Origin of the sequence: Lentzea sp. HUAS TT2 (assembly GCF_051853195.1) — a bacterium.
GTDB lineage: Bacteria > Actinomycetota > Actinomycetes > Mycobacteriales > Pseudonocardiaceae > Lentzea.
This window is the reverse complement of sequence record NZ_CP196667.1, coordinates 113,452-224,256: the sequence shown is the minus strand read 5'-3', so window position 1 is coordinate 224,256 and position 110,805 is coordinate 113,452. Positions and strand designations below refer to the sequence as shown.

The 110,805-nt window shown below is 68.9% G+C and carries 114 protein-coding genes and 2 tRNA genes (2 of these 116 cut by a window edge); 71 read left to right on the top strand and 45 right to left on the bottom strand.

Features of this window, described 5'->3' with window-relative positions; translation table 11 throughout:
- The 8 genes from ACSHWB_RS01130 to ACSHWB_RS01095 all read left to right on the top strand — a co-directional run.
- Positions 1-5 (top strand) — tRNA-Gly (locus ACSHWB_RS01130); it begins 68 nt to the left of the window's first position.
- A gap of 1 nt (position 6) precedes the next feature.
- Positions 7-78 (top strand) — tRNA-Val (locus tag ACSHWB_RS01125).
- Positions 79-237: 159 nt separating this feature from the next.
- Positions 238-828, top strand: a complete 591-nt coding sequence (locus ACSHWB_RS01120; RefSeq protein WP_439660211.1) for a TIR domain-containing protein — start codon at positions 238-240, stop codon at positions 826-828.
- Positions 828-2,465, top strand: a complete 1,638-nt coding sequence (locus tag ACSHWB_RS01115) for a KGGVGR-motif variant AAA ATPase (RefSeq protein ID WP_439660210.1) — start codon at positions 828-830, stop codon at positions 2,463-2,465. Before ACSHWB_RS01120 ends, ACSHWB_RS01115 begins: the two co-directional genes overlap by 1 nt.
- Before the next feature lie 11 nt (positions 2,466-2,476).
- Complete coding sequence (locus ACSHWB_RS01110) at positions 2,477-3,079, top strand: hypothetical protein (RefSeq protein WP_439660209.1); 603 nt, start codon at positions 2,477-2,479, stop codon at positions 3,077-3,079.
- Complete coding sequence (locus ACSHWB_RS01105) at positions 3,076-6,147, top strand: helicase HerA domain-containing protein (RefSeq protein WP_439660208.1); 3,072 nt, start codon at positions 3,076-3,078, stop codon at positions 6,145-6,147. The genes ACSHWB_RS01110 and ACSHWB_RS01105 overlap by 4 nt, the downstream gene beginning before the upstream one ends.
- Positions 6,148-6,321: 174 nt before the next feature.
- Positions 6,322-6,498 carry a hypothetical protein gene (locus tag ACSHWB_RS01100; RefSeq protein WP_439660207.1) on the top strand — a complete coding sequence of 59 codons (177 nt, stop codon included), beginning with the start codon at positions 6,322-6,324 and terminating at the stop codon, positions 6,496-6,498.
- 105 nt (positions 6,499-6,603) lie between these two features.
- Positions 6,604-7,779: a helix-turn-helix domain-containing protein gene (locus ACSHWB_RS01095; RefSeq protein WP_439660206.1), complete on the top strand. Its 1,176-nt coding sequence runs from the start codon at positions 6,604-6,606 to the stop codon at positions 7,777-7,779.
- Here ACSHWB_RS01095 and ACSHWB_RS01090 read toward each other — a convergent pair.
- On the bottom strand, positions 7,770-10,643 hold the full coding sequence (locus tag ACSHWB_RS01090) for a tetratricopeptide repeat protein (protein ID WP_439660205.1): 2,874 nt from the start codon (positions 10,641-10,643) through the stop codon (positions 7,770-7,772). The two genes, ACSHWB_RS01095 and ACSHWB_RS01090, sit on opposite strands and share 10 nt — an antisense overlap.
- A gap of 133 nt (positions 10,644-10,776) precedes the next feature.
- Between ACSHWB_RS01090 and ACSHWB_RS01085 the strand changes: the two genes are divergently transcribed.
- Together ACSHWB_RS01085 and ACSHWB_RS01080 are read left to right on the top strand one after the other, a co-directional pair.
- Positions 10,777-11,349 carry a vWA domain-containing protein gene (locus ACSHWB_RS01085; protein WP_439660204.1) on the top strand — a complete coding sequence of 191 codons (573 nt, stop codon included), beginning with the start codon at positions 10,777-10,779 and terminating at the stop codon, positions 11,347-11,349.
- Between the two features lie 77 nt (positions 11,350-11,426).
- Positions 11,427-12,359, top strand: coding sequence for a hypothetical protein (locus ACSHWB_RS01080; RefSeq protein ID WP_439660203.1), 933 nt, complete (start codon positions 11,427-11,429; stop codon positions 12,357-12,359).
- Here the strand turns inward: ACSHWB_RS01080 and ACSHWB_RS01075 are convergent.
- On the bottom strand, positions 12,354-12,755 hold the full coding sequence (locus ACSHWB_RS01075; protein ID WP_439660202.1) for a PPOX class F420-dependent oxidoreductase: 402 nt from the start codon (positions 12,753-12,755) through the stop codon (positions 12,354-12,356). The two genes, ACSHWB_RS01080 and ACSHWB_RS01075, sit on opposite strands and share 6 nt — an antisense overlap.
- Before the next feature lie 33 nt (positions 12,756-12,788).
- The gene (locus ACSHWB_RS01070; protein WP_439660201.1) at positions 12,789-13,286 is read right to left on the bottom strand and encodes a hypothetical protein; all 498 of its coding nucleotides are present in this window, start codon (positions 13,284-13,286) and stop codon (positions 12,789-12,791) included.
- 27 nt (positions 13,287-13,313) lie between these two features.
- On the opposite strand from ACSHWB_RS01070, the gene ACSHWB_RS01065 reads away from it, so the two are divergent.
- From ACSHWB_RS01065 to ACSHWB_RS01045, 5 genes are all read left to right on the top strand, one after another.
- Positions 13,314-13,802, top strand: a complete 489-nt coding sequence (locus ACSHWB_RS01065; RefSeq protein ID WP_439660200.1) for an HAD domain-containing protein — start codon at positions 13,314-13,316, stop codon at positions 13,800-13,802.
- Positions 13,803-13,891: 89 nt separating this feature from the next.
- Entirely contained in the window at positions 13,892-15,013 is a 1,122-nt protein-coding gene (locus ACSHWB_RS01060) for an ABC transporter substrate-binding protein (protein WP_439660199.1), read from the top strand.
- Between the two features lie 77 nt (positions 15,014-15,090).
- Positions 15,091-15,930 carry an ABC transporter permease gene (locus ACSHWB_RS01055; protein WP_439660198.1) on the top strand — a complete coding sequence of 280 codons (840 nt, stop codon included), beginning with the start codon at positions 15,091-15,093 and terminating at the stop codon, positions 15,928-15,930.
- Complete coding sequence (locus ACSHWB_RS01050; protein WP_439660197.1) at positions 15,918-16,700, top strand: ABC transporter permease; 783 nt, start codon at positions 15,918-15,920, stop codon at positions 16,698-16,700. Before ACSHWB_RS01055 ends, ACSHWB_RS01050 begins: the two co-directional genes overlap by 13 nt.
- A gap of 3 nt (positions 16,701-16,703) precedes the next feature.
- Positions 16,704-17,735 carry an ABC transporter ATP-binding protein gene (locus ACSHWB_RS01045; RefSeq protein WP_439660196.1) on the top strand — a complete coding sequence of 344 codons (1,032 nt, stop codon included), beginning with the start codon at positions 16,704-16,706 and terminating at the stop codon, positions 17,733-17,735.
- On the opposite strand, the gene ACSHWB_RS01040 is transcribed toward ACSHWB_RS01045, so the two are convergent.
- Both ACSHWB_RS01040 and ACSHWB_RS01035 read right to left on the bottom strand, forming a co-directional pair.
- A complete protein-coding gene (locus ACSHWB_RS01040; protein WP_439660195.1) occupies positions 17,709-17,936 on the bottom strand; it encodes a zinc ribbon domain-containing protein in 228 nt (75 codons plus the stop codon). The two genes, ACSHWB_RS01045 and ACSHWB_RS01040, sit on opposite strands and share 27 nt — an antisense overlap.
- Positions 17,906-18,049, bottom strand: coding sequence for a helix-turn-helix domain-containing protein (locus ACSHWB_RS01035; RefSeq protein WP_439660194.1), 144 nt, complete (start codon positions 18,047-18,049; stop codon positions 17,906-17,908). Before ACSHWB_RS01035 ends, ACSHWB_RS01040 begins: the two co-directional genes overlap by 31 nt.
- Positions 18,050-18,120: 71 nt before the next feature.
- On the opposite strand from ACSHWB_RS01035, the gene ACSHWB_RS01030 reads away from it, so the two are divergent.
- From ACSHWB_RS01030 to ACSHWB_RS01020, 3 genes are read left to right on the top strand one after another with little or no spacing between them, the layout of a single operon-like run.
- On the top strand, positions 18,121-19,254 hold the full coding sequence (locus ACSHWB_RS01030; RefSeq protein WP_439660193.1) for a low temperature requirement protein A: 1,134 nt from the start codon (positions 18,121-18,123) through the stop codon (positions 19,252-19,254).
- 54 nt (positions 19,255-19,308) lie between these two features.
- The gene (locus ACSHWB_RS01025; protein ID WP_439660192.1) at positions 19,309-19,704 is read left to right on the top strand and encodes a VOC family protein; all 396 of its coding nucleotides are present in this window, start codon (positions 19,309-19,311) and stop codon (positions 19,702-19,704) included.
- Positions 19,704-20,864 (top strand): MFS transporter, encoded by a 1,161-nt coding sequence (locus tag ACSHWB_RS01020; RefSeq protein ID WP_439660191.1) that lies wholly within the window; start codon positions 19,704-19,706, stop codon positions 20,862-20,864. The genes ACSHWB_RS01025 and ACSHWB_RS01020 overlap by 1 nt, the downstream gene beginning before the upstream one ends.
- 15 nt (positions 20,865-20,879) lie before the next feature.
- Here the strand turns inward: ACSHWB_RS01020 and ACSHWB_RS01015 are convergent, their stop codons facing one another.
- Entirely contained in the window at positions 20,880-22,283 is a 1,404-nt protein-coding gene (locus ACSHWB_RS01015; protein ID WP_439660190.1) for an LVIVD repeat-containing protein, read from the bottom strand.
- A gap of 290 nt (positions 22,284-22,573) precedes the next feature.
- Here ACSHWB_RS01015 and ACSHWB_RS01010 point away from each other — a divergent pair, with 290 nt between their 5' ends.
- A complete protein-coding gene (locus ACSHWB_RS01010) occupies positions 22,574-23,176 on the top strand; it encodes a DUF305 domain-containing protein (protein ID WP_439660189.1) in 603 nt (200 codons plus the stop codon).
- A 6-nt stretch (positions 23,177-23,182) separates the two neighbouring features.
- Here the strand turns inward: ACSHWB_RS01010 and ACSHWB_RS01005 are convergent, their stop codons facing one another.
- Entirely contained in the window at positions 23,183-23,509 is a 327-nt protein-coding gene (locus ACSHWB_RS01005; RefSeq protein WP_360031619.1) for an antibiotic biosynthesis monooxygenase family protein, read from the bottom strand.
- Between the two features lie 80 nt (positions 23,510-23,589).
- On the opposite strand from ACSHWB_RS01005, the gene ACSHWB_RS01000 reads away from it, so the two are divergent.
- Positions 23,590-24,180, top strand: coding sequence for a TetR/AcrR family transcriptional regulator (locus ACSHWB_RS01000; RefSeq protein WP_439660188.1), 591 nt, complete (start codon positions 23,590-23,592; stop codon positions 24,178-24,180).
- On the opposite strand, the gene ACSHWB_RS00995 is transcribed toward ACSHWB_RS01000, so the two are convergent.
- Together ACSHWB_RS00995 and ACSHWB_RS00990 are read right to left on the bottom strand one after the other, a co-directional pair.
- Positions 24,173-24,997, bottom strand: coding sequence for an SDR family NAD(P)-dependent oxidoreductase (locus ACSHWB_RS00995; protein WP_439660187.1), 825 nt, complete (start codon positions 24,995-24,997; stop codon positions 24,173-24,175). The genes ACSHWB_RS01000 and ACSHWB_RS00995 overlap by 8 nt on opposite strands.
- Before the next feature lies 1 nt (position 24,998).
- A complete protein-coding gene (locus ACSHWB_RS00990; protein ID WP_439660186.1) occupies positions 24,999-25,907 on the bottom strand; it encodes an SDR family NAD(P)-dependent oxidoreductase in 909 nt (302 codons plus the stop codon).
- Positions 25,908-25,978: 71 nt separating this feature from the next.
- Here ACSHWB_RS00990 and ACSHWB_RS00985 point away from each other — a divergent pair, with 71 nt between their 5' ends.
- The 3 genes from ACSHWB_RS00985 to ACSHWB_RS00975 all read left to right on the top strand — a co-directional run bounded on the left by ACSHWB_RS00985 (position 25,979) and on the right by ACSHWB_RS00975 (position 28,571).
- The gene (locus ACSHWB_RS00985) at positions 25,979-26,890 is read left to right on the top strand and encodes a LysR family transcriptional regulator (RefSeq protein WP_439660185.1); all 912 of its coding nucleotides are present in this window, start codon (positions 25,979-25,981) and stop codon (positions 26,888-26,890) included.
- A gap of 78 nt (positions 26,891-26,968) precedes the next feature.
- The gene (locus tag ACSHWB_RS00980; protein ID WP_439660184.1) at positions 26,969-27,862 is read left to right on the top strand and encodes an ABC transporter ATP-binding protein; all 894 of its coding nucleotides are present in this window, start codon (positions 26,969-26,971) and stop codon (positions 27,860-27,862) included.
- Entirely contained in the window at positions 27,846-28,571 is a 726-nt protein-coding gene (locus ACSHWB_RS00975) for an ABC transporter permease (protein ID WP_439660183.1), read from the top strand. Before ACSHWB_RS00980 ends, ACSHWB_RS00975 begins: the two co-directional genes overlap by 17 nt.
- 12 nt (positions 28,572-28,583) lie before the next feature.
- Here the strand turns inward: ACSHWB_RS00975 and ACSHWB_RS00970 are convergent, their stop codons facing one another.
- Entirely contained in the window at positions 28,584-29,864 is a 1,281-nt protein-coding gene (locus tag ACSHWB_RS00970; protein ID WP_439660182.1) for an RNA-guided endonuclease InsQ/TnpB family protein, read from the bottom strand.
- Between the two features lie 156 nt (positions 29,865-30,020).
- Between ACSHWB_RS00970 and ACSHWB_RS00965 the strand changes: the two genes are divergently transcribed.
- Positions 30,021-31,172: a sensor histidine kinase gene (locus ACSHWB_RS00965; RefSeq protein WP_439664496.1), complete on the top strand. Its 1,152-nt coding sequence runs from the start codon at positions 30,021-30,023 to the stop codon at positions 31,170-31,172.
- Positions 31,169-31,795, top strand: a complete 627-nt coding sequence (locus ACSHWB_RS00960; RefSeq protein ID WP_439660181.1) for a response regulator — start codon at positions 31,169-31,171, stop codon at positions 31,793-31,795. Before ACSHWB_RS00965 ends, ACSHWB_RS00960 begins: the two co-directional genes overlap by 4 nt.
- Before the next feature lie 133 nt (positions 31,796-31,928).
- Here ACSHWB_RS00960 and ACSHWB_RS00955 read toward each other — a convergent pair whose 3' ends face one another.
- The 10 genes from ACSHWB_RS00955 to uraH form a co-directional block, all read right to left on the bottom strand.
- Entirely contained in the window at positions 31,929-32,258 is a 330-nt protein-coding gene (locus ACSHWB_RS00955; protein ID WP_439664495.1) for an allophanate hydrolase-related protein, read from the bottom strand.
- Entirely contained in the window at positions 32,143-32,877 is a 735-nt protein-coding gene (locus ACSHWB_RS00950; RefSeq protein ID WP_439660180.1) for an XdhC family protein, read from the bottom strand. The genes ACSHWB_RS00955 and ACSHWB_RS00950 overlap by 116 nt, the downstream gene beginning before the upstream one ends.
- The gene (locus ACSHWB_RS00945) at positions 32,814-33,224 is read right to left on the bottom strand and encodes an XdhC family protein (RefSeq protein ID WP_439660179.1); all 411 of its coding nucleotides are present in this window, start codon (positions 33,222-33,224) and stop codon (positions 32,814-32,816) included. The genes ACSHWB_RS00950 and ACSHWB_RS00945 overlap by 64 nt, the downstream gene beginning before the upstream one ends.
- A gap of 58 nt (positions 33,225-33,282) precedes the next feature.
- On the bottom strand, positions 33,283-34,689 hold the full coding sequence (locus ACSHWB_RS00940; RefSeq protein WP_439660178.1) for an NCS2 family permease: 1,407 nt from the start codon (positions 34,687-34,689) through the stop codon (positions 33,283-33,285).
- A gap of 94 nt (positions 34,690-34,783) precedes the next feature.
- The gene (locus ACSHWB_RS00935; protein WP_439660177.1) at positions 34,784-35,245 is read right to left on the bottom strand and encodes a nucleoside deaminase; all 462 of its coding nucleotides are present in this window, start codon (positions 35,243-35,245) and stop codon (positions 34,784-34,786) included.
- A 19-nt stretch (positions 35,246-35,264) separates the two neighbouring features.
- The gene (locus ACSHWB_RS00930) at positions 35,265-37,451 is read right to left on the bottom strand and encodes a molybdopterin cofactor-binding domain-containing protein (RefSeq protein ID WP_439660176.1); all 2,187 of its coding nucleotides are present in this window, start codon (positions 37,449-37,451) and stop codon (positions 35,265-35,267) included.
- Positions 37,448-38,800: an 8-oxoguanine deaminase gene (locus ACSHWB_RS00925; RefSeq protein ID WP_439660175.1), complete on the bottom strand. Its 1,353-nt coding sequence runs from the start codon at positions 38,798-38,800 to the stop codon at positions 37,448-37,450. The genes ACSHWB_RS00930 and ACSHWB_RS00925 overlap by 4 nt, the downstream gene beginning before the upstream one ends.
- Positions 38,797-39,258: a (2Fe-2S)-binding protein gene (locus ACSHWB_RS00920; RefSeq protein ID WP_093601091.1), complete on the bottom strand. Its 462-nt coding sequence runs from the start codon at positions 39,256-39,258 to the stop codon at positions 38,797-38,799. Before ACSHWB_RS00920 ends, ACSHWB_RS00925 begins: the two co-directional genes overlap by 4 nt.
- The gene (locus ACSHWB_RS00915; protein WP_439660174.1) at positions 39,249-40,109 is read right to left on the bottom strand and encodes an FAD binding domain-containing protein; all 861 of its coding nucleotides are present in this window, start codon (positions 40,107-40,109) and stop codon (positions 39,249-39,251) included. Before ACSHWB_RS00915 ends, ACSHWB_RS00920 begins: the two co-directional genes overlap by 10 nt.
- Before the next feature lie 2 nt (positions 40,110-40,111).
- Positions 40,112-40,426 (bottom strand): hydroxyisourate hydrolase, encoded by a 315-nt coding sequence (gene uraH, locus ACSHWB_RS00910; protein ID WP_363848164.1) that lies wholly within the window; start codon positions 40,424-40,426, stop codon positions 40,112-40,114.
- A 128-nt stretch (positions 40,427-40,554) separates the two neighbouring features.
- Between uraH and ACSHWB_RS00905 the strand changes: the two genes are divergently transcribed.
- From ACSHWB_RS00905 to ACSHWB_RS00860, 10 genes are all read left to right on the top strand, one after another.
- Positions 40,555-41,994, top strand: coding sequence for a PucR family transcriptional regulator (locus ACSHWB_RS00905; protein WP_439660173.1), 1,440 nt, complete (start codon positions 40,555-40,557; stop codon positions 41,992-41,994).
- Between the two features lie 9 nt (positions 41,995-42,003).
- Positions 42,004-42,258, top strand: a complete 255-nt coding sequence (locus ACSHWB_RS00900; protein WP_439660172.1) for a hypothetical protein — start codon at positions 42,004-42,006, stop codon at positions 42,256-42,258.
- Positions 42,259-42,324: 66 nt separating this feature from the next.
- Complete coding sequence (locus tag ACSHWB_RS00895) at positions 42,325-42,648, top strand: hypothetical protein (protein ID WP_439660171.1); 324 nt, start codon at positions 42,325-42,327, stop codon at positions 42,646-42,648.
- A gap of 51 nt (positions 42,649-42,699) precedes the next feature.
- Positions 42,700-43,434: a hypothetical protein gene (locus tag ACSHWB_RS00890; protein ID WP_439660170.1), complete on the top strand. Its 735-nt coding sequence runs from the start codon at positions 42,700-42,702 to the stop codon at positions 43,432-43,434.
- 123 nt (positions 43,435-43,557) lie between these two features.
- Positions 43,558-44,400, top strand: a complete 843-nt coding sequence (locus tag ACSHWB_RS00885; protein WP_439660169.1) for a helix-turn-helix domain-containing protein — start codon at positions 43,558-43,560, stop codon at positions 44,398-44,400.
- Between the two features lie 97 nt (positions 44,401-44,497).
- On the top strand, positions 44,498-45,397 hold the full coding sequence (locus tag ACSHWB_RS00880; protein WP_439660168.1) for a superoxide dismutase: 900 nt from the start codon (positions 44,498-44,500) through the stop codon (positions 45,395-45,397).
- Positions 45,398-45,619: 222 nt separating this feature from the next.
- Positions 45,620-47,980, top strand: a complete 2,361-nt coding sequence (locus ACSHWB_RS00875; RefSeq protein ID WP_439660167.1) for a nitrate- and nitrite sensing domain-containing protein — start codon at positions 45,620-45,622, stop codon at positions 47,978-47,980.
- Complete coding sequence (locus ACSHWB_RS00870; protein WP_093601109.1) at positions 47,977-48,411, top strand: roadblock/LC7 domain-containing protein; 435 nt, start codon at positions 47,977-47,979, stop codon at positions 48,409-48,411. Before ACSHWB_RS00875 ends, ACSHWB_RS00870 begins: the two co-directional genes overlap by 4 nt.
- A complete protein-coding gene (locus ACSHWB_RS00865) occupies positions 48,411-48,776 on the top strand; it encodes a DUF742 domain-containing protein (protein ID WP_439660166.1) in 366 nt (121 codons plus the stop codon). Before ACSHWB_RS00870 ends, ACSHWB_RS00865 begins: the two co-directional genes overlap by 1 nt.
- The gene (locus tag ACSHWB_RS00860; RefSeq protein ID WP_439660165.1) at positions 48,757-49,338 is read left to right on the top strand and encodes a GTP-binding protein; all 582 of its coding nucleotides are present in this window, start codon (positions 48,757-48,759) and stop codon (positions 49,336-49,338) included. Before ACSHWB_RS00865 ends, ACSHWB_RS00860 begins: the two co-directional genes overlap by 20 nt.
- A gap of 227 nt (positions 49,339-49,565) precedes the next feature.
- Here ACSHWB_RS00860 and ACSHWB_RS00855 read toward each other — a convergent pair whose 3' ends face one another.
- The 4 genes from ACSHWB_RS00855 to eat all read right to left on the bottom strand — a co-directional run bounded on the left by ACSHWB_RS00855 (position 49,566) and on the right by eat (position 53,815).
- A complete protein-coding gene (locus tag ACSHWB_RS00855; RefSeq protein ID WP_439660164.1) occupies positions 49,566-50,429 on the bottom strand; it encodes a 3-hydroxybutyryl-CoA dehydrogenase in 864 nt (287 codons plus the stop codon).
- Positions 50,422-51,315 carry an NAD-dependent epimerase/dehydratase family protein gene (locus tag ACSHWB_RS00850; protein ID WP_439660163.1) on the bottom strand — a complete coding sequence of 298 codons (894 nt, stop codon included), beginning with the start codon at positions 51,313-51,315 and terminating at the stop codon, positions 50,422-50,424. Before ACSHWB_RS00850 ends, ACSHWB_RS00855 begins: the two co-directional genes overlap by 8 nt.
- Before the next feature lie 12 nt (positions 51,316-51,327).
- Positions 51,328-52,167 carry an IniB N-terminal domain-containing protein gene (locus ACSHWB_RS00845; RefSeq protein ID WP_439660162.1) on the bottom strand — a complete coding sequence of 280 codons (840 nt, stop codon included), beginning with the start codon at positions 52,165-52,167 and terminating at the stop codon, positions 51,328-51,330.
- Positions 52,168-52,390: 223 nt separating this feature from the next.
- A complete protein-coding gene (eat, locus tag ACSHWB_RS00840) occupies positions 52,391-53,815 on the bottom strand; it encodes an ethanolamine permease (protein WP_439660161.1) in 1,425 nt (474 codons plus the stop codon).
- A gap of 111 nt (positions 53,816-53,926) precedes the next feature.
- On the opposite strand from eat, the gene ACSHWB_RS00835 reads away from it, so the two are divergent.
- From ACSHWB_RS00835 to ACSHWB_RS00810, 6 genes are all read left to right on the top strand, one after another.
- Complete coding sequence (locus ACSHWB_RS00835; protein WP_439660160.1) at positions 53,927-55,267, top strand: glutamine synthetase family protein; 1,341 nt, start codon at positions 53,927-53,929, stop codon at positions 55,265-55,267.
- The gene (locus tag ACSHWB_RS00830; protein ID WP_439660159.1) at positions 55,254-55,946 is read left to right on the top strand and encodes a gamma-glutamyl-gamma-aminobutyrate hydrolase family protein; all 693 of its coding nucleotides are present in this window, start codon (positions 55,254-55,256) and stop codon (positions 55,944-55,946) included. Before ACSHWB_RS00835 ends, ACSHWB_RS00830 begins: the two co-directional genes overlap by 14 nt.
- Complete coding sequence (locus tag ACSHWB_RS00825) at positions 55,943-57,295, top strand: aldehyde dehydrogenase family protein (RefSeq protein WP_439660158.1); 1,353 nt, start codon at positions 55,943-55,945, stop codon at positions 57,293-57,295. Before ACSHWB_RS00830 ends, ACSHWB_RS00825 begins: the two co-directional genes overlap by 4 nt.
- A 29-nt stretch (positions 57,296-57,324) precedes the next feature.
- Complete coding sequence (locus ACSHWB_RS00820; RefSeq protein WP_439660157.1) at positions 57,325-58,092, top strand: 3-oxoacyl-ACP reductase; 768 nt, start codon at positions 57,325-57,327, stop codon at positions 58,090-58,092.
- Between the two features lie 2 nt (positions 58,093-58,094).
- Complete coding sequence (locus ACSHWB_RS00815) at positions 58,095-58,793, top strand: FadR/GntR family transcriptional regulator (protein WP_439660156.1); 699 nt, start codon at positions 58,095-58,097, stop codon at positions 58,791-58,793.
- Between the two features lie 185 nt (positions 58,794-58,978).
- Positions 58,979-60,622 carry an AMP-binding protein gene (locus tag ACSHWB_RS00810; RefSeq protein ID WP_439660155.1) on the top strand — a complete coding sequence of 548 codons (1,644 nt, stop codon included), beginning with the start codon at positions 58,979-58,981 and terminating at the stop codon, positions 60,620-60,622.
- 131 nt (positions 60,623-60,753) lie between these two features.
- Here the strand turns inward: ACSHWB_RS00810 and ACSHWB_RS00805 are convergent, their stop codons facing one another.
- Both ACSHWB_RS00805 and ACSHWB_RS00800 read right to left on the bottom strand, forming a co-directional pair.
- Positions 60,754-61,287 carry a hypothetical protein gene (locus ACSHWB_RS00805; RefSeq protein ID WP_439660154.1) on the bottom strand — a complete coding sequence of 178 codons (534 nt, stop codon included), beginning with the start codon at positions 61,285-61,287 and terminating at the stop codon, positions 60,754-60,756.
- Positions 61,284-61,598 (bottom strand): hypothetical protein, encoded by a 315-nt coding sequence (locus ACSHWB_RS00800; protein WP_439660153.1) that lies wholly within the window; start codon positions 61,596-61,598, stop codon positions 61,284-61,286. Before ACSHWB_RS00800 ends, ACSHWB_RS00805 begins: the two co-directional genes overlap by 4 nt.
- A 140-nt stretch (positions 61,599-61,738) precedes the next feature.
- Here ACSHWB_RS00800 and ACSHWB_RS00795 point away from each other — a divergent pair, with 140 nt between their 5' ends.
- The 9 genes from ACSHWB_RS00795 (at position 61,739) to ACSHWB_RS00755 (ending at position 69,919) form a co-directional block, all read left to right on the top strand.
- Positions 61,739-62,230, top strand: coding sequence for a GNAT family N-acetyltransferase (locus ACSHWB_RS00795; RefSeq protein ID WP_439660152.1), 492 nt, complete (start codon positions 61,739-61,741; stop codon positions 62,228-62,230).
- A gap of 35 nt (positions 62,231-62,265) precedes the next feature.
- The gene (gene thrS, locus ACSHWB_RS00790; RefSeq protein WP_439660151.1) at positions 62,266-64,314 is read left to right on the top strand and encodes a threonine--tRNA ligase; all 2,049 of its coding nucleotides are present in this window, start codon (positions 62,266-62,268) and stop codon (positions 64,312-64,314) included.
- Positions 64,311-64,859 (top strand): HIT family protein, encoded by a 549-nt coding sequence (locus ACSHWB_RS00785; protein WP_439660150.1) that lies wholly within the window; start codon positions 64,311-64,313, stop codon positions 64,857-64,859. Before thrS ends, ACSHWB_RS00785 begins: the two co-directional genes overlap by 4 nt.
- Positions 64,860-64,916: 57 nt before the next feature.
- Positions 64,917-65,096: a hypothetical protein gene (locus tag ACSHWB_RS00780; RefSeq protein WP_439660149.1), complete on the top strand. Its 180-nt coding sequence runs from the start codon at positions 64,917-64,919 to the stop codon at positions 65,094-65,096.
- Between the two features lie 277 nt (positions 65,097-65,373).
- Complete coding sequence (locus ACSHWB_RS00775) at positions 65,374-66,213, top strand: helix-turn-helix domain-containing protein (protein WP_439660148.1); 840 nt, start codon at positions 65,374-65,376, stop codon at positions 66,211-66,213.
- Between the two features lie 131 nt (positions 66,214-66,344).
- A complete protein-coding gene (gene pgsA / locus ACSHWB_RS00770; RefSeq protein ID WP_439660147.1) occupies positions 66,345-66,947 on the top strand; it encodes a phosphatidylinositol phosphate synthase in 603 nt (200 codons plus the stop codon).
- On the top strand, positions 66,944-67,846 hold the full coding sequence (locus ACSHWB_RS00765; protein ID WP_439660146.1) for a phosphatidylinositol mannoside acyltransferase: 903 nt from the start codon (positions 66,944-66,946) through the stop codon (positions 67,844-67,846). The genes pgsA and ACSHWB_RS00765 overlap by 4 nt, the downstream gene beginning before the upstream one ends.
- Positions 67,847-67,859: 13 nt before the next feature.
- Complete coding sequence (locus ACSHWB_RS00760) at positions 67,860-68,972, top strand: glycosyltransferase family 4 protein (RefSeq protein ID WP_439660145.1); 1,113 nt, start codon at positions 67,860-67,862, stop codon at positions 68,970-68,972.
- Complete coding sequence (locus ACSHWB_RS00755; protein ID WP_439660144.1) at positions 68,969-69,919, top strand: NUDIX hydrolase; 951 nt, start codon at positions 68,969-68,971, stop codon at positions 69,917-69,919. Before ACSHWB_RS00760 ends, ACSHWB_RS00755 begins: the two co-directional genes overlap by 4 nt.
- Positions 69,920-70,052: 133 nt before the next feature.
- Here ACSHWB_RS00755 and ACSHWB_RS00750 read toward each other — a convergent pair whose 3' ends face one another.
- Genes ACSHWB_RS00750 through ACSHWB_RS00735 form a run of 4 tightly spaced genes read right to left on the bottom strand, consistent with a single transcriptional unit; the run spans position 70,053 to position 74,790 of the window.
- On the bottom strand, positions 70,053-71,045 hold the full coding sequence (locus tag ACSHWB_RS00750) for a TIGR03842 family LLM class F420-dependent oxidoreductase (RefSeq protein WP_439660143.1): 993 nt from the start codon (positions 71,043-71,045) through the stop codon (positions 70,053-70,055).
- A 15-nt stretch (positions 71,046-71,060) separates the two neighbouring features.
- Positions 71,061-72,446 (bottom strand): dihydropyrimidinase, encoded by a 1,386-nt coding sequence (hydA, locus tag ACSHWB_RS00745; protein WP_439660142.1) that lies wholly within the window; start codon positions 72,444-72,446, stop codon positions 71,061-71,063.
- Positions 72,443-73,285, bottom strand: a complete 843-nt coding sequence (locus ACSHWB_RS00740) for a nitrilase-related carbon-nitrogen hydrolase (RefSeq protein WP_439660141.1) — start codon at positions 73,283-73,285, stop codon at positions 72,443-72,445. The genes hydA and ACSHWB_RS00740 overlap by 4 nt, the downstream gene beginning before the upstream one ends.
- On the bottom strand, positions 73,282-74,790 hold the full coding sequence (locus tag ACSHWB_RS00735; protein WP_439660140.1) for an NCS1 family nucleobase:cation symporter-1: 1,509 nt from the start codon (positions 74,788-74,790) through the stop codon (positions 73,282-73,284). The genes ACSHWB_RS00740 and ACSHWB_RS00735 overlap by 4 nt, the downstream gene beginning before the upstream one ends.
- Positions 74,791-74,934: 144 nt before the next feature.
- On the opposite strand from ACSHWB_RS00735, the gene ACSHWB_RS00730 reads away from it, so the two are divergent.
- Complete coding sequence (locus ACSHWB_RS00730) at positions 74,935-75,636, top strand: hypothetical protein (RefSeq protein ID WP_439660139.1); 702 nt, start codon at positions 74,935-74,937, stop codon at positions 75,634-75,636.
- Here the strand turns inward: ACSHWB_RS00730 and ACSHWB_RS00725 are convergent.
- From ACSHWB_RS00725 to ACSHWB_RS00710, 4 genes are read right to left on the bottom strand one after another with little or no spacing between them, the layout of a single operon-like run.
- Positions 75,617-77,131: an AAA family ATPase gene (locus ACSHWB_RS00725; RefSeq protein WP_439660138.1), complete on the bottom strand. Its 1,515-nt coding sequence runs from the start codon at positions 77,129-77,131 to the stop codon at positions 75,617-75,619. The two genes, ACSHWB_RS00730 and ACSHWB_RS00725, sit on opposite strands and share 20 nt — an antisense overlap.
- Complete coding sequence (locus ACSHWB_RS00720; protein ID WP_439660137.1) at positions 77,128-77,637, bottom strand: RDD family protein; 510 nt, start codon at positions 77,635-77,637, stop codon at positions 77,128-77,130. Before ACSHWB_RS00720 ends, ACSHWB_RS00725 begins: the two co-directional genes overlap by 4 nt.
- Before the next feature lie 36 nt (positions 77,638-77,673).
- Positions 77,674-78,297 carry a class I SAM-dependent methyltransferase gene (locus ACSHWB_RS00715; RefSeq protein ID WP_439660136.1) on the bottom strand — a complete coding sequence of 208 codons (624 nt, stop codon included), beginning with the start codon at positions 78,295-78,297 and terminating at the stop codon, positions 77,674-77,676.
- Entirely contained in the window at positions 78,287-78,874 is a 588-nt protein-coding gene (locus tag ACSHWB_RS00710; protein WP_439660135.1) for a MerR family transcriptional regulator, read from the bottom strand. The genes ACSHWB_RS00715 and ACSHWB_RS00710 overlap by 11 nt, the downstream gene beginning before the upstream one ends.
- A 127-nt stretch (positions 78,875-79,001) precedes the next feature.
- Between ACSHWB_RS00710 and ACSHWB_RS00705 the strand changes: the two genes are divergently transcribed.
- A complete protein-coding gene (locus ACSHWB_RS00705) occupies positions 79,002-79,451 on the top strand; it encodes a hypothetical protein (protein WP_439660134.1) in 450 nt (149 codons plus the stop codon).
- Between the two features lie 31 nt (positions 79,452-79,482).
- On the opposite strand, the gene ACSHWB_RS00700 is transcribed toward ACSHWB_RS00705, so the two are convergent.
- Positions 79,483-81,075: a PucR family transcriptional regulator gene (locus tag ACSHWB_RS00700; RefSeq protein WP_439660133.1), complete on the bottom strand. Its 1,593-nt coding sequence runs from the start codon at positions 81,073-81,075 to the stop codon at positions 79,483-79,485.
- A gap of 107 nt (positions 81,076-81,182) precedes the next feature.
- Between ACSHWB_RS00700 and ACSHWB_RS00695 the strand changes: the two genes are divergently transcribed.
- From ACSHWB_RS00695 to ACSHWB_RS00685, 3 genes are read left to right on the top strand one after another with little or no spacing between them, the layout of a single operon-like run.
- Positions 81,183-82,466 carry an aspartate aminotransferase family protein gene (locus ACSHWB_RS00695; protein ID WP_439660132.1) on the top strand — a complete coding sequence of 428 codons (1,284 nt, stop codon included), beginning with the start codon at positions 81,183-81,185 and terminating at the stop codon, positions 82,464-82,466.
- The gene (locus ACSHWB_RS00690; RefSeq protein WP_439660131.1) at positions 82,463-83,962 is read left to right on the top strand and encodes a CoA-acylating methylmalonate-semialdehyde dehydrogenase; all 1,500 of its coding nucleotides are present in this window, start codon (positions 82,463-82,465) and stop codon (positions 83,960-83,962) included. Before ACSHWB_RS00695 ends, ACSHWB_RS00690 begins: the two co-directional genes overlap by 4 nt.
- A 9-nt stretch (positions 83,963-83,971) precedes the next feature.
- Positions 83,972-84,610 (top strand): class I SAM-dependent methyltransferase, encoded by a 639-nt coding sequence (locus tag ACSHWB_RS00685; protein ID WP_439660130.1) that lies wholly within the window; start codon positions 83,972-83,974, stop codon positions 84,608-84,610.
- On the opposite strand, the gene ACSHWB_RS00680 is transcribed toward ACSHWB_RS00685, so the two are convergent.
- Positions 84,565-86,622, bottom strand: a complete 2,058-nt coding sequence (locus ACSHWB_RS00680; protein WP_439660129.1) for an elongation factor G-like protein EF-G2 — start codon at positions 86,620-86,622, stop codon at positions 84,565-84,567. The genes ACSHWB_RS00685 and ACSHWB_RS00680 overlap by 46 nt on opposite strands.
- A 235-nt stretch (positions 86,623-86,857) precedes the next feature.
- Here ACSHWB_RS00680 and pdxS point away from each other — a divergent pair, with 235 nt between their 5' ends.
- Positions 86,858-87,751 (top strand): pyridoxal 5'-phosphate synthase lyase subunit PdxS, encoded by an 894-nt coding sequence (pdxS, locus tag ACSHWB_RS00675; RefSeq protein WP_189155917.1) that lies wholly within the window; start codon positions 86,858-86,860, stop codon positions 87,749-87,751.
- A 56-nt stretch (positions 87,752-87,807) separates the two neighbouring features.
- Here pdxS and ACSHWB_RS00670 read toward each other — a convergent pair whose 3' ends face one another.
- Complete coding sequence (locus tag ACSHWB_RS00670) at positions 87,808-88,458, bottom strand: LppU/SCO3897 family protein (RefSeq protein ID WP_439660128.1); 651 nt, start codon at positions 88,456-88,458, stop codon at positions 87,808-87,810.
- Positions 88,459-88,573: 115 nt separating this feature from the next.
- The gene (gene helR, locus ACSHWB_RS00665; protein WP_439660127.1) at positions 88,574-90,745 is read right to left on the bottom strand and encodes an RNA polymerase recycling motor ATPase HelR; all 2,172 of its coding nucleotides are present in this window, start codon (positions 90,743-90,745) and stop codon (positions 88,574-88,576) included.
- Positions 90,746-90,955: 210 nt separating this feature from the next.
- Between helR and ACSHWB_RS00660 the strand changes: the two genes are divergently transcribed.
- Positions 90,956-91,783, top strand: a complete 828-nt coding sequence (locus ACSHWB_RS00660; protein WP_439660126.1) for a hypothetical protein — start codon at positions 90,956-90,958, stop codon at positions 91,781-91,783.
- On the opposite strand, the gene ACSHWB_RS00655 is transcribed toward ACSHWB_RS00660, so the two are convergent.
- Positions 91,780-92,334, bottom strand: a complete 555-nt coding sequence (locus ACSHWB_RS00655) for a helix-turn-helix domain-containing protein (RefSeq protein WP_439660125.1) — start codon at positions 92,332-92,334, stop codon at positions 91,780-91,782. The two genes, ACSHWB_RS00660 and ACSHWB_RS00655, sit on opposite strands and share 4 nt — an antisense overlap.
- A gap of 88 nt (positions 92,335-92,422) precedes the next feature.
- Here ACSHWB_RS00655 and ACSHWB_RS00650 point away from each other — a divergent pair, with 88 nt between their 5' ends.
- From ACSHWB_RS00650 to ACSHWB_RS00640, 3 genes are read left to right on the top strand one after another with little or no spacing between them, the layout of a single operon-like run.
- Entirely contained in the window at positions 92,423-93,088 is a 666-nt protein-coding gene (locus tag ACSHWB_RS00650; protein WP_439660124.1) for an AzlC family ABC transporter permease, read from the top strand.
- Positions 93,067-93,375, top strand: a complete 309-nt coding sequence (locus ACSHWB_RS00645) for an AzlD domain-containing protein (RefSeq protein WP_439660123.1) — start codon at positions 93,067-93,069, stop codon at positions 93,373-93,375. Before ACSHWB_RS00650 ends, ACSHWB_RS00645 begins: the two co-directional genes overlap by 22 nt.
- A 54-nt stretch (positions 93,376-93,429) precedes the next feature.
- On the top strand, positions 93,430-95,826 hold the full coding sequence (locus ACSHWB_RS00640; RefSeq protein ID WP_439660122.1) for a BREX system ATP-binding domain-containing protein: 2,397 nt from the start codon (positions 93,430-93,432) through the stop codon (positions 95,824-95,826).
- Here ACSHWB_RS00640 and ACSHWB_RS00635 read toward each other — a convergent pair.
- Positions 95,823-96,263 (bottom strand): Lrp/AsnC family transcriptional regulator, encoded by a 441-nt coding sequence (locus ACSHWB_RS00635; RefSeq protein WP_090066988.1) that lies wholly within the window; start codon positions 96,261-96,263, stop codon positions 95,823-95,825. The two genes, ACSHWB_RS00640 and ACSHWB_RS00635, sit on opposite strands and share 4 nt — an antisense overlap.
- Positions 96,264-96,337: 74 nt before the next feature.
- On the opposite strand from ACSHWB_RS00635, the gene ACSHWB_RS00630 reads away from it, so the two are divergent.
- From ACSHWB_RS00630 to ACSHWB_RS00605, 6 genes are all read left to right on the top strand, one after another.
- The gene (locus ACSHWB_RS00630; RefSeq protein ID WP_439660121.1) at positions 96,338-97,525 is read left to right on the top strand and encodes a trans-sulfuration enzyme family protein; all 1,188 of its coding nucleotides are present in this window, start codon (positions 96,338-96,340) and stop codon (positions 97,523-97,525) included.
- A gap of 138 nt (positions 97,526-97,663) precedes the next feature.
- Complete coding sequence (locus ACSHWB_RS00625; RefSeq protein WP_439664494.1) at positions 97,664-99,004, top strand: amino acid permease; 1,341 nt, start codon at positions 97,664-97,666, stop codon at positions 99,002-99,004.
- Between the two features lie 160 nt (positions 99,005-99,164).
- Positions 99,165-99,863 (top strand): DddA-like double-stranded DNA deaminase toxin, encoded by a 699-nt coding sequence (locus ACSHWB_RS00620; RefSeq protein WP_439660120.1) that lies wholly within the window; start codon positions 99,165-99,167, stop codon positions 99,861-99,863.
- On the top strand, positions 99,851-100,282 hold the full coding sequence (locus tag ACSHWB_RS00615) for an Imm1 family immunity protein (RefSeq protein WP_439660119.1): 432 nt from the start codon (positions 99,851-99,853) through the stop codon (positions 100,280-100,282). The genes ACSHWB_RS00620 and ACSHWB_RS00615 overlap by 13 nt, the downstream gene beginning before the upstream one ends.
- Positions 100,283-100,328: 46 nt before the next feature.
- Complete coding sequence (gene pdxT, locus ACSHWB_RS00610; RefSeq protein WP_439660118.1) at positions 100,329-100,961, top strand: pyridoxal 5'-phosphate synthase glutaminase subunit PdxT; 633 nt, start codon at positions 100,329-100,331, stop codon at positions 100,959-100,961.
- Positions 100,958-101,707 carry a YebC/PmpR family DNA-binding transcriptional regulator gene (locus ACSHWB_RS00605; protein ID WP_325515373.1) on the top strand — a complete coding sequence of 250 codons (750 nt, stop codon included), beginning with the start codon at positions 100,958-100,960 and terminating at the stop codon, positions 101,705-101,707. Before pdxT ends, ACSHWB_RS00605 begins: the two co-directional genes overlap by 4 nt.
- Positions 101,708-101,759: 52 nt before the next feature.
- On the opposite strand, the gene ACSHWB_RS00600 is transcribed toward ACSHWB_RS00605, so the two are convergent.
- Complete coding sequence (locus ACSHWB_RS00600; RefSeq protein ID WP_439660117.1) at positions 101,760-101,918, bottom strand: DUF397 domain-containing protein; 159 nt, start codon at positions 101,916-101,918, stop codon at positions 101,760-101,762.
- Positions 101,915-102,751 carry a helix-turn-helix domain-containing protein gene (locus ACSHWB_RS00595; protein ID WP_439660116.1) on the bottom strand — a complete coding sequence of 279 codons (837 nt, stop codon included), beginning with the start codon at positions 102,749-102,751 and terminating at the stop codon, positions 101,915-101,917. The genes ACSHWB_RS00600 and ACSHWB_RS00595 overlap by 4 nt, the downstream gene beginning before the upstream one ends.
- A gap of 127 nt (positions 102,752-102,878) precedes the next feature.
- On the opposite strand from ACSHWB_RS00595, the gene ACSHWB_RS00590 reads away from it, so the two are divergent.
- A complete protein-coding gene (locus ACSHWB_RS00590) occupies positions 102,879-103,379 on the top strand; it encodes a DUF4262 domain-containing protein (protein ID WP_439660115.1) in 501 nt (166 codons plus the stop codon).
- Complete coding sequence (locus ACSHWB_RS00585) at positions 103,376-103,843, top strand: GNAT family N-acetyltransferase (RefSeq protein ID WP_439660114.1); 468 nt, start codon at positions 103,376-103,378, stop codon at positions 103,841-103,843. Before ACSHWB_RS00590 ends, ACSHWB_RS00585 begins: the two co-directional genes overlap by 4 nt.
- A 406-nt stretch (positions 103,844-104,249) precedes the next feature.
- On the opposite strand, the gene ACSHWB_RS00580 is transcribed toward ACSHWB_RS00585, so the two are convergent.
- Positions 104,250-104,813, bottom strand: coding sequence for a TIGR03086 family metal-binding protein (locus tag ACSHWB_RS00580; protein ID WP_439660113.1), 564 nt, complete (start codon positions 104,811-104,813; stop codon positions 104,250-104,252).
- A gap of 143 nt (positions 104,814-104,956) precedes the next feature.
- Here ACSHWB_RS00580 and ACSHWB_RS00575 point away from each other — a divergent pair, with 143 nt between their 5' ends.
- On the top strand, positions 104,957-106,432 hold the full coding sequence (locus tag ACSHWB_RS00575) for a peptide MFS transporter (protein WP_439660112.1): 1,476 nt from the start codon (positions 104,957-104,959) through the stop codon (positions 106,430-106,432).
- A 163-nt stretch (positions 106,433-106,595) separates the two neighbouring features.
- Here ACSHWB_RS00575 and ACSHWB_RS00570 read toward each other — a convergent pair whose 3' ends face one another.
- Entirely contained in the window at positions 106,596-107,879 is a 1,284-nt protein-coding gene (locus tag ACSHWB_RS00570) for a cytochrome P450 (protein WP_439660111.1), read from the bottom strand.
- Positions 107,880-107,910: 31 nt separating this feature from the next.
- The gene (locus ACSHWB_RS00565; protein ID WP_402912886.1) at positions 107,911-108,504 is read right to left on the bottom strand and encodes a TetR/AcrR family transcriptional regulator; all 594 of its coding nucleotides are present in this window, start codon (positions 108,502-108,504) and stop codon (positions 107,911-107,913) included.
- Between the two features lie 154 nt (positions 108,505-108,658).
- Here ACSHWB_RS00565 and ACSHWB_RS00560 point away from each other — a divergent pair, with 154 nt between their 5' ends.
- Both ACSHWB_RS00560 and ACSHWB_RS00555 read left to right on the top strand, forming a co-directional pair.
- Entirely contained in the window at positions 108,659-108,811 is a 153-nt protein-coding gene (locus ACSHWB_RS00560; RefSeq protein WP_439660110.1) for a hypothetical protein, read from the top strand.
- A 237-nt stretch (positions 108,812-109,048) separates the two neighbouring features.
- Positions 109,049-110,805, top strand: partial view of a PQQ-dependent sugar dehydrogenase gene (locus ACSHWB_RS00555; RefSeq protein WP_439660109.1) — the 5' portion only. It continues 1,120 nt past the right edge of the window; only the first 1,757 of its 2,877 coding nucleotides appear in the window; the start codon lies at positions 109,049-109,051; its stop codon lies beyond the right edge, outside the window.

The window sequence follows — 110,805 nt, the reverse complement described above, 5'->3', positions numbered from 1 at the left end:
CCGCTCGGACGATTAGCTCAGCGGGAGAGCACTACCTTGACACGGTAGGGGTCACAGGTTCAATCCCTGTATCGTCCACTCAGCACAGGAAGCCCCCGATCATCATGATCGGGGGCTTCCTCGCGTTCGGGGTATGATCCGGAGCCCAGTTAATGTCCATTTATTGGTCGAAGCCGCCGCAAATGCCCACTTTTTTGTCTTTTATCGCGACGGTCGCCGCCTCTACCGTTGTGCGCTGTGTCCTACAAGTACGATTTCTTCATCAGCTACAGCCGCAAGGGCAGTGTGCAGAAATGGCTGTTGACCCACTTCTACGGCAAGCTCGTCGAGTACCTCGCTGACGAGAGCGCACCCGAGCCGAGGGTGTACATGGACCGCACCATGCCGCGGGCCGTGGAGTGGGCGCACAACCTGGAGAACTCGCTGCGGCACAGCAAGATCATGATCCAGCTGCTGACCCCGCCGTACTTCGAGTCGGACTGGTGCATGGCGGAGCTGGAGAGCATGCAGGCGCGGGAGGCCATGCTCGGCCTGGCCGGCGCCGACATCTCGCAGGGACTGATCTACCCCATCCTCTATTCCGATTCCGAGAACTTCCCGGACGTCGGGCGAATGCGTTCCTGGCAGGACTTCAAGGAATACGCGCACCCGGACGCGGTTTATCAGGACTCCGTCGACTACCTCTCGTTCTGCCGGCAGATCAGGGTGCTCGCGCGTGATCTCGTGCAGCTGGCCAAGCAGGTTCCGCCGTGGAGTCCCGACTGGCCGATCGTCGAACGGCCGAATCCGGTGCTCATCCCGCCACCGCCGTTACCGAGGTTCGAGTGATGACCGGAACCGTGATCACGTTCTACTCCTACAAAGGCGGCGTCGGACGCAGCTTCACCCTGGCCAACACCGCTGTGCTGCTCGCGCGCTGGGGTTATCGGGTGCTGGTGGTCGACTGGGATCTTGAAGCGCCCGGCCTTCATCTCTACTTCGCACCGCACCTGACCGAATCGCCGAAGAGTGGCGTGGTCGACATCGCGCAGGAATACCTCGCCGGAGTGCGGACGCCAGGTACGCACGAGGTACGGGTTCGTGTCGACGGCGTGCTCGACCTGATCGCGGCGGGCGGGGCAGAGGACGGCAGGCTCGATCCCACCTACTCGCGGCGCATGCAGGGGCTCGACTGGGAGGACCTGTACCGGCGGGGGTTCGCGGCCCACCTGGAGGAGTACCGCGAGCAGTGGATCGCCAAGTACGACTTCGTCCTGATCGACAGCCGCACCGGCGTCTCGGACATCGCGAGCATCTGCACGGCCCAGCTGCCTGACCGGCTCGTCGTCGTGTTCACCGCGAACGACCAGAACCTCAACGACGTCGTCGACGTCGCGCACATGGCCGACCGGGCCAGGGACCGGCTGCCCTACGACCGGCCGCGCCACCAGGTGATGCCGGTGTTGTCCCGTCTGGACAACCGCATGGAGTACGAGCGGGCGGAGACGTGGCAGAAGAAGTGCGCCGAGGTCGTCACGCCGCTGTTCCGCAACTGGCTGGTCAAGTCCGTGACCCCGGAACAGATGCTCCGGCACGTCACCATCCCCTACATCTCCTACTGGAGCTTCGGCGAGCTGCTGCCCGTGCTGGAGGAGCAGGCGCCGTCGTCCGACCAGATCTCGTTCGCGCTGGAGACGGTCGCCGCCGTGATCGCGCAGCAGTTCGACCGGACCGACCTGCTGCGCGACAACCGCGACGCCTACGTGGCCGCCGCACGGGCGCGCAGACGCAAGTTCGACCTCGACCTGCTGGTGTCGAGCCCGCGAACGCTGTGGCGCACCGGCACCGAGCTGATCACCGAACTGAAGCTGCTCGGGCTCAAGACGGACCGGTCGGTCTCGGGTGACCCGGAGATCCTGGACCAGGCCGGTGACATCGCCGAGCACCTCTGCCTCGTCGTTGCGGGGGAGCTGAGCCGCTGGCAGCTCACCGAGGCGGAACGGTTCGTGCGCCGCACGCTCGGCCCGGACGGCGCGCAACGGCAGATGTTCTGCCTGCTCACCCGCGGCACGGACCGCGAGCTGCTGCCCGGTTTCCTGCGCGGCCTGCGGCACCTCGAGTTCGACCCGGACATCCGGCCCGTCCGGGTGGCGCGGGAGCTGCACGACCTGATCAAGGCGACTCCCGCGCCCGAGACCGAACCGGACCAGGAGGCCCTCAGGGGCGCCGAGGCCGCGTTGCGGGAGGTGCCGGAGCAGCTGCCGTACGCCGGGAGGGTCGCGCTCGTCGAGGAGACGGTCCGCGGCATGGCCGGTGCGCTCGACGACGGCGACATGGAGCTGCTGCGCGACCGGTCCGCCGACCTCCTGCTGCTCAGCAAGCCCCATCGCGACGGGCCGGGGGTGGCGGCGCCGGCGCGGCTGCGCGGCGACGTGCGCGCACTGCTCGCCCGGATCGAACGACGAATCACCGCGTTCACCGACTGAAAGGCGGCGTGATGCCGGAGACGTACGCACCCAGCGCCAGGGCTGCACTGGTTCAGCTGATGCTGGAGGACCGCGAGATCCCCAACGTCGAGCTGGTGCAGCAGTTCAAGATCGAGCTGGGCAAGGACGATCGCAACGCCCTGAACGACGACGGCCTCCTGGAGACGTCGAAGGACGGCAGGCGACTGGTCCACCGGATCACCGACAAAGGCGTCGCCTGGTGCATGAACGACCTCATCGAAGGCGAGGCTCCGGCACGCATGGGACCGCTGGCACGAGTGCAGGCCGCGGTGTTGCGCCGGGTGCTGCGCTTCCTGAACGACCGCGGCACGCTCGCCGAGGCGGTGCGCACGGGTGACCTGGAGGAGCTGATCACGCGGGTGTACCTGGAGCTGGGAGACGGCTACCAGGACTGGGTCCGGCTCGCCAAGGTCCGCCCGAGGCTCGGCGCGGACCGCGACGAGGTCGACGAGACCCTGCTGAAGATGGTGAAGACCGGCACCGCGCACCTGGTCCCCGACTCGAACCGCAAGGTGCTGACCGAGGAGGACCACGCGGCCGCGATCCGGATCGGCGACGAGGACAAGCACCTCCTGGCGATCGAGGAATCATGACCGAGCACCTGCGCGAGGCGCTGGCGGTCGTGCGGTTCAACTCCGCCGAGACCCCGGACGACGTGTGGCACGCCTCGCCGTTCCACGTGGAGGGCCTGCACACCAGGGCGGAACACCGCCTGCGGGCGGGCATCGCGGACGCCAGGGCCAGCGCCGGGCCGAGCATCGGCGGACTGGTGCTGCAGGGCGAGAAGGGCGTCGGCAAGACGCACCTGCTCGGTTCGGTGCGCAGCACGGTCCAGGAGCAGGGCGGGTACTTCTTCCTCGTCGAGGTCACGTCGGGCAAGGCCTTCTGGGACGACATCGCGGACGCCATGCGCAGCGAGTTGCGCAGGGCCGGTGACGACGGCGACCTCCAGCTGACCGTGCTGTTGCGCCAGCTGTGCCGGGGAGCCGACGTGTCCGCGGAGGTCGCGCGGGCGGTCACCGGTGAAGCACCGCTGACGCCAGAGCACCTGCGGACCTTCCTCACCGGGCTGCGGGTCGTGGACAGCAGGATCGCCGTCGAGTGCGGCGACACGATCAGGGCGCTCGTGCTGTACGCCTCGGAGCACTCCGACATCGGCAGGTCCTATCTCAAGGGCGTGGACGAGACGAGCGAGGACCGCAGGCGCTGGGGTCTGCCGTCCGAGGCCAACCCGTCGCGGACGCTCGTCAGGGACATCTCGCGCGTGCTCGCGATGACCGGGCCGTGCGTGATCGCCGTCGACCAGCTGGACACGCTGGTGAACAAGGGGCAGGACGCGACCGGCGAGGCGGTGACGAACCCCGAGCTGGTGCAGGAGATCGCGGACATCTCGGACGGCCTGATGCGGCTGCGCGAGACCACGCGGCGCACGATCACGGTGGTCGCGTGCCTGCCCAACACGTGGAAGCTGCTGAAGTCGATCGCCAGCGACACCGTGGAGGACCGCTTCACCACGACGCCGATCCTCGCGTCGATCGCTGATCCCGCGCTGGGGCAACGGCTTCTGGAGAAGTGGCTCGGCGTGATGTACCGCAGCCACGGCATCACGCCGCCGCATCCCACCTGGCCCGTGGCGCCGAGCGCGTTCGACCCGGCGAACTGGGCAGCCCGCACGCCGCGCCAGCTGCTCAAGCGGGTGCACCAGCACGCAGAGGCCTGTTTGTACGGCGAGATAAGGGAACTGGCCTCGTTCAACGAGCCGGTGCCGTCCGAGGCCGTGCAGGCGCCGGTGCCGGTCGGGCCCGAACCCGACTACATGGCGGAGCTCGACGCCAGGTTCGCGCGGTTGAAGGAGACCGCGGGGATCGCCGCCGTGGACGTCAGGCCGCACAACGAGGACGAGGTGCTGCCCTCGTTGTTGCTCGCCGGGCTCAAGTCCTGGATCACCGAGGTCGGCAACGACGAGTTGAAGTGGCATCCGGAACCCCATTCCGACGACATGGGGCTGCACGCGGGCCTGAGGCTCACGGTGAACGAGGAGCTGGACACCCAGGAGCGCTGGGGGTTGCGGTTCATCGCGACCAGTCACGGCAACACGGTGCTGCGCAAGCTGCGTGAGGCCCGTGCTGCTGCGGAGGGGACGCATGGTGCGCGCGGCCGGCATCTGATCATCATCCGCAACGGGGCGAAGGGCTGGACGGGGGCGGTGACGCGGACCCTGGTCGCCGAGCTCGAAAGCGCGGGCGGGCGGTGCGTCGACATCACGGACGACGACCTGCGGACGTTCAGCGCTCTCAAGGAGATCTGCGCGGTGCAGACCCATCAGCTGCTCGCGTGGCTGGTGGCGCGGAAACCGGCCAGCGGCACGACGTTCCTGCGGGCGGTGCTGCCCGACCAGGAGAGAACCGCGGCGAGTCACCAGGAGACGCGCCCTCCGCCGCGGGCCGACGGGGCGATCGTGCTCGGGATGGACGGGGAGATCCGGATCGAGCTGGAATCCCTGCGCAAGCACGCGATCGTGTTCGCGGGGTCCGGCAGCGGGAAGACCGTGCTGCTGCGCAGGATCGTCGAAGAGTGTGCGCTGCAAGGCGTTTCGGCGATCGTGCTGGATCCCAACAACGACCTGGCGCGGCTCGGGGAGGCCTGGCCGGAGACGCCGGGGGAGTGGCGGGCCGGTGACGAGGCCCTGGCCGCCGAGTACCTGGCCGGCACCGAGGTCGTGGTGTGGACGCCGGGACGGGCCGGTGGGCGGCCGCTGAGTTTCCACCCCCTGCCCGATTTCGCTTTGGTGCGGGGAGATCAGGACGAGTTCGAGGCCGCGGTCGAGGCCGCCGTGGCACGGTTGGTGCCCCATGCGCGGATCGCCAACGAGACGAAGTTCGCCGTTCGTGGGCGGGCCGTGCTCAAGGAGGCGTTGAAGCACTACGCGCGCACCGGCAGGAGAGACCTGAACGGGCTCGTGGACCTGTTGGCGGAGCTGCCGGACGGGGTCAGCAAGCTCTACTCGGCGACGGCCACCGCGGCCGACCTGGCGGAGACGCTCAGGGCCGCGATGGTCAACGACCCGCTGCTCGCGGGCACCGGTGAAGCCACCGATCCCGGGGTGTTGTTCGAGGCCTCGCCAGGAAAGAAGGCCCGGATCTCGGTGATCAGCTTCGTCGGGCTGCCGTCCGACGAGCAACGGCAGGGGTTCATCAGCCAGCTGCAGCTGGAGGTGTTCGCCTGGATCAAGCGCAACCCCGCGGTGGACCGGCCGCTCGGCGGGCTGATGGTGATGGACGAGGCGCAGACGATCGCACCGTCCGGCGGGGTCACGGCCAGCACGCAGACCACGATCCTGCTGGCGTCGCAGGCCCGCAAGTACGGGCTGGGGCTGCTGCTCGCCACGCAGGCGCCCAAGGGCGTGCACAACCAGGTCACCGGCAACGCCACCACGCAGTTCTTCGGGCGGTTGAACAGCCCGGCGCAGATCGCGGCGGCGACGGAGATGGCACGGGCCAAGGGGAGTTCGGTCACGGACATCTCGCGGCTGGAACGCGGGCAGTTCTACGTCACCGGGGACACGTTCGGGTTCCGGCGGATGCGGGCGCCGTTGTGCCTGAGCCACCACCCGCCCAGTCCGCTGCGGCTGGAGGAAGTGATCGAGAAGGCCAGGAAGTGATCAAGGGCGGTGTCCTCCCGGGGACACCGCCCTTTTCGCGTTGCCGGGTTGACCACCTCGGCAGGCAACGGGAAACACCTGGTTTCACGCTTTTCGAAGACGAATGCTCGAAGGGAGCCCGCAGAGAGCGGGCGAAATCCGGAAATCAATTCCGTCACCTTCGGAGGATTCGCCATGTCCAAAATCGTGTCCACTGTCGCGGCCGGCGCCGCCACGCTCCTGACCGCGATCGCCGTCGCGGCCTCCGTTTCCGGTGGTGTCGCGGCCAACGCCGACGGCAACCCGCCGCCGCCCCCCACCACGACCACCACGGAGACGCAGGACGGCGGCGGCAACGTGTGGCACGGCTGAGCAGGCGGGGGAATTCGATCTGGCCATTTTTTGGCAAGGCCGGATCGATTGCCCCGCCCGTGTTCGGATGATGTACTCGGAACAGGCCGGGGTGGGGAGGTAATTGTGGTCACGACCTTTGGTGAGTTGTTGCGCCGGCATCGCATCGCCGCGGGATTGTCGATGGGTCAGCTGGCGAAACAGATCCACTACAGCAAGGGTTATCTCAGCAAGATCGAGAACGACCTCAAGCCTCCGACCCCGGCCCTGGCCCGGCTCTGCGACGGAGCGTTGAACGTCGGCGGCGTGCTGATCGAGGCGGCGACGCGGCCCGTCTCCTCGCTCGGACGGAGTCAGGAGCTCCTCGCCGGCACGATGCTCGGCGCCGGGCCGTTCGGGATGCGATCGGTCCCGGACGAGTCGGTGCTCGCCGGGATGCGCGCGTCGTTCGAGACCCTGCGCAGCCTCGGCCTGCGGACCAGCCCGCTGATGCTCGTCGGGCCGCTGAAAGCCCTGCAGCACACCGTGCACGGGATGGCGCGCGAGAACACCGGGCCGGTCGGCACCCGGCTGCTGCGGTTCGCCGCGCGCATCGCCGAGTACACCGGCTGGATGTTCCAGGAGGCCGGCGACGAGCCGAACGCGCTGTGGTGGACCCGGCACGCGTCGGAACTCTCCCGCGCGGCAGGCGATCCGGACATCGCCGGCTACGCGTTCGTGCGGGAGGCAGGGCTCGCGCTCTACCGGCAGGACCCGGCCGGCACGATCAGCCTCGCCCGGCAGGCGCAGTGGATCGGCAGGGCGGGGTCGCGGGTCCTCGCGCTGGCCGCGCGGCGGGAGGCGCAGGGGCACGCGCTGGCCGGCGACCGGTACGTCGCGGAGAGCGCCTTCGACCGGGCCGCGCAGCTGATGCAGGCGATCGACCTGGGCGGCCCGTACCCGGCGCTCGGCCCCAGCGCGCCCGATCCCCTGGAACTGGCCAGGGGATGGGCGTTGTCCGACCTCGGACTGAACGAGCAGGCCGCGGCCGTGCTGGGTGCGCAGCTCGCGCTGGTGCCGGCCACGTCCCGCCGTTCCAGGGCCAGGTTCGGTACACGCCAAGCACTCGCCTACGCGTTGTCAGGCGAGGTCGACGAGAGCTGCCGCACGCTCGCCGGCACGCTGGACGACGCGGCGCACGTCGACTCCGCGACGGTGCGGACCGACCTGCGGCAGCTCGCGAGAACCCTGGGCCGCTGGCACAACCACGGCGCGGTCAGGGAGATCGCCCCTGACCTGAAACGGCTGCTCGCTCAGCGCTGACCGCACGCGCAGGTCAGCCCCGCCCGTTCGGCCCGCACCTCCTCGGCCTCCGGTTGTTCGAGCTCGCGGAACACCGCCTCGGCGGCGTCCCAGTGCGGGACGGCCTCGTCGTGCCGCTTCAGCTCGTGCAGCGTGCGCGCCACGCCGATCTCGCCGTGCGACTGGTTGGAGAGGTTGCCCGTCCCGATCGCGACGTCCAGCGACGACCGGTAGAGCAGCAACGCCGCCGGCAGGTCACCGGTGTCCCGCACGGTGGCCGCCCGGTCGCGGTCGAGCCGTGCGCTCAGGTCCGGATCGGTCACCCCGATCGCCGCCTTGGCCGCCATTCCGTGATGGTGCAACGCTTCCGTGAGCCTGCCCGCGAGCCGGTGCGCGTCGGCGATGTTGGTCAGCGCGAAAGCGGCCACGCACGCGTCACCGAGCTCGACAGCGATGTCATGTGCCTCCAGGTGGTCCGGGATGGCCTCGTCGAGGTCGCCGAGGTGCTGCCGGATCGCGCCGAGGTTGTTCAGCGCGTGGGCGAGTCCCTGCTGGAACCCGATCTCCCGCAGGATCTCGACGGCCTTCTCCTGCTGTTCCAACGCGATGTCGTAGCGGCGGTGCTGTTCGTTGATGTAACCGAGCATGCTCAACGCGTGCGCACGGCCGCGCAGGTCCCCGGACTGCTCGTACTTCGCTTGCGCTGCCGCGAAGTGCTTCAACGCCTCGTCGTGGTCGCCCAGCTGCAACGAGGAGATGGCGAGCGCGCCCAGTGCGGCGGCCTCACCGGCCACGTCACCGACACGGGTCCAACGCCGCAATGCCTGTCCGGCCAGCTCCAGGGCGTCCGCGTGCCGGCCGCACCGGTCGTTCGCGGTGGAAAGCCGTTGCAGCACATGGGCTTGGCCGTAGTCGTCCTCGGGGTGCACCCGTTCGACGGCCTGGATCCAGTCCTCGAACAGGTTCAGCGTGTTGAAGTGCCGCCAGATCAAGGCTGCCAGGCGCCACGCGTGGTCCGAGCCCGAACGCCGGATCGCCGCCATCAGGTTGTCGCGCTCGGCGGTGATCCACGTCAGCGCCTCGGTCTCGGCGCTGAACTGCAGGCCGTACGGGCTTTCGCGGTCCGCGGACGGCTGGATCGTGCGGTCGAACGGGTACGCGACGCTCACCGCGCCGGACAGCGTCACGAGGTAGAAGTCGAGCAGGCGCACCAACGCGTCGGCGGGTGCCGCTTCCTGGGCGGCGAACTCCTTGACGGAGTCCAGCATCTGGTAGCGGTCGGGTGCGGTCTCCTCCAGCAGGCAGACCTCGTGCAGGTCGTAGAGCAGCTTGCGGGTGGCGGCGACGTCACGGCCGATCAGGGCCGCCGCGCCGACGAGGTCGACGTCGGGTCCCGGCAGGTGCCCGAACAGGCGGAACACCTGCTGCTGCCGCGGTTCGAGCTGGCCGAAGGACGCGTGGATGGCGGCGGCACCGTCCCGCCACGCCCCGCTGTCGTCCATCAGGCCGAGCAGGTGCTCGAGCGACCACCTGTCGTGCTTGCGCAGCAACGCGGCGGCGACGGTGATCGACACGGGCAGGTACCCGCAGCGCTTCACCAGGCCTGCGACGTCCGACGGCTTGCCTCGCACGCGCGGCCCGATCAGCGCCAGGAACAGCGCCTCCGCGTCGGCCGGCGGCATCGGGGCCAGCCGGACGTGCTCGCTGATGTCCGGCTCGCCCATCTTGCGACTGGTCACGAGGGCGAAGCAGTCGCGTGCCTCCGGCAGCAACGGCCGGATCTGCTCCGGTGAGGCCGCGTTGTCCAGCACCACCAGCGTTTTCGTGCCGTAGAGCTGGGTCTGGTAGAGCGTTGCCTTGCGTCCCACGGTGTCCGGGATCTGCTCGGCCGGCACGCCGAGCTCGGTCAGCAGCTGGCTGAGTGCTTCCGAGACCGACATCGGCGCCACGTTCGGCGTGAACCCGCCCAGCCGCACCAGCAGCTGCCCGTCGGGGAACCGGTGGCGCAGGCGGTGCGCGGCCTCGACGGCCAGGCCGGTCTTGCCGACACCGGGTGCGCCGCTGATCCACACCGCGCGCCGTTCGTCCGACCCGGCCGCGGCAGCCTCGATCGTGGCGAGCTCCTCGGAACGGCCGGTGAACCCTCCAGGACGGGACGGCAGCGAGCTGACCGGCTCACCGCGGCGGGCGCGTTCCGCGAGGTTGCGCAGCACCGTTCCCGGTTCGAGTCCGAGCTCGGCGAGCGCGGCGGACGCGGCGTCGAAGGCCCTGATCGCGCCGACCCGGTCGCTCCCGGCGATCAACGAGCGCATCAGCAGTTCGGCGTACTTCTGGTTGTCCGGGGCGGTGCGGACGGCGCGGCGCATCCGGTCGCGCGCCGAGCGGTGGTCCCCGGTGAGGAGCTCCAGCTCTGCCAGGTCACCGAGCGCGTCGAGGTGGGCCTCGTCCGGCGGGATCACCTCGGCGCCGCCGATCCTGTCGACGTCGATGTCCTCCAGGAACCGGCCGCGCCACAACGCCACGGCCTCGCGCAGCAGCTCGACGGCCCGGCGCTGGTCGTTGTCCTGCAGGGCCGACGCGGCCTCGGCGCGCAGCCGGTCGAAGCGGACCGTGTCGATGCGGTCCTCGTCGACGCGCAGCACGTAGCCGGTGGCCGTCCGCTCGATCTCCGCGTCGGTCCCGTCGAACGCCTTGCGGAGCTTGTTGATGTACCCGCGCACCAGCGTCCGGCGTTCCGGGTTGTCGGGCCACACGACCTCGGTGATCCGTTCGGGTGACACGGGTTTGTTCGCGTTCAGCAGGAGCACGACGAGGATGAAGCGTTGCTGCTGGTCTCCCAACGGAACAGGGGCGTGGTCGTGCCACGCCTCCAGTGGACCCAGCATCCGAAATTCCACGCCGTCCTCCCGGTGTACGAGCTTCCGTCTGGGTGGAATGTCGCGCAATGCGCCGTTGGTGTGTCAGCGAATCAGCTTTTTGTCCACGTTTGATCAACGCGATCCGGTAACGGTGCACGTCATGATGCCCGACGTGTTGCCGTGTTACTTGGTGTGCGACGTGTCGTTCTCGATGAGCGACCACATCGACGAGGTCAACGCGGGAATGCGTGAGTTCCGCGGTGTGGTGCACGCGGATCGGCGTGCCGCCGCGCAGATCCGGCTCTGCGTGGTCGTTTTCGCGGAAAGCCCGCTGGTCGTGCGGCCGTTGCTGCCCGCGCTCGACCCGGCGGAGCTGATCAGGCCGCGCCAGGAGTCCGGCTCCGACTTCGGGTCCGCGTTCACCCTTCTGCGCACCGTCATCGAACGCGACGTGCACGCGCTCAAGGAGCAACGGGCTCGGGTGCGCCGCCCGGTGCTGTTCTTCGTGTCGGACGGCAGGCCGACCGATCCGGCGTGGCCCGCCGCCCTGGAACGGCTGACGGCCACCCCGGCGTGCCCGGAGATGATCGCGTTCGGGCTCGGCGCCGTCGACCAGCCGACGCTGGGCCGCATCGGCACCTCGCGCGTGTTCCTCGGCGGTGACGGCGTCCGGCTGGGCACCGCGCTGGCCTCTTCGGTCGCGCGACGGGTCCTGCGAGCGGAGCACGTGTGACCGATCCACGGCGTGTCCACTTCTCGTCCACACCTGCGTCGCAACCTGCCCCCAACAGCACGGGAGGAGATCCGGAGATGATGACGAACCTGGTCCGGGAGCTGAAGACCCTCCGCAAGGGGCGGGGTGTGCACGCCGGCCGGATCGTGGACAGGGTGGGCCCGTCGCTGGCCGCCGCGTGCGGGATCACCAGCGCGGACGGGTCGGTCGCCGCGAAGCAGAAGCTCGTCACGCGACTGACCGAGCTGGTCGAGCAGCTCCCGGAGGACCTGCAGCTCGCGGCACGGGCGGCGTTCGGTCTCATCGCCGACGTCCGGCAGCCGCTCTACCAGGAGCGCGTCACCTGGGTGGCCGCGCGGATCGACCGCGACTCCCGCACCGTGCGCCGCCGCGTGGACGAGGCCGTGGAGCAGCTGGCCGAGCTCGCTGCCACGACCGCCCCGCGCACGGACGGCGGCTGGCACACCGCGGAGCTCAGCGTCGCCGTGGTGCTCGACCAGGGACAGCCCGAGGTGCTGGAGCGCTACCAGGTCGTCGCGGACCAGGACGGCGTCGACTCGCTGGACTTCGCCCCGGCCTTCCCCGTCCGGCGGCGCGACGTGGACGTGCACCTCCTCTACGGCGGCACCCTGCGCGACCGCAGCGGTCTGGAACGTCCGGGCTTCACGCTCGTGCCGGCCGAACCGCTGATGCGCGGCGCCACGCACGACTTCGCGATCCGCTACCGGATGTCCCACCGCGACGCCATGCACCCGTGCGTGCTGCACGTGCCCGAACGGCCGTGCGAGGTGTTCGACCTGCGCGTGCGGTTCGAACACGACCGCAAGCGGTTCGTGCGGGCGTTCGACGGCGTGCTCGTGCAGCGGACCGAGGCGGAGCCGGTCGGGATGCAGCAGTCCGTGGACCGGGCGGGGGAGATCCACCTGCGGTTCCGGCGGCTGCTGCCGGGGCTGCTCTACGGCGCCCGGTGGGGCGGGTCGGTGGTGTGCTCGACGCGCAGGGCGTCATGACCGGCGGGGCTCGTACCAGGTCTCGCCGGCCGGTTCGCCCGCCATGTTCCACGCCCAGACACGGGTCGGCGTGATCCGGCAGTAGACGCCCGGCCCGACCATGCCGGTGCGTTCGACCGGGTCGTCCGCGGTGCCGTAGACGCGGATCGCCCGCGCGACGAACGGCGTGAACGAGACCAGGTCGTCGACCACGAGCGACACCTTGCGGCGGCCGGCGGTGATGTTGCGGAACTTGCGGGTGGTGAGGACCTGCTCGCCCGCGCCGCCGACCCAGATGTGCGTGCCGTCGTACTCGAACGCCAGCGGCACCACGTCGGGCCAGCCGTCCTCGTTGATCGTGGCCAGCCGGGCCAGGGGCTGTTCGCGCAGGTAGGCGATCTCTTCGTCGGTGAACATGCCCCTCATACGAACAGAGGCGGGCGGTTTCGACTACTGGTGCGGGGGCGGGTAGTACGGCGGCGGCATGCGCTTGCGGCGTGAGCGGCGCACGAGGAACACGATGAGCACGATCATGCCGACCAGGAACAGCAGGAACGCCGCCGCGGCCACGATCAGCCACGTCACGATGGTCTTGCCGACGTCCGCGTCGTCGTCGGGCTTCTCTGCGACCTGCCGCTCGCCGAACGTCTTGAGCAGCTCGTCCGCGCTGTAGACCTCGTAGGTGTCGTTCAGCGCGACCGACACCTGGTCTACGTGGCGCGGGTAGCTGTCCCAGACGATCCTGGCCACGTCGTCCGGGATCTTCGTGGCGTCCTGGGTGGTGGCCCTGACCTCCAGGCGGTCGGTGCCGTTGGTCGAGGTGTGGTCGGTGGAGATGCCGCTGTAGCCCGCGTCCTGCAGGCGTGTCTGCAGGTCCGCCAGGTCGCTGATCACGCCGCAGCCCACCAGGGTGGCGCACAGGAGGATGAGCAGCGCTAGACGTCTCATGGCTTGAGGTTAGGGAATGCTGGAGCCGTGCGCCCCTTGGTTCTGATCGACGTCGACGGTCCGCTCAACCCGTGGGCCGCGAACCCCAAGCCGGGCAACTTCCGGCTGTTCGAGATCAAGGACGGCTGGCGGCGCAGGCTGCGCGTCTGGCTCGATCCCGAACACGGCGTCCAGTTGAGACGCCTGGCGGAGGAAACGGGCGCCGAGCTGGCGTGGGCCACGACGTGGCTGCACCGGGCGAACACCGAGATCGGTCCACGTCTGGGGCTGCCGCCGCTGAAGGTGATCGAGTTCCACGACGCGACCGGCTGGAAGTACCCGGCGGTGGCGCGGTACGCCTGGGAACGGCCCCTGGTCTGGTTCGACGACGACTTCGGGCTGCACGCCGCGCGCCGGGAGGAGTTCGTCCACAAGCGACGGCACCTGACCACCGCGCTCGTCCACGTCGATCCCGGTACCGGGATCTCGCCACAACACCTGGACGAAGCCAGGGAAGCAATCGGCCGCAACCCGTAGGACGCCGAGAATTCACGGTTGGAGTCGAGAAGGTCTCAACCGGCGCGGCTGGCTTGACAACGAAAGCATCCCGAGCCAATCCTCCGCTGGTGCTGAAGCGAGGGAACGTCACGACGAAGTTGATTGGCGTCGGCGCGTTGGTGCTGGCGGTGGCCGCCTGTGGCGCCCCGCCCGCCAAGGAGACGCCGGCCGGTGCCGCCGGTACCGCGAAGTCCGCGAGCGAGTTCGGCGGCATGGACAAGCTCGTCGAGGAAGCCAAGAAGGAGGGCAAGCTCAACGTCATCGCGCTGCCCCCGGACTGGGCGAACTACGGCGAGATCATCAAGGCCTTCGAGGCCAAGTACGGCGTCAAGGTCGACTCCGCGCAGCCGGACGCGTCCAGCCAGGAGGAGATCAACGCCGCCAAGCAGCTCAAGGGCAACGACCGCGCGCCGGACGTGTTCGACCTCGGGCTCAACGTGGCGCTGGCCAACAAGGACCTCTTCGCCCCCTACAAGGTCAGCACGTGGGACGACATCGCCGCGGAGCTCAAGGACGCGGACGGCGCCTACTACGGCGACTACGGCGGCTTCATGTCGATCGGCTACGACGCCGCCAAGGTGCCGGCGCCGACGAGCGTGAAGGACCTGCTCAAGCCCGAGTACAAGGGCAAGGTCGCGCTCAACGGCGACCCGACGCAGGCCGGTGCCGCGTTCTCCGGCGTGATGATGGCGGCGCTGGGCAACGGTGGCTCCGCCGACGACATCGCCCCCGGTGTCGAGTTCTTCAAGCAGCTCAAGGCCGCCGGCAACTTCCAGCCGGTCGACCCGTCGCCCGCGACGATCGAGTCCGGCCAGACGCCCGTCGTCATCGACTGGGACTACACCAACGCCGCCCAGACCGAGAAGCTCAAGGGCAAGCTCGACTGGAAGGTCGTCGTCCCGGCCGACGCGCAGATCGGCGCCTACTACAACCAGGCCATCAGCAAGGACGCGCCGCACCCCGCGGCCGCGCGCCTGTGGCAGGAGTTCCTCTACTCCGACGAGGGCCAGAACCTTTACCTGAAGGGCATGTCCCGCCCGGTGCGCCTGGACAAGATGGGCGACAAGGCGGACAAGGCGGCGAAGGAGAAGCTGCCGAAGACCGAGGGCAAGCAGGTGTTCCAGACGCAGGCCCAGGCCGACAAGGCCAAGGCCGTCCTGACCGCGACCTGGGCGCAGGCCATCGGATGACCTCAGTCGCTCCTGTAGCGGCGGCAAAGCCCGGCGGTCCCACCCCCAAGAAGGGTGGGGCCGCCGGTCGGCCATCTGTGGCCGCTTGGCTCGTCGCGGTGCCGTTCCTGGCGTTCGTCGGCACCTTCCTCGTCTACCCCACGGTGCTCGTGCTGTTCGGTGCCTTCCAGGACTCCGACGGCGCGTTCACGTTCGACAACCTCTCGACCCTGTTCACGGGTGTCGTCTTCGACGCGTTCGTGCGCAGCATCGAGCTGTCCGCGCTGACCGCGGTCATCGGTGCGATCTTCGGCGCGCTGCTCACGTGGGCGATCGCGGTCGGCAACCCCGAGGGGATGCTGCGCCGGATCGTCGTCGCGGGTAGCGGTGTGCTCGCCCAGTTCGGTGGCGTGCCGCTGGCGTTCGCGTTCCTCGCGACTGTCGGCTTCGAGGGTCTCGTCACGAAGTACCTGCGTGACAACGTTGGCATCGACCTGTTCGCCGGCAGCGCGTGGCTGTTCGAGCTGCCCGGCCTGACGCTCGTCTACACGTTCTTCCAGATCCCGTTGATGGTCATCGTGTTCCTGCCTGCGCTGGACGGCCTGCGCCCGCAGTGGCGCGAGGCGAACGCGAGCCTCGGCGGCACGAGCTGGACCTACTGGCGGCACGTCGGCGGCCCGATCCTGACGCCGCCGTTCCTCGGCGCGCTGCTCCTGCTGTTCGCCAACGCGTTCAGCGCCTACGCCACGGCCGCGGCGCTCGTCTCGCAGGGCAGCCCGATCGTGCCGCTGCAGATCCGCGGGTTCCTCACCGGCGAGGTCGTGCTCGGCCAGGAGAACCTCGGCAAGGCGCTCGGCCTCGGCATGGTGATCGTGGTCAGCGTCGCGATGGGCGTGAACGTGCTGCTGCAGAAGAGGGTGGCCAAGTGGGTTCGCTAGTGAAGCAGCGCGTCCTGCGCACGATCATCCTGCTGGTCCTCGGCGTCTACTTCATCCTGCCGCTGATCGCGATGGCGGAGTTCTCCACCCGTGGCAGGGGCGGCAGCCGCAGCCTCGAGTCGTGGACGTCCATCGTCGACGACGACGGCCTGATGGAAGCGCTCGTCAACTCGCTGCTGCTGTCGGTGACCAGTGCGGTGCTGATGCTGGTGCTGCTCGTGCCGACGATGGCGTGGATCCGGTTGCGGCTCCCGCAGTTGCAGCGGCTCGTGGAGTTCCTGTGCCTGCTGCCGCTGGCGATCCCCGCGATCGTGCTGGTGGTCGGCATGGCGCCGCTCTACGCGTGGGTGAACTACTTCCTCGGCGACTCACCGCTGACGCTGACGTTCGCGTACACGATCCTGGTGCTGCCGTTCGCCTACCGCGCGGTCGACGCCGGACTCGCCGCGATCGACCTGAAGACACTGGCCGAAGCCGCACGCAGCCTCGGCGCGTCGTGGTTCACGGTGCTGTGGAAGGTCGTCGTGCCTAACATCCGCGTCGCACTGATCGGTGCTTCGTTGTTGTCGGTGGCCTTGGTGCTCGGTGAGTTCACCATCGCGTCGTTGCTCAACTTCGACACGTTGCAGGTGCAGGTCAACCTTCTGGGCAAGCGCAACGCGGGTGTGTCCATCGCGGTGTCGCTGCTGTGCCTGCTCTTCGCGTTCGTCCTTCTGTTCGCACTCTCTTATGTCGGCCAGCGGCGCCGTCAGACCGTGGTCGAGGAGTAAGACATGAGCCACCTGCAACTCAAGGGACTGCGCAAGACCTTCGGTGGCAACACCGCGCTGGACGGTCTTGACCTGGAACTGGCCGAGGGCGAGCTCGTCTCGTTGCTCGGCCCGTCCGGCTGCGGCAAGACGACGGCGCTGCGCATCGTCGCGGGCTTCGAGACGTCCGACTCGGGCACGGTCACCGTGGGCGGCAAGGACATCACGAAGGTGCCCGCGAACAAGCGGGACATGGGCATGGTCTTCCAGGCCTACAGCCTCTTCCCGAACATGACCGCGGCGCAGAACGTCGCGTTCGGCCTGAAGATGCGCAAGGGCGACGCCAAGAAGGCGGGCGAACTGCTCGAGCTGGTCGGCCTCGCGCACCTCGGCGGCCGCTACCCGCACCAGATGTCGGGTGGCCAGCAGCAGCGCATCGCGTTGGCGCGCGCTCTGGCGATCCAGCCGCGCGTGCTGCTGCTGGACGAGCCTCTGTCCGCACTGGACGCCAAGGTCCGCGTGAACCTGCGGGACGAGATCCGTCGCATCCAGACGGAGCTCGGCATGACGACGCTGTTCGTCACGCACGACCAGGAGGAGGCGCTCGCCGTCTCCGACCGGGTCGGCGTGATGTCGCACGGCAGGCTGGAGCAGCTCGACACCCCGTCCGTCGTCTACCGGGAACCGAAGACGGCGTTCGTGGCGCAGTTCGTCGGCGTGACCAACAGCGTCGTGGCCAAGGCGGAGGGTCAGACCGTCGTCGTGAACGGCGTGACCGTCGCCGCGTCGCACGACCAGCCGTCCGGAAGCGACGTTCGCGTCATCGTGCGTCCCGAGGACATCGGAGTCTCCGCGCACGACGGCGACGCCGGTGGCAAGATCGTGGGCGACGTGCTGACCCAGTCGTTCCTCGGGCCGGTCACGCGGATCTCGGTCAGGGTGGGGGAGCAGGTGCTGCGCATCGACCAGCCCTCCAACACCGCCGCCGCGTACCAGCCGGGCACGCAGGTCGCGCTCGACCTCAGCGAATCACGGATCATGGTGGTGCCTGGTTGACATTTCCCCCGAGTCGAGGGATTCCCGCGGCTCGCGCCGCGGGGTTTCCTGCTTCACCGCCAACTGCCCGCCCGGAGTGTTCCGTTGAGGTCTGACGTCGGCTCCACAGACTGTCACCGCCAGCCCGGCGGCCAGGATGTTGCGCGCCGCGTTCACGTCACGATCGTGGGTCACACCGCAGGTGCAGGTCCACGTGCGCACAATGCGAGGTTGTAGACCTTCCGAACGCACCCGAACGTGCGCGTCAACTCCGCTGCCTGAGTGTTGGTCGGATAGAAGCGGTACTTGAACGCCCGCTTGACCGCTCCACTCATCCTGCAGAAACTAGCAACTTGCGTTTGCACCCATTTGGCTGGGTGGAGAAAGCCCATTCGGAGGCAGTCAGATGATCAAGAAGCTCCTCGCGCGCGACACGGCGGAGACCCACCGGGTCGCGACGCCGTTGGAGCTGTTGTTCGACCTCAGCTTCGTGGTGGCGGTCGCCCAGGCCGCCGCCTCGTTGCACCACGCCGTGTCCGAGAACCACGCGGGCGCGGGCCTGCTGGCGTTCTGCATGGCGTTCTTCGCGTTGTGGTTGCCGTGGCTGAACTTCACCTGGTTCGCCAGCGCGTTCGACAACGACGACACGCTCTACCGGATCATCACGATGGTCCAGATCGCCGGCGTGCTGGTCATCGCGGCCGGCATCCCGGCGGTCTTCGAACGCCAGGACTACCGGATCGTCGTCGCGGGCTACGTCGTCATCCGGCTCGCGATGGTCGCGCACTGGCTGCGCGCGTCGATCGACAACCCGTCGCACAAGGGCTGCACGCGCCGTTACGCCGCGGGCATCGCCGGCATGCAGGTCCTGTGGGTGTTGTGGGTGGTCGTCGCGCCGACGAGCCTGCAGCTCCCGCTGTGGATCCTGTTCATGATCGGCGAGCTGCTGGTGCCGGTCTGGGCGGAGCGCGACGAGGCGACGACGTGGCACCCGCACCACATCGCGGAGCGGCACGGCCTGTTCACGCTGATCGTGCTCGGCGAGTCGATCCTGGCGGCCACGCTGGCGTTCCAGAAGGGCTTCGACACCGGCGTCAACCTGATCTCGCTCGCCGCGGCCTCGCTGGTCATCGTGTTCTCGGTGTGGTGGATCTACTTCGAGGCGCCGTCGCACCTGCTCAACCTCAAGAAGGCGTTCCTCTGGGGATACGCGCACCTGTTCATCCTCGGCTCGATCGCCGCACTCGGCGCGGGCCTGGCCGCGAGCGTGGACTACGACCTGCACCTCTCGCACGCGCCGGGCACGACGGTCGCCGCGTTCACGACGGTGCCGCTGGCCGTGTTCTTCCTGTGCGTCTGGTACGTGCAGGACTGCCCGGGACAGTCGGGTGTGCGCAAGTACCTGCTGCCGCTCGGGTCGGTCGCGGTGCTGGCGGCGACGTTCGGGCCGGCGCCGATCCACGTGACGGCGGGCATCGCGCTGGTCCTGTGCATCGCGACGCGGCTGGTGCAGTCGGCCGATCAGCGCGTCGCCGTGTGAGGCACTTTCGCGTCTTCTCTTCCTTCTGACACCGGTGGTGCGATGATCGTCGCCATGACCGGTGTCCGTGAACTCCGCCTGGTCGTCACCGCTGACGACTACGAAGAGGCCCTGCGTTTCTACCGCGATGTGCTCGGCCTCGAGCAACGGGCGGCGTTCACGTCCGACGGCGGGCGCGTCACGATCCTGGAGGCAGGCAGGGCCACGCTGGAGCTCACCGACCCGCCGCACGCGGAGTTCATCGACTCCGTCGAGGTCGGCAAGCGCGTCGCCGGGCACGTCCGGGTGGCCTTCGAGGTGGACGACTCCGCCGCGGCGACCCGTGCGCTGGAGGCCGCCGGGGCCGAGGTGATCGCGGAGCCGACGCGCACGCCGTGGAACTCGCTCAACGCACGGCTGGCCGCGCCGGCCGGGTTGCAGCTGACGTTGTTCCAGGAGCTGGGCGAGTAATGACGATCTCCGCTGCCGGCTACCGCGACCTCGCGAACCGGGACGTGCTGGCGTGCGCCGTGGTCACGGTCGCCGCGAAGCTGCCGATGTCGATGACGCCGCTGATGATGGTGTTCCTGACCAGGGGACTGCCCGGCGGGTACGTGCTGGCCGCGTCGCTGGTCGCCGTCTACGTGCTGGGCGAGATCCTCGGCGCCGCGCTGCTCGGCCTCTTCCTCGACCCGTCGAGGATGCGCGGGCAGCTCTCGGTCGGGTTGCTCGTGGGCGCGGGGGCGTTCACGACGCTGGCCTTGACGCAGAACGTGACGGTGCTGGCGATCGCGGCGTTCGTCGCGGGTGCCGGGCCGTCGACGACGCCGGGCGGGTTGCGGGCGATGTTGCTCGGGCTGGTGCCGGACGCGTTGGTGCCCAAGGCGATGGGCTTCGACGCCATGATCACGCAGGTGGTGTGGGCGGTGGCGCCCGCGTTGGTCACCGTGCTGGCGTTGAGCGTCGACCACCGGGCGCCCGTCGTGGTGTCGGTGTCGCTGGTCGTCGTGGCGGCGTGGCTGGTGTTCATCCTGCCGCGCGGGCACGTGACGTCCCGTTCCGGCACGGCGAAACCCCGGGTGGTGGCGTCGGCGTGGCCGATCTACCTCGTGAGTGCGGCGGCGCTGGCGCAGCTGGCGGTCGCGGAGCTCGTGCTGCCGGCGTTGCTGGAGCACCGGGGGATCGGGATCGGCTGGATCGGGCCGTTGCTCATGGGGTTCGCGGCGTGCAGTGCACTCGGTGCGGTGCTGTACGGGTTGCGGCCGTGGCCTGGGACGTTCCGCACGCAGGGGTTGGTGCTGCTCGTCGTCACGGCGACGTGCGTTGGAGCGCTGGCGTTGTTCCCGAACCTGCCCGGTATCGCGGGGGCGTTGCTCGCGGCCGGGCTGTTCCAGTCCGGCGTGCTCGTGACGCGCAGTCTCGCGTTGCGCGAACGGCTTCCGGTCGGCGCGCACGCGGCGGGGTTCTCGATGATGTACGCCGTGACTGGCGCGGGCTACGGGCTCACCGCCGTCGTCGTCGCCTGGGCGATGGACGCCGGTTCGCCGGTCTGGGCCGTGTTCGGTGGTGTGGCGGTGACCCTGGTCCTGACAGCAGTCAGCGCGGCTGCCGAACGCCGGCAGCCGCGCTGATCTGAGAGGGAACGACTACCCGCGGTAGAAGTTCCCCTGGGTCTGCACGTTCAGCTCGTCCGTGCGGAACAGCTTCGCCACGAACGTGCGCGGGTCGCGCATGTCGATGACGTCGAAGCCGCGGCCCATCTCCGAGGAGTAGATGTAGCCGTTGTACCAGTAGGTCGACCAGGTGCCGCCGCTGCCGTTGTTCGGCATCGGGCCGCGCTCGAAGAAGCCGATCTCACGCGGCTTGCTCGAGTTCGTGAAGTCCCACACCGAGATGCCGCCCTGGTACCAGGACTGCACCATGATGTCCTTGCCGGGCACCGGGATCAGCGAACCGTTGTGCGCGACGCAGTTCTCCGTGTCGGTCTGCATGCGCGGGATCTTGTAGTAGGACTTGAAGACCAGCTTGCGGTTCTTGCCCTTGCCCACGATGTCGTAGATGCCGTTGGCGCCGCGGTTCGGGCCGATCTTCTCGTTGCACGTCGCCGCGCCACCGCCACCGAGCTCGTCGGTGAAGACGACCTTGGTGCCGCTGTTGTTGAACGTGGCGGAGTGCCAGAACGCGAAGTGCTTGTCGTCCTGGACGCGGTTGATCTCGACCAGGTTCTCGCGGTTCGAGATGTCCCAGAGGACGCCGTCACCCATGCACGCGCCGGCCGCGAGGTCGAGCTGCGGGTAGACGGTGATGTCGTGGCAGCCGGAGGTGGCCGAGGTGTAGCCGGTCTCGATGGTGCCGGGGGTGCCGGCGTTGCCGCCGTCCGGGAACAGGACCGGCGCCTTGAGCAGCGAGGCGGAGGCCGGGTTCTTCACCGGGACCTTGACGATCGAGATCTTGTCGTGCGGAGGCTGGCAGTCCGGGAACGTGGCGTTGGGCGAGTAGGAAGAGACGTAGAGGTACACGTCCTTCTTGTTCTTGCTCGGCACCATCGTGTGGGTGTGCGAACCGCAGGCGGTCTCGACGGCGGCGACGTAGCGGGGTGCGCTCTTGTCACTGATGTCGAAGACCTTGATGCCCTCCCACGACTCCTTGATCGTCGCGGGCTGGGACACGCTGTTGCAGGAGTTGTCGCTGCGCGAGGAGTCCGTCGACAGGAACAGCAGGTTCCCGTAGACCGAGATGTCGTTCTGCGAGCCGGGGCACAGGACCTGGCTCTTGATCGTCGGCTTCTTCGGGTTGCGGACGTCGTAGATGACGAAGCCGTCGTAGTTGCCGACGAACACGTAGTTGTCCTGGAACGCGATGTCGGTCTGCGTCGAGCTGAGCGGAGCCAGCTTGTCCAGGTGGGCGACCGGGACCATGTTGCGGCTGCGGCTGATCTCGTCGACGCCGGGGAGGGCGTTGGATCCGTCCGCCCGGGACTCGAGCTGGGCCTCGCTCAGTCCCTTGCCGTCGGCGGGAAGATCGGGCTCTGCGAGCGCGGGAGCCGTCAACGTTGACAGCGTCAGCGTGAGGGCCCCCAGAATCGCGAAAGGCGTTCTGCGCCGCCGGGCCGTTTCGCGTGAAGTCACAGCTTTACCCCCTCGGTACGGGTTGGTGAGGGGGAGTATGACCCTTTCGCCTTGCTAAGGGCCAGCGTCTTTCGGAGGGTTCTGCACTCTTTGTCCACAGTTGAAACGTCGGACTTACGTCATGGAGTAATTGTCCGGTTTCACGGGGTCACCGGCTGTATGCCACGCCGCGAGGCCTGGATCGGCGGGAGGCGGACTGTATTGTCCGAAGCATGCGTTCTGGGGTCCTGGTCTTCGTCGCGGCGGCCGCGTTGCTCGCCGGCTGCACGTCCGAGCCCGCCGCCGCACCGGTCATCGCGCCGGACACTCCCGGCGGCTCGGCGCCCACCGTCGCGCCCTCCGACGTGACGGGCAGGGTCCAGGCGCCGCCGAACGACGCCGACCGCGAGTACGTGGCGATGATGATCGCGCACCACGAGCAGGCGCTCGCGATGACGCGCTTCGCCCCCGACCGCGCGGAGAACGAGACCGTGAAGGGTCTGGCCGACCGCATCCGCTTCAGCCAGGAGCCGGAGATCGGCGCGATGAAGCAGTGGCAGCGGACGTTCAACGCGATCGGCACGCACGGCGACCACTCGTCGATGCCGGGCATGGCGACGCAGGACCAGTTGAACGCATTGGGTGCCGCGCGTGGCAAGGACTTCGACCGGATGTTCCTGGAGCTGATGATCAAGCACCACGAGGGTGCGATCAAGATGGCGACCGACGTGCGCGGTTCCGGGACCAACGTTCAGGTCGAGGAGATGGCGGACGACGTGGTCGCCACCCAGGACGACGAGATCAAGAGGATGAGGAAGCTCCTGACGGAGCTGTAGGAGCGCCTATTCGGTGCGCTGCCGCGGCAGGACCATGTCCTCGGCGTGCGTGAAGCGCTCCGGCTCGTTGCCCGTGACCAGGCGTGCGATCGTGCGGTGGCCCTTGTGCGCCTCGCGGAACGCCTCGGAGGCGACCCACGCGCGGAAAGCGTCTTCCGACTCGAACTCGTTGACCGAGACGTACGGCTGGTCGTCCTGCGTCGGCTTGAGCAGCGTGCTGCGCAGCAGGCCGGGGACTCCGGGCAGGTGGGTGCGCATGTTGCCGCGGAAGTACCGCTCGAACTCCTCGGACATGTCCGGGTTCACGAACATCCGGTTGGTCGCGATGAACATGCTGGCCTCCCTGATCCCGACGCTCTGTCGGGAACTATTCCAACACCACGTCGGGAAATCAAGCGCGATACGATCCCGATGTGCCGAGGATCAGCGCAGACACCGTCGCGGAGCATCGCGCCAACCGCTTACGCGCCCTGCTGGACGCCGGGCGGGACATCGTGGCGACCGAGGGGGCGGAGGCGCTGACGCTCGCGTCGCTCGCCAGACGTGTCGGGCTGTCGCGGCCGAGCCTCTACGAGTACTTCCGTTCGCGTGAGGAACTGGTCGCCGCGATCGTGTCCGACGCGCTGCCGGAGTGGGCGGTCAAGCTGGAGGACGCGGTCAACAGCGCCTCGTCCGTGCCGGAGAAGATCGAGGCGTACCTGCGGACCGAGCTCGCGATCATCACCGACGGCAGTCACGGCGCGGTGGTGGCGTTGTCCGCGCACACGTTGCCGGACTCGTCGCGCGAGCAGATCAGGGCCGAGCACGAACGGTTGCTGGCGCCGTTGGTCGGGGTCTTCAAGACGGCCGGGGTGGAGCGCGCGCAGCTGAGGGCGATGCTCGTGCACGCGATGGTCGAGGCGACGTCGCGGATGATCACGCCGGGGCGCAACGAGCACAACGAGGCGGTCATCGCGACGTTGCTCGACCAGGTGGTGCACGGGCTGGACAAGCCCATCAGCTGAACGGCACGACCTCGCCGTGGCGGACCAGTTCGCCGTAGTGCTCCGGCTTGAGCGGGTCGAGTGCCAGATCCAGCAACGCCGTCGCGGCCTGGGCCGGGGTGGGGGCGGTGCTGACGTCCCACCACAGCGCCGAAGTCGGCGTGTTGATCATTCCAGGGCACGCCGCGGCGATCAGGACACCTCGGGTGAGGTCGGCTTCGCGGCGTTCGTTCGCGAGCACGCGCACGGCGGCGACCTGGCCGATCTTGGACGGGATGTTCACGAAACCGGGCCAGGCGCCTGCTTTCGTGCGGCCGTCCCGCACCGCGTCACGCCAGCGCGCGATCTGCACGTCGAGCTCGTCCAGAGTGGACGGTGTGGTGAAGTGCTGGTGCAGCACCGGTGCGAGCTGGTGGAGGGTGCCGAGCGAGCTGGCGACCACGATGAGCCTGCCGTTGTCGTTCAGCAGGGGTGCGAAGGCCTTCAGGAGCCTGGTGGTGCCGAAGTTGTTGACCTCCGTGTAGTCGTCGATGATCTCGCGCGGGTCGTCGTCGGGGCCGACGCGCATGACGGCATTGCCGAAGACGACGTCGACGCCGCCGTGGCGTTCTTTCAGCTGTGCGGCCAGTTTCGCGGCGGAACCGGGGTCGGCGACGTCCAGGAGTTCGCCGCGGACCTTCGCGCCACCGCCCGGCATGGCCTGCACGGCGGCGGTGATCTTCTCGACGTCCCTGCCGGTGAGGTAGACGGTGTCGGTGGGCTCCAGTCGTCGGGCGAGCCCTTCGGTCAGTGCCAGGCCGAGGCCTTGGGTGGCGCCGGTGACCAGTGCGATCGTCATGTCAGGCCTTCGCGAGGAGGGTTTCGGAGTACGTCCACAGGCGGGCGGCGTTGTCCTGGTCGACGGCGTAGCGGGCGACTCCGTGCAGCGGCGGGGCCTCGCCGCGACCGTCGACGACGGGGGCCTCGTTGCAGTCGTCGAAGTAGCGGCCGCCGATGCCCTCCAGCAACGGTGACGTGGCCAGCAGGACCGACGTCGCCGCGCCCTGTTCCGCGGTCTTGATCGTGGTGAGGTCGACCTCGTGGGTGGTCATGTCGAGGTGGCGCGACAGGTTCGTGAAGATCGCGCCGGGCATGAGCGCGTTCGCCGTGATGCCGTCGTCGGCCCAGCGGCGGGTCGCCTCGACCGCGAACAGCACGTTGGCGGTCTTGCTCTGACCGTAGGCGGACCACGGGTCGTAGGTGCGGAACGCGTAGTTGACGTCGTCGAAGATGACCGGCGAGATCATGTGGCCGGTCGAGCTCACGACGACGATGCGTGCGCCACCCGCGGCCCTGAGGGCGGGGTGCAGGCCGTTGGCCAGGGCGAAGTGGCCGAGGTGGTTGGTGGCGAACTGCCACTCCCAGCCCTGCTCGGTGTACTGCTCGGGGGTGGCCATCACGCCCGCGTTGGCGACCAGGACGTGCAGCGGGCCGTTCCAGGCGCTGACGAACGCCTCGACGGACGCGAGGTCGGTCAGGTCGAGCCTCGTGACGTGGACGTTCCCGCCGATGTCCCGCGCGGTCCTCTCGCCCGCCTCGGTGTTGCGGACGGCCAGGGTGACCTCGGCGCCCCTGCCGGCCAGTGCCCGCGCGGTCTCGACGCCGATCCCCGAGGCGGCGCCGGTCACGATGACGCGCTTCCCTGTCAGGTCCACGCCCTCGGCGACCTCTGCGGCGGTGCTGCTGAATCCAAATCCTGTTTCGATCACATCTGCCACGCTAGGCTCGGTTTGGCTATGCGGGTAGCGAGAGTTACTCAACCTAGGTATGCGGAGATGTCATGGCTCTGAGTGACGCGTCGCTGGTGGCGCTGCGGGTGTTCCGCGAGGTGGCCGAGCGGGGCACGTTGACGGCGGCGGCCTCGGCGCTGGGCTACACGCAGTCCGCGGTGTCCCGGCAGATCGCCGCGCTGGAGAAGGCGGCGGGCGCTTCGTTGCTGGAGCGGCGCCATGACGGCGTACGGCTCACGGCGGCCGGACGGCTCGTTTTGCGGCGTGCGGCCGTGGTGGTCGATCAGGTCGATGCCGGTGCGCGAGAGCTCGCGGGACTGCCGGAGGAGGACGAGAGCACGATCAGACTCGGCTGGTTCGCGACGGCCGGTGCCTGGCTTGTGCCGCAAGCACTTCTCGCGTTGGGGCGCACTCATCCGTCCATCAACGTCGTCACGCGTGAGGGCAGCACACCGGCGTTGGTGCGGGCGTTGCGCGCGGGCACGCTGGACCTCGTGCTGATCAGCTCTGCGCCGCCGTTCCGGGCTCCTGACGACGAGATTCCCGCGCTGGAGGTCGACACCCTCGTCGAACGCAGTCTGCGGGTGGCCGTTCCCGCTGCGCATCCGTTGGCGCGCAACGACTTCATCGACGTGGACGACCTGCGGGGCCAGCGCTGGATCGCCGGTCCCGGCGACCCCTGGGTGATGGGGGTGTGGCCCGGTCTGGACGAGCGGCCCGTCGTCGCGCACACCGCTCGGGACTGGCTGGCGAAGCTGCGGCTGGTCGCGGCAGGGCTCGGCATCACGACGGTTCCCACGTCGCTGACGGCGATCCTGCCGGACGGGGTGCGGGTGCTGCCGGTGCGGGGCGGGCCCGCCGAGCAGCGCCGCGTCCTGCTCGCGCGGCTGCCGGGACCGATGCCGGAGCCCATGGCGCGCCTGGCCGCCGTGTTGCGCGCCGCCGTTCTGGAGACTGAGTAGCGGCATCAACCGATCGGTTGATCCTGGTCGCGCTCGTTGTTCGATGATCTTTCGCTGCCGTTCTCCGAGGCTTGGAGCATGGCAATCATCGAAGTGAGCGGCCTCGGGAAGAGGTACGGGCCCCGCGTCGCGGTGGACTCGGTGTCGTTCGAGGTCGCCGAGGGGGAGATCTTCGGCGTGCTCGGGCCGAACGGGGCGGGCAAGACGACGACGGTCGAGTGCGTGGCGGGGCTGCGGAAGCCGGACCAGGGGAGCGTTTCGGTGCTCGGGCAGCGGCCCGCCGACGTCCGCGCGTCGATCGGGGTGCAGCTGCAGGACTCCGAGCTGCCGGAACGGATGCGGGTCAGCGAGGCGCTGGAGCTGTTCTCGTCGTTCTACCCGGCGCCCGCCGACTGGTCGGAACGGCTGGGGCTGACCTCGCACCTCGGGGTCGAGTTCGGGCGGCTGTCGGGCGGGCTGAAGCAGCGGTTGTCGATCGCGCTGGCGTTGATCGGCTCGCCGCGGGTGGCGATCCTGGACGAGCTGACGACGGGGCTCGATCCGCAGGCGCGGCGGGACACCTGGTCGGTGATCGAGGAGGTGCGGGCAGCCGGCGTGACGATCCTGCTGGTCACGCACTTCATGGAGGAGGCGGAACGGCTCTGCGACCGGGTGGCGGTGTTCCGCGACGGGCGGATCGTCGCGCTGGACACGCCCTCCGCGCTGGTGTCGCGTGTGGACGGTGCCACGCGGGTGCGGTTCGTGCCGTCCGTCGCGGTGGACGTGGCGTTGCTGGAGGCGCTGCCGGAGGTCACCGCGGTGTCTTCGGCAGGGGAGCAGATCGTGGTCAGCGGGTCGGAGAACCTGCTGCACGCGGTGACCTCCCTGTTGGCACGACGGCAGATCGTGGCACGCCAGCTGCGCGTCGACCAGGTCTCGCTGGACGACGCCTACGTCGAACTGACCGGGGGTCGTGATGTTGAAGATCATTGAGATCGAGGCGCGGTTGTTCGTTCGCGATCGGCTGAACTCGTTGTTCGCTGTGTTGTTCCCCAGCTTGTTGTTGCTGGTGCTGGGTGCGATTCCGGCGTTGCGCACGCCTGATGCGAACTTCGGCGGCCAACGGTTCATCGACAGCTACATGTCGGCGCTCGTGGTGTTCACGCTGGTGTTCATCGGGTTGCAGCGGTTGCCCGCGGTCGTGGCCACGTATCGCGAGAAGGGCGTGCTGCGCCGGCTGTCCACCACGCCCATGCACCCGGCGCGGCTGCTGGCCGGTCAGATGGTGGTCAACTTCGCCGCGGTGATCTTGTCGGTGCTGCTGCTTATGGTGGTGGGGTACGTCGTTTTCGGCGTCGACCTGCCTCACCATCCACTCGGCCTGGCGTGTGCCGTGGTGCTGGGAGGCGCGGGCACGTTCGCGCTGGGCCTGGTGATCGCCGCTCTGGCCCCGAACGCGCGGTCGGCCGGTGGCTGGGCGACGGTGGTGTTCATGCTGCTGATGTTCTTCGGCGGCGTGTACCTGCCGCGGTTCATGCTGCCCTCGGTGATCCAGGCGATCGGGTCGTACACGCCTCCGGGTGTGGAGGCGTTGCAGCAGGCGTGGCTCGGTACCGCGCCGGATTGGAGGCATCTCGCGATCATGGGGCTGGTGAGCCTCGTGGCAGGTACGGTCGCGGCCAGAACGTTCCGCTGGAATTGACGTTCTCCCGCACTAAAGGGTGGGGATTCCCTCCACGCTGCGCCTGGATTGCGCGGCGTCTGGGTGGATTACCGTTTCACCGCGCGGTGCCGGCATCGCTGCTGGTCTGACCCGTGCTCCACGGTCGTTTAGCCTCTCCGCACGTCCTGCGGCGAGAATGTTGATGGCCGCGTTGACATCCCGGTCGTGGGCCGCTCCGCAAGGGCAGGTCCACGCGCGGATGCGGAGCGGCATCTTGTCGTTGATCCGGCTGCAGGCCGAGCACTTCCGGGTCGACGGGAACCAGCGGTCGACTCGGCCGAATGTGCGACCGTGCCGGTTGGCTTTGTATTCCAGCATCGCGGTGAACTGCGCCCACCCCGCGTCGTGAACGGACTTGGCCAGGCGCGTGCGTCCGAGACCGGCGACGCACAGGTCTTCGACGAACACCGCTTGGTTGTCGCGGATGATCATCGTCGAAAGCTTGTGCTGCCAGTCCTTACGAGAGTCGGTGACCTTGGCGTGTGCGCGGGCGACTTTCACGACCGCTTTCTTGCGCCGGTTCGAGCCCTTCGTCTTGCGGGACAGGTCCTGTTGCAACTTGCGGAGTTTGCGGGCGGCGTTCCGCAGGAACTGAGGTGAGGTGACTTTGGTGCTGTCCGACAACACCGCAAAGTGCGCGAGCCCCATGTCGATGCCGACCTCGGGACCGGTCTCCGGCAGCGGTTCGTTCGGGGCGTCTACGACGAACGAGGCGAAGAACCTGCCTGCCGCATCCCGCACGATCGACACACTCGACGGTGACACGGGGAGTTCCCGCGACCACACCACCCGCACATCACCGATCTTCGGCAATCGCAAACGGCCGTTGTCCAGGACCTTGAACCGGGCGTTGGCGGTGAACCGGATGGCCTGCCGGTTGTCCTCACGCGACCGGAACCGGGGTGCTGCGACCTTACGGCCCTTGCGTTTCCCGGAGACCGAGGCGAAGAAGTTGCGGTACGCCACATTCAGATCGGACAGGGCCTGCTGCAACACCACTGCGGACACCTCGCCCAGCCACTCCCGCTCTTTCGTCTTCTTTGCCTGGGTGATGACCTGCTTCGACAAGTCGCCGTCCGAGATGTACGGAGATCCGGCCGCGTGTGCTTCCTGTCGTACGCGGAGGCCGTCGTTGAACACCACCCGTGCACACCCGAATGCCCGCGTCATCAACTCCTGCTGTGGGGGTGTCGGATAGACGCGGTATTTGTAGCGAAGCCGCACGACAAAGATCATAAACTTGGTTTGCAGGCCGGTGTGATCGGTCCACACCTGGGCCGGATGGATGAGATCATGCGGGCGGCGTACCGACTTCGAGGCTTAGCCGGCCTTCTGGTTCGCCGACAGCGCCGACGGCCTCCCACACGGGCCTTCACGACCAGGCTGAAGCCCGGCGCATTGGCCCACAGTTGGGAGTAGCTCGTGGACATGGCCGCGTTGGACAGGTGGGAGCGCAGGCTCGTCGCGATCGCCCACGTGATCCCGTACTTCGTGCTGACCGTGACGACGGTGCTGTACGCGGTCTTCACCGAACAGACGGTCGCGCAGCGCTGGTTCACCTACGGCGTGGTGGCGTGCTGCTTCGCGTGGATGGCATGGTGGTTCACGCTGCATCCCGGGTGGCGCGGCCGTCCGCGGCTCATGGCCGTGTTCATCGGTGGCATGGTTGTGTTCTACGCGGTGCTGGGCATGCAGGAGCACTGGTTCGGCGTGGTGTCCTACGCGCTGTACGTCTACGCGAGCGAGGTCCTGCGCGGTCGCTGGATGTTCGTCGTGGTGGCGCTGACGGCGGTCCTGGCGGCGCTGTCGTTGTTCGGCGGCTACCCCGTCGACGCCCAGGCGGCGTTCTGGTTGCTGCTGGTCGTCTTCGTGGTGCTGGCGTGCACCTTCACGTACGTCGGCCACGTGACGACCGAACAGGCCCGGCTGCGCAAGGAGCTCCTGGAGGAGAACGAGGGCCTCCACGCGCAGTTGCTGGTGCAGGCGCACGAGGCGGGCGTGCAGGACGAACGGCACCGCATGGCCGGCGAGATCCACGACACCCTGGCCCAGGGCCTCGCGGGCATCATCACGCAGCTGTCGGCGGCGACGGACGCCGACTGGGAACGCCGCGTGGCGGTGGCGTCCGAACTGGCGCGCGCGAACCTGGCCGAGGCCCGCCGCTCGGTGCACGCCCTGCAACCACCGGCCCTGGACTCGGCGGCCCTGCACGAGGCCCTCGACGACGTGGCGTCGGGCTGGTCGAAGCACAACGGCGTACCGGTGTCGGTGACGCTGACCGGAGCCGTGCGCGAAATGCACCCGGAGGTGGAGGTCGCCTTGCTGCGCACCGCCCAGGAGGCCCTGGCGAACGTGGCGAAGCACGCCTCGGCGTCGCGCGTGGGCCTGACCCTGTCGTACATGGAGGACGTGGTGACCCTGGACGTGCGCGACGACGGCGTGGGTTTCGACCTGGCCCGCCCCTCGGACGGCTTCGGCCTGCCCGCGATGCGCCACCGCGTCAACCGCCTGTCCGGCGCGCTGTTCGTGGAGTCCGAACCGGGCGCGGGCACGGCGATCTCGGCACGGGTGCCCGCGTGATCCGGCTGGTCATCGTCGACGACCACCCGGTCGTCCGCGACGGGCTGCGCGGCATGCTGTCCGCGGCACCGGACTTCGAGGTGGTCGGCGAGGCGGCCTCGGGCGACGAGGCCGTAGCCGTGGTCACGGCCATGTCGCCGGACGTCGTCCTGATGGACCTGCGCATGCCGGGCTCGGACGGCCTGTCCGCGATCGAACGCCTCCGCACCCACCCGTGCCGCGTCCTCGTGCTCACCACCTACGACACAGACCGCGACGTGCTGCCGGCCATCAAGGCAGGCGCCACCGGCTACCTGCTGAAGGACACCCCACGCGACGAGTTGCAGCGCGCGATCCGTTCCGCACACGCGGGCGAGGCCGTGCTGTCACCCGCCGTGGCCACGCGCTTGCTGGGCCAGGTGCGGGAGCCGGCGCTGGAACCGTTGTCCGCGCGGGAACTCGACGTGCTGGCGCTGGTGGCCAAGGGGACGACGAACCGGGCGGTGGCGGCGGCGCTGTTCATCAGCGAGGCCACGGTGAAGACCCACCTGCTGCACGTGTACGCGAAGCTCGGCGTCTCGGATCGGGCGGCGGCTGTGGCGGTGGCGTACGAGCGGGGGTTGCTGAAGGGGAGTGGGCGTTGAGCCGCGCCTTGACCGGCATGGGCTCGCGGTGTCTGGAACGACTGTGGAGATCCCCCGCGGCGGGACCACTTCGGTTGGTCCCGCCGCGTGCGGCAACTCCCCCTTGCCAGTGGCACCCCCCGATGCCACTCCCTCACCCCTCGCGATGAAGGAACTCCCGCCAGTCCCCGAGATACGAGATGTCCCGGATGTCACCCGAATGGAGCAACGGGTCGACCATGGCGTCGCGCAGCACGGTCGCCAGGGCCGCGCTGCCGTCCTCCAGTTCGATGACGCCGATCTCCAGTTCCGCGGGTTCGGCGGGGACGAGGTGGTCGCGCAGGATCTTCAGCGGCAGGTCGTAGAGCTCACCGGCCACCGAGGCCGTGCCCGACTCGTGCATCGCGGGGAACTTCCCCCGCACCGAGAAGTAGCGGTACTTGGCCGCACTGCGGGCTCGGCACACCATCGGCGTGCCCTGCAGCTGTGAGTGCAGCGGTCCGCCCCGCATGCCGCCGCCGTTGAGGAAGATCAGTGCCATGACTCTCCAGGGTTCGGTGGATGGGGGTCGACAGGGCGGTCAGGGGGAGGCCGCTGCCGCCGTGCCGCACGGCCACGAGCTCGGCCGCGATCGACACCGCGGTCTCGGACGGGCCGCGGCCGCCGAGGTCGAGGCCGATGGGGGAACGCAGCCGCGCCAGAGAAGCCTCCGGGACGCCCTCCGCGCGCAGGCGTGCCAGGCGTTCCGCGTGGGTGCGGCGGGAACCTAGGGCGCCGACGAACGCCAGGGGCCTGGACAAGGCCTCGACGAGCACGGGGATGTCGAACTTCGGGTCGTGCGTGAGCACTACGACGGCCGTGGTGGAGTCGGTGTGGGTGGAGGCGAGGTAGCGGTGCGGCCAGTCGACGACGACGGAGTGTGCTGCGGGGAAACGTGCGGGAGTGGCGAACACAGGGCGTGCGTCGCACACGGTCACGTGATAGCCGAGGAAACGGCCGATCTCGGCCACGGCGGCGGCGTGGTCGATGGCGCCGAAGATCAGCAAGCGCGGTGGTGGCATCCACGACTCGGTGAACACCTGGCCCTCTGCCTCGAAGCGCACCGACACGGGTGTCCGTCCACTGAGGCCTGAAGTGCCGCGCGCAACGCAAGGGAGTCACGCTGCACCAGCACGTCCAGCGAGCCGCCGCAGGTGAGGCCGACGGCGAACGCCGTGTCGTCGGAGTAGCCGAAGGAAGCGAGAGCGGGAACAGCTGTCTCCAGCACCTGGCACGCCAGGTCGTAGACCTCGGCCTCCACGCAGCCGCCGGACACGCTGCCGATCACCTCGCCGGAGGGGCCGACGGCCATGGCGGCGCCGACCGGGCGGGGCGCACTGCCGCGCACGGCCACCACCGAGGCGACCGCGAACCGGTCCCACGACAGCAGAGTCGGAGCGAGGTCACGCATCGAGTCCTCCTCGAGAAGGGGCCCGGCCGGGTGGCCGCCCGGCCGGGCCCCGGCAGAGTCACTTGCCGGTGATCAGATCCACGCCGAAGTACACGGCGAACATCAGCGCCAGGCCGGTCATCAGCCAGCCGGGCCAGCGGCCCTTGCAGGCGCGCAGCACGACGTAGGACACGAGGCCGGCGCCGATGCCGTTGGTGATCGAGTAGGTGAACGGGATGATCGCCACGGTCAGGAACACGGGGATCGTGAAGTCCGTTTCCTGCCAGGGGATCCGGCGGATCTGGGTCATCATCAGGCCGCCGATCACCACCAGTGCCGGGGCCGCCGCCTGCGCGGGCACCACGGTCGCCAGCGGCGTGAAGAGCAGTGCCACCAGGAAGAGTCCGCCGGTCACCACCGAGGCCAGGCCGGTTCGGGCGCCTTCGCCAACGCCCGCGGCCGACTCCAGGAACACGGTGTTCGGGGCGGACCCCGTGACGCCACCGGCGATCGCGCCGGCGCCGTCGACCATGAGGATCTTGCCCATGCCCTCGACCTTGCCGTCCTTGGTGAGACCCGCCTCGTCGGAGACCGAGGTGATCGTGCCCATGGCGTCGAAGAAGCCGGACAGCACCAGCGTGAACAGGAAGATCGTCGCCGCTATCACACCCGCCGACACGAAGCCGCCGAACAGGTCCACGCGTCCGAACAACCCGAAGTCCGGCGAGCTCACCACCGACGAGGGCAGCGACGGGGTCACGAGTCCCCAGCCCTGCACGTCGAACGCGGCGTTCACGCCGATGGCGATGAGCGTGGCCACCACGATGCTGATCAGCACGGCACCAGGGACGCCGCGCGCCATCAGCACGATCATCAGCAGCAGGCCGAGGCAGAAGATCACGATCGGCCAGCCGCTCAGGTGGCCGTCGAGGCCCATCCGCACCGGCACGGTCGAGTGCGCGGCGTCCGGCGTGCGGGTCACGAAACCGGCGGAGACCAGTCCCACCAACGCGATGTAGAGACCGATGCCCACGGTGATCGCGATCTTCAACGGCTCCGGGATCGCGTTGATGATCCGCTCGCGGACGCCGGAGGCGGCCATGATCACGATGCAGATGCCTTCCAGCACCACGAGACCGAAGGCCTGCGCCCACGTCATCGTCGGCGCCATCTGGAAGGCCACCACGCCGTTCACGCCCAGACCCGCCGCGATGGCGAGGGGTGCGTTGCCGACCAGTCCCATGAGGACGGTCATCACGCCGGCCGCCAGCGCGGTCGCCGTGGTGATCTCGGCGATGGTGAGCTTGGCGCCGGTGATGTCCGCGGACGCGCCGAGGATCAACGGGTTGAGCAGCACGATGTACGACATCGCGACGAACGTCGTGATACCGCCGCGCAGCTCACGTCCGAACGTGCTGCCGCGTTCGGTGATGCGGAAGAACTGGTCGAGCGACGAAGTCGTCGGTCGGCTCCGTAACTGGGTCATGGATGGACGGCCTTTCCCATGCCGGTGGGCGCGTTCCAACGTCGGAACGCGTTTGTGCGATGCGAGCTCCGGTCAGCTAGGCAGGCTTGTGGCCCTAGTAATCGATCCGAGTTGCGAGAGACGTCCACGCGGTGAACGGGGCGTTGTCCTCGCCTGTGGAGATCTGGTGCACCGGCAAGTCCCATTGGGAGCGGGGCTTGCTGAAGAGTTCGTAGAACTCCCGGTCGTCGAAACCGGCGGCCGCGGCGTCGTCACGGTCGGCGGCGTAGATCACCTTGTCCACCCGCGCCCAGAGCGCGGCGGACAGGCACAGAGGGCACGGCTCGCACGAGGAGATCAGCGTGCAGCCGGTCAGACGGAAGTCGCCGATCGCCTGGCAGGCAGCGCGGATCGCGACGACCTCGGCGTGGGCGGTGGGGTCGAGGTTCTGCGTCACCTGGTTCACCCCGGTGGCGATCACCTCGCCGTCACGGACGATCATCGCGCCGAAGGGGCCACCACCGGAGGCCACGTTGCGGGTGGCCAGGTCGATGGTGGCGAGCAGATGTGCTTTCACAGCAGGAAACTCCAGAAGATCAGGTACCGGTGAGGTGTTCCGGGCGGACCGGGACGCGGGTGAGCGCCAGGCCGGTCGCCGCGCGGATCGCCGCCACGATCGCCGGGGTCGACGAGATGGTGGGCGGTTCGCCGACGCCGCGGATCCCGTACGGGGCGTGGGGGTCGGCAAGCTCGAGCACGTCGATGCTCATCGGCGGCATGTCGAGCACGGTGGGGATCAGGTAGTCGGTGAAGGACGGGTTGCGCACCTTGCCGCCGGAGGTCTGGATCTCCTCCATCACCGCGAGGCCGAGGCCCTGGGCGGAACCGCCCTGGATCTGGCCCACGACGGCCTGCGGGTTGAGCGCCTTGCCCACGTCCTGCGCGCAGTCCAGCGACACGACGCGCACCAGGCCGAGGTCGACGTCCACGTCGACGACGGCGCGGTGGGCGGCGAAGCCGTACTGCACGTGCGCGTTGCCTTGCCCGGTGACGGGATCGAGGGCCTCAGTCGCGCGGTGACGCCACTCGGTGGTCTCGTCGATCACCTCGTCGCCGATGTCGCTGCGACCGTCCAAACGCGACCGGACCAGGGCACAGGCGGCCTTCACGGCGCCGCCGGTGACGTACGTCTGGCGCGACGCCGAGGTCGAGCCGCCGTTGCCGATGGTGGTGTCCATCGGCAGCACGGTGACGCGCTCGATGCCGAGCTCGGTCCGCACGATCTGCTGCATGATCGTCACGAGGCCCTGGCCGACCTCGCACGCGGCGGTGTGCACCGCGGCGGCCAGCGAGCCGTTGACCATCGACACCCGGACGCGTGCGGTCGAGTAGTCGTCGTAACCCTCGGAGAAGCAGATGTTCTTGATGCCGACCGCGTAACCGACACCGCGGACGACGCCCTCGCCGTGCGTGGTGTTCGAGACACCACCGGGCAGCTCACGGATGTCCGACGACGTCCCCGCGGGCAACGGCTTGTCCTGCACCAGCTTCAGCAGCTGCGCGACGGGCGCGGCCGAGTCGACGACCTGACCGGTCGGCATCACCGACCCCTCGGTCATCGCGTTGCGGATCCGGACGTCGACCGGCGACATGCCCAGCGCCTCTGCCAGCTTGTCCATCTGGGACTCGTAGGCGAAACCTGCCTGCACAGCACCGAATCCGCGCATCGCGCCGCACGGCGGGTTGTTCGTGTAGAGGCCGTAGGCGTCGATCGTGACGTTGTCGACCTCGTACGGACCCACGCCCAACGTGGCCGCGTTCGCCACGACAGCGGGCGTCGAGGACGCGTACGCGCCACCGTCGAGGTACATGCGGGTGCGGATGTAGACGAGCTTGCCGGTGTGGTCGGCGCCGTGCTCGTAGTACAGCACCGCCGGGTGCCGGTGCACGTGCCCGTAGAACGACTCTTCGCGGTTGTAGACCATCTTCACGGGCTTACCGGTGTGCAGGGCCAGCAGGCACGCGTGCACCTGCATCGACAGGTCCTCGCGGCCGCCGAACGCCCCGCCTACACCGGACAGCGTCAGCCGCACCTGCTCCTGCGGCAGGCCCAGCGCGGCCGCGATCTGGTCGCGGTCGACGTGCAGCCACTGCGTCGCGATGTAGAGGTCCACCGAACCGTCGGTGGCCGGCACCGCGAGCCCGGACTCCGGCCCGAGGAACGCCTGGTCCTGCATCCCGACCTCGTACCGCCCGGTCACCACGACGTCGGCCGTGACGTCCTGCGAGCCGCGCCGGATCGGCACGTGCCGCACCAGGTTCCCGCCGGGGTGCAACGGGGTGTCCTCGGCGGCGGTCTCCATGTCGACCACGGGTTCCAGCACGTCGTAGGTCACGACGATCTTCTTCATGGCCCGCAGCGCGGTCTCCGGGTGGTCGGCGCCGACCAGTGCGATCGGCTCGCCCTGGTAGCGCACGACGTCCACGGCCAGCACCGGCTGGTCCTTGTGCTCCAACCCGTACAGGTTGCGACCGGGCACGTCCGAGTGCGTCAGCACCGCGTACACGCCCGGAACCTTCAGTGCCTCGGTGATGTCCACCGACGTGATGCGGGCGTACGGGTGCGGTGAGCGCAGCGTCGCGCCCCAGATCATGTCCTCGTGCCACAGGTCGGACGCGTAGGCGAACTCGCCGCGCACCTTCAGGTTGCCGTCCGGGCGCTGCGGCGAGGTCCCGATGCCACCCGACACCGCGGAGGTGAGTTCGGCGGGAGTGAGGGTCATCGCGCTGCCTCCTGGAGCTTGGTGCTGGCCGCGGAGAGGTCTCGCGCCAGCTCGTCGGTCGATGCCGTGAGCAGGACACCGTCCCGCACCACGACCTCACCGCCCACGATCAACAGTTTCAACGGCGGGGGAGTGCCGAGCACCAGTGCCGCCACCGGGTCCGCGATGCCCGCGTAGTTCATCCCCGACAGGTCCCACACGGCGAGGTCCGCGACCTTGCCCGGCTCGATCGAGCCCAGCGAGTCCGCGCGGCCCAGCACCTGCGCGCCGCCCATCGTGCCCATCCACAACGCCTTGCGGGCGTCCATCGCGCCCGGACCGCCGCGCTGCCGTGCCTGGTAGAGCGCCGACCGCAGCTCGACGACCAGCCCACCGTCCTCGTTGGACGCGGCGCCGTCGACCCCGAGACCGACCGGCGCGCCGGCGTCCAGCAGGTCGCGGACCGGCGCGATGCCGGTGCCCAGCCGCCCGTTGGACGTCGGGCAGTGCGCGGAACCGGTCCGGGTCGCCCCGAGCCGTTTCACCGCGTCGGAGTTCAGGTGCACGGTGTGCGCCAGCCACACGTCCGGTCCCAGCCAGCCGAGCTGCTCGGCGTACTCGGTCGGCGTGCAGCCGTTCTCCGCCAGGCACTGCTCTTCCTCGTCCATCGTCTCGGCGAGGTGCGTGTGCAGCCGGACGTCGTGCCGGCGAGCCAGATCCGCCGCCCCCGTCATGAGCTCGCGCGACACCGAGAACGGCGAGCACGGCCCAACCGCCACTCGCACCAGCGCGTCGTCCGCGGTGGAGTGGTGGTCGCCGATCGCCTGCTCGGTCGCGATCAGCGCGGCCTCGGTCTCCTCGACCAGGTTGTCCGGCGGCAGCCCGCCGTGCGACTGGCCGCGGTCCATCGAGCCGCGGATCGCCTCCAGACGGATCCCGATCCGGCGCCCGGCCGACACCAGCGCGTCGAACACGTCGCCGCCACCGGACGGGAAGACGTAGTGGTGGTCGGCGGCGAGCGTGCAGCCCGTCAACGCCAGCCGCGCGAGCCCCGCCGACGCCGCCGCGTGCGTCACGGTGTCGTCCAGCCCGCGCCACACCGGGTACAGCGCGGTCAGCCACTCGAACAGCGTGGCGTCGGTGGCGAGCCCGCGCGTCGCCCACTGGTAGAGGTGGTGGTGCGTGTTGATCAGCCCCGGCGTCACCAGGCACGACGACGCGTCGACGTAGGTGTGCGACTCGGAGGGCCGGGGCGCCGGACCCGAACCGACGGACTGGATCCGTCCGCCGTCGATCACGACGTGACCGGACAGGTGCTCGGTCCCTGCCTCGTCCACAGTGGACACCGCGCAGCGGTCGAGGACGATCATCGGCGCGACGCCGCCAATCGCACGGCGTCCAGGATCTTCTCGTACCCCGTGCAACGGCACAGGTTCCCGGCCAGCGCCTCGCGGATCTCCGGGTCCGACGGGTTCGGCACGCGGTCCAGCAGGTCGTGCGCCTGCACCACGAGACCCGGCGTGCAGAACCCGCACTGCACCGCGCCCGCCTCGACGAACGCCTCCTGCACGGGGTCCAGCACGTCCCCGTCCGCGAGCCCCTCGACCGTCGTCACCTCGCGGTCCTGCGCCTGCCCTGCCGCCACCAGGCACGCACACACCGGCACCTTGTCCAGGTACACCGTGCACGAACCGCACTCGCCCTGCTCGCAGGCGTTCTTCGAGCCGGGCAGCCCGAGCCGCTCGCGCAGCATGAACAGCAGCGACTCGCCTTCCCACACGTCGTCGGCCTGGCGCTGCTCGCCGTTGACCGTCACGTTCACGCGCATGCTCGCTCCCCGTCCAAGAGTTCCTGCCAGGCCCAGCCGAGCGTCCTGCGGGCCATCACTGCCAAAGCGTGCTTGCGGTAGGCCGCCGAGCCGCGCACGTCGTCGATCGGTGACGCGGCCTGCGAGACCAGCTCCCCGAACTCGCGCTTCACCGAGTCCAGCAACGGCTTGGGGTTGCGGAAGTCCAGCGCGGAGGCCAGGAACTGCTCGGCGTCGTGCGCGTGCCGTGGCGTCGGAGCCGCGGACCCGACCGCCGCGCCCACCCGGTTCTCCTCGGGGAACAGCGAGATCCCGAACGAGCACACCGCGATCACCATGGCGTTGCGCGTGCCGACCTTCGAGAACTGCTGTGGCCCCTTGGCAGGCGTCAGGTGGACCGCCACGATCAGTTCGTCGGGCTCCAGCGCGTTCCGCTTCACCCCCAGGTAGAACTCGGCGGCCGGGATCATCCGGGTACCGCGAACGGAGGCCACCTCGATGACCGCGTCCGACGCCAGCAGCACCGGGTGCGTGTCCCCCGCGGGGGAGGCGGCGCCGAGGTTGCCGCCGACCGTGCCGCGGTTGCGGATCTGCGGCGACCCGACCGTGCGTGCGGCCATCGCGAGGCCCGGCAGCTGCTCGCCCAGCTCGTCGATGATCCGCACGTACGGCACGCCGGCGCCGACCCGCAGCCCGTCCGACCACTGCTGCAACTCGGGGATCCTGGTCAGGTCCAGCAGGGCGGAGGGCCTGCGGTGGTCGTAGTTCATCTCCACCATGACGTCGGTGCCACCGGCGATCGGCACGGCGTCAGGGCGGTGCGCCTTGATCTCCAACGCCTCCGCAAGCGTTTCCGGTCGAAGGAAGTCCATGGTCAGCTACCTCGGTAGGTGGAGTAGGCGAACGGCGACAGCAGCAACGGCACGTGGTAGTGCTGGGCCGGATCGGAGTAGTCGAAGGTGAGCACGACCTCGGGGAAGAACGGCGCCGCCTGCGCGGTGTCGAACACCAGCCGGTAGACCCCGGCCTCCAGACCTTCACCCCATCCGGTGATCCGGCCATCGGTGTTCGTCTCGGCGTTCGCCACCTCGGTCCCGTCGCGGCGTTGCAGCGACACGGCGATGCCCGCGAACGGCCTGCCTCGCGCCGCGTCCAGCACGTGCGTGGAGATCGTCACTCGCCCTCCCATCTGGTTGTGAGCCAGTACACATACCCAATGTGTCACTGAGCTACGGCCGGATTACATGAATCGCCAGGCTCCTACAGACGGTGAATTTGTGCTTTCCTACAAACACGAACGGACGAAAGTGACCTCTCATGTTGTTGCTGCGGACGTTGCTGCAGATGCCGGAGCTGCGCCTGAGTCTGCACACCGGTGAGGACCAGCTCGACCGCACGGTCACCCGCGTGTACGGAACGGAGCTGCCCGACCCCAGCCGGTACCTCTCCGGCGGGGAGCTCGTGCTGTCCGGCCTGCTCTGGCACCACGGCGCGCAGGACTCCGAGACGTTCGTCCGCTCGCTCGCCTCCGCCCGCGTCGCCGGCCTGGCCGCGTCCGAGACGGAGAACCGCGCGCTGCCCGACGACCTCGTCGCCGCCTGCGTCCGCCACCACGTGCCGCTGCTGGAGGTGCCGGTCGACCTCTCGTTCGCGACCATCACCGAACGCGTCTCGATGGAACTGGTCGGCCTCTCGCGCCACCGCCGCCTGCTCAACGTCGTCGCGGAGGGCTCCGGCCTGCCCGCCCTCGTGCGCGCAGGAAGCCACGAGCTGGGCGCCCCGTGCTGGGTGCTGTCCACCGCGGGCCGCGTCGTCGCGGGCGGCGAGCTCGCGGACCGTCTCACGCTGGTGAAGGAGTTCCTGCAGGCCGACCGGCTGCCCAAGACCGTGAAGGGCATGACCCTGGTCCCCGTCTCCGAACGCGGCGGCAACCGGCTCACCAGCTGGATCCTCGTCGTCGGCGGCGCGGCCACGCAGGAGGCCGCCGCGGAGCTCGCCTCGCTGGTGGGCCTGGAACGGCTGCGCGAGGCCCAGGGCAGGCAGATCGAGAACCGCACGGCAGCGCCACTGGTGTCCGCGGTGCTGAGCGGCTCTGCCGACCTGGAGTCACGCCTCGCGGCCGCCGGCCTGGAGCGCGCCCGGCTGCGGGTGATCAGCGCGGTGACGTCGGAGGGACGGACCGACCTCGCGGCGGCCGTGCTGGAGGAGGCGCTGCCGCAGGCCCTCGTGACCCCGGTCGGCGACACCGTCTACGCCGTGGCGAAGGCCGACGACTCGCAGCCCGACGACCTGCGCGAGGCGATGCGCGTGATGGAACCGGGCCTCGGCTCGTCCCGCGTGCTCGTCGGCATCAGCTCGCCCGTCACGTCCCGCGGGCTCCGAGGCGCTGCGGAGGAGGCCACGCACGCGCGTCGGCTGGGAGAGCGCCGTGGCGGCCGCACGTGTGTGGTGGCGGGCGAGGAGATCGCACTGCACCAGTTGCTGCTCGCGGGCGTGCCGGAGGAGTTGCGCACCTCGTTGCGACGGCGGCTTCTCGGGCCGGTGCTGGACTACGACTCCGAGCACGGGTCGGATCTCGTGGGCACGTTGAAGATGTTCCTGGACTGTTCGGGGTCCTGGACGGCGGCGGCGGGGAAGCTGCACGTCCACGTGAACACGTTGCGGTACCGGGTGGGGCGCGTCGAGGAACTGCTCGGTGTCGACCTGGCGGAGTTCGAGGCTCGTGTGGACCTCTTCCTGGCGTTGCAGGCGGGGTAGCTTGGACGGATGCCCGAACATCGGCCGATAGAACGAATCGCGGCCGACCTTCGACGGGTGCGCCGCGTGCGGGCCCGGTTCGAGCCGGGGGAGTCGGCGATCAAGAAGATCGGGGCTCGTCAGGCTTATGACGCGTTGCTCATCCAGGCCTGTAGTGCGCTGGACGTGGAGCATCGGTTGCTCGTGCTGCCCGAGGGGATGGACCGGGAGATCGAGCGGTTGCGGGTCGAGGAACGTCTGAGGGATCTCGGGTTGTCACTCTGATGGCTGATACTTCTTGAGCCTTCAGGCTGATGCCGAAGCACCCGCCGGCTTCCTACCGTTCGCTCCATGAAGACCGCCGCCTTACTCGTGGGCCTGCTGCTGGCCGGAAGCACCGGCTGTGCGGCAGCGCCCAGCATCCGCGTGGTGGTCGAGGGAACGGGCACGGCCGACCGGCTCACCTACTCGTTTCCCGGCGAGGAGGAACGGACCCTGCGCAACCCCGACATGCCGTTCGAGCGCAGGGGCAAGCGCAAGGGGCGGATCGCCGTCCGGCTGGAGGGCGTGCACGGCGAGCTGACGTGCAAGATCATCATCAACGGCCGGCAGATGCGTTCCTCGACCTCTAGCACAGGAGCGGCACTCGCGTGCGATCACTCGATGGCCGTCTGATGTAAGTCGAGGAAAGCCCGTAGCTTCAACGTGTCGGGGAGGTACGGGTTGATGAGTGACGTACTGGCTGTCAGAGCCACAGGAACCATCAGGGGCAGGAACGACGTACCGCCGAGGTTCCGGCCACCCGCGCCGCCGCGGCACTTCGTCGGCAGGGACGCGGAGCTCGCGAGCATCAGGGCCGGGGTGACGGTGTTGCACGGCGCGGGCGGGGTGGGGAAGACCGCGCTGGCGCTGAAGTGGTTGCGGGAGCGGGGATCCGGGGATCAGCTCTACCTCGACCTGGCCGCGCACGACCTGGGCCGCGTGTTGCGCGCGTTCGGGCTCGAGGCCGAACCCGACGACGAACGGGCGGTGTTCCGCAGCCTTGTCACGCGGCGGCAGTTCACCCTGTTGCTGGACAACGCGGACTCCGCCGACCAGGTGACGCCGCTGCTGCCCGCCTCGGGCACGGTGCTCGTCACGAGTCGGTCGAGGCTGAATCTCCCGCAGGCGCACGAGATCGGCGTCGAGCCGCTCGCCGACGACGGCACGCTCGGGCCGTTGCTCGATCGGTCCTATGTGGAGCTTCCCGAACGGCAGGCGCGGCTCTACCGGCTGTGCGCGTGGGAGCCGGACGCGTTCGGGGTGCCCGTGGCGGCGGCGATCGCGGGGGAGCCCTACTGCGACGTCGAGGACGCGCTGGACGACCTGGTGGAGAAGTCGTTGCTGACGGAGGTCGGAGACGACGCGTTCCGGTTCCATGACCTCGTGCGTGCTCATGCGCGCGCAAAGCGCTATCAATAGTAAAAAGGGTGCGCGGTCGTTTACCGGCATGGCTCTCCGTTTAACGAAGTTCCTTGCTGATTAACGGTTGTCCACACCGACCCGTCCCTTTCGGGAATCCGAATTGGTCATATCCTTCGAGTCATGCCGAAGGATTTCCGGGCCACGACGCTCGAACGCGCCATCGGGCGTCAGCTGGCCGGGTGGCGCGCCGAGCGCGAGCTGAGCCTCACCGAGGCCGGTCAGCGCGTGGGCTTCAGCAGCGCCAAGCTGTCCATGATGGAGAACGCGGTGCAGCCCTCGGCGCCGGTGGACGTCATGGCGCTCGGTTACGTCTACAAGGTGCCGACCCCGGAATGGCAGGCCGTGGTGTTGCGCGCGCAGTACGCGGAACGGGTGCGTGCGCGCGCTGCCGGGAATGCGGTGAACTTCGATCCGGCGGCGGACTTCGCGAATCTGGTGTTCGAGGCGACGGTGCTGCGCGCGTTCACCACGGATCTGGTTCCGGCGGTGTTCCAGCTCCCCGGTTACACGAACGCGGTGCTGCGGTCCGACGATCCGGTGCGGACGGCGCGGCTCGCGATGGTGCGGGAGGCGTGGACGTCGCGGCTGTCCGACAAGGACCCGCTGGCGGTGCACGCGGTGTTCCCGGAGGCGGTGCTGCGGCAGGTGGTCGGCGGGCCGCGGGTGATGAAGGCGCAGCTGCTGCACCTGATGGAGGTCAGCGAGCACCCGGTGGTGAGCGTGCGGGTGGTGCCGCGTGGTGCGGGGGCGTACCCGGCGATGGGGTCGCCGTTCACGTTGCTGGGGTTCCCGCACCGGCAGCACAACGACGTGGCGTACCTGGAGACGTTCCTCAAGGGCGAGTACGTGGAGGAGCCGGGGCTGACGGAGGAGTGCGCCCAGCGGTTCGCGGGCCTGCAGCACACCGCGCTGGGGACGGGGGAGTCGCTGGAGCTCATCGCCGAGGCCGCCGCTGACCTGTAGAGATGTCGGATTCCTGAGAAAACTCCTGTTCGGCCGTCAGCAGGGGAAGGATCAGGGCGCACGCCAATCCGAGACATCCCTCTGGCAAGGAGGCGGCATGTACCGCAGATTCGGTGTCCTGCTCGCGGCGGTCCTGGGCGTCACGCTCACAGTCGCGGCGCCGGCCACCGCGGACGGTTCGAAGCACTTTCCGACCGAGTTCTCCCTGCCCAACGGGTGGCAACCGGAAGGAATCGCGATCAGCGGCACCACGGCCTACTTCGGGTCGCGGGCCGACGGGTCGATCTACGCGGCGAACCTGCGCACCGGCACGGGCAAGGTGCTCGCCAAGGGGCCCGGCACGCCGTCGCTCGGTTTGAAGGTCGACAGCCGCAAACGGCTGTGGGTCTCTGGTGGCACGGGCGGCGACGCACGGGTCTATGACACGCGCACCGGTGCGTTGCTGGCGAAGTTCCAGTTCGCCACCGCGGACACGTTCGTCAACGACGTCGTGTTGACCGACAAGTCGGCGTGGTTCACCGACTCGCGCAAGGCGGTGCTCTACGAGGTGCCGCTGAACCTCAAGCCGCACCGGACGCTCGCGCTCACCGGCGACCTCGTCGTCACCCCCGGCGCGACGAACCTCAACGGCATCGTCACGGGGCTCGACGGCGGCCTGATCGTCGTGCAGAGCAACACCGGAAAGCTCTTCCGGATCGATCCCCGGAGCGGAAAATCGACCGAGATCAATTTGAGCGGTCAAACACTCACCAATGGCGACGGTCTGTTGCGTGAGGGACGGCAGTTGTACGTGGTGCAAAACAGGCTGAACAAAGTCGCGCGCTACACGCTGAGTCGTGATGGCGCGACGCTCGCGGCGGAACGCACGGACGCGCGGTTCGACGTTCCCACGACGGTCGCCGCGTTCGGCAAGCGCCTCTACCTGCCGAATGCCCGGTTCAGCACGCCTCCGACGCCCGAGACGACGTACAACGTCGTCGCGGTGGAGCGTCCGTAGAACGAGCGGCAGAACTAGCCCGTACGGGGGTTCTTGCCTTGTGAGAACCCCCGTACCGGGTGTTGCTCCTGTCACTCGACTGGGTAGCCTGCGACCGCGTACTGCGTGTGATCGCTGTCATTGGGTAACGATGATCTCTCCCCGTAACCTAAATGCAGCCGAAGGAGTTACTTGGGTTACCCGCAGCGCTAGCCGTGGGACACAGGAGACCGTGAGAGCGCTGTGAACGAGAAGAGCGGTTACACACCGACCAACTACCGGACCATTCGGTCGCGGCTGGCCGGTGTCGTGGTCGTTCCCAGCGTGGTGCTGCTGGTCATGTGGGCCGTTTTCTCCTCGTACACCCTTTTTGACGGTTTCTACATGCGGTCGGTCGCGGCCGGGGTGAAGAGCGCGACGATCCCGTCCGTCGAGGCGCTCGCCGCCCTGCAGAAGGAACGCCAGCTGACCCTGGAGGTCCTCAGCAACGCCGAGGGCGTCGACAAGGGCGGGCTGGGGCGCCAGCGCAGCGTCACCGACGAAGCGGTGCGCAAGATGAAGGACGCGTTCACCGAACTCGCCGAGAGCGCACCCCAGGACACGGTCGACCGGATCAACGCCCTCGACTCCGTGCTGAACGAGCTGCCGCAGCAGCGTTCGCGCATCGACTCGGCTTCGGCGAACCCGCAGGCCCTCTACGACTACTACAACAGCCTCCTCGACTCGGGCGTCGGGCTGCTGTCACGGCAGGCGCGCCTCGTGCCCGACTCGGAGGCGAGCCAGGCCAACGTCCAGGCCGTCACGATCTTCCAGGCCGCCGACTGGCTCTCGCGCGGCGCCACCATCGGGTCGCGCGGGCTGCTCAACGGCAAGTTCACCGCGCCGGAACGGGTCGAGTTCGCCCGTCTGGTCGGCGCCTACCACTCGGGCCTCGACGCCACGATCCCGTTCGCGCTGGAGCAGCCGCGCGTGCAGTACGACGCGCTGCGCGGCAGCACCGAGTACCGGACCCTGCTCGACCTCGAGGGCCGGATCATCAACAGCGACACGACGGTGACCGACGTGCAATGGCGCGGGGTGGCCGCGCCGGTGCACGACAACCTCGTCGGGCTCGCGGTGACGCAGGCGCGCAACGCCGCGGACCTCGGCCTGGACAAGGCCGACAGCCGGGTCGCCGCGGTGCTGATCGGCAGCCTGATCGCGTTGCTCGCGGTCGTCGTCGGCATCGTGCTGGCGTTGCGCATCTCGAACCGGCTCGTGTCACGGGCACTGGTCACGCGGCTGGCGTCGCTGCGGGAGGACACGCTGCGGCTCGCGCAGGAACGGCTGCCGCACATCGTGGCGCGCCTGCGCGGCGGCGAGCAGGTGGACGTCCACCGCGACATGCCGCCGCTGGACTACGGCAACGATGAGATCGGCCAGGTCGCGGACGCGTTCAACGCCGCCCAGTACACGGCGGTCGCGGCGGCGGTGAAGGAGATGCAGGCACGCGAGGGCGTGAACCGGGTCTTCCTCGACATCGCGCACCGCAACCAGGGGCTCGTGCACCGGCAGATCAAGATCCTCGACAAGCTGGAACGCGAGGAGGAGCACCCCGAGCGGCTCGACTCGCTGTTCCAGCTCGACCACCTGGCGACCCGCGCCCGCCGCAACGCGGAGAACCTGATCATCCTCGCCGGCGAGCAGCCCGGCAGGCAGTGGCGCAAACCGGTGCGGCTGAGCGACGTCATCCGCTCCGCCGTCGCCGAGACCGAGCAGTACGTCCGGGTGAGGGTCAACCCGGTGCCCGACCGCGCGCTGGTGGGTGTCGCCGTCGCCGACACCATCCACCTGCTCGCGGAGCTCGTCGACAACGCGACGGCGTTCTCGTCGCCGCGTTCGGAGGTGATCGTCCACTCCAGCGCCGCGCCGCACGGCCTGGTGGTCGAGATCGAGGACCACGGCCTCGGCATGACGCAGGAGGAACGCCTCCAGGCCAACGCGAAGCTCTCCAACCCGCCGGACTTCGAGACGATGGCGTTCCGCGGGGAGTCCCGGCTGGGGCTGTTCGTCGTCGCCAGGCTCGCCGCACGGCGGGGCATCAAGGTGGAGTTGCGCGACTCGCCGTACGGCGGCACGGTCGCGTTGTGCGTGCTGCCGCCGAACATCGTCGCCCCGCACAACACCGCGGGGGACATCACCGAGACCACCCAGATGCCGGTGCAGTCGTTCCACGACGCGCACCACGGCCACGTGGATCACCCGAGCTTCCCCGTGAAGGTGAATCCCGAGGTGCAGGAGGCACTGAACGCAGGGCTGAACGCGCTCGTAGAACCTGATATGAGCACAGTTGCCCCAGCGGCCGTGTCCGCAGCACCGGTGGACGAAGCCACCCCCGCGGCCCCTCCGGCCCAGGACGGGAAGGCACCCCTTCCCCGCAGGAAGAAGCGGCAGAACCTCGCGCCGCAGCTCATGCAGTCCTCGGAGGAGCCGCCGCACGCCGAGCCGGTGACCGGCGAAAGGTCGGCCGAGCGGACCCGTGACGGTTTCGCCGCGTTCCAGCGCGGTACCCGTGACGCCCGGCTGACCGACGACTGGAGATCAGAAGGAGCCCCCTCGTCATGAAGGACAACGCAAGCCAGCACGGCGAACTGAACTGGTTGCTGGAGGACCTGATCCAGCGAGTGGTCGGCGCTCGCCACGCGGTCGTGCTGTCAGCGGACGGACTCCTGCTCGGCCGCTCGGCCGGGCTGTCCCGCGACGACTCGGAGCACCTGTCCGCGATGGCGTCGGCGTTCCAGTCGCTCGCCCGCGGCACCGGACGGCACTTCGGCGGCGGCGCGGTCCGGCAGACCATCGTGGAGATGGAGCACGCCTACCTGTTCGTCACCGCGGCCGGCCACGGGGCCTGCCTGGCGGTGCTGGGTGAGGAGGACGCGGACATGGGGATGATCGCCTACGAGATGAACATGCTGGTCAAGAGGGTGGGCACGTACCTGTCGTCGGCTCCGCGCCAGGAGACGGCGACTGTGCCCTCGGCGCGCGAGTCGCGCTGATGACCGGGCGCGACGACTGGTGGTACGACGAGGCCGCGGGTCCGCTGGTGCGGCCGTACGCGATGGTGCGCGGCCGCACCCGGCCGAACGCGCCCGACCTGCACCTGGTGACGCAGGTCCGAGCTTCCTCGTTTGCGTCCGACCAGACGTCGCTGACGGTCGAACATCGCGAGATCATGGCCCTGTGCGCACGCCCGCTCTCCGTCGCCGAGGTAGCCGCTTACCTCGACGTGCCGCTCGTCGTGGTGAAGGTCCTGCTGTCGGACCTCATCGAGCGTGGTGACGTGCTCGTGCAGAACTCGTCCCCCAAGATTCCCGACAGGGATCTCCTGCAGGCCGTACTGGATGGTGTTCGTGGGATCTGATGGCCAGCTGATCGTGCCGACCGCGGTCAAGATCGTCATCGCCGGCGGGTTCGGCACCGGCAAGACCACGATGGTCGCGTCGGTGTCCGAGATCCCGCCGCTTCGGACCGAGGAACTGCTCACCGAGGCCGGCGTGCACGTCGACGACCTCGCCGGCATCGAGGGCAAGGACACGACCACCGTCGCCCTCGACTTCGGTCGCATCACCATCAACACCAAGGTGGTGCTGTACCTGTTCGGCACGCCCGGCCAGAACAGGTTCTGGTTCATGTGGGACGAGCTGGCCACCGGTGCCATCGGCGCCGTCGTGCTGGTGGACACGCGGCGGCTCGACTCGTCGTTCCCCTCGATCGACTTCTTCGAGCACAGGGGGATCCCGTTCATCGTCGCCGTGAACTGCTTCGACGGGTCGCAGATGTACACGGTGGACGAGGTTCGGCACGCTCTTGACCTGGACGAGGCGATTCCGGTGGTGCTGTGCGACGCGCGGAACCGGGAGTCGTCGAAGGCGGTGCTGGTGGAGCTGATCCAGCACTCGATGAACCGGCTGGCCGCGGTCTGAGCACCCCCGCCGAAAAGCCTCGTCCGACACGCTGAACCACCCCGCGAACCCCACACTTGAGCGTGCCAGACTCAAGTTTTTCAGTGCACGCGGGGACCCCGCGTACTGTCTGACCGCACGCGAGGGCCCCGTGTGCGGTCTGGAACGGGGCCGGGCGGGGTGGGCGTTCGCGTAGGTGAGCAGTGTGGGCGGAAGGCCCGCTCCGGGGAGCGGGCCTTCCGCAAGCCTTACTTGGCGTAGTTGTGGAAACCGCGCCCCGACTTCTTGCCCAGCAGGCCCGCGTCCACCATGCGCAGCAGCAGCGGCGGCGGGGAGTACAGCGGCTCCTTGAACTCGTCGTACATCGACTCGGCGATGGCCTTGGTGGTGTCGAGGCCGATCAGGTCGGTGAGGCGCAGCGGACCCATCGGGTGCGCGCAGCCGAGCACCATGCCGTTGTCGATGTCGTCGGCCGAGGCGAAGCCGGACTCCAGCATGCGGATCGAGGAGAGCAGGTAGGGGATCAGCAGCGCGTTGACCACGAAGCCTGCGCGGTCCTGCGAGCGGATGACCTCCTTGTGCAGGGTGGCGCGCACGAACGCCTCCGCGCGGACCTGCGTGGTGGCGCCGGTCAGCAGGGACGGGACGATCTCCACGAGCTTGAGCACCGGCACCGGGTTGAAGAAGTGCACGCCGATGACCTGCTCGGGACGGCTCGTGGCCATGCCCAGCTTCATGATCGGGATGGACGACGTGTTGGACGCGAAGATGGCGTCCTCGTCCTTCACGACCTTGTCGAGCGAGGCGAAGATCTCGATCTTGACCTGCTCGTTCTCGGCGACCGCCTCGACCACGAACTGCCGGTCGGCGAACTCGCCGATGTCGGTGGTGAACCGGATGCGCCCCAGGGCGCCGTCGCGGTCCTCCTCGCTGAGCTTGCCGGACTTGACGCCCCTGGCGAGCGAGGTGGCGATCCGCCCCTGCGCTGCCTCGGCCGCGCCCGCGTTGACCTCGACGACGATGACGTCGAGGCCGGCACGGGCGCTCACCTCGGCGATCCCGGAGCCCATGAGGCCGGAACCGACGACTCCCACACGTTGAATGTCACTCACGCGACCGATCCTGCCACGAGTGGCTCGACACCAGGTCGCGCAGCGTCTCCTGCACGGTGGCCGCGTAGTCGCCGACCGGCCGGTAGCCGAGCGCGAGGGCGGCGGACGTGTCCAGGACGAAGCCGCGGTGCCACGGGTGGCGGCCTGCCTGGTCGTGATCGAGCAGGATCTCGTGCCACTCGTGCCCGAGGGAGCGCGCGATGATGCGGGAGATCTCCAGGCCGTTCGGGGCGTCCGGGTCGGCGGCGTTCAGCACGCGCGCGCCGGGGTGCAGGGCGGCGGTCTCGATCAGTGCGGCGAGGTTCGCGGCGGCGGTCGGGTGGTCGACGCCCTCGCCGCGTGACGCCAGCACGACGACCTTGTTCCCGGCGAGGATCCGTTCGACGAAGTACCGCTCCAGCGGCCGCCTGTTGCCCGGACCGTGCACTTTGGACGGTCGCAGCACGGTGACCGGCAGGCCGCTGTCGAGCAACGTCCGCTCCGCCGCCACCTTGTTCGGGCCGTATCCCTCGCGGGTGAACGGGTCCGACTCGAGTGGTGCGAGCGTCGGCTGGTCCTCGGTGACCGGGCCGCCGAACCGGGGAGGCTCGGCGGAGTTCGCGTGCCGTCCGCGAGAGTCGACGTACACCGCCTTGGCCGAGATCATCACGACCGAACGTGCCTTGCGCGCCGACGGGAGCAGGGTCCGCGCGTCGGCGGCGGCGTAGCAGAGGCAGTCGACCAGCAGGTCGGCGCCGTCGCCCATCGCGGCAGCCAGTGCGCGCGGGTCGGAACGGTCCACCTCGCTGCCGACCGCGTCCACGTTCCAGCCCGATGCCCGCAAACGCCGAGCGGCGGCACGGCCGATGAGGCCCGTGCCGCCGAGGATCAACGCTCGTCTGCTCACTCGAGCATCAGATCAGAGCCCGAGGCCGAGGCCTTCGGTCAGGCCGCCGACGCCGTCGAGCACGTCGAGGTCGGTGACGCCGCCCAGAACGTTGCCACCCAGCCCGTGACCGCCGAGCACGTCGCCGCCGAGCACGTTGCCGACGGTGCCGTCGACGACGCTGTGGACGGTCTCGTGCACGCCGCTGACCGGCGCGACGTCCGGGACGACCTCGTGGACCACGTCGGTGACGGTCGTGACGTCGGTGGTGACGGCGCCGAGCACGCCGGGCACGCCGTTGACGGAGACGATGTCGGTGACACCGGTGACGGTGCCGAGGACGCCGTGGACGTCGGCCACGCCGCCGACCGTGCCGAGCACGTCGCCGGTACCGGCGAGGCCCGTGACACCGGACAGGTCGGTGACGCCGCCCAGGTCCGTGACGTTGCCGAGGTCGGTGACGCCGCCCAGGTCGCCGAGGCCGGGAACGAGGCCGGTGACGCCGTCGAGGGTGCCCGACACGTCGCCGTGGCCGGACAGGTCGCCGACGAGGCCGTTGACGGCGCCGAGGTTCGCGAGGCCGGTGAGGGCGCTGTAGGACGAGAGGCCGTTGACGTCCGCGATCGAGGCGGCGTCGAGCACCAGCGGGAGGATCTCCTGGACGTCACCGGGGGTGATGTCGCTCAGACCGCACGAGCCGAGCACGCCTTCGGGGTCGAGGTTGAACGCCGAGAGCGCGGTCGGGTCGTTCAGGAGGTTCAGCGCGAACTCCTGCAGCGTGGCCGGCTGGGCCTCCTGCGGCGCGGCCGCGGCGGTGACCTCGGGCGCGGCGGGCTGGACGGGCTGCTGCTGCGGGGTTGCCTGCTGCATCATGGAAGCGGAGCTCCTACGGCGATTCGGGGGATGTCGCCAGGAACCGTATTGAGATCAACATCCCCCATGCATCGGGTGTGATCCCTAGATTTCGGACGGCCGGGGTCCTTAGGGGCCGAAGGTCACCCGTTAGGGGGACGGTTCACTCGTTAGGGGTACCGCGCCCACCCGGACGCAAGAACGGCGGCACGGCCGACGAGGCCCGTGCCGCCGCTCGATTGCCTCAGTCGAGCTCCGCCTCCGCCTTCGCGATGGCCGCGAACTCCTCCTCCGGAGCGTTCGCCACCAGGTGATGACGGCTGTAGAACCAGTAGTAGGCGACAGCCACCAGCACGATGCCCGCCGTCACAGCAGCAGCGACCTCGTCGACGAAGAACGTCGCGATGACCGCCGCCACCGCCAGAACCAGCGCCACGCTCGTGGTCACCACACCGCCGGGAGTCCGGTACGGGCGAGGCAGGTCCGGCGCCGTCTTACGCAGAACGATGTGCGACACCATCATCAGCACGTAGGACAGCGCGGCACCGAACACCGCGATGTTGATGAGCCGAGCCCCGCCCGTCACGGGGTCGACCGACTTCATCACGGTCGCGAGCGCGAACCCGATGGTGCCGGGCACGATCAACGCCAGGTAAGGCGTCTTGCGCTTGCCGGTCTTCGACAGCCAGCGCGGCAGGTATCCCGCGCGCGACAACGCGAACAGCTGCCGCGAGTAGGCGTAGATGATCGAGAAGAACGACGCGACCAGACCCGCCAGGCCGACGTAGTTCACGAGCTGCGCCAGGAACGTGTCCCCGCCGTAGGCCGCGCGCACCGCCTCCGGCAACGGGTTGCCGGACGCCTCCAGCGCCTTCGAACCCGCGCCGCCGGGCGCCACCAGGAGGATCGCCGCCGCGAACACCAGCAGCACGACCATCGCGCCGATGATGCCGCGAGGCATGTCCCGCTTGGGATCCCGTGCTTCCTCCGCCGCCAGCGGCACGCCCTCCACCGCGAGGAAGAACCAGATCGCGAACACGATCGCGCCCCACGCCCCGGTCACACCCATCGGCAGGAACGAGCCGTCGCCGATGTCGAAGAGCTTCGAGGAGTCGAACTTCGGGATCATGCCGCCGACGAACGCGACGAGCGCGACCACGGCGACACCGGTGATCACGAACATCACCCGCAACGCCTCGCCGACGCCGTAGAGGTGGATGCCGACGAAGACGATGTAGCAGACCAGGTACACGGGCCAGGTGGCGTCCAGCAGACCCAGTGCCTTGACGTAGTCGCCGATGAACACCGAGATCGCCGCCGGGGCGATGGCGTACTCGATGAGAATGGCGATACCTGTGGCGTACCCGCCCAACGGGCCGAGCGCGCGCCTCGCGAAACCGTAACCGGCGCCCGCCACAGGGAGCGCCGAAGCCAGTTCGGCGAGACCGAACACCATGCACGTGTACATCGTCGCCATCAGGATCGTGGCGACCAGCATCCCGCCCCAGCCACCCTGGGCGAGGCCGAAGTTCCACCCGGCGAAGTCGCCGGAGATCACGTACGAGACACCCAGCCCGGCCAGCAGGACCCACCCTGCCGCGCCACGTTTGAGCTGCCGGTGCTCCAGGTAGTCGCTGCTCACCTTCTCGTACTCGACGTGCTTGGCCATATGGACTCCTAATAGTCCTTTAAGCGGTGGTTGAGGGTGGCGCTCGTCACCCGGCGGTGTCAAGATGGTGCCGCCAATGGCTCGCAGACATACCTTTGGAGGAACGCGGAGATGCTGACCGTCGAGGAGTTGCGCGCGGCCGTGGAGACCGGTGAGATCGACACCGTCCTGGTCGCGATCGTGGACATGCAGGGCCGCCTGCAGGGCAAGCGGTGCGCTGCCCAGTACTTCCTCGACGACGTTCTCGGGCACTCCGCGGAGGGCTGCAACTACCTGCTCGCGGTCGACGTCGAGATGAACCCGGTCAGCGGCTTCGAGATGTCGAGCTGGGACCGCGGGTACGGCGACTTCGTGATGAAGCCGGACCTGGAGACCCTGCGCCGCGTGCCGTGGCAGGAGGGCACCGCGATGGTCATGTGCGACGTCGTCTGGGAGAACGGCGACCCGGTCGTCGCCTCGCCGCGCCAGGTCCTGCGCAAGCAGCTCGACCGGCTGGCCGCGCTCGGGCTGGACTGCTACGTCGGCACCGAGCTGGAGTTCATCCTCTTCGACGACTCCTACGAACAGGCCTGGAACGCCGGCTACCGCAACCTCACGCCGTCCAACCAGTACAACGTCGACTACTCGCTGCTCGGCACCGCGCGCGTGGAACCGTTGCTGCGGGCCATCCGCAACGGCATGACGGGCGCCGGCCTGACCGTGGAGTCGGCCAAGGGCGAGTGCAACCCCGGCCAGCACGAGATCGCGTTCAAGTACACGACGGCGCTGCGCACGTGCGACCAGCACGCCATCTACAAGAACGGCTCCAAGGAGATCGCGGCACAGCAGGGCAAAGCGCTCACGTTCATGGCGAAGTACAACGAACGCGAGGGCAACTCCTGCCACATCCACCTCTCCTTGCGCTCCAAGGAGGGCGAGCCCGTCTTCGCCGAGGGCCACGGCATGTCCGAGCTGATGAAGCACTTCCTCGCGGGCCAGCTGGCCGGGCTGCGCGAGCTCACCTACTTCCTCGCCCCGAACATCAACTCCTACAAGCGTTTCGTGAAGGGCTCGTTCGCGCCGACCGCCGTCGCGTGGGGACGGGACAACCGCACGTGCGCGCTGCGGGTCGTCGGCCACGGCCACGGGCTGCGGTTCGAGAACCGGGTTCCCGGCGGCGACGTGAACCCGTACCTCGCGGTGGCGGCGCTGATCGCGGCCGGTCTGCACGGTGTGGAGCAGAAGCTGGAGCTGGAGGACGAGTTCGTCGGCAACGCCTACGCGTCCGACCGGCCGACGGTGCCGACGACGCTCAAGGAGTCGGCGGAACTGCTGGCGGGCAGCACGATCGCGCGCGAGGCGTTCGGCGAGGACGTCGTCGCCCACTACCTGAACGCGGCCAAGGTCGAGCTGGACGCGTTCGAGGCGGCGGTCACGGACTGGGAGAAGGTACGCGGGTTTGAGCGCCTCTAAGCCACTCATCGGCATCAGCACCTACCTGGAGCGCACCCGCTTCGGGCTCTGGGACGTGGAAGCGGCGGTGCTCTACCGCGGTTACCTCGACTGCGTGGCCGAGGCGGGCGGCAACCCCGTCATGCTGCCGCCGGTCGGCACCTGGAACGCCGAGAGCATCGCGTTCCTCGACGGCCTGGTGATCGCGGGCGGCGCGGACATCGACCCCGCCGCCTACGGTGCCGAGAGGCACGAGCGGACCGGTGAGCCGAGCCGCGCGCGTGACGACGCCGAGTTCGCGCTCGTCGAGGCAGCGCTCAAGCTCGACCTGCCGGTGCTCGGCGTGTGCCGGGGCATGCAGGTGCTCAACGTGGCGCTCGGCGGCACGCTGCACCAGCACATCGAGGGCCACAACGAGGCTCCCGGGGTGTTCGGGCACACCGACATCGCGGTCGCGCCCGACACCCTGCTGCACGCGGTCCTGGGCGATCGAACGACCGTTCAATGCCATCACCACCAGTCCCTGGACCGGATCGCGGACGGGCTGCGGGTCACCGCGCAGGCACCGGACGGCACGGTCGAGGCCGTGGAACTGGAGGGCGCGCGGTTCGTCGTCGGTGTGCAGTCGCACCCCGAGCAGGACATCGAGGACCTCAGGCTGTTCGAAGCTCTTGTCGACGTTTCAAGGAGAAAAGCGTGACCTTCGACGTCATCAACCCGGCCACCGAGAAGGTCGTGCGGTCCGTGCCGCACACCACCCTCGGTGACACGGACGCGGCGATCGGCCGGGCGCAGAAGGCGTTCGAGAGCTGGCGCAACGTCGCCCCCGGCGATCGCGCCAGGCTGCTGCGGAAGTTCGCGGAGACCGTCGACGCGCACGTCGAGGAGCTGGCGCTGCTGGAGGTCGAGAACTCCGGCCACACCATCGGCAACGCGCGCTGGGAGGCGGGCAACGTCCGCGACGTGCTGCAGTACTACTCGGCCGCGCCGGAACGCCTGTTCGGCAAGCAGATCCCGGTCGCCGGCGGCCTCGACGTCACGTTCCACGAACCGCTCGGCGTCGTCGGCGTGATCGTGCCGTGGAACTTCCCGATGCCCATCGCGGGCTGGGGGTTCGCGCCCGCGCTGGCCGCCGGCAACACCGTCGTGCTCAAGCCGGCCGAGGTGACGCCGCTGACCGCGATCCGGCTCGCCGAGCTGGCGCTGGAGGCGGGCATCCCGGAGGGCGTGTTCCAGGTGCTGCCGGGCAAGGGCAGCGTCGTCGGCAACCGGTTCGTCACGCATCCGTTGGTGCGCAAGGTCGTCTTCACCGGCTCGACCGAGGTCGGCAAGCAGATCATGGCGGGCTGCGCGGACCAGGTGAAGCGGGTGACGCTGGAGCTGGGCGGCAAGTCGGCGAACATCGTCTTCGCGGACTCCGACCTGGAGAAGGCCGCCGCCACGGCGCCGTACGGGGTGTTCGACAACGCCGGGCAGGACTGCTGCGCCCGTTCGCGGATCCTCGTTCAGGCCAGCGTCTACGACAGGTTCATGGAACTGCTGGAGCCCGCGGTCAAGGGCGTGAAGGTCGGCGAGCCCGGCGACGAGGCGACCGAGATGGGCCCGCTCATCACCGCCGCACACCTCGGCAAGGTCGCGTCTTACGTCCCAGACGACACCCACGTCGCGTTCCGCGGGTCGTCGCCGGACGGACCCGGTTTCTGGTTCCCGCCGACGGTCCTGACGCCTCCGGCCGACCACGTGACGGTCACCGAGGAGATCTTCGGACCGGTCGTCGTCGTGCTGCCGTTCACCGACGAGGCAGACGCGATCCGGATCGCGAACGACTCCGAGTACGGCCTGTCCGGGTCGATCTGGACCAACGACGTCAGCCGCGCGATCCGCGTCTCGCGTGCGGTCGAGGCAGGGAACCTGTCGGTGAACTCGCATTCGTCCGTCCGCTACTGGACCCCGTTCGGCGGGGTGAAGCAGTCCGGCCTCGGCCGCGAGCTGGGACCGGACGCGCTCGACTCGTTCACCGAAGTCAAGAACGTCTTCATCGCTACCTGATTCCAGGCGAACCCGAGGAGAACAACAAGATGGTGCAGCGACTCGAAGGCCGCGTGGCCGTCGTGACGGGTGGCGGCAGCGGGATCGGACTCGCGACCGTGCGCAGGTTCGCGAGCGAGGGCGCGAAGGTCGTCGTCGCCGATCTCGACCCCGCGTCGGGCAAGGCGGCCGCGGACGAGGTCGGTGGACTGTTCGTCCAGGTCGACGTGACCGACGAGGAACAGGTCAAAGCGCTGTTCCAGACCACTGTGGACACTTACGGCAAGCTGGACATCGCGTTCAACAACGCCGGTATCTCGCCGCCCGACGACGACTCGATCCTCACCACGGGCATCGAGGCGTGGGAACGCGTGCAGAAGGTGAACCTCACGTCGGTTTATTTGTGTTGCAAGTACGCGCTTCCGCACATGCAGGCCAACGGCAAGGGCTCGATCATCAACACCGCGTCGTTCGTCGCGACGATGGGAGCGGCGACGTCGCAGATCTCCTACACGGCGTCGAAGGGCGGCGTGCTCGCGATGTCGCGTGAGCTCGGTGTGCAGTTCGCGCGCGAGGGCATCCGCGTCAACGCCCTGTCTCCCGGCCCGGTCAACACCCCGCTGTTGCGGGAACTGTTCGCGAAGGACCCGGAGCGGGCCGCGCGGCGTCTCGTCCACGTACCGCTCGGTCGGTTCGCCGAACCTGAGGAAATCGCCGCAGCGGTCGCGTTTCTCGCGTCCGACGACTCGTCGTTCATGACGGCGTCGAACTTCCTCGTGGACGGCGGCATCGCCGGCGCGTACGTGACACCGCTCTAGGGATGATGGAGCACGCGCAGGAGGCGTTGTTCCGCCCGGTGCGGGCGGGCAACGCCTTCGAGGAGACCGTCGAACGGCTCATGCAGTCCATCCGGCTCGGCGTCGTCGCGCCGGGTGAGCGGCTGCCGTCCGAACGGGAGCTCGCCACCCGGCTCGGGGTGAGCCGGGTGACCGTGCGCGAGGCCATCAGGTCGTTGCAGGAGAACCATTACGTCGAGTCTCGAAGGGGTCGTTACGGCGGCACGTTCGTCAACGAGGTGCTCCCGAAGTCCGCTCCCGGCAAGGACTTCGGGGACCTCCACGACGTGCTGACGTTGCGGAAGGTGCTGGAGACGGGCGCGGCGGAGACGGCGGCGGGACGATCCCTGGGGCCCGCCGAACGCCGCGGGCTGCGCGCCCGGCTGGAAGAGGCTTCGACCTCATCGCTTGTGGAATATCGGCGCAAGGACTCGCGGCTGCACCTCGCGATCGCCGAGGCCACCGGGTCCGCCGCCCTCACCGCCGCCGTCGCCGAGTCGCGGATGCGCGCCAACGAGCTGCTGGACCACATCCCCCTGCTCGAACCGAACCTCGCGCACTCCAACGCCCAGCACGAGCGCATCATCGCCTCCATTTTGGACGGAGACCCCGCGACGGCGCGTCAGGCCATGGCCGAGCACCTCGACGGGACCGCGTCGTTGTTGCGCGGATTCTTGGTCTGACCGGTCAGACTCCGGCGAACGCAGCAGTGTGGGAGGGTCATGGTCGTGGACCGGACGGTGTGAAAACGTTTACAAGCAAGAAAGTCGTGTTGTCATGCACATTCCGCATGGAACAACACTTGGCCTAGGGCTTTCGGGCAGTTACCGTCCGAAACCTCGGGGACTTGCAGCGCAAGGAGCTGTTGATGCCAGGGTTGCGCAAGGTGTTTCGCGACGCCATGGGCAGGGTGCACTCACTCCGCGTCTTGTCCGAAGCGGGCATGGTGAGTCTCACGAACATCAGGATGTCCCTGCAGGCGTTGCAGGAGGTCAAGGTCTGGGGGCCGAACGTCACGGCGCTGCGCCGTTCCGTGCGGCTGAATCCGGACGGCGTCGCGATCGTCGACGAACGTGGTTCGGTGACCTACAGACAACTCGACCGGCGTTCCAACGCGATCGCACAGGGATTGCGTTCGCTGGGCGTGCAGCACATGCACGTCGTCGCGCTGATGTGCCGCAATCACCGCGGCATGGTCGAGTCGCTGCTGGCGTGCGCGAAACTCGGTGTGCGCGTGCTGCTGGTGAACACCGGATTCGGCGCACCGGTCGTTTTGGACCTGTTGCAACGTGAACGCGCGTCGCTCGTCATTCACGATGAGGAGTTCACGCCGCTGTTCCAGCAGCTGCCGCCGTCGATCCCGCGCTGGCTCTCCTGGTCGCGCGACGGACTGGACCGCCGCACGCCGACACTGGACCAGCTGGTGGCCAAGGCGCCGCGCGGAGAGCTGGAGCCGCCGCGCGAACCGGGCGTCGTGATCCAGCTGACGTCCGGCACGACCGGCACGCCCAAGGGCACGGCCCGCGAGATCAAGTCGGTGCTGACCGCGTCCGACTTCCTCGACCGCATCCCGATGAGCTCCGGCGAGTCGACGTTCATCGCCGCGCCGATCTTCCACTCCGTCGGCTACTCGCACCTGACGCTCGCGATGTCGCTGGGCTCGCGCGCGGTGCTGCACCGCCGGTTCGACCCGCGCAAGACGCTGTGGTCGGTGCAGGGCCAGCGCTGCACGACGCTGGTGCTGGTGCCGACGATGTTGCAGCGGATCATGGAGCTCGACCGGCACGTGCTCGACTCGTTCGACCTCTCGCACCTGAGGGTCGTGTTCTCCTCGGGCGCGCCGATCTCGCCGGACCTAGTCGAACGCACCCAGGCCGTGCTCGGGCCGGTGCTCTACAACCTCTACGGCTCAACGGAAGTCGCGGTCGCCACCGTCGCCACGCCGGAGGACCTCGCGGCCGCGCCGTCCAGCGTCGGCCTGCCGCCGCACAACTGCGTCGTGCGCATCTACGACGAGGACGGCAACCGCATCACGCGGTCGTTCGTGACGGGCCGGATCTACGTGCGCGGCTCGCTGACCGTCGACCTCTACACGGACGGCTCGCAGAAGGAGTCCATCGACGGGCTCGTCTCGACCGGCGACCTCGGGCACTTCGACCCCAACGGACGCCTGTACTTCGACGGCCGCGAGGACGACATGATCGTGTCCGGCGGCGAGAACGTGTACCCGGTCGAGGTCGAGAACCTGCTCATGACGCACTACCGGGTGCGCGACGCGGCGGTGCTCGGCGTGCCGGATCCCGAGTACGGGCAACGGCTGCGCGCCTTCGTGGTGCCGGTGGCGGGGGCACGGATCGACGTGCGGGAGCTGCGCGAGTTCGTGCGCACCCGGCTGGCCAGGCACAAGGTGCCGCGCGAGGTCGTCGTGGTGCCGCAGCTGCCGCGCAACGCGACGGGCAAGGTGCTGCGGCGCCAGCTCCTGGCGATCAGGCTCGGGCCGCAGCCGCACTGAGCCAGATGGGCGGAACGCACGCCACCGCAGAACGAGGGGGACTAATCCAGCGGGGGCGCGCGTTCCTGGTTTTGGGGAGCGCGCGACTCACGTCGTCGGGGATCGGGTCGCGAGTCGCGCGCTCGGTCGGGTCACCGCTCGAAGCGGTCGCCGCGGTCACCGCGGTCGTTGAACGGGCCGCGCTGCTCGAACCGGTCGCCACCGCGGTCGGGCCCGCGGTCTCCGCGCTCGTACATCCGCACGTGGCCGGGGCCGCCGCGGTGGTCGAGGCGGTTGGCGGCCACCGCTCCCACGATGCCGCCGCCGAGGACCAGTCCCAGCAGGCCCACGGCCACCAGCTGGGTGGCGCGGTGCCCGGCGAAACGCCTCACGCGGCCAGGACCTGCTGGTACGGCCGGTGCGGCGACCGGGGTCCCGGCGGCGGGCGCGGCAGACGGAGCTTCCGCGGCGGATGCGGCCGGCGCGGCGGGTGCTGCCGCCGGGGTCTCGGGGCCGGGTGCCGCCGGTGGCGGCGTGGCCGGGAGTTCGGTGGTGGGCTGCTGGCCAGGAGTGGCCGCGCCACCGGCCGGCAGCGGGGTCGTCGCCTGGCCCGGTGCGGGCTGGGCTGCCCGCGGATCGTTCTCGGACGGCTCCTGCGGTGGAGGCGTCTGTCCCTGCTCGCTCATGTCCTCAACGATGCGCCGTTCGACTGAGCTGGGGCTGACAGCCACCTGTTCGTTTCCTGAAGCCCGCCCGGATCCCTCACGGAGTTCAGCACGGGCCTGGAACCAGCGAAAACGTGCCGCTGGTCGGCATAGGTGGCGCCGAAGAGCTCGTCGTCCAGGACGCCCGTCCACAGGAAGTGCAACGCCGTGCGCGTGCCGTTGCGGGCGTCGCGGCGTGCGTAGTGGTCGCGCAGGTCGGCGTAGAGCAGGCGCAGTTCGTCCCGGTTGGACTCGGTGAGGCGTACCGGGCATTCGACGACCAGGTCGGACATGATCGATGCTCCATTCGGCGGGCCGGGAGACAACAGAGTGCTCGCCCGAGGTGCTCCGACGCATCCGAAAAACCACTCAGAAGTGCGTACGTAGGTATCGCGGCCGGAATCCGCTTGCGCGCACCGGCTTCAATCGGTGCATGGAACTCGTACCTCTGCGCCAGGAGTTCGCGCAGGCCATGGCCGCGGGCGGACCGAACAACGACGAGGTCGACCGCCTGACCGGTACTCACGCGACGTTCACGCTCGAGGATTACGAGGCGTACATCGATCGGACGCTGAACGATCCGAACCGCTACACCCGCGCCATCACGGAGGACGGGAGGTTCCTCGGCGAGATCGTTCTCACGATCAATCCGCACAATCGGTCGGCAGGCCTGCGGATCGCGTTGTGGGACGGGTACGGCAAGGGGTACGGCTCGATCGCCATCAGGCACGTGCTCGACCACGCGTTCAACGAGCGCGGCCTGCACCGGGTCGACCTGGAGGTGTACGACTTCAACGACCGGGCGATCCACGTGTACCGCAAGCTCGGCTTCCGCGAGGAGGGCCGTCTGAGGGACGCCCTGCTCTGGGACGGCGTCTTCCACGACGCGATCGTCATGTCCATCTTGAGCACCGATAACATCTGATCCGAACACCCACTACATCGAACGTAGGAGTCACCGTGTCCGAGTCGCGCCCAGCAGTCGCCCAGAACCCGCCGCGCGTGGTGGTTCCGGCTGGGACGACGGCGGGCACGGCCGTGCGCGAAGCCGGTCTGCCGGGCAAGGGTTCCGACGCGATCGTCGTCGTGCGCGACGCCGAGGGCCACCTGCGCGACCTGTCGTGGACCCCGCAGGTCGACGTCGAGGTCGAGGCCGTCGCGGCCGACACCGAGGACGGCCGCAGCGTCGTGCGCCACTCCGCCGCGCACGTGCTGGCGCAGGCCGTGCAGCAGCAGTTCCCCGAGGCCAAGCTCGGCATCGGCCCGCCCGTGAAGGACGGCTTCTACTACGACTTCCAGGTCGAGAAGCCCTTCACGCCCGAGGACCTGCAGGCGCTCGAGAAGCGCATGAAGCAGATCATCAAGTCCTCGCAGCGGTTCTCGCGCCGGGTCGTCGAGTCGATCGACTCCGCCAAGGCCGAGCTCGCCTCCGAGCCGTTCAAGCTGGAGCTCGTCGACATCAAGAGCGACGTCGACACCAGCGAGGTCATGGAGGTCGGCGGCGGCGAGCTGACGATCTACGACAACCTCGACCCGCGCTCCGGTGAGCAGGTCTGGGGCGACCTGTGCCGCGGCCCGCACGTGCCGACGACCAAGCACATCCCGGCGTTCAAGCTGACCCGCGTGGCCGCCGCGTACTGGCGCGGCAACGAGAACAACCCGCAGCTGCAGCGCATCTACGGCACCGCGTGGGAGTCGCAGGAGGCCCAGGACCTCTACCTGGAGCGCCTGGCCGAGGCCGAGCGCCGCGACCACCGCAAGCTCGGTGTCGAGCTCGACCTGTTCTCGTTCCCCGACGAGATCGGCTCCGGTCTCGTGGTGTTCCACCCCAAGGGCGGCATCATCCGCAAGGCCATGGAGGACTACTCCCGGCAGCGGCACACCGAAGAGGGCTACGAGTTCGTCTACTCGCCGCACATCACCAAGGGCAAGCTGTTCGAGGTCTCCGGTCACCTGGACTGGTACAAGGACGGCATGTACCCGGCGATGCACCTCGACGCCGAGCTCAACGAGGACGGCACGGTCCGCAAGCCCGGCCAGGACTACTACCTCAAGCCGATGAACTGCCCGTTCCACGACCTGATCTTCAAGGCGCGCGGGCGTTCCTACCGCGAGCTGCCGCTGCGCATGTTCGAGTTCGGCGGCGTCTACCGGTACGAGAAGTCCGGTGTGGTGCACGGCCTGACCAGGGTGCGCGGCATGACGCAGGACGACGCGCACATCTTCTGCACCCGCGACCAGGTCCGCGACGAGCTGAAGTCGCTGCTGACGTTCGTGCTGGACCTGCTGCGCGACTACGGCCTGGACGACTTCTACCTGGAGCTCTCGACCAAGAACCCCGAGAAGTACGTGGGTGAGGACGAGATCTGGGAGGAGGCCACCGAGACGCTCGCGTCGGTGGCCCAGGAGTCCGGTCTGGAGCTCGTGCCCGACCCCGGTGGCGCCGCGTTCTACGGCCCGAAGATCTCGGTGCAGTGCCGCGACGCGCTCGGCCGCACCTGGCAGATGTCGACCATCCAGCTGGACTTCAACCTGCCGGAGAAGTTCGAGCTGGAGTACACCGGCCCCGACGGCTCCCGCCAGCGCCCGGTCATGATCCACCGCGCCCTGTTCGGCTCGGTCGAGCGCTTCTTCGGCGTGCTGACCGAGCACTACGCGGGCGCGTTCCCGGCGTGGCTCGCGCCGGTGCAGGTCATGGGCATCCCGGTCACCTCCGAGAACGCCGACCACCTGTTCGCGGTGCGCGAGACGTTGAAGAAGGCCGGCATCCGGGTCGACGTCGACGCCTCGGACGACCGCATGCAGAAGAAGATCCGCAACCACACCATGCAGAAGGTGCCGTTCATGCTCCTGGCCGGTGCCAAGGACGTGGAGGCGAACGCGGTGTCGTTCCGGTTCCGCGACGGCACGCAGATCAACGGCGTGCCGGTGGAGCGGGCCGTCGAGCAGATCGTCGAGTGGGTCGGCCGTCGCGAGAACGCCTCGCCCACGGCGGAACTGCTCTCGTGACGCCTGAGTTCTCCGAGCAGGCCGGTGTGGGGGTCCACGACGCGTTGCAGCGTCTGTGGACCCCGCACCGCCTGTCGTACGTGCAGGGCGCGGGCAAGGCGGACGGGGACGAACCCGCCGGCTGCCCGTTCTGCCGCGTGGTCGAACTGTCCGACGAGGACGGTCTGATCATCGCGCGCGGGGCGGAGGTCTTCGCGTTGCTGAACCTGTACCCGTACAACCCCGGGCACCTGATGGTGCTGCCGTACCGGCACGTGGCGGACTACACCGAGCTGTCCGTCGGCGAGACCGCGGAGCTCGCCGCGTTCACGCAGAAGGCCATGAAGGTCGCCCGGCACGTGGCGGCGCCGCACGGGTTCAACATCGGCATGAACCAGGGCGTCGTCGCCGGCGCCGGGATCGCCGCCCACCTGCACCAGCACGTGGTGCCGCGGTGGGGCGGGGACGCGAACTTCATGCCGGTCATCGGGCACACCAAGGTGCTGCCGCAGCTGCTGGGGGAGACCCGTCAGCTGCTGGCGGACGGCTGGAAGACGGTCGACTGATCGCTTAGCGACACTTATCTGTTGACTTTCGATAGGTCGCTGGGCGACAGTCGGTCCATGCCTCGACTGTTGCTGCCCCTGGTGGGCTGTGTGCTCCTCGTCGCGCTCGGCGTGGGCGCGATCATGTACGCCGACCACGACGACGCCCCCGGTCTCGGCGCCATCGGCTTTGTGCTCATTATCGGCGGCATCGTGCTCGGTGTTCGGTCGGTATTGCGGGCTAAACGCGGCGTTTAGCGGGACGCGCATGATTGAAAGCCGTACTAATTGTTGGACAAAAGAGTGACAAAAACCACTCATGTTGTCCGCACAGGACAATCGGGGCTGTTTCCATGGGGGGCGGAATAGCTTTCGGTTACAACTTTTGGGTGCTTTTCTCCAGTCGATCGAGACGTAACGCCAGCACAAAGCGATTCCAGGTAGGTGAGATCACCCACCTGGAGGTGTCAACTGCGAGTCAAGTCCCCGCCTATGGCCGATCGTCTCACCGTGTGCGAATGGTTACGGTGCGAACATGACCGCACCTGAGCGTTCGCGATTAGCGAGAGAGCGGCTTTCGCGTGAACTACGCCGGTTGCGCACCGAGGCGAAGATGACCGGCACGGCCACCGCCCGTGCCACCGGGATGAGCCAGTCAAAGCTGTCGAAGATCGAGAACGGCATGCTGCTCCCGTCCGTAGCGGATGTGGAGCGTCTCGTGGCGGAACTGGCCGCCGCGAGAGAGACGCGCATCGAACTGGTCGAACTCGCCAGGTCGCTGCACGCGGAGGCGGAAACCCGTCGCGTCGTGCTGCACCGAGGAGCGCACCGCCACCAGCAGACGATCAGCCGCGTGGAGGCGCGGGCCGCGACATCGAGGTTCTTCCAGATAAATCTGGTCCCCGCTTTGTTGCAGTCCGAGCCCTACCTGCGGACCGTGCTGGGGACGATGCCGCATTCGGAGCAGGAGGCCGCGGTGGCCGCCCTGCGCACCCGCCGATCCCGGATGGACGACCTGGCCAAGCAGTTCGTGTTCGTGCTCTCCGAAAGCGCACTGCGCTGGCGGATGGGCTCGGCGGAGCTGATGGCCGAACAGGTGGAACACCTGATCGCGATCCAGCGCCGCCCGAACGTGCGCCTCGGCGTCGTGCCGTGGTCCGCGGACGCGAACGTGGTCGCCCTGCACGGTTTCCACATCTACGACGAGCGTGTCGTCACGGTCAGCGTGCTGACCGGCAACGCCACCATCACCGACCCGCTGGACGTGCGCGAGTACCTCGCGTTGTTCGGGCGGCTGGAGCGGCTGGCGGTGCGAGGGGAGGAGTTGCAGGCGCTGCTGAAGCGCATTGCCGAGGACCATCGCCGGCTCGGCTAGCCTCCGCCGCCTGTCGCTCATCGCACGCGGGGACCTTTCGTACCGACATGCGGTACGAAAGGTCCCCGCGTGCGGTGAGGCGAGGGGTGAGACGGGCGCGTTTCAGCAGTCCAGCTACGCTGCGACCTGCCATGCTGAACATCTTCGCTCGCGCGTCCGTCTCGCGCGTCACCGATCCGATCGGGGCGTGGCTGCTGGCGCGTGGCCTCACGCCCAACGCCGTGACCGTGGCCGGCACGATCGGTGCCGTCGCCAGCGCGCTGTGGTTCATTCCCCGCGGGCAGCTGTTCCTGGGCTGCCTGCTGGTGACGTTCTTCGTGCTGCTCGACCTGATCGACGGCGCCATGGCCCGCGCGCAGGGGCCCACCAAGTTCGGTGCCGTGCTCGACGCCACCTGTGACCGCATCGCGGACGGGGCGTTGTTCGCGGCACTCACCTGGTACGCGTTCGACACCGGTGACCGGTGGACCGCCGCGGCCGGGTTCATCTGCCTGGTGGCCTCGCAGGTCATCTCCTACGTCAAGGCGCGTGCCGACGCGTCCGGTCTCAGCGCGGACGGCGGTCTGGCCGAGCGGGCCGAGCGGTTCATCGTCGCGTTGATCGGTGCCGGCGTGCAGGGGCTGGGTGTGCCGTACCTGATGGCCATCTCGTTGTGGCTGCTCGCGGCCATGACGGTCGTGACCGTGTTGCAGCGGGTCCTCTCCGTCGCGAAGTCGGCGAGGGAGGCCGCGTGAACCTCGCGACCCTCGGATACAGCGCCGGGTGGCGGCTGATCCGCCTGCTGCCGGAGTCGTGGGCGCGCGGGGCGTTCCGCGCGGGCGCCGACTACGCGGCCAAGCGCGGCGGTGCGAGCGTGGAGCAGTTGCGCACCAACCTGCGGAGAGTCGTGCCGCAGGCGGGTGAGGACGAGCTCGACGACCTGGTGCGCGAGTCGTTGCGGTCGTACGCGCGGTACTGGTGCGAGGCGTTCCGGCTGCCGTCGATGGACCTGCGCGCGGCCTACGAGAAGTGCGACTCGCAAGTGTCCGGGGTGGAGAACCTCGACGCGGCGATCAGCAACGGCACCGGCGCGGTCGTGGCGCTGCCGCACAGCGGCAACTGGGACATGGCGGGCGTCTGGCTCGTCGGTCACTCCGGCACGTTCACGACGGTCGCCGAGAGGCTGAAGCCCGAGTCGCTGTACCGCAAGTTCGTGGAGTTCCGCGAGACGCTGGGCTTCGAGGTGCTGCCGCTCAACGGCGGCGACCGTCCACCTGCGACGGTGCTCGCCGAACGCCTGCGTGCCAACAAGGTCGTGTGCCTGCTGGCGGACCGCGACCTGACGTCGACCGGCGTGCCTGTGACGTTCTTCGGCGAGCAGACCCTGATGCCCGCCGGGCCCGCGCACCTGGCCTCCACGACGGGTGCGGCGCTGCTGCCGGTGGGCTGCTGGTTCACCGAGGACGGCTGGCACTTCCGCATCCACCCGCCGATCAAGGTCAGCAACGTCCAGACCGCCACGCAGGCCGTCGCGGACGTGTTCGCCGCCGACATCGCCGCGCACCCTGCCGACTGGCACATGATGCAGAAGCTCTGGCTCGCCGACCTGCCGGAGAAGCGCCGCGCCGCACTGGCCAGGAGGCTCGCTCGGTGAAGGTGGTGGTCAGATGAGGATCGGAATCGTCTGCCCGTACTCCTTGGACGTGCCAGGAGGCGTGCAGGCGCACGTCGTCGACCTCGCGCGCGCACTGATCGGCCTGGGCCACGAGGTGAACGTCCTCGCGCCCGCCGACGACGACCAGGCGCTGCCGTCGTTCGTCACGTCCGCGGGTCGCGCCGTCGCCATCCCGTACAACGGATCCGTGGCGCGGCTGTCGTTCGGCCCTGTCTCGTACGCGCGGGTCCGCCGCTGGATCGACGACCACGAGTTCGACGTCCTGCACCTGCACGAGCCGACCGCGCCCTCGCTGTCGTTCCTGGCACTGGTGGTCGCGGACGGCCCGATCGTCGCCACCTTCCACACCTCGACGCCGCGCTCCAAGATGCTGTCGGCGTTCCAGCCCGTGCTGCAGCCGTTCCTGGAGAAGGTCACCGCCCGCATCGCCGTCTCCGCGCTGGCCCGCCGAGTGCAGGTCGAGCACCTCGGCGGCGACGCGGTGGAGATCCCGAACGGCGTCGACGTCGACTTCTTCGCCTCCGCGTCCACTTTGGACGGCTACCCGCGCGCGGGCGGCACCATCGGCTTCGTCGGCCGCTACGACGAGCCGCGCAAGGGCATGCCGATCCTCTGGGAGGCGTTCGGCCTGATCGCCGACGAGTTCCCGGACCTGCGCCTGCTCGTCGTGGGCCGCGGCGAGGACCCGTTCGACGGCCCGTTCGCCGACCGGGTGGACCTGCTGGGCCAGGTCAGCGACGAGGACAAGGCGAGGATGCTGCGTTCCGTCGACGCCTACGTCGCCCCGAACACCGGCGGCGAGTCGTTCGGCATCATCCTGACCGAGGCCATGTCCGCCGGCACCGCCGTGGTGGCGAGCGACCTGGACGCGTTCCGCCGCGTGCTGGAGGACGGCAAGGCGGGCGCGCTCTTCCCCGTCGGCGACGCCCACGCACTGGCCGACGCGCTGCGTTCGGTGCTGCGCGACTCGGCCCTGCGCGCCGAGTACGTCGACATCGCCTCACAACGGGTGCAGGCGTTCGACTGGTCCGTGGTCGCCTCGCAGGTGCTGCGCGTCTACGAGACCGCCATCGCCGCCGACCCGCGCCGGGTGAGCGAGGCATGACCACAGCGCTCGTCGTAGTAGTCGTGACCTTGCTGCTGGCCGTGTGGATCCTCAGCATCGCGAACCGCCTGGACCGCCTGCACGTCCGCACCGACGCCGCCTGGGCAGCGCTCGACGCCGCCCTCGCCCGCCGAGCCGTCGTGGTCCGCGCACTGCTGGACACCGAACTCTCGGCAGCCGCGTCCCGAGCCGAGTCCGCGCCCCGCGCAGACCGCGAACAGGCGGAGAACGAACTCTCCGGCCTCCTCGGCGCACTCGACCGCAGGACGGTAGCCCCAGCGCTGACCGCCGAACTGGCCGACGCCGAAGAACGCGTGATGCTCGCCCGCCGAGTCCACAACGACGCCGTGCGCGACACCCTCCTGCTACGCCGCCGCCGCGTGGTCCGCTGGCTGAGGCTGGCCGGCACCGCACCGCAGCCGTCGTACTTCGAGATCGCCGAACCCACCACGCCCTCCGACGCCGTGATGCTCAGGCCCCGCCCGTCCGCCCGCGTGGTCCTGACCGACGCGACCGGCCGAGTCCTGCTCTTCCAGGGCTTCGACCCGGCGCGCCCCCAGGAGTCCTTCTGGTTCACGGTCGGCGGCGGCGTCGAGGACGGTGAGGAACTGCGCGACGCGGCCGTCCGCGAGGCGTTCGAGGAGACCGGCCTGAAGCTGGCGCCGGAGTCGTTGGTCGGGCCGATCTGGCGCCGCCGCACGGTTTTCAGCTTTGACGGTGAGACGTTCGACGCGGAGGAGTGGTTCTTCTACGCCTCCGTCGAGGGTGAGCTGACCGTCGACACCTCGGGGTTCAACGACGTCGAGGAGACGACCATCTCCGGGTACCGGTGGTGGAGCGCGGAGGAGCTGGACGCCGCCGAGGACACCGTTTATCCGGTGCAGCTGGCTGAGCTCATCCCCACGCTCACGCCGGAGTGGGACGGCGAGACCCGCACGGTCCGCTGATCGTCAGCCCTCCGGGCTGCGGCGGTAGTGGCAGGCGTTCGCGCCGATCTGCACGACCTGCCCGGACGCGTCCTTCACGTAGTTGGACACGTCCGGTCTCGGCAGGTCGTCAGGCACGCCAATCAGTATGGACCTAAACGGCGGAGATGATCGCCGACCCGTAGGCGTCGCGCGTCTTGTCCTTCTCGTCGTGCATCAGGTACAGCGCGAAGTTGTCCACGCCGATCTCCTTCAGCTCCTGCAACCGCTCGATGTGCGCCGACTCCGGCCCGACGAGGCAGAAGCGGTCCACGATCGCGTCCGGCACGAAGTCGGTGGAACGGTTGCCCGCCTTGCCGTGGTGGGCGTAGTCGTAGCCCTCGCGGTCCTTGATGTAGTCGGTCAGGGCCTTGGGCACGACGCCCGAGTCGCCGTACCGCGCCACGAGGTCCGCGACGTGGTTGCCGACCATGCCGCCGAACCACCGCAGCTGGTCGCGCTGATGACCCAGGTCCGTGCCCACGTAGGCCGGTGCCGCCACGCACATCGTGATGGCTGACGGGTCACGGCCGGCGGCCGTCGCTGCCTCGCGGACGGAGCCGATCGTCCAGCGGGCGATGTCCGGGTCGGCGGTCTGCAGGATGAAGCCGTCGGCCTGCTCGCCGACCATCTTCAGCGCCTTCGGACCGTACGCGGCCATCCACATCTCGAGCTTTCCGTTGCGCACCCACGGAATTTGCACCGCTGTGCCGTGGTGTTCCACGGAACGCCCCTCGGCCAGCTCCTTGATCACGTGCATCGCGTCGCCCAGGGTCGCCAGCGTCGCGGGCTTCTGGCCGATCACGCGGCGGGCCGAGTCGCCCCGGCCGATGCCGCAGACCGTGCGGTTGCCGAACATGTCGTTCAGCGTCGCGAACAGCGATGCCGTCACCGACCAGTCCCTTGTGGACGGATTGGTGACCATCGGGCCGACGATCAGGTCCCGCGTGGCGCTGAGCACCTGCGAGTAGATGACGAACGGTTCCTGCCACAGCACGCAGGAGTCGAACGTCCAGCCGTAGCGGAAGCCGCAGTCCTCGGCCGCGCGGAGGCCTTCCACCACGTCCCGCGCCGGCGGGTCGGTCTGCAGCACTACACCGAAGTCCACGGGTGACCGCCTTTCTCAGACGAGGTACTGGTTGAGGTCGCGGGACACGAAGCGGCCGTGGCCGGTCGAACCGTGGTACGCGCCGTCCGCGATCACCTTGCGGCCGCGGGAGAACACCGTCTCCACCTGGCCGGTGATCTCGAAGCCCTCGTAGGCCGAGTAGTCCACGGCCATGTGGTGCGTGTCGGCGGAGATCGTCTGGGATGCCTTGGGGTCGTAGATCACGACGTCCGCGTCGGCTCCCGGTGCGATCACTCCCTTGCGCGGGTACATGCCGAACATGCGCGCGGGTGTCGTGGAGACGATCTCGACCCAGCGTTCGCGGGTGATCTCGCCCTTCACGACGCCCTGGTGCAGCAGGTCGACGCGGTGCTCGACGCCGGGCATACCGTTGGGGATCTTGGAGAAGTCGCCGACGCCGAGCTGCTTCTGGTCCTTGAAGCAGAACGGGCAGTGGTCGGTGCTCACCACCGAGAGGTCGTTGGTGCGCAGGCCGCGCCACAACGACGACTGGTGCTCCTTGGGCCGCAACGGGGGCGAGGCCACGTACTTCGCGCCTTCGAAGCCCGGCCGTGCCAGGTCCTCCAGCGACAGGTAGAGGTACTGCGGGCACGTCTCGGCGAACACGTTCTGGCCCGTGTCACGGGCGGCCGTCACGGCGTCGAGCGCCTGTGACGCCGACAGGTGCACGATGTACAGCGGGGAACCGGTCACCTTCGCGAGCTGGATCGCGCGCGACGTGGCCTCGCCCTCCAGCTCGGGCGGCCGGGTCAGGCCGTGCTGCACGGGGTCGCCGAGGCCGGAGGCCAGCGCCTGCGCGACGAGCTGGTCGATCGCGATGCCGTTCTCCGCGTGCATCATGATCGTGGCGCCGGTCTCGCGCGCCTTCTGCATGGCGCGCAGGATCTCGCCGTCCGTCGCGTAGAAGACGCCGGGGTAGGCCATGAACATCTTGAAGCTGTTCACGCCGGCCGCGATGCACGAGTCCATCTCCTTGAGCGACTCGTCGGTCACGTCGGAGATGATCATGTGGAAGCCGTAGTCGACGGCGCAGTTGCCGTCCGCCTTGGTGTGCCACTTGTCCAGAGTGGACAGCAACGACGAGCCCTTGGGCTGCACGGCGAAGTCGACGATCGTGGTCGTGCCGCCCCACGCCGCCGCGGTGGTGCCGGTCTCGAACGTGTCCGCGGACTGGGTGCCGCCGAACGGCATCTCCATGTGCGTGTGCGCGTCGATGCCGCCGGGGATGACGTACTTCCCCGCCGCGTCGATGACCTCGTCTGCCTGCACCTCGAACCCCGGTGTGACCAGCGCGGCGATGTGCTCGCCGCTGATCAGCACGTCGGCGGCGTGCGAACCGGTCGCGTTGATGACCAGGCCGTTGCGGATGAGAGTGCTCACGGGTTCACCAGGCCCTCGTAGGTGTCGGGGCGGCGGTCGCGGTAGAACGCCCACGTGTCGCGGACCTCGGTGATCAGGTCCAGGTCGAGGTCGCGCACGACGAGCTCTTCCTCGGTGTCCGAAGCCACCTCGTCGACGAACTGGCCGCGCGGCGACACGAAGTACGTCTGGCCGTAGAACTCGTTGTCACCCAACGGCTCCACGCCGACCCGGTTGATCGCGCCGACGTAGTACTCGTTCGCGACGGCCGCGGCGGGCTGCTCCAGCTTCCACAGGTACTCGCTCAGCGAACGCGAGGTCGCCGACGGGTTGAACACGATCTTGGCGCCCGCGAGCCCCAGCGCCCGCCAGCCCTCGGGGAAGTGGCGTTCGTAGCAGATGTACACGCCGATCCGGCCGACCGCGGTGTCGAACACGGGGTAACCGAGGTTGCCGGGCTTGAAGTAGAACTTCTCCCAGAAGCCCTTCACCTGCGGGATGTGGTTCTTGCGGTACTTGCCGAGGTACGTGCCGTCCGCGTCGATCACGGCCGCGGTGTTGTAGTAGACGCCCGGCTGCTCGACCTCGTACATCGGCACGATCAGCACGATGTTGTTCTGCGCGGCGACTTCCTGCATCAGCTGCGTCGTCGGACCGTCCGGAATGGACTCCGTGTAGGAGTAGAAGTCCGCGTCCTGCACCTGGCAGAAGTACGGGCCGTAGAAGAGCTCCTGGAGACACAACACCTGCGCGCCTTGGGATGCGGCCGCTCGGATGTGCTCGACCGCGTTCGCGATCATCGACTCCTTGTCGCCCGTCCACTTCTGCTGGACGAGCGCCGCCCGGATGATGTTGCTCACCTGGTCGTCTCCTTTGCCGTGTTGTCCTTCAGAGCGAGGAAGACCAGGAAGCCGGCCGCGAAGCCGACGACCCAGTTGTAGTCGTAGAGGGGCTTGAGGAACGGGATCAGCCCGTCCACCGGGAACGGCCCGCCGTGGGCGCCGCCGACCGCGAGCACGGAGCCCACGAGCGTCGCCACGACAGCACGCCAGTTCCAGCCGCCGTTGAACCAGTACGCGCCCCTGCCGTCCAGGTAGAGGTCGGCGAGCTCCAGCTTCGTCTTCTTGATCACCCAGTACCCGGCGACGAACACGCCCGCCACCGACGCCAGCAGGCCGCCGTAGAACCCGAGCCACGCGAAGATGTAGATGCTCGGGTCGGAGATCAGCCGCCACGGCTGGATCACGATGCCGATGACACCGGTGATCAGGCCGCCCACCGCGAACGTGATCCGCTTGGGGAAGGCGTTCGAGAAGTCGTAGGACGGGCTGACGACGTTCGCCGCGAGGTTCGCCGAGATCGTGGCCAGCACCAGCGAGATCAGCGCGATGATCACCAGGAGCGTGTTGTCGAAGCGGGACGCGAGGTCCGCCGGGTCCCAGATCGCCTCGCCGTACAACGCCTGCGCGCCGGACGTCGTCAGGATCGCCACGATCGCGATGAACGACATCGTGGTCGGCAGACCGAGGATCTGGCCGGTGACCTGCTTCTTCTGGCTGCCGCCGAACCGGGTGAAGTCCGGCATGTTCAGCGACAGCGTCGACCAGAACGCGATCATGCCCATCAGCGCGGGGAAGAAGAGCTTCCAGAAGTCCGGTCCCCAGCCGAGCTTGCTGGGCGCGTCGAGGATCGGCCCGAACCCGCCGGCCTTCACCAGCACGTAGCCCAGCAGGATCAGGAACCCGACGCTGACCAGCGGCGCCGTCCAGTTCTCGAACCGCCGGATCGCGTCCATGCCGCGCCAGATCACCAGCATCTGCACGACCCAGAACCCGAAGAAGCACAACCACAACGTCCACGGCTGGCCGCCGATCTGGGACGCGTTGGTCCACCCCTCGCCGGTCAGCCGCCCGATGATCACGTGCAGCGCCTTGCCGCCGACCCACGTCTGGATGCCGAACCAGGCGCAGGCGATGAACGCGCGCAGCAACGCCACCAGGTTCGCGCCGCGGATGCCGTAGAAGGCGCGGGCGAACACGGGGAACGGGATGCCGTACTTCGTGCCCGCGTGGCTGTTGAGCAGCATGGGGACCAGCACGATCAGGTTGCCCAGTGTGATCGTGAGGAACGCCTGCACCCAGTCCATGCCGATCGCGATCAACGACGCCGCGAGTGTGTAACTGGGGATGTTGTGCGCCATGCCCATCCACAGCGCGAAGAAGTTGTACGTCGTCCATGTCCGCTGCTCGACGGGCACGGGTGCGAGTTCGGGGTTGAAGAACCTGCTGTCCTTGATGGGACCCACGTCGCTCAGTTCGACGCGGCCATCAGGTGTGACCTGGGGCGGTGAGGACTCGACTGCCATCGTTCAACCCCCTGTTACGCTGCTGAAACAACCTCAGCCCTGCCGGATTCCATCCCGGAATCCTGGGTCCGCCGCCGCAGGTGTGGCAGTGTCAGAGTGTCCACGCTTGTCATGATCGGCGCACATTGTGTTCCACTGGCGGACATGGGGATCTCTCGGCGAGTCGTCCTGCTCGGGGGCGCGGGCCTGGTGGGAGCAGCGGGGACGTACGGCGCGCTGACCCCGCGCGGCCGCCGTCTGCTCGGTTGGACAGGGCCTGACGGCGTGGTGCCCGCCGTCCCACCTGTACCCGTTCAGCCGATGCCCTGGGGTGCGTGGATGGGCGCGGACGGGCCGGTCGTGCTCGTGCTGCACGGGCGTGGGGGCAGCGTGGCCTGGTGGGAGGAGCTCGGGCTGTCGCGGTTCCTCAACGGGTGCGGGTTCCGGTGCGCGGTGGTCAACGGTGGTGAGGACTACTGGGTGAACCTCGTCCCGCCGGTGCCGTTCGAGGCCGCGCTGGGGATTTCCATGGGCGGGTTCGGGGTGCTGGACATCGCTTCCCGGCAGCCGCTGAAGGCCGTGGCGGCCATCAGCCCGGCGCTCTTCCCTTCGTGGGAGGACGCCCAGCGGATCAACGGGTTCGCGTCGCGGGACGTGTGGGAGGCGCACGAACCGTTGCGGCACACGGCGAGGATCACGTCACCGGTCGGCGTGTGGTGCGGGCGGGAGGATCCGTTCCACGATCCGGCGGGGGAGCTGGCGGACGCGGTCGGTGCGCAGGGGGCGTTCGAGCACGGCGAGCACGACGTGGGCTACTGGCGCCGGGTGCTGCCGGACGCGTTGCGGTTCATCGGGGATCGGCTGTGAGCATGCGGGCCAGCGCGTCCCGGTCCACAGCCGCCAGCCGTGCGTCCTCGTGCCTGTCGTTGCGCTCGAAAGCGAGCACGAGGCCTTCCAACGCGTCGTGCATCAGCGGCACGTCGTTGCAGTGGCGCACGACCTTCCAGGCCTCGTAGAGGTTGTTCAACGCGCGCACGTCTTCCCCCGCCCGCAGACAGGAGTGCCCGAGCCGCACCCGCAGAACCGCGACGAACCAGGTGTTGTCCAGGTTGATCGCCGCGTCCAAGGCCAGCTGGTCGGTCATCAGCAGGTCGTCCAGGTGGCCGCGCAGACCGAGGTAGTCGTGCAGCGCCTGGGCGATCGCGCCCCCGTGGGGGATGTGCCGCAACAGCAGCGCGGACAGCACGGACGAGACGAGCGTCGGCCGGTGGCGGTCGAACCAGTGCAGCGCTTCCGGCTGTTTCGGCGTGCGGAGTGCCTCGTTCATCCGCGTGGCCCGCTCGGCGAAGTAGGTGAAGAACCGCGACATCGCCTGTTCGCGGGTCTCCTTCTCCTCGTCCGCGCTGACGCAGTCGGCCGCGAAATGGCGCACCAGGTCGTGGAACCGGTCGCCGGGTTCGATCAGGTGCGCGGTCCGCAGCTCCCTCAACACCTTGCGCGCCTTGACCTCCGTGCACCCGGCCAGCTGCGCGGCGCCCTCGACCGTCACCTCGTGCGATGGGTGCAGCGCGGACAGCCGGAACACCCGGCGTTGTTCCTCGGTGAGTGCTCGGTAGGACAGTTCGAACGCCGCGCGCACGGACCGTTCGTCGCCGTCGTCGAGCAGGTCCAGCTTCACCTCGCGCAGCTCGGCGACCCAGTCGTGATCGGGGTCGGTGCGGCGCAGCGCCGCCATGATCCGCAACGCGAGCGGCAGCCGTCCGCACAGTTCGGCGAGGTCGGGATCGCCCACCAGCGCGGCTGCCTCGTCCGGCGCGAGCAGCCCCAGCTCCAGGTGGTGGGCGTCGTCGAGACCGACGAGCCGGTGCCTGCTGGTGACGATCGTGCGGTGCCGGTTGGGCAGCAACGGCCGCACGTGCTGCGCGGACCTCGCGTTGTCGACCACGATCAGCATCGGTTCGCGGTCGGCGACGAGGGTGCGGAACAACGCGGCGCGGGTGTCCTCGGAGCGGGGGATCTCCCGCACCCCCAGCGCGGTCAGGAACTCCTCCAACGCCTGCGCCGGCGTCACGCGGCGTTCGTCGTCGTAGTCCTGGAGGTCGACGAAGAGCTTGCCGCCGGGGAACTTCTCGGCGTGCCGCAGCACGAGTTCGGTCTTGCCGACACCCGCGAGGCCCGACACGACGGTCAGACCGGCCACGTCCAGTTCGGCGAGTTCCCGCTCCCGGCCGACGAAGGACTGGCCGGCGTGCCGCAGACCGTCGAGCGCGGTGGGCGCCGGTTCGGGGGAGGTGAGGTGAACGGAACCCACGGTGTGCGCCTGCACCACGTTCCCGTGGTTCTGCCCGACCTCGTTGGTCACCGCTGAGATTGTGCCACCTTCAACCGCACCACGGCCGTGCCCGCTTTGCGGTCGTGCCAGGTCCGCGTCCCGCGCAGGTCCAACGCCTCCACGACCGACAGCACCAGCAGCACGAACCCGCCGACCAGCAGCAACGACGACAGCCAGCCCGCCGACCCCCCGCTCACGTGCCCGCCGATGACGACCCACGGCTGCTGCCAGCCGAGGCCCGCCATCAGTGCGGGCTCCCGCCAGCCCAGACCGGTCAGCACGAGCACCGCGCCCGCACCGGGCAGCGCGGTCGTGATGAGCGTGCGTGCCAGCACCCGTCTGAGGTTCAGACCGGACGCGGGGCCCACCACCCGCAGCCCCGTGAGGGCCTTGCCGAGGGTGTTCAGGCGCAGCAGCAGAGCGTCGTACACCGCCGCGCAGAGCACCACCAGCACGGGTTCGTGGACCAACGGCCACGCCACGACCAGCACCAGGAGCCAGTCGAGCAGACGGGCGATCAGCCGACGAACGAGCATGATTCACGCTAAGCGGCGGAAGTGCGTCATAAGTGGTCAGTTCATGGTCAGTTGACGCAGGAACTCAGCGGTCCAGCGGGCCTCGTCGCGGCTCACCTTCACAGCGGTGAGACCGTCCGTCTGGAACGCCGTGATCTCGGACGGCGTCAACGGCCACGGCGGACCGTCCACGTCCGAGCCCTCCTCGCGGGCCACGGCCAGGACCAGCAGTTTCGAACCGGTCAGCCACGCGACCCGTTCGATGGCCTGGGCGTGCAGGTCAACGGGCAGTGCCTGCACCGTCATGTTCTCCACGACGAGGTCGAACGCGTGGTGCCACTCGGCGGGCGGATTGAGCAGGTCCGCGACCACGTAGGAGACCGAGGACTCCGGGTGGCGCGCCTGCACGGCCGCCACGGCGGTGGGGGAGATGTCGAACGCGGTGACCTCGAAGCCCAGCGAGGCCAGGAACTCGGAGTCGCGGCCGTAACCGCAGCCCACGACCAGCGCGCGCTGGCCGGTGCCGTCGAGACCCGTTGCCCATTCGACGAGGTGCGGCTGCGGGTGGGCGATGTCCCACGGGACGGAGGCCGTGCCGGCGTCGGCCTCCGCGTAGAGCTTCTCGAACCAGCCTGTCGGATCTGCCGCCTGCAGGCGGCGAGCGTCGTCATCAGCGGACATGACGACACCCTTTCAGCTCACCGCGCCGCTCGCGCCCGAGTTGCGCAATCCACAGACCGTCGTCGGCGGGCGTGCCGTCGGCCATGTGCTGACGCAGCTGCTGCACCAGCTCCAGCCAGGACGCCTTCACCGCCTCAACAGCCTCCGGGCCCATCGCCGCCGCGCGCGACCTCAGGTCGCCCAGCTGGTCGGCGGTGAAGTAGCTCTCGTACACGGACATCATCTCCAAAGTGGACAGAAGTGACTCGGTGGTGTGCCCGTCGAGCAACGCGGTGAGCCGCGACCGAAGCGCCTCCATCTGCTGCGCCTGGGCCGTCAGCGCGGTCAGCTGGGCCTCGAAGAGCGGGCGCAGCGAGTCCGAACGGGACAGTGCCGATCGGACCTCCTCCAGGGAGAGACCGAACTGGCGCAACGATCTCACCTGATAGAGGCGCCGGACGTCGTCCGGTGTGTACCGACGGTGACCGGATGCCGTGCGCTCGGACGCGACGACTAATCCGATCTCGTCGTAGTGGTGCAGCGTGCGGACGGTCAGTCCGCTCGCTTTGGCCAGGTCACCGATGCTCCAACGGGTCACACCGAGACCGCAGGACCTCCCGTGACGTGAGGTTCAAGCCCTGAACACCCGATCGAGCGGGTTAATCCGCGAACCAATTGCGCCGATGAAATCGAAGATCGGTCCCCAAACCAGATTGAGGAAAACTGTGTCTCGTTCCGGACTGTTCCGTGCCGCCGCCCTGCTCGCCGCCAGCGCCGCCCCGCTCCTCGCGGGTTCGGCCAGCGCAGCCGAGCTTCCCCAGCTGGGTGCCGGCGTTCCCGAGGTCGGCGCGGACAAGCTGATCACCGACGCCTCCCAGCGCGCGAACCCGCTCGACTCGGCCTCCGCCGTCCAGCTGCCGCACGTCGGCGCGCCCGTGGCCAGCGACCTGCCGGTGCCCGCGCTGCCCGCCGTCCCCGGCGCGCAGGAGCGCACCATCCCGGCGCCGGTCGTCCCGCAGCTCGGCACCCTGCCGTCCCTGCCGCACGCCCAGGACCTGACCGGCAACGCGCACGTCGGCGACCTCCAGGCCCCGGCCCTGCAGGACCTGCCGACCAACGGCGTCGTGCCGAACCCGGCTGTGCTCTCGGGCGTTCACCCGACGATCAACGGCTGAGTTCCCACGTCGAAAATGGGCCCGTGCGCGCTCACGGGCCCATTTCGTGCACCAGGAGCGCGACGTAGAGCGAGAGCACGGACTCCGGGTCCTCCAGAGAGACGCCGAGAACCTGCTCGATCCGTCCCAGCTGCTGGTAGTACGCGGTCCGGGACAGGTGTGCTGCCGCAGCAGCCGCCGACTTGTTGCCGCCGTTCTCGCACAGGCACCGCAGCAGCTCGACCAGCCGGGAACCCTGGGCAGCGTCTCGCGCCAGCAACGGCCCGAGCTCGCGGTCCGCGAACGCCCGCACCCGTTCGTCCTCGCGCAGCAGGTGCAGCAGGCCGCGCAGCCGCACGTCGTCGAGCCGGTGGTAGAGCTGGGATCCCGGTGCCCGCAGCGCCGCCCCCGCCACGTGCGCGGCCTCGCCGAGAGAGCGGCGAACGTCCGATGTGGACGTGACGGTCGTGCCCACGGCGATCACCACCGCCTGCGCCGCCGTCCGGTGGATCTCGCGCGCGACCTTGCGCAGGACCCCTTCCACGCCAACGGTCATCGGCACCGACAGCAGCGCGCGCACCGACGTGTCGTCCACGACGCCGACCAGCGCCGCGACCGTTACCCGCCGCCCCGCCAGTGCCGTCGCCTCGGCCAGGTCACGCAGGACCTCTTGCGTGGCAAGCGTTTGCCCCTGCAACACCGACACCGGCCGGACCGCCACGCCGATCAGCTGCCGTCGTTCCAGCGGCACGCCCAGCGCCGCCGCCCGCGCACCGAGGTCCGCCGACTGCGGTGACTGGCCGAGCAGCTGGGCCAGCAACGTCCGGTGGGTCTGCCGTTCCAACGACTCCCGGTCGCGCGCCACGAGCCGATGCACGGCCAACGCGGATGCAGCGCGTTCGGCGACCACGACGTGCCGGTGCGGTGGTGGCTCCGGGGAGACCATCACGAGCCGGCCCCAGTCCGCCCCGCGCGCGCCGACGATCGTGATCAACCAGCCGGACGCCGCGTCGTAGGCGGTCCGTTCGGTGACCGTGACGGCCCGCGAGCGCGCCGCCCAGTCGTCCAGCAGCGTCACGGGGTCGTGCCCGGCGGCGTCGTAGGCGAGCACGTCGTGGCCGAGCGTCTCCAGCACGACCGCCAGCCCGGACGTCCGCGCCACCTCGCGCAGCACCTCGGACGGTTCGGCGCCCGCGACCGTCAGCGACGTGAACGTCTCGTGCACCTGTTCCGCGGCCCTCAGCTCGGCCAGCTGGGCGTCCACGATCAGGCCCACGACCGCCTCGGTCACGGCCACGTACTTGGTCTCCTCGGTCAGCGTGACCAGGGGTAACCCGTGCCGTTCCGCGGCGGTGACGAGCGCGCCCGGCACGTCGTCGCGCCACCGCCGCCCCAGCTCGACGATCAGGCCCGCGCAGCCGACCGCGGCCAGTTCCTCGATGTAGCGGGCGAGGCCGGACTCGGGCAGCATCACGCCGGTCGTGAGCACCAGCTCCCCGCCGCGCAGCAGCGGCGCGATGTCTGCGATCTCCGCCACATGCACCCATCGGACGCGGCGGCTGAGCCCGGCCGATCCGGCCACCACACGGGGCTTTCCCTGCCGGATCACCGGGAGAGCGACGACTTCGGAGACCGTCGGGTACATGGACACAACGTAATGCCAACCAGCCGATCCGGGTACAGGTTGTGCATGGCGGCGCACCCTGCGCGCCAGCAGACTCCGAGGCAGGCGTCGGACCCCTGGAGGACGAGATGGCTCACAAGGAGCTGCTGGCACGACACCGCGCGGTGATGCCGAAGTGGGTGGCCCTCTACTACGACGAGCCCATCGAGATCGCGAGCGCCGGCGGGCGCCGGGTGACCGACCGCGAGGGCACGACCTACCTGGACTTCTTCGCGGGCATCCTGACCAACGCCATCGGCTACGACGTCGCGGAGATCAGCGACGCCATCCGCTCGCAGCTCGACACGGGCGTGCTGCACAGCTCGACCCTGTACCTGATCCGCTCGCAGGTGGAGCTCGCGGAGAAGATCGCCGAGCTGTCCGGCATCCCGGACGCCAAGGTGTTCTTCACCAACTCCGGCACGGAGGCCAACGAGACCGCGCTGATGCTCGCCACCCAGGCGCGCCGCAGCGAGCAGGTCCTGGCCCTGCGCAACAGCTACCACGGCCGGGCGTTCGCCACGATCGCCATCACCGGCAACCGCGGCTGGTCGGCGTCCGCCCTGTCGCCGATCAAGGTCAGCTGGGTGCACGGCGGCTACCGCTACCGCTCGCCGTTCAAGGCGATGGACGACAAGGACTACATCAAGGCCTGCGTCGACGACCTGCGCGAGATCATCGAGACCACGACCTCCGGCGACGTCGCGTGCATGATCGCCGAGCCGATCCAGGGCGTCGGCGGCTTCACGTCCCCGCCCGACGGCCTGTTCCGCGCGTTCAAGGACGTGCTGGACGAGTACGGCATCCTCTTCATCTCCGACGAGGTGCAGACCGGCTGGGGCCGCACCGGCGAGCACTTCTGGGGCATCCAGGCGCACGACGTGGTGCCGGACGCGATGACGTTCGCCAAGGGTCTCGGCAACGGCCTCGCGATCGGCGGCGTGGTCGCGCGCGGCGACCTGATGGACACGATCACCGCGAACTCGATCTCGACGTTCGGCGGGAACCCGATCTCCACGGCCGGCGCGCTGGCCACCGTGAACTACCTGCTCGACCACGACCTGCAGGCCAACGCCGCCAAGCTCGGCTCGCGCCTGCTCGGCGGCCTGCGGTCGCTGGCCGAGAAGTACCCGGTGATCGGGGACGTGCGCGGCAAGGGCCTGATGGTCGGCGTTGAGTTCGTCGGACCCGAGGGCGAACCGAACGCCACCGCGGCCGGTGTCGTGCTGGCGGAGTCGAAGGCGCGCGGCCTGCTCGTCGGCAAGGGCGGCCTGTACGGCAACGTCATCCGGCTGGCCCCGCCGATGACGCTGACCGAGGACGAACTGGAAGAGGCACTCGGGATTCTCGCTCAGGCGGTGGAGATCGCGTGATCAACGCCCAGAAGTGGATCAAACACCGCATCAACGGCAAGCCCTGGGAGTCCGCTCCCGAACGGCTCGGCGACGTCTACGACCCGACGACCGGCAAGGTGGCCTCCCAGGTCGCCTTCGCCTCGGTGTCCGAAGTGGACGCAGCGGTCTCCGCGGCCGCGGAAGCGTTTGCGTCCTGGCGAAACGCGTCGCTGGCGCAGCGTTCGACGGTGATGTTCAAGTTCCGCGAACTGCTCAACGACCGCAAGGGCGACCTCGCGAAGATCGTCTCTGCGGAGCACGGCAAGGTCGTGTCCGACGCGGCCGGCGAGATCCAGCGGGCACTCGAGTCGGTCGAGTACGCGTGCGGGATCCCGCAGTTGCTCAAGGGCGGCTTCAGCGAGAACGCGTCGACCCGCGTGGACGTCTACTCGATCCAGCAGCCGGTGGGTGTGGTCGGCGTGATCTCGCCGTTCAACTTCCCCGCGATGGTCCCGCTGTGGTTCGTGCCGACCGCGATCGCCTGCGGCAACACCGTGGTGCTCAAACCGTCCGAAAAGGACCCTTCGTCGTCGAACTTCCTCGCGGAGCTCTTCGCCGAGGCCGGACTGCCCGACGGCGTGCTGAACGTCGTGCACGGCGACAAGGTGGCCGTGGACCGGCTCCTCGAACACCCGACCGTGAAGGCGATCTCGTTCGTCGGCTCCACCCCGATCGCCCGCTACGTCTACGAGACCGGCACCGCGCACGGCAAGCGCGTGCAGGCACTGGGCGGCGCCAAGAACCACATGGTCGTGCTGCCCGACGCAGACCTCGACCTGGCCGCCGACGCCGCCGTGTCCGCGGGCTTCGGCTCGGCGGGGGAACGGTGCATGGCGATCTCGGTCGTCGTCGCGGTGGGCGAGGTGGGCGACGACCTGGTGTCCAGGATCAAGTCGCGGATCGCCGACGTGAAGGTGGGTTCCGGCGCGTCGTGCGAGATGGGACCACTCGTCACCGGCGTGCACCGGGACAAGGTCACGTCCTATTTGGACGCCGGTGTCTCCGCGGGCGCGGTGCTCGCGGTCGACGGCCGCGACCACCCGATCGACGGCGAGGCGAGCGGCTTCTGGCTCGGTCCGACCTTGTTCGACCACGTCGGCACGGACATGACGATCTACACCGACGAGATCTTCGGCCCGGTCCTCTCGGTCGTCCGCTGCGACACCTATGAGGAAGCCGTCGAGATGGTGAACTCCAACCGCTACGGCAACGGCACCGCGATCTTCACCAACGACGGGGGCGCGGCCCGGCGGTTCCAGAACGAGATCGAGGTGGGCATGGTCGGCGTGAACGTGCCGATCCCCGTGCCGGTGGCCTACTACTCGTTCGGCGGGTGGAAGGAGTCGTTGTTCGGCGACTCGCACGCTTACGGGCCGCACGGCGTGCACTTCTTCACCCGTTCGAAGGTGGTCACTTCGCGGTGGCTCGACCCGTCGCATGGTGGCGTGAACCTGGGTTTCCCACAGAACACCTAGGGTGGTGCGGTGAGCACTCGCCGCTCGTACGACCGCGTGGCCGCGCGCTATGCGCTCGAACTGAGCGGCGAGCTCGCCGGGAAGCCCCTGGACCGCGCTCTGCTCGACGCCGTCGCGGAGTCGGCGGACGGTCTGGTCCTGGACGTCGGCTGCGGACCCGGTCACGTCGCGGCCTACCTGGCCGGACGGGTGCCCGTCGTCGGCATCGACCTGTCACCGCAGATGTGCGCGTACGCCGACGTGCCCGCGTGCGCCGGCGACATGACGGCGCTGCCCGTCCGATCCCGCTCGGTCTCCGCGCTCGTCTGCCTCTACGCGGTCATCCACCTCGACGAGGGGCAGCGAGCCCAGGCCTATGCCGAGTTCGCACGGGTGCTGCGCCCCGGCGGGCAGGCGCTGATCGCGTTCCACGTGCGCGACGAGGAGACGCGTGCGGGGCAGGAGAAGACCCTGACGCGGTGGTGGGACAGCGAGGTCGACCTGACCTTCCGCTTCCTCGACCCCGACGAGGAGACGCGCATGCTGGCGGAGGCGGGCCTCGCGGTGACGGCCCGCCTCGATCGCGCTCCGGATCCGCGTGTCGAGCACGCGAGTGAGCGGGCCTATCTGCTGGCGCGCGCCGCCAACGCCTCCGGCAACGGGTCGTAGCGGGAGAACCGGCGCGTGAACGTGCCGGTCCCCGAAGTCAGCGACCGCAGCTCGACCGCGTACCGCAGCAGCTCCGACGACGGCACCTCGGCGCGGATCATCGTGCGCCCGCCCTCGCCGGCCTCGGTGCCGAGCACCCGCCCGCGCCGTCCGGACAGGTCGCCCAGCACCGTGCCCAGGTGTTCGTCGGGCAGCCGGATCGCGACCTCGTCCATCGGTTCCAGCAGCTGCGTGCGGGCGGCGGAGGCGGCCTCCTTCAACGCCAGGGCGCCTGCGGTCTGGAACGCGGCGTCCGAGGAGTCGACGGAGTGCGCCTTGCCGTCCACGAGAGTCACCCGGACGTCGACGACAGGGGTGCCGTCGTGCAGGCCTCGTTCCAGCTGGGCGCGCACGCCCTTCTCGACGGACGGGATGAACTGGTGGGGCACCGATCCGCCGACGACCTTGTCCACGAACTCGAAACCAGAGCCGCGGGGGAGTGGTTCCACGACGATGTCGCACACGGCGTACTGGCCGTGACCTCCAGATTGCTTCACGTGCCGGCCGTGGCCCTTCGCCGGTCCCGCAAAGGTTTCGCGGAACGGCACGCGCACTGGCTCGGTGTCGATCTCCGCGCCGCCCGCGCGGAGGCGGGCCAGCACGACGTCGGCGTGCGCCTCGCCCATGCACCAGACGACCATCTGGTGCGTCTCGGCGTTGCGGTCCAGGCGCAGGGTCGGGTCGCTCGCTACCAGGCGGCTCAGGTTGCGGGCCAGGTTGTCCTCATCGCTGCGGGTACGGGGCACGACGGCGATGGGCAGCAACGGTTCCGGCATGTCCCACGGCGCCATGAGCAGCGGCTGTTCGGGGGCGGAGACGGTGTCGCCGGTCTCGGCGGTGGTCAGCTTCGTCAGCGCGCAGAGGTCACCGGCCACGCAGTACGGGACCTCGCGCAGGGACGAGCCCAGCGGCGAGTAGATGTGGGCCACGCGTTCGTCGGCGTCGTGGTCCTCGTGGCCGCGGTCGGCCATGCCGTGCCCGGAGACGTGCACGGGGCGTTCCGGGCGCAGGGTGCCGGAGAAGACACGGACCAGCGACACGCGGCCGACGTAGGAGTCCACTGCTGTGCGGACCACCTCGGCGACGAGTGGCCCGTCCGGGTCGGCGGCCATGCGGGGTTGTGGGATGCCGTCCACCGATGTCACGGACGGAAGTTCGTGCTCCAGCGGTGACGGGAACGCGCGCGCGATGCCGTCCAGCAGTTCCACGAGGCCCATGCCGGTTGCGGCGCACACGGGCATCACGGGGTGGAACGAGCCGCGCGCGACGGCGGTCTCGAGGTCGGCGATCAGCGTGTCCTGGTCGATCTCCTCGCCCGCCAGGTAGCGGTCCATGAGGGACTCGTCCTCGCTCTCGGCGATGATGCCCTCGATCAACGCCGCCCGTTCGTCTGGATAGGCCTCGCCGGACGTGAGCAGCCCGACCAGCGTGTCGCCCTCCTGCATGTACAACGGCACGACGCCCGCGCCGAACGCCGCCTGGCACTCGATGACCTCGTTGCCGAAGTTCGCGCGGTGGTGGTCGGTGCGGGTGATGACGACGGCGCGTGGCATGCCGACGAGAGCGCACTCCTCCCACAGCGCGACGGTGGCCGTGTCGACGCCCTCGAAAGCGTTGACAACAAAAAGGGCCGCGTCCGCGGCCCGTAGTCCTGCCCTGAGCTCACCCACGAAGTCGACGTATCCGGGGGTGTCGATCAGATTGATCTTGATGTCCCCGTGCTGGATCGGTGCTACCGCGAGGCCTACTGATCGTTGTTGTCGCACGGCCGCCGGATCGTGATCGCAGACCGTGGTGCCCTCGGTGACCGATCCCGCGCGGGTCAGCACGCCGGTGGCGGCGAGCAGGGCCTCGGTGAGCGTCGTCTTGCCGGCCCCGGACGGGCCCACGAGCACGACGTTGCGGACCTTGGCCGGATCGTCTACAGCGACCGCGCCTGCCGGTGTGCCGTTGTCGGAGTTCCTGCTTCCCATGGCGACCTCCGTCAAGTCGTAGTGTTCGATCTCACACCCGTTCCCGTTCCTGGACAACCCCGCAGACCCGACTGGTCGCCCACCGGCATTCACGCTCACGCGCGTGAGCAGGCTCACCACCTGCGGTTGATCGGAAAGTGGCCTTCTGATTCGCGGCTCCAGTGGCTTGGGTGAGGGGGCCACAGCAGACGTAGGGTGAGTTCACCAAGACTTCCCCTCGTGAAAGGTTGCCCAGGTGAGCACTGATCAGGTCACGGGTACCGCCCGCGTCAAGCGCGGCATGGCCGAGATGCTCAAGGGCGGCGTGATCATGGACGTGGTCGACGCCACCCAGGCGAAGATCGCCGAGGACGCGGGCGCCGTGGCCGTCATGGCCCTCGAGCGCGTGCCCGCCGACATCCGCTCCCAGGGCGGCGTCGCGCGCATGAGCGACCCCGACCTGATCGACGGGATCATCGACGCCGTCTCGATCCCGGTCATGGCGAAGGCCCGCATCGGCCACTTCGTCGAGGCCCAGGTCCTCGCGTCGCTCGGGGTCGACTACATCGACGAGTCCGAGGTGCTCACCCCGGCCGACTACGCGAACCACATCGACAAGTGGGCGTTCACCGTCCCCTTCGTCTGCGGTGCGACGAACCTGGGCGAGGCCCTGCGCCGCATCACCGAGGGCGCGGCCATGATCCGCTCCAAGGGCGAGGCCGGCACCGGTGACGTCTCGAACGCCACCACGCACATGCGCAAGATCCGCCAGGAGATCCGCCGCCTGCAGAACCTCCCCGAGGACGAGCTCTACGTGGCCGCCAAGGAGCTCCAGGCGCCGTACGAGCTGGTCAAGGAGATCGCGCAGAACGGCAAGCTCCCCGTCGTGCTGTTCACCGCGGGTGGCATCGCGACCCCGGCCGACGCCGCGATGATGATGCAGCTCGGCGCCGAGGGCGTGTTCGTCGGTTCCGGCATCTTCAAGTCCGGCAACCCGGCCCAGCGCGCCGAGGCCATCGTGAAGGCCACCACCTTCCACGACGACCCCGACGTCATCGCCAAGGTCTCGCGCGGCCTGGGTGAGGCCATGGTCGGCATCAACGTGGACGAGATCCCGGAGCCGCACCGCCTGGCCGAGCGCGGCTGGTAGGTCAGAACGAACGAGAAGGGCGCGTCCCCACGACGGGGACGCGCCCTTCTGTCGTCCTATGACCCCGGCGTGAAGCAGTACGTGGTCTTCGTTTCCTCATAGGCCATCGCCTTCAACGAGTCCGCGCCGCACGCCGCCTCGTCCGCGGTGTTCGTGAGCACCCGCACCTTGATCGCTCCGGTCGCGCCGCAGTCCACCACGGGGTTCTCGGCGGTGAGAGAGGCGAGCATGAAGTCGTAGCACTGGCCGTCGAAGAACACCGGGATCAGGCACAGCGTTCCCTCGCGACCGTTGTAGGTCGTGTACGCGTCCGGGTCGCCGCCGCACTCCTGGAAGTCGAAGTCGAGCACCTTGCTCACGGTGTAGTTGTGGAGCCTGCCGTCGCAGGAGACCTCGTCGTACTTCATGTTGGACTCCACGCCCGTCAGCTTCACGCAGTCGCCGACCGCGGTGCCGTGGCCCTCAGGGAACAGGTAGAAGACCGTGGCCAGCATCGCCACGAGCAGGACGCCGAGGCAGCTCGCGATCACCAGGCCGACCCGGGAGGTCCTTCGTGGAGGGACGAAGGAGGGCGGGTGGATCAGCGCCGGGTGGACCAGCCCCGTACGAGGCGGGTGCGCGGGCGGCGAGGTGGGTGGTGCCCACACGTTGGCCGGTTCACCTGGCCCGTCCGGAGAAGCGGCGGGCGGGATGGGCGGAGTCGTCATGGATTGCCCCCAGTGCGGCTCGACGCGGATGTGATCGTCTGGCCGACGCGAGCAGTCCCCCCAGACTTCCGCCCATCCTAGAGACGGCCGGGGCTTGCCCCGACCGCTCAACGGGTCATGTGGCCACCGTCTCGACGAGGCCGGACAACGCGGCCGGCAGCTGGTCGAGGTGCAGCACGCCGAGTCGTTGCGTGGCACGGGTCAGCGCCACGTACAGCTCCGCCGCACCGCGCGGCCCGTCGGCCATGATCCGCTCAGGCTCCACGACGAGCACCGAGTCGTACTCCAGGCCCTTGGTCTCCGCGGCGGGCACCGTGCCGGGCACGCCGGGCGGCCCGATCACCACGCTCGTGCCCTCGAAGTCCGCCTCCTGCTTGACGAACTCCTCGACGGCGCCCGGCAGCTCGTCCGTGGTCACGTGTCGCGACCAGGGCTGAACCCCGTTGGCGCGCACCGAGTCCGGCGCCTTCACGTCCGGCGCGAACTCGGCCAGCACCTGTGCCGCGACGGCCATGATCTCCGCGGGCGTGCGGTAGTTGACCGTCAGCGACCGGTACTCCCAGCGGCCGGGCACGTACGGGTCGAGCATCTGGCCCCACGACGTGGCGCCTGCCGCCGCACGGCGTTGTGCGAGGTCGCCCACCACCGTGAAGGAACGGCCGGGGCAGCGGCGCATCAGCACCCGCCAGTCCATTTCGGACAGTTCCTGCGCCTCGTCCACGACCACGTGCCGGTAGGTCCAGCCGCGGTCTGCCAGCGCGCGTTCGGCGAGCGTGCGCTGGTCGTGGTCCTCGAAGCGCTCGGCCAGGTCCTCCGCGAAGAGCATGTCCGACGCGAAGAGGTGGTCCTCGTCGTCCATGTGGTCCACGCGGCCGACCATGCTGTCGAGCACCTCGGCGGCGTACCGGGCCTCGGCCGCGCGTTCCGCCTGCGCCGCCTGGTCATCGGCCTGTTCGGTGCCGTCCTTGCCCAGCAGGTCGTACAACTCGTCGAGCAACGGCACGTCGGACACCGTCCACGCGTCGCCCTCCGCGCGGTGCAGCGACGGATCGGCGCCCGCCTCCGCGAGCCGCTCCGGCGACGAGTACAGCGCGCTCAGCAGCTCGAACGGCGTCATGATCGGCCACAGCGAGTCGAGCACCGCGAGGAACGAGTCGTCGTCGGCGAGGTCCTTCACCAGGCCCGCGCGCATGTCCTCCCAGGCCTGCTTGTCGGACCGGGACATCCAGCCCTTCCCGATCCGGCCGATCGCCCGCTCGGTCAGGACGTACGTGACGATCTCGCGGAACACCGCGCGCGCCTCGTTGTGCGGCAGGCCGCTGTCGCGCGCCTCCTGCCGGGCCCACTCGGCGACGTCCGCGCCGATCTCGATGACGACGTCCTTCATGCCGACCGGGATGGGGTCCTCCGGCACGCGCTGCAGGGCCGCGACGGCCGCCTTCAGCACGTCCACCATGGTGCGCGCACCCTTGAGCCGCGCGACCTCCGGCGAGTCCTCCGCCGTCGCGCGCAGGCCGGGCAGCAGGCTGCCGGCGGTCGAGAACACGACGTCCGACTCGCCCAGCGAAGGCAGCACGCGGCCGATGTGGTTGAGGAACGCCGGGTTCGGGCCCACGACGAGCACGCCGTGCCGTTCCATGCGCTCTCGTTGCGTGTACATCAGGTACGCGACGCGGTGCAGCGCCACGACCGTCTTGCCGGTGCCGGGGCCGCCCTCGATCACCAGCACGCCGGGGTGGTCGAGCCGGATGATCGCGTCCTGCTCGGCCTGGATCGTCGCCACGATGTCGCGCATGCCCTCGCCGCGCGGCGCGTTCAACGCCTCCAGCAGGGCCACGTCGCCCTGCTCCTCGCCGAGCTTGCCGAACACCTCGTCGGTGAACCCGGCCACCGAACGGCGGCGGGTGAGGAACTGACGGCGCCGCAGCATGCCCTCGGGGGTCGCCCCGGTGGCGGTGTAGAACGGCCGCGCCGCCGGTGCCCGCCAGTCGAGCAGCGCCGGTTCGAACTCGTTCTCCTCGTCGAACAGGCCGATCCTGCCGATGTAGGAAGTGTCGCCGTCGAGGCTGTCCAGGCGGCCGAAGCACAGGCCGTAGTCGGCCACGTTCAGGCGCTTCATCTCGCGGTGCCGGGCGCGCACCTCGTTGTCACGTTCCATCGCGGTCTCGCCGGTGCCACCCAGCGCAGACAGATAGGCGGCCTTCACGCGTGCACGTTCGCCATCGAGCCGTGCGTAGAGACCGGCCACGTAATCACGCTCGGACTGCAGTTCTTCTTCGTAAGCCACGTGCTCCCCACAGCGCCCTTGTTCTGCCTGAGGCGATGAGTGTGAACGATCCACGGGGTCTTGTGGCAAGGCCCCCCGCCTGCTATACGTTTGAGTGGAGAGACGGGCCGGGTCGCGGGTGCGACCTGGCCCGTTTTCTCGTGTGACGCCGGCCGCTGCACAGTTCACAACTCGGTGGCCTGGTAGATGCCCGGTCGTCATCATGGCCGGATGAACGTGCCGTACCGCTGGGACCTCGTGACGCCCGACCAGCTCGGGTCGCTGCTCGACGGCGTGACCGCGCCCGAGCCGTGGTACCTGCCCGAACTCGCCGAGTGCGCGGGCAAGGTCCTGGCGCGCAGCGGCAACGGCGACCTGGTGTTCGTGGGCAGGTCGCTCGACTCGATGTTCGACCTGCTCAGCGGGGCGCTGCCGGACTCGGGACGGGTGCTGAGCCGGTTGCCGATCTCGCTCTACGGCTCTGGCGAGCTCATCCCCGGCGACGTCCGGCGCGCCAGGGAGATGGCCGCGGCGATCGGCATCACGCCCGCGGCGCTGGCCAGGCGCGATCGCCCGGTGACCTTCGTGGACGTCGTGCACGTCGGCTCCACGTTCACCAAGCTCTTCGCGCTGCTGGACGACTGGATCGCCGAGGAGCGCGAGACCTGGCCCGCGATCCGGCGCAAGCTGCGGTTCGTCGGCGTCACGATGCGCACCAAGACCAGCCCCAACACCTGGCGGTGGCAGCAGGAGCACCCCGAGTGGACCCACCGACTGCCGGCCTCCGCGGTGGTGAACGTCTCGCTGGAGAGGAAGGTCTGGTCCTACTTCGGCGACCATCAGACCAAGCTGACGCGGGGCTACCGGCTGGTGAAGTGGCGCGGGTACTCCGGCGAGATCAAGAGGGACGAACGCACGCGCATGGCCTTGGCAGAGGCCGTGCACCTGGTCGAACTCGGACGCACCAAGGAGGTCCGGCGGATGATCGCGCAAGCGATGGACGGCGAACCCGCGCTCTCCGAGCCATGGCTGCGCACGTTGCGAAGCAGGTTGAGCTAGACCGTGTGCTCCATGACCATGACAGCGCTCGTGCCCGGTTCCAGCGCCTTGCAGATGTGCGGCACGTCGCCCGGATAGACGATGTAGTCACCGGGTCCGAGCTCGATCGGTTCGTCGGCGAGGCCCGCCAGGCAGCGGCCGGTCGCCACGATCATGTGCTCGATGCTGCCCGGCACGTGCGGCAGCGACTCGCGCGCGCCGCCGGGTTCGAGGGCCAGCCAGTAGATGTCGTGCTTGGTGCCGGGACGGCACGCGGCCAGCAGCGTGGCGGAGTAGTGCGCGCGCTCGGAGTGGATGACCGGGCCCTCGCCCGCGCGGATCACCTGCACGCGCGGTACGGCGGGTTCGACGAGCTGGCTGAACGGCACGCCCAACGCCACACCGAGCGCCCACAGGGTCTCCACGCTGGGGTTTCCGGCGCCGGACTCCAGCTGCGAGAGGGTCGACTTCGCCACGCCGGCCTTCTTGGCGACCTCCGAAAGCGACATGCCGGTGCGGTCGCGCTCGCGGCGGAGGTTGGCCGCGATGAGGTCGAGTGGTGCGTTCGACACAGAAGTCCATCCGTTCGTCTTGACGAACACCGATCCCAGGTGTTCATCTTAATGGGTGGTCCGTTCGATCTGGCGAACTCTTGATGCTGTGCTCCTGCGTGACGTCGCCGCGGTAGCACTCGGTGCCGCGGTGACCGGTGCGAGCTTCGGCGCGATCTCGGTCGGCTCCGGCCTGCCGTGGTGGATGCCGGTGCTGATGTCGCTGCTGATCTTCGCGGGCGGCTCGCAGTTCATGGCCGTGGGCGTCGTCGCCGCTGGTGGCAGCCCTGCCGCCGCGGTGCTGGCCGGGCTCGTGCTCAACGTGCGGCACCTGCCGTTCGGGCTCGCGGTCGGCGACGTGCTGGGCAAGAACCCGCTGGCCAGGATCGTGGGCAGCCACCTGCTGATCGACGAGTCGACGGCGTTCGCGATGGCGCAGAAGGATCCCGCGAGAGCGCGTGCGGCCTACTGGGCGTGCGGCGTGTCGTTGTTCTTCAGCTGGAACACGGGCGTGCTCATCGGTGCGCTCGTGGGGCAGGCGATCGGCGACCCGATGACGTTCGGGCTGGACGCGGCGTTCCCGGCGGCCCTGCTGGCGCTCACGCTCCCGGCGCTGAAGGACGCGGGGACGCGCAACGCGGCACTGGTGGGCGCCGCGATAGCGCTCGCGACCACGCCGTTCCTGCCCGCCGGTGTGCCCGTGCTGCTCGCGCTCGCCGGACTGTTCGTGTTCAAGTCGAAGAAGGAGGAGCCGTGCCCGTCACCGCAGTCCTGATCCTGGCCGCCGGCACCTTCGCGATCCGCCTCGCCGGGCCGTTGCTGCGCGACCGCGTGACGTTGCCCGACAAGGTCCGCGACCTGATGTCGGCCAGTGCGACCGTGCTGCTGTTCGCGCTGGTAGCGGTCTCGGCGCTGACGAACGGCAAGCAGTTCGGCGGCTGGGCGCTCGCGCTCGGCGTCGCCGTCGGCGGACTGGCCGCGTGGCGCAAGCTGCCGTTCGTGGCGGTCATCGTGCTCGCCGCGGTGACGACGGCGGGGCTGCGGCTCGCCGGGGTGGCGTAGGGGCCGATGCTTCCGCGATAGAGGGCCGATGGGGGACAGGCCTCAGATGAACCCATGGGCGCGAAACCTGGACTGGTCGGGCGGGACCGGGAGACGACGCAGCTGGGGGAGGCACTCACCGCGGCGGCCGGCGGTGACGGGCACCTCGTGGTGGCCACCGGGGGACTCGGGGCCGGCAAGACCGCACTGCTCACGACCGCGCGGGAGCTGGCCGCGCGGCACGGGTTCACGGTGCTCGCGGCACGCGGCAGCTACCTGGAGCGCGACCTGCCGTTCGGCGTGGTCAGCCGGTTGTTCGTCTGCGTGCAGCCGGGGGACGACGTCGGGCACCAGCCGCGCATCGCCGCCGCGCTCGGGCAGTCCGACGCCCTGGCCGAACCGGGCCCGGTGACGTTGCCCGAGCTGCACGTCCTGCACCGAGCGCTGGCGCGGATGGCCGCCGAACGCCCCGTCGCCATCGTCGTGGACGACGCGCAGTGGGCCGACCAGCCGTCGTTGCAGTGGCTGAGCACCCTGCCGCACCGCATCGAGCACCTGCCGATCTTCGCGCTCGCCGGGATCGGGGCGGGCGAGGTGTGCGCGGGGCCGCAGACGCTGGAGGAGCTGCTCGCCGCGTCGACCAGCGAGATCCGCTTGGACGAGCTGTCGTTCGCCGACTCGCGGGCGTTGATCGAGAACGAGCTGGGGCCGCGGGACGACGAGTTCGTCGCGCAATGCCGTGCCGAGGCCGGTGGTAACCCGCTGCTGCTGTTGAACCTCGTGCGCGCGTACACCGACCACGTGCAGGGACTCACCGCACCGGCGTTGCTGCCGACCGTCAACGTCCGCCTCCGCCGCCTGGCCCCGCACGCCCCCGACGCGTTGCACGCCCTGGCCGTGCTGGGGGGAGAGGTGACGCTGCCGCGCGTCGCCGAGCTGATCGGCATCGAGCCCTGCGAACTGGCAGGAACGATCGCCGCGCTGCACCGGATGGGCTTCCTGTCGGCCGACGGCGCGTTGGTGCATCCGTTGGTGCGCAACACCTTGCGGGCGGAGTTGACGATCACTGAACGCCAGGACCTGCACGCCGCCGCTGCACGGCTGCTGACCGAGACGGGCGCGTCGGCGGAGGCGGTGGCCGAGCACCTGGTCGAGACGCGGCCGCAGGGCGAGGAGTGGGCGACCGAGGTGCTGGTGTCGGCCGCGGGACGGGCCCGTGCGCGCAACCGGGTCGTGGACGCCGTCCGGTACCTCCGCCGCGCGATGGACGAGCCGGGATCGCACGGCCTGCTGGCGGAGCTCGGCGAGGTCGAGTCCTATGTGGACGTCCCGGCGGCCGTGGACCACCTGGGGGAGGCCGATCCCGCGCACCCCGCGTTGCCGGGTCTGCTGGCGTTGCTGGGGGAGGAGCCGGAGGCCGAACCCGATGTCGTCGGCGACCCGGACGTCATGCCGGCCAGGCCCTCGGAGTTCGGGCCTTTCCTGCGTGCCATCGGATTCTTGCGGACGAGTGGTGAGCTGGCGGGCGCCTACGCGCGTACGGACCGTGCATTGACCGTGGCGCGTCGATGGCAGCACCGGCCGTGCATCGCGGCCGCACTCACGGCGCGTTCGGCGTGCCTGCGAGATCTCGGACGGCTGGCGGGTGCCGAGGCCGATGCCCGTGAGGCACTGGCGGTGCTGGAGAGCTGTGGCGCGGCTCGGGTGTCCTCGCCGGTTTTCGCGGCGTTGACCGAACTTGCGTTGGCACTGCTGGAAATGCGTGACGTCGAGACGGCGTCGGCGGTGTTCGAGGTCGTGCCGGGCGAGGTGCCGGACCTGTTCGGGGCTCCTGGGCTGTTGGCGGCGCGCGGACGCGTGCGGATCGCGGCCGAGCGGCGCAAGGACGGCATGCGCGACCTGCTGGACTGCGGCGAACGGTTGCGTGCGCGCCGTCGCGACAGCACGTCGTGGCGGCTGCTCCTCGGAGGAGAGCACCTTCTCGCCGAGGAACGGCTGGCGCGCTCCCTCGGCGCTGTCCTGCCATTGGCGGCCTCGTTGCGCGAACAGGGCGTGCTGCTCGGCGTGGAGGGCGTTGCGCTGCTTCAGGAATCGGTCGACCTGCTGGCCCCGACCGGTGCGTTGCTGGAACGGGCGCGCAGCCACTTCGCGCTGGGCCGCGCGCTGCACCTGGCCGGACGGGTCAAGCCGGCTCGCACCGAGCTGCGCGTGGCCGTCGACCTGGCCGACGACTGCGGTGTCGAGGAGCTGGCCGAGGAGATCCGCCAGGAGCTCGCGGCCGGTCCCGCGGGCCTCACCGAGTCCGAACGGCGGGTCGCCGCACTGGCCGCCGCGGGCAAGATGAACCGCGAGATCGCGGCCGTGCTGTTCGTGCAGCTGCGGACCGTCGAGATCCACCTGACGAAGGTTTATCGCAAGCTCGGCATTGACGGCCGCGACCAGCTCGCACCCGCATTGCGCCTGGCCGGTTAATGCTTCCTGACGTGCGAGAAAAGCAGGTTTGTATGAACCTCTGTCACCTCTCGCCGACTGGTGAACTTGTCGAGCACGAGCCGTTGAAGATGACCGACGTCCGATACCGCGACGTGCACCAGGAAATCTTCTGGACCCGTCACGTGTGACAGCGCGAGCGTTTCGGGAAGAGACAACACGTAAGCCATGAACGGGTCGACGATCTCCTTGGTGTGCGGGCGGATCTTCACCGCGAGCATCGCCTGGACGTGCTGCCCGACCGCGTTCGGATCGATCTCGGCGTGGTAGCCGGTGATCACGCCGCGTTCCCTCAACGCCCGGTGCCGGACCACCGCCGTGGACTGCGCGACGTTGACGCGTTCGGCCAGGTCCTTGTTCTGCAGCCGCGCGTCCTTCCGCAGCTCCCGCACGATGGCCTCGTCGATCGAATCCAGCACGGCTGTTCTCCGTTCCACCGAATCGCCTGCGGTCTTCCGCCCACTCTGCCGAGGAAGTCTCCACCATTCAGGCCATGACGCGCATCGAGACCATCGCAGTGCACGGCGGCCGCGACGACCTCGCGGAGCTCGGCGTGCACGCACCTCCCATCGACCTGTCCACCACCTACCCCGTGCCTGACCAGGCGCTCGGCGGGGAGGCGCTGGGGGAGTGGGCCACCGGCGCCGCGCGGGCAACCTCGCCCGTCTACGCGCGGCTGCACAACCCGACGGTGGCCCGATTCGAGCAGGCGCTCGCGGCTCTCGAGCACACCGAGACGTCCGTGGCGTTCGGCAGCGGCATGGCCGCGGTCACCGCCGTCGTCCAGGCCGCCTGCGTGATGGCGGGAAAACCGCACGTCGTGGCCGTGCGGCCGTTGTACGGCGGCACCGACCACCTGCTGTCGTCCGGTCTCCTGGGCGTCACGACCACGTACGTCGAAGCGGGCCTGGTGTCCTCCGCGATCCGGCCGGACACCGGGCTGATCGTGGTCGAGACACCGGCCAACCCGAACCTGGACCTGGTCGACATCGAGCACGTCGTGCGCCAGTCGGGCGGCGTGCCGGTGATGGTCGACAACACCTTCGCGACGCCGATCCTGCAGAACCCGGTGCTGCACGGCGCCTCGTACGTGCTGCACTCCGGCACCAAGTACCTGGGCGGACACGGTGACGTGCTCGGCGGTGTGGTGGCCTGTTCCGAGGCGCTGGCAGCGGCGTTGCGGCAGGTCAGGATCATCACGGGCGCCGTGCTGCACCCTCTCGGCGGCTACCTGCTGCACCGCGGGCTCGCGACCTTGCCGTTGCGCGTCGAGGCGGCGTCCCGGTCGGCTGCAGTGCTGGCTTCGCGGTTGGCCTCGCACGACGCCGTGGAGTTCGTGCGTTACCCGTCCGCGTCGGTGCAGATGCGCGGCACGGGCGCGATGATCGCGTTCGGTGTGCACGGTGATCCGGTCGAGGTCGTGCGCCGGCTTCGGCTCATCACGCCGGCCGTGTCGCTGGGTTCGGTGGACACCCTTATCGAGCATCCCTCGGCTTTGACCCATCGCCTGGTACCCGGAGAAGAACTGCGGGCTTCTGGCGTTCCGGACAATTTGCTGCGCATTTCCGTCGGACTCGAGCACGTCGAAGACATTTGGTCAGACCTGAACGAGGCGCTGTGTGATGTCGCTTACGTTAAGTCTTCCCCAGGTGATTACTTGGTGATGACCGCCACTCGCTAGGGTTCCCCGAATCAGCGCGTCGGGGCGCGGGAGGTTCCGACGCGAGCATTTTTCCGTTTCGGAAGGAACCTCCTCGTGAGTTCTGTGGAAACTGATGCGGACGGCTACACCAAGGCGCTGAGCAAGCGCCAGGTGCAGATGATCGCAATCGGTGGAGCTATCGGCGTCGGCCTTTTCCTGGGTGCGGGCGGACGCCTCGCCACAGCGGGGCCGTCCCTGATCCTCGCGTACGCGGTGTGCGGCCTCGCGGCGTTCTTCGTCATGCGCGCGCTGGGCGAACTCGTCCTCCATCGCCCCGTGTCCGGCAGCTTCGTCGAGTACGCCCGCGAGTTCATCGGCCCGTGGGCCGGCTTCACGTCGGGCTGGCTCTACTGGCTGAACTGGGCGATGACCGGCATCGCCGAGATCACCGCCGTCGCGATCTACATGCACAAGTGGTTCCCCGACATGCCGCAGTGGATCACCGCGCTGGTGGCCCTGGTCGTGTTGATCGCCATCAACATGTTGTCCGTCAAGCTCTTCGGTGAGCTGGAGTTCTGGTTCTCGGTCGTAAAAGTGACCGCGATCGTCGTCTTCCTGGTGGTCGGCGCGGGCCTGGTGATCGGCAACGCGGACATCGGCGGCACCACGGCGTCGGTCTCGAACACCCTCGGCCACGGCGGGCTCTTCCCGGCCGGCTTCGGCATCGCGCTGATGACCCTGCAGGCCGTCATCTTCGCGTACTCGGCGATCGAGCTCGTCGGCATCGCCGCGGGCGAGACCAAGAACCCCGAGAAGATCATGCCGCGCGCGATCAACGGCGTGGTGTACCGGATCGCGATCTTCTACGTCGGTTCGGTGCTGCTGCTGACGATGCTGCTGCCGTGGGACCACTACACCGGGACCGAGTCGCCGTTCGTCACGGTGTTCTCGGCGCTGGGCATCCCGGCCGTCGGCGACATCATGAACGCCGTCGTGCTGACCGCGGCGCTGTCCTCCTGCAACTCCGGTCTCTACTCGACCGGCCGCATCCTGAGGTCGCTGGCGCAGAAGGGTGAGGCCCCGGCCATCACCGGCAAGATGAACTCCCGGCACGTGCCCTACGGCGGGATCCTCTTCACCGGTGTCGCGTACCTGGCCGGCGTGGTGCTCAACTACATCGTCCCCAAGGACGCGTTCGACATCGCGATCGCCATCGCGTCACTGGGCGTCGTGTCGACGTGGGCCACGCTGATCATCTGCCAGATGAAGCTGCGGCAGAAGGCGTCGCGGGGCGAGATCGAGCGCCCGTCGTACCGGATGCCCGGCGCGCCGTACACGTCCTGGCTCACGCTCGCGTTCCTCGCGCTGGTGGTCGGGCAGATGGCCTTCTCCGACGGTCACGCGGAGCGGATCGCGTTCTGGTCCATCCCGGTCCTGGCACTGGTCTTGTTCCTCGGATGGCGCTTCGTGAAGTCGCGTCAGCCGGTGGAGCAGCGGGATCTCGTCACCATCGACTGACGCAGCCCGTTCAGGCCGCGAGCCGTCCCCACGCGTTGGGGGCGGCTCGCGGTGTTTTCGCAGGCAGGCTCGGTCGTGTCGTGGCAGCATCGGGTGACGATGGCGCGCGAGGGGAAGCGGAGTGGCGTCGCTCGGGGACTTGGGGGATGCGCTCAGGCGTGTGCTGGTCAAGATCGACCAGGCGATAGCCGCGCATCACGAGGCAGCGGAACTCGCCGAACAGGCGCGCGATCTGCTGTCCATCGCCGGCTTCGGCACGCTCCAGGCCGACGTGGACCAGGCTTGTGCCCTGTTCACGCGGGTGATCGAGGGGATCAGCGAGCCGGAGGGCCAGGTGTCCACCCTCGCGACGGTGGCCGACGAGATTCGCTCCTACCTGCGGAGTCAGGGGATCGGTCAGGAACCGGGTGGCGCCGTGCAGTCGTCGCAACCGCCCGCGCCGCGTTCACCTGAACGTGTGGAGGCGCTGAGGGATCAGCTCCCGCCACCAGTCCAGCCTGGAACGGGACAGCGCACGCATGGGCGTTGGTTCGCCGACAACGGCGACGAGGTCGCGGCGATCGTTAGCGGGCAGGACGACGCGTCGGCTCAGGCGTGGGAAATGCTGCGGGAGACCGATTTCCCGGAACCTGGTGCGCCTGTGACCGTCACTCATGTGGAGACCAAGGTGGCGGTGATGATGCGCCAGAAGGGCATCCAGCACGCCACCGTGGTGCTCAACAACCGGCCGTGCCGTGATCGCTACGGGTGTGACACCGTGGTCCCGGTGCTGTTGCCGGAGGGTTCCACGCTCACAGTGCACGCGCCGAACTACCGCAAGACGTACACCGGAGGGATGCGGGCACCGTGGCAGCTCTAGAGGTCTGGTACGACCAGAAACCCGAGGACGACTTCAACCCCGGCGATCCCGCCATCGTCATCCGCACACACGAGGAACTGACCGAGTTGCTGGACAGGGTGAGCGAGCAGTCCGCACGGCAACCGTGCCCGTCGATCATCACCGTGTACGTGGCGGAGGATGCGTACCGGTTCCCTTCCGCACGAGTGGGCGTGGGCGTCGGGCTCGGCTACGTGCAGATCAACAGCCGGACCGGTCGCCGTGCGACGCTGGGCGACGACATCGTTGGTGACCGGGTCTACGACTTCCAAGGCCACGGCGAGGACGTACCGCTTCGCCACGAAGTGCCGCTGGCGACGGTTCGTGCGGTGCTGGCGGCATATCTCGATCACGACGGTCTGATCCCGGACGACTTCCCTGGGCTGCACGAGGTCCACTGACCAGGGGTGCGCGGCGGTCCCGTGGACCTCGAATATGCTGGTGAGCATGGTTGTCGCTGCCCCTCCCGTCATCGGCGTGCTCGCCCTCCAGGGCGACGTCCAGGAGCACCTCGTGTCCCTCGCGAAGTGTGATGTCACCGCGCGCCCGATCCGCCGTCCCGAGGAACTGGACGAGCTGGACGGGATCGTCATCCCCGGCGGCGAGTCGACGACCATCAGCAAGCTCCTGGCCAACTTCGAGCTGCTCGAGCCGCTGCGCGCCAAGATCAAGGCCGGTTTTCCCGCCTACGGGTCGTGCGCGGGCATGATCCTGCTGGCCGAGACGGTGCTGGACGGCCGTGAGGACCAGGAGCAGCTCGGTGGCCTGGCGGTCACGGTGCGGCGCAACGCGTTCGGGCGGCAGATCGACTCGTTCGAGACCGATCTCGACCTCGCAGGTGAGAGCGTGCACGCCGTGTTCATCCGCGCACCGTGGGTGGAGGCGGTTGGCGAGGGGGTCGAGGTTCTCGCTACGGTGCCCGTTACGGCTGAGGCGGGCGATGCCGCCGGTAGGATCGTCGCGGTCAGGCAGGGCAACGTGCTGGCCACGGCGTTTCATCCGGAGCTCACGGGGGATGAGCGCGTCCATCGCCTGTTCGTGGACATGGTTCGTGGTTTGACTGGTTCGGAGGAGAAATGAGCGGCCACTCCAAGTGGGCGACCACCAAGCACAAGAAGGCCGCCATCGACGCCAAGCGCGGCAAGCTCTTCGCGCGGCTGATCAAGAACATCGAGGTCGCGGCCCGCACCGGTGGTGGGGACCCGGACGGCAACCCGACGCTGTTCGACGCCATCCAGAAGGCCCGCAAGAACTCGGTGCCGCTGGACAACATCGAACGCGCCCGCAAGCGCGGCGGCGGTGAAGAAGCCGGCGGTGCCGACTGGCAGACCATCATGTACGAGGGCTACGGGCCCAACGGTGTCGCGGTGCTCATCGAGTGCCTCACGGACAACCGCAACCGCGCCGCCACCGAGGTCCGGACGGCGATGACGCGCAACGGCGGTTCGATGGCCGACCCCGGTTCCGTGTCGTACATGTTCAGCCGCAAGGGCGTCGTGATCGTGCCCAAGGCGGACACGTCCGAGGACGACGTCATGCTGGCGGTGCTGGAGGCCGGTGCCGAGGAGGTCAACGACCTGGGCGAGGCCTTCGAGGTCGTGTCCGAGGCCGGTGACCTGATCCCGGTCCGCAAGGCGCTGCAGGACGCGGGCATCGACTACGAGTCCGCCGAGTCGAGCTTCATGCCGTCGGTGTCGGTGCAGCTGGAGGCCGAGGGCGCGAAGAAGATCTTCAAGCTCATCGACGCGCTGGAGGACTGCGACGACGTGCAGAACGTCTTCGCGAACTTCGACGTGTCGGACGAGGTCATGGCCGAGGTCGGCTGAGCACGAGCAAGCACGAACGCCGGTCGCGCAGCAGCGTGGCCGGCGGTTTGCGTCACTGCGCCCGAACGACCTTCAAGAACGCCGACCAGGCTTCAGAAGAGACGGAGAGGTGGGTCGAGGGCGCCTTGCTGTCACGGATGCCGACGCCGTGGCCCACCTCGACGCAGTTGTCGCCGTCGCCGCTGTAACTGCTCTTGCGCCACACGGTCATTGGAGGCCCTCCAAGATGCTGTTGATCACCGCCCTCGATTCTTCCTCATCCAGGGCGACAGCAGCGAGGTCTTTCAGGATGTTCTCGTAGGTCTCGACGGTGTCCTTGTCATCGAAGAACAAGCAGCACTTGACGCTCTCGATGTAGACGACCGGCGGGTACTTCGGGAACTTCATCAGCCGGAAGTCGCCGGAGACGCCCGCATGCACGCCGACCGACCTCGGGACGATGCGGATGCTGATGTACTTGCGCACAGACAACCGCAGCAAGTGGGCGAGCTGCTCGCGCCACACCTCTTCGCCGCCGACCGGAAGCCACAGGGCCTGCTCGTGCACGTAGAAGGTGAAGGTTCGGCTGTAGTCGAGGATCTCGGTCCGGGCCGCTCTCGCCGCCACCGTCGCCGCGAAGTTCTCGGTCGACACCGTCCGGGCCTTGGCGGTGACAGCCTCGATGTACTCGTAGATCTGGAGCAGACCGGGCACGAGGATCATCGACCAGCCGGTGATCTCGGTGGCTTCCTTCTCCTGGTTGATCAGCGTGCGGACCTGGTCCGGGACGCCGTCTTCGGGAAACTGCACGAAGAAGCGTCCGACCTCGCGGTACAGGGCGAGCAGGCGTTCGCGTTCGACGAGTGGGGTGCGGCAGTAGGCGAGCAGGGTGGCGACCTCCAGTTCGGTCACACCGCCCTTGCCGGCGAGCATGTCGGACAGTTTGGCCTCCTGCCAGCCGAGCAGTTCGGCTAGCTGGCGCTGGGTCAGTCCGGTGTTCTCGATGGCGGCTCGGACGCCGTTGCCGAACTCGCGGCCCACCACGCTGGACGATCTCTTGGGCATGGTCGGACGGTAGGGGCAGGGGCTGCGAAAGCTCTATCGTTTCGCGCCAAATCTGCCTGAAGGTGGGAGCCTTGGAGATGCTCCAAGCAGGCATAAGGCGCCGGAAGGGTGCCGTAGGCTGGGTGCCGTGCTTTCCGACGAAGACATCGAGCTGCGTGCTCGGCTGCTGTCCGCGGCCGACCGGTTCGGCCACACCAACATCGTTGTGAACCCGGACGCCGAGGGGCCCGGATACGTGTTCTCGGTGGGGGCCTGGCGCCGGTTCGGCGTGGCGGAGGCGGTGGTGATCGGGCTGCCGCAGGGCATGGGCGAGAACCTGATCAACATGTACGTGAAGCGCGCCAGTGGCGGTGAGCGGTTCGTGCCCGGGCAGCTCTACCACGACTTCTTCGACGGGGTGCCGGTCGCGTTCGAGCGGGTCTACAAGGGGTTCTACCCCGAGTTCTTCGGGAGCGCCTACCTGCTCTACGACGGGTCGGAGTTCGCGGCACTGCAGATCATCGTGCCGACGCCGCAGGGGCAGTGGCCGTGGCAGCCGGACGCGCCGGAAGGGTTCCACGACCACCAGATCATCCTCACGGAGAGCGGCCTGCCGGAGAGCTGGACGCCGGGGGTCACCGGGCCGTGAACGTCCACATCGGACCGATCGGGCCGGAGCGCGCCGGTGAGGTCATGACGATCCAGCGCGCCGCCTATCTCCAGGAGGCCAGGCGGTACGGGGCGTGGGACCTGCCGCCGCTCGTCGAGACGCTCGACCAGATCCGCGACCACCTCGCCGACGGCACGCCCGCGTTCGGGGCGTTCAGCGGCGAGAGGCTCGTCGGCTCGGTGCGCAGCCGGGTCGACGGCGACCGGATGGAGGTCGCCCGGCTGTCCGTCGCGCCCGACGTCCAGGGCGGCGGGGTCGGGCGGAGGTTGCTGGAGGCGGTCAGCGAGCACGCGCCGGAGGCCGTGAGGGTCGTCTGGCTGTTCACCGGGGCCGAGAGCGACGGGAACATCGGGTTCTACGAGAGCGCCGGGTTCGTGAAGGTGAGCGAGCACCTCGACGCCGTCGGTATCAGGTGCGTCACTCTGGAGCAGAAGGTCATCTGACGTTCAGGGACCGGTCACGAGTGGCTGGCATGGTCTTGTAGCGGTCCACCCACGACCAACCACCGGTGCGGACGTCGATCACACGTCGGCTGATCCGTCCGGCACCCACTGCCCCCGGCGCATCCGGCGCCGGGGGCAGTGTTGTGCCTGGGGGAGACCAAAACGTTGTCCGGAGGTCGTTGTCCGCTCCAACCGCTTCGACACCGGACAACGATCTACCTGTAGAAATGCGGTGCGATCAACGGTCCGGGGGGATCCGGGGATCGCGGCCGGGGGAGGAACGCCCCGCCCCGCAGGAGGCACAGGGGGATGCGGAGCGGGGCGTTTCGGAAATCGCAGCGGGAACCCGGTTCTCGGTCAAGATCAGCACACGGCGTTCCGCCAGATCCGGAATCATCCGCAGGACCTAAGGCTTACGTCCCAGAAGTCCGATCAGCCGAGTTTGGTCGTCGGCGTCCACGCCGACCGGAACGGGCGAATCGAACATCGGCGAACCACCCCAGTCCTCGATGTTGCGTTCCACGTACTTCAGGACCATCGACGCGAGATCGGGGTCAATTCGTTCGTCGGCGCCGATCGAGCGCGCCAGGTCCCAGGCGTGGACCGCGAGATCCGTGGTCATCTGCCAGCAGTACTCCTCGCCGTCCATCAGCCCCGACGACACGTGCACGGGTTTCACCAGCGCGTGCTTGCCCAGCCACGCCTCGCGTGCCGCCGCGGCCGCCACGACCCAGGACACGAGCGGGTCGTCGCCCAGGTTGTCGTGGTCGAAGCGGTCGCCGACCTGCTCCACCGTGCAGCCGGCGAGCAGTTCCGGGGCCCAGAGCTGCTCGTAGACGAGGTGGCCGACGAGGTCTCTGACCGACCACTCCCGGCAGGGGGTGCCGAGCGACCACTGGTCGGGAGCGATCTCCCGGACCCGCCGGTCGAACTCCGTCATCGCCACGCCGTGCGCCTGGATCAAGTCCATCCCAGCAGTGCATCAAATCCTGCCCAGCCGCGCATCCCGGCGTGAGAGTTGGGCCACTCGGACGCAACCCCGATTTCTAACCGTACGAGCGTTCGGCGTAATCTCGACCAGATCCGCCGTGACATCGTTGACACGAGAGGACGATGACTGTGAGCGCTCCTAGCGCCAGCATCTCCGCGCAGGACAAGGGATTCTTCGGGCACCCCCGAGGCCTGTCCACGCTGTTCTTCACCGAACTCTGGGAACGGTTCTCGTTCTACGGGATGAAGGCCATCCTCGGCCTCTACCTGTGGACAGCCGTGGCCGAGGGAGGTCTCGGCGTCGACAAGGCGCTCGCCCTGTCGGTCGTGGCCATCTACGGCACCGCGGTCTACATGTCCGGTGTCGCCGGCGGCTGGCTCGCCGACCGCGTGTTCGGCGGTCAGCGGGCGGTGTTCTACGGCGGCGTGCTGATCATGCTCGGCCACATCTCGCTGGCCCTGCCGATCGGTCTCGCGGGCGTGTACCTCGGCCTGGTCCTCATCGTGCTCGGCACGGGCCTGCTCAAGCCGAACATCTCGACCGTCGTCGGCGGGCTCTACGAGCAGCACGACAACCGTCGCGACGCGGGCTTCACGATCTTCTACATGGCCATCAACATCGGTGGCTTCATCTCGCCGCTGATCACCGGCGCGCTCGCGGACGGCCTCGGCTTCCACTGGGGCTTCAGCGTGGCCGCGGTCGGCATGGCGCTCGGCCTGATCCAGTACCGCTTCGGCCGCAAGAACCTGCGCGGCTCGGCCGCCGTGGCGCCGAACCCGTTGCACGCGCAGGAGAAGGGCCGCACCTACGGCCTGATCGGCCTCATCGCGGTGGCGATCGTCGGGCTGGGCGTGCTGGCGTACTTCCTCGGCGGTGTCGAGGGTGTCATCCTGATGATCAGCATCATGTCCATCGTGCTGCCGATCGGCTACTTCACGGTCATGCTGCGCAGCAAGAAGACGCTGCCGCACGAGAAGCCGCGGGTCGTCGCCTACATCCCGCTGTTCATCGCGGCCGCGATGTTCTGGCTGATCTTCGAGCAGAGCGCGTCGGTCATCGCGGAGTTCGCCGACTCGAACGTCGACAACCACGTGTTCGGCTGGGAGTTCCCGGTCGCGTGGTTCCAGTCGATCAACCCGATCATGATCATCGCGCTCGCGCCGGTGTTCGCGCTGCTGTGGGTGAAGCTCAAGGACCGCGCGCCGTCCACGCCGCGCAAGTTCGCGGGCGCGCTGGTGCTCGTCGGCCTGTCGTTCGTGCTCATGTACTTCGCGAGCAACTCGGCCGCCGACGGCAAGGTGACGCCGCTGTGGCTCGTGCTGATGTTCCTGATCATGACCGCGGGTGAGCTCATGCTCTCGCCGGTCGGCCTGTCCGTCACGACGAAGCTGGCGCCCAAGGCGTTCGCCTCGCAGACGATGGGCCTGTGGTTCCTGGCGAGCTCGGCCGGTACCGGTGTGGCCGCGCAACTCGTGAAGTTCTACACGACGAGCCCGTCGGCGTACTTCCTCACGCTGGGCGGTGCCGCTGTCGTCCTCGGCGCCGGTCTCGCGGTGGCGGCTCCGGCGATCAAGAAGCTGATGTCGGGCGTCGAGTAGGTCCTGACACAAGGCGAGAGGGAGGCCCGTCGCGGCGGCGGTGCGGCGGGTCTCCCTCTCGCCTTCAAGGATGCACTACGCACATGTGTCATTGGGGCACGAACATTGCTCCAGCCGGGTGAAGTCGAGCACTCCCCGCAACAAATCTCGCCCCAGGTCAGCGCTACTTCACCGTCAGTGACCGGCTGGATGCGTTGGCGCGTACCGGAAGTCGCAACGCGCCGCGGATGAGCTTGGACCGCCGGCGCGTCATCGGGCCGTCCGCGCCGAGGTTCGGGAAGCGCTTGAAGAGCTCGTGCAACGCGATCGAGCCCTCGATGCGGCTCAGTCCCGCGCCGATGCAGTAGTGGATGCCCGCGCTGAACGCGAGGTGCTCGCGCGCGTTGGACCGCGTCGGGTCGAACTTCAACGGGTCCTTGAAGACCCTCGGGTCGCGGTTCGCGGCCGCCAGCATCAGCATCACCGGCATGCCCTTGGGCAGCGAGATCCCTGCCAGCTCAAGGCGTTCCTTCGGCCAGCGGATCGTGTACTGCACGGGCGGGTCGAGCCGCAGGACCTCCTCGACGAACCCCTCGGCGTACTCGGGGCTCTGGGCCAGCGGCGCCACGGTGTGCGGGTTCTCGAACGCCTTCAGCACGCCGTTGCTGATCAGGTTCACCGTCGTCTCGAAGCCGGCGAAGAGCAGCAACCCCGTGGTGGCAACGAGATCCTCGCGGCTGAGGTCCTCGTGCTGGGTGACGAGGTGGCTGACGATGTCGTCCTTCGGGTTGCGGCGGCGCTCGTCCATCAGGCCGTCGATGAAGTCGTTGTACTCGATGATCGTGGCGTGCAGGCTCTTGAGCTGCTTGTGCGACCACACGCCGTCGAGCGTCTCGGCCAGCGAGCTTCCCCAGCGCGCGAAGACGTCCTTGTGGTCGTCGGGCACGCCCAGCAGGTCCGCGATGACCTGGATCGGCACCTGCGAGGCGAACTCGGAGACCACGTCGAAGCGGTCGTCGAGGCGGTCGAGGTACTGGGTGACGATCTTCTGGATGGACTCGGTGCGGTCCTTCAGCGCCCGCGGCGTGAAGAACGGCTGGACCAGCTTGCGCAGCCGGGTGTGCGTCGGCGGGTTCATCATCAGGAACGAGTCCTGCACCGGGTTGACGATCTTCTCGCCGTCCTTGACGAGCGTGATCGGCACCATCGACGCCTCGTCGAAGGTCGCGGTGATGAACCTGTTGTCGCGCAGCACCGAGTCGCAGATCTCGCGGCTCGGCGTGACGTAGGCGCCCATGCGGCTGCGCACCATGTCGCCCTTGGCGCGCACCTTCTCGTACATCGGGTACGGGTCGCGGTCCGGCGGCGAGGCCATGACACCGGCGTACGGGTCACCGAGCAGCGCGTAGCCGCGGACGAGCGTGCGCAGCGCGAAGAACTGAGTGGCGGTCTTCAGCGTGGACGGCATGCGTCCACATTGAGTGGTTCTCGAAGAACTCTCAAGAGCTGCGGCGGTGGCGGCGCACGGTTTCTTCGACCAGATCGAGCACCGGCTCCATGTCGTCCGCCGGCAGGCCCATCGCGAGGTGCGAGACGAGACCTTCGAGGACGAGCTCCAGGAAGCTGGTCAGCACCGTCACGTCGACGTCGTCGCGCAGGTTGCCGGCCTCGCGCTGGCGGATGAGGCGCTGCCGGGTGGCGGCGGTGAGCTGTTCGCTGCGCTCGGCCCAGCGCGCCCGGAAGTCCGGGTCCGTGCGGAGCCTGCGGGAGACCTCGAGGCGCGTGCCGAGCCAGTCGGCCGCGTGCTCCTCGGTCCGCTTCTCCGGCTCGTCGAGGAGGTCGCGCATCACCTGGACGAGGCCCTGCTCCGCCACCACGTCCGCCATCCGGAGCGCGTCGTCCTCGGCGAGCGCGAGGAAGAGCGACTCCTTGTCGCGGAAGTGGTGGAAGATCGCGCCGCGAGAGAGTCCCGTCGCCTCTTCCAGACGGCGTACGGTGGCACCCTCGTAGCCGTGTCGCGCGAAACAGGAACGCGCGCCGTCGAGGATCTGACGGCGGCGGGCGTCGAGGTGGTCCTGACTGACCCTGGGCACCTGTAGATGGTCGCAGGGTGTGGGCGGGAAATCCAATCCGTACGTACGGATTGGACAGGTCCATCAGTGTGATCTTCCCGGGTGATCCCTTTCGTGTGGATCATCGGCCGGGCCTGCGTGAACGGGCAACGTCGCGCCCATATCCTCTCGCGGCATGGAGACGCAGGAGATCATCAAGCTGTCGACGCTCGCCGAGCGTCTCGGGTGGCAGCGGCGTGAGTCGACAGGCGTCCACATGATCGACCTGCTGCTCAGTCGCACGGTCACGGATCTCATCGCCGCACTGGCCGAGAACCGGGATCGGTAACGGGATTCTGGTAAGCGCTTTCCCGCAGTTCCTGGAGGGGGTTGACTCCGGATGTCGCGGGTGGTGTGATCTGCGCGACAGTCAGGAAAGTTTCCTGTCTAAAACTGAATCCGCCGCCGCTCCGTCGTGATCCCCCTACCCGTCTTTGTGGGAGGCACAACAGTGGCACCGAGTAGAAGCCGGGCGTTTCGCGCGTTCGGCGTGATGGGTGTTGCCTGTACAACAGCCGTCGCAGTGATGTCGGTACCGGAGTCGGCCCTCGCGGCGCCGGTCCGGTACGAAGCGGAGAACGCGACGATCTCGCAGGGTGTGGTGGAGTCGAACCACGCCGGGTTCTCCGGGGCCGGGTTCGTGAACGTCGACAACGTCGCGGGGAGCTCGGTCGAGTTCACCGTGAACGCGTCGAAGGCGGGCCAGGCGAAGCTGGTCTTCCGCTACGCCAACGGAACCGCGGACAACCGGCCCGCCGACGTGAGCGTCAACGGCGGTCTCGCCGTCGACGAGCGCGCCTTCGCCGGCACGGGTGCGTGGACGACGTGGGTGTCGGCCGAGAACACCGTGAACCTGAACGCGGGCGAGAACAAGATCAAGCTCACGTCCACCGGTGCCACCGGGGGCCCCAACCTCGACTACCTGGAGGTCGAGGAGATCGCGAGCGTTCCCGCCCTGGAGCAGGAGGCGGAGAACGCGACGATCTCGCAGGGCGTCGTGGAGTCCAACCACGCCGGGTTCTCCGGCACGGGCTTCGTCAACTACGACAACGTCATCGGCTCGTCGGTCGAGTACACGATCAACGCCGACTCCGGTGGCGAGCACGACCTCACGTTCCGCTACGCCAACGGCACGACGGTCGACCGTCCCGTCTCGGTGACCGTGGACGGCTCGAACGCCCAGGCGGTCTCGTTCCCCGGCACGGGCGCGTGGACGACGTGGCAGACGCGGACCCTCAAGGCCACGCTGCACGCCGGCGCGAACAAGATCAAGGCGACCGCGACGACCGCGAACGGCGGCCCGAACGCGGACAAGCTGACCGCCGTGCTGACCGGCCCCGCGGACAACGAGGCGCCAACGCCACCGCGCAACCTGCAGTTCGTCAGCTCCACCCACAACTCCGTGTCGCTGAAGTGGGAGGCGGCCACCGACAACGTGGGCGTCACGGGCTACGACATCTACCAGCACGGACAGCTCGTCACGAGCGTCGGCAACGTGCTGGAGGCCACCGCGACCGGCCTGCGCGCCGACACCCTCTACGACTGGACGGTGTTCGCGAAGGACCGGGCGGGCAACGTCTCGCAGGCCTCGAACAACGTGCCGGGCCGCACCCAGCCCGCACCGCCGGACAACCAGGCGCCGACCACTCCCGGCACGCTGCGGTCGACCGGAGCGAGCTCGGCCAGCGTGTCGATCGCGTGGGGCGCCTCCACGGACAACGTGGGCGTCACCGGTTACGAGATCCACTTCGACGGGGCCCTGAAGCAGACCGCGGACGGTTCGGCGACCTCGGCGACCATCGCCGGGCTGGTCACCAACCAGACGTACGCGGTGAAGGTGCGGGCGAAGGACGCGGCGGGCAACCTCTCGGCGTTCTCGAACGAGATCTCCGTCAAGCCGACCGCGGGCGGCGGCACCGGTGCGCCGAACCCCGGCACTGTCAAGCAGATCGCGGCCGGTGTCGACGTGGCGTGGGGCCTCGCGTTCCTGCCCGACGGATCGGCGCTGGTGACCGAGCGCGAGACGTTCAACGTCCTGCGCGTCACCGAGGCCGGTGCCAAGACCGTCGTCGGCAAGGTGCCGGGTGCGGTGGGCACGAACGGTGAGGGCGGTGCGCTCGGCATCGAAGTCTCGCCGAACTTCGCCTCCGACCGGTTCATCTACGTCTACCACACCTACGCCGACGGAAACCGCCTGGTCAGGGCGCAGTTCGACGGTGCTGGGCTGTCCGGCTGGACGACTTTGCTGAGCGGTGTGCCGAAGAACCGCTACCACAACGGCGG

Excerpts from the sequence above, each read along its gene's own strand:
- ACSHWB_RS00915 (WP_439660174.1), bottom strand. The coding sequence starts at position 40,109 with ATGGACTTCCTTCGACCGGAAACGCTTGCGGAGGCGTTGGAGATCAAG.
- ACSHWB_RS00820 (WP_439660157.1), top strand. The coding sequence starts at position 57,325 with ATGGTGCAGCGACTCGAAGGCCGCGTGGCCGTCGTGACGGGTGGCGGC.
- ACSHWB_RS01110 (WP_439660209.1), top strand. The coding sequence starts at position 2,477 with ATGCCGGAGACGTACGCACCCAGCGCCAGGGCTGCACTGGTTCAGCTG.
- ACSHWB_RS00995 (WP_439660187.1), bottom strand. The coding sequence starts at position 24,997 with ATGACGATCGCACTGGTCACCGGCGCCACCCAAGGCCTCGGCCTGGCA.
- ACSHWB_RS01105 (WP_439660208.1), top strand. The coding sequence starts at position 3,076 with ATGACCGAGCACCTGCGCGAGGCGCTGGCGGTCGTGCGGTTCAACTCC.
- ACSHWB_RS00600 (WP_439660117.1), bottom strand. The coding sequence starts at position 101,918 with ATGACCGTGTGGCGCAAGAGCAGTTACAGCGGCGACGGCGACAACTGC.
- ACSHWB_RS00905 (WP_439660173.1), top strand. The coding sequence starts at position 40,555 with ATGTTGTTGCTGCGGACGTTGCTGCAGATGCCGGAGCTGCGCCTGAGT.
- ACSHWB_RS00730 (WP_439660139.1), top strand. The coding sequence starts at position 74,935 with ATGGGGATCTCTCGGCGAGTCGTCCTGCTCGGGGGCGCGGGCCTGGTG.
- ACSHWB_RS00880 (WP_439660168.1), top strand. The coding sequence starts at position 44,498 with ATGTACCGCAGATTCGGTGTCCTGCTCGCGGCGGTCCTGGGCGTCACG.
- ACSHWB_RS00885 (WP_439660169.1), top strand. The coding sequence starts at position 43,558 with ATGCCGAAGGATTTCCGGGCCACGACGCTCGAACGCGCCATCGGGCGT.
- ACSHWB_RS00870 (WP_093601109.1), top strand. The coding sequence starts at position 47,977 with ATGAAGGACAACGCAAGCCAGCACGGCGAACTGAACTGGTTGCTGGAG.
- ACSHWB_RS00695 (WP_439660132.1), top strand. The coding sequence starts at position 81,183 with ATGGCTCACAAGGAGCTGCTGGCACGACACCGCGCGGTGATGCCGAAG.
- ACSHWB_RS01085 (WP_439660204.1), top strand. The coding sequence starts at position 10,777 with ATGATGCCCGACGTGTTGCCGTGTTACTTGGTGTGCGACGTGTCGTTC.
- ACSHWB_RS00680 (WP_439660129.1), bottom strand. The coding sequence starts at position 86,622 with ATGGGAAGCAGGAACTCCGACAACGGCACACCGGCAGGCGCGGTCGCT.
- ACSHWB_RS00570 (WP_439660111.1), bottom strand. The coding sequence starts at position 107,879 with ATGCCGTCCACGCTGAAGACCGCCACTCAGTTCTTCGCGCTGCGCACG.
- ACSHWB_RS00640 (WP_439660122.1), top strand. The coding sequence starts at position 93,430 with ATGGGCGCGAAACCTGGACTGGTCGGGCGGGACCGGGAGACGACGCAG.
- ACSHWB_RS00835 (WP_439660160.1), top strand. The coding sequence starts at position 53,927 with ATGCTGACCGTCGAGGAGTTGCGCGCGGCCGTGGAGACCGGTGAGATC.
- ACSHWB_RS00720 (WP_439660137.1), bottom strand. The coding sequence starts at position 77,637 with ATGCTCGTTCGTCGGCTGATCGCCCGTCTGCTCGACTGGCTCCTGGTG.
- ACSHWB_RS00715 (WP_439660136.1), bottom strand. The coding sequence starts at position 78,297 with ATGTCCGCTGATGACGACGCTCGCCGCCTGCAGGCGGCAGATCCGACA.
- ACSHWB_RS00890 (WP_439660170.1), top strand. The coding sequence starts at position 42,700 with ATGAGTGACGTACTGGCTGTCAGAGCCACAGGAACCATCAGGGGCAGG.
- ACSHWB_RS00780 (WP_439660149.1), top strand. The coding sequence starts at position 64,917 with ATGCCTCGACTGTTGCTGCCCCTGGTGGGCTGTGTGCTCCTCGTCGCG.
- ACSHWB_RS01025 (WP_439660192.1), top strand. The coding sequence starts at position 19,309 with ATGACCGGTGTCCGTGAACTCCGCCTGGTCGTCACCGCTGACGACTAC.
- ACSHWB_RS00795 (WP_439660152.1), top strand. The coding sequence starts at position 61,739 with ATGGAACTCGTACCTCTGCGCCAGGAGTTCGCGCAGGCCATGGCCGCG.
- ACSHWB_RS01020 (WP_439660191.1), top strand. The coding sequence starts at position 19,704 with ATGACGATCTCCGCTGCCGGCTACCGCGACCTCGCGAACCGGGACGTG.
- pgsA (WP_439660147.1), top strand. The coding sequence starts at position 66,345 with ATGCTGAACATCTTCGCTCGCGCGTCCGTCTCGCGCGTCACCGATCCG.
- ACSHWB_RS00965 (WP_439664496.1), top strand. The coding sequence starts at position 30,021 with ATGGCCGCGTTGGACAGGTGGGAGCGCAGGCTCGTCGCGATCGCCCAC.
- ACSHWB_RS00860 (WP_439660165.1), top strand. The coding sequence starts at position 48,757 with ATGGTGTTCGTGGGATCTGATGGCCAGCTGATCGTGCCGACCGCGGTC.
- ACSHWB_RS00900 (WP_439660172.1), top strand. The coding sequence starts at position 42,004 with ATGCCCGAACATCGGCCGATAGAACGAATCGCGGCCGACCTTCGACGG.
- pdxT (WP_439660118.1), top strand. The coding sequence starts at position 100,329 with ATGGTTGTCGCTGCCCCTCCCGTCATCGGCGTGCTCGCCCTCCAGGGC.
- ACSHWB_RS00760 (WP_439660145.1), top strand. The coding sequence starts at position 67,860 with ATGAGGATCGGAATCGTCTGCCCGTACTCCTTGGACGTGCCAGGAGGC.
- ACSHWB_RS00575 (WP_439660112.1), top strand. The coding sequence starts at position 104,957 with ATGACTGTGAGCGCTCCTAGCGCCAGCATCTCCGCGCAGGACAAGGGA.
- ACSHWB_RS00595 (WP_439660116.1), bottom strand. The coding sequence starts at position 102,751 with ATGCCCAAGAGATCGTCCAGCGTGGTGGGCCGCGAGTTCGGCAACGGC.
- ACSHWB_RS00625 (WP_439664494.1), top strand. The coding sequence starts at position 97,664 with ATGATCGCAATCGGTGGAGCTATCGGCGTCGGCCTTTTCCTGGGTGCG.
- ACSHWB_RS01030 (WP_439660193.1), top strand. The coding sequence starts at position 18,121 with ATGATCAAGAAGCTCCTCGCGCGCGACACGGCGGAGACCCACCGGGTC.
- ACSHWB_RS01090 (WP_439660205.1), bottom strand. The coding sequence starts at position 10,643 with ATGCTGGGTCCACTGGAGGCGTGGCACGACCACGCCCCTGTTCCGTTG.
- ACSHWB_RS00805 (WP_439660154.1), bottom strand. The coding sequence starts at position 61,287 with ATGAGCGAGCAGGGACAGACGCCTCCACCGCAGGAGCCGTCCGAGAAC.
- ACSHWB_RS00630 (WP_439660121.1), top strand. The coding sequence starts at position 96,338 with ATGACGCGCATCGAGACCATCGCAGTGCACGGCGGCCGCGACGACCTC.
- ACSHWB_RS00865 (WP_439660166.1), top strand. The coding sequence starts at position 48,411 with ATGACCGGGCGCGACGACTGGTGGTACGACGAGGCCGCGGGTCCGCTG.
- ACSHWB_RS00560 (WP_439660110.1), top strand. The coding sequence starts at position 108,659 with ATGGAGACGCAGGAGATCATCAAGCTGTCGACGCTCGCCGAGCGTCTC.
- ACSHWB_RS00925 (WP_439660175.1), bottom strand. The coding sequence starts at position 38,800 with ATGATCGTCCTCGACCGCTGCGCGGTGTCCACTGTGGACGAGGCAGGG.
- ACSHWB_RS00755 (WP_439660144.1), top strand. The coding sequence starts at position 68,969 with ATGACCACAGCGCTCGTCGTAGTAGTCGTGACCTTGCTGCTGGCCGTG.
- ACSHWB_RS00945 (WP_439660179.1), bottom strand. The coding sequence starts at position 33,224 with ATGCGTGACCTCGCTCCGACTCTGCTGTCGTGGGACCGGTTCGCGGTC.
- ACSHWB_RS00605 (WP_325515373.1), top strand. The coding sequence starts at position 100,958 with ATGAGCGGCCACTCCAAGTGGGCGACCACCAAGCACAAGAAGGCCGCC.
- ACSHWB_RS01010 (WP_439660189.1), top strand. The coding sequence starts at position 22,574 with ATGCGTTCTGGGGTCCTGGTCTTCGTCGCGGCGGCCGCGTTGCTCGCC.
- ACSHWB_RS00700 (WP_439660133.1), bottom strand. The coding sequence starts at position 81,075 with ATGTACCCGACGGTCTCCGAAGTCGTCGCTCTCCCGGTGATCCGGCAG.
- ACSHWB_RS00975 (WP_439660183.1), top strand. The coding sequence starts at position 27,846 with ATGTTGAAGATCATTGAGATCGAGGCGCGGTTGTTCGTTCGCGATCGG.
- ACSHWB_RS00660 (WP_439660126.1), top strand. The coding sequence starts at position 90,956 with ATGAACGTGCCGTACCGCTGGGACCTCGTGACGCCCGACCAGCTCGGG.
- ACSHWB_RS01100 (WP_439660207.1), top strand. The coding sequence starts at position 6,322 with ATGTCCAAAATCGTGTCCACTGTCGCGGCCGGCGCCGCCACGCTCCTG.
- ACSHWB_RS00670 (WP_439660128.1), bottom strand. The coding sequence starts at position 88,458 with ATGACGACTCCGCCCATCCCGCCCGCCGCTTCTCCGGACGGGCCAGGT.
- ACSHWB_RS00845 (WP_439660162.1), bottom strand. The coding sequence starts at position 52,167 with ATGATGCAGCAGGCAACCCCGCAGCAGCAGCCCGTCCAGCCCGCCGCG.
- ACSHWB_RS00580 (WP_439660113.1), bottom strand. The coding sequence starts at position 104,813 with ATGGACTTGATCCAGGCGCACGGCGTGGCGATGACGGAGTTCGACCGG.
- ACSHWB_RS00985 (WP_439660185.1), top strand. The coding sequence starts at position 25,979 with ATGGCTCTGAGTGACGCGTCGCTGGTGGCGCTGCGGGTGTTCCGCGAG.
- ACSHWB_RS00920 (WP_093601091.1), bottom strand. The coding sequence starts at position 39,258 with ATGCGCGTGAACGTGACGGTCAACGGCGAGCAGCGCCAGGCCGACGAC.
- ACSHWB_RS01080 (WP_439660203.1), top strand. The coding sequence starts at position 11,427 with ATGATGACGAACCTGGTCCGGGAGCTGAAGACCCTCCGCAAGGGGCGG.
- uraH (WP_363848164.1), bottom strand. The coding sequence starts at position 40,426 with ATGGGAGGGCGAGTGACGATCTCCACGCACGTGCTGGACGCGGCGCGA.
- ACSHWB_RS00930 (WP_439660176.1), bottom strand. The coding sequence starts at position 37,451 with ATGACCCTCACTCCCGCCGAACTCACCTCCGCGGTGTCGGGTGGCATC.
- ACSHWB_RS01075 (WP_439660202.1), bottom strand. The coding sequence starts at position 12,755 with ATGTTCACCGACGAAGAGATCGCCTACCTGCGCGAACAGCCCCTGGCC.
- ACSHWB_RS00735 (WP_439660140.1), bottom strand. The coding sequence starts at position 74,790 with ATGGCAGTCGAGTCCTCACCGCCCCAGGTCACACCTGATGGCCGCGTC.
- ACSHWB_RS00800 (WP_439660153.1), bottom strand. The coding sequence starts at position 61,598 with ATGTCCGACCTGGTCGTCGAATGCCCGGTACGCCTCACCGAGTCCAAC.
- ACSHWB_RS00810 (WP_439660155.1), top strand. The coding sequence starts at position 58,979 with ATGCCAGGGTTGCGCAAGGTGTTTCGCGACGCCATGGGCAGGGTGCAC.
- ACSHWB_RS01035 (WP_439660194.1), bottom strand. The coding sequence starts at position 18,049 with ATGAGTGGAGCGGTCAAGCGGGCGTTCAAGTACCGCTTCTATCCGACC.
- ACSHWB_RS00940 (WP_439660178.1), bottom strand. The coding sequence starts at position 34,689 with ATGACCCAGTTACGGAGCCGACCGACGACTTCGTCGCTCGACCAGTTC.
- ACSHWB_RS00815 (WP_439660156.1), top strand. The coding sequence starts at position 58,095 with ATGATGGAGCACGCGCAGGAGGCGTTGTTCCGCCCGGTGCGGGCGGGC.
- ACSHWB_RS01045 (WP_439660196.1), top strand. The coding sequence starts at position 16,704 with ATGAGCCACCTGCAACTCAAGGGACTGCGCAAGACCTTCGGTGGCAAC.
- ACSHWB_RS00895 (WP_439660171.1), top strand. The coding sequence starts at position 42,325 with ATGAAGACCGCCGCCTTACTCGTGGGCCTGCTGCTGGCCGGAAGCACC.
- eat (WP_439660161.1), bottom strand. The coding sequence starts at position 53,815 with ATGGCCAAGCACGTCGAGTACGAGAAGGTGAGCAGCGACTACCTGGAG.
- ACSHWB_RS01115 (WP_439660210.1), top strand. The coding sequence starts at position 828 with ATGACCGGAACCGTGATCACGTTCTACTCCTACAAAGGCGGCGTCGGA.
- ACSHWB_RS01005 (WP_360031619.1), bottom strand. The coding sequence starts at position 23,509 with ATGTTCATCGCGACCAACCGGATGTTCGTGAACCCGGACATGTCCGAG.
- ACSHWB_RS01070 (WP_439660201.1), bottom strand. The coding sequence starts at position 13,286 with ATGAGACGTCTAGCGCTGCTCATCCTCCTGTGCGCCACCCTGGTGGGC.
- ACSHWB_RS00775 (WP_439660148.1), top strand. The coding sequence starts at position 65,374 with ATGACCGCACCTGAGCGTTCGCGATTAGCGAGAGAGCGGCTTTCGCGT.
- ACSHWB_RS00980 (WP_439660184.1), top strand. The coding sequence starts at position 26,969 with ATGGCAATCATCGAAGTGAGCGGCCTCGGGAAGAGGTACGGGCCCCGC.